Genomic DNA, 113,072 nt, shown 5'->3' on the forward strand with positions numbered 1-113,072 from the left:
CGTCCGTGAGCTCGTGTCGCCGCACCATACGGGCGTCCTGCCCGGCCAACTAGGAGATCCACCCCGCCCACCAAGAGCCATCAGAAACGACCTAGGCGCACTGTGATGGACGGCTTGCCACCGGTCGCGATGGGGGGCGGTGGTGAGGACATACGGGCGGAGGACGCGTCGGCGGCCGGCGGCGGCCGAGGTCGCGGACGCACCGGTCAACGCACCGCCGATCCACTCCTGCACCCTGCGGCGGAGGCCGTACCAGCGGCGGTCACGGAACCGGGCACGCAAGAAGCCCACAGCCGCGCAGCCTCCGGGACACCGACCCGTCCGCTCGGGGGCACGGGCGGGCACGGCACCGGGTTTACAGCGGGGGCCGGTCCTTCGGCATGCCGTGAGGGGCGGGGCGGCGGCGGTCGCGGAACCACACCCCCGAGGACTTCGGGGCCGGGCAGGAACCCGGCGATCGAGAGCTCCGGCCACGACTGGGGCGGAGTGCCTCCGGGCCGTCCTTCGGCATGCCGTGAGGACCGGAGCGGCGGACGTCGCGGAGCCACGCCCCTTAGGAACTCAGGGCCGGGCAGGAACCCGGCGATCGAGAGCTCCGGCCGCGAACGGGGCGGGGTGCCTCCGGGACGTCCTTCGGTGTGCGGTGAGGACCGGGGCGGGGGACTGTCGCGGGGCGCAGCGTATGTCTCCAGGCTTCGGCGGCGGTGTCAGTGGTGGTCGAGGGCTCGGGTCGGGAGTGGGTCGGGTTTGCCGCCGATCCAGTCCTGGAGTCTGCGGCGGGGGCCGAACCAGCGGCGGTCGCGGTGGTAGGCGCGCAGGGTGGCCTTGGCCCGGGCGCGGGGGCGGCGCCGGTAGAAGCGGCGGGCCCAGGGCGAGCCGGGGCGGGCGAGCCGGACCAGGCCGATCAGACCGACCAGCGGGACGATCACGCTGAAGATCGCCATCCGTGGCTTGCCCTTGGTCAGGACGAGCAGGGAGAAGGCGAAGTTGACCACGACCGTCGAGATCACGCTGCCCCGGTCCTGGAGTTCGGCCTGGCTCATGTCGTTGACGCCGAACGGCGCGAACCCGGCGAGGAGCAGCCCGACCAGGGCCGCCGTCAGGACGACGACCTCGACACTGCGGCGGCCCTGCTCGGACCAGTAGACGTCGTCGAGGTGGACGATCAGCGCGAACTCGTCCAGGACCAGCCCGGCCCCCATCCCGAACAGCACCGCGCACACGGCGGCCCCGAAACCGTGCCGGTCACTGGCCACCGCCCCGAACCCGCCCACCACGGTGAGCACGACGCCGGGTACCACGTGGTGGATGTGCAGTCCGCCCGCCTTGACGTTCCCGAAGGGCCCCTTGCCCGCCCGGATGAGCCGGGTGATGAGCCGGGTGATGAAGAACGTCAGTACGAACGAGGTCAGGGCGAGCAACAGCGGCAGCTTGCCCGGCTCGACGATGTTGCGCTGCAGCCAATGTCCCATATGCGCACTTTAGCGACGGCCGCCGCAGGCCTCCTCCCGACCGCCGGGTAACCTGCGCCGGTGCCCGAACCCTCCAAGACGCCCTGGCCGGACGGCCTCCGCTTCGCCTTCGGCACGCTGACCGTGCTGCCCGTGAAAGTGACCCGCTGGGACCGGGACGCGGCACGCGCCGGCATGCTGTGCGCCCCGGCCGCCGGGCTGGTCGTCGGCGGCTGCGCGGCCCTGGCCGGCGTACTGCTGCTCGCCCTGGGCGCCGGCACGCTGCTCGCCGCCGTCGCCTCCGCCGCCGTACCCGCCCTCCTCACCCGGGGTCTGCATCTGGACGGCCTCGCGGACACCGCGGACGGGCTGGGCAGCGGGAAGCCCGCCGAGGACGCGCTGCGGATCATGAAGCAGTCGGACATCGGCCCGTTCGGGGTCATCACCCTGGTCTTCGTCCTGCTGGCCCAGGTGGCCGCGCTGGCGCAGGCGTACGGCGGCTCATGGGGGCGGGGCGCGCTGGCCGCCGTCGTCTCGGCGACCGCGGCCCGGCTGGCCCTCACCCTCGCCGCACGGGAGGGCGTGCCCGCCGCGCGGCCGGAGGGCCTGGGCGCGGCGGTCGCGGGAGTGGTTCCGGTGCGGGGCGCGGTGGCCGCGGCGGTCGTGGTGACCGGGCTCGCGGTGGCCGCCGGCGCGCTGCTGGGGACGTACGACATGGTCCGGACGCCGGTGGCGGTGCTCGCCGCCGTCGCCGGCGCCGAACTCCTCCTGCGCCACTGCACCCGCCGCTTCGGCGGGGTGACCGGCGATGTGTTCGGAGGGCTCGCGGAGACGGCGGCGACGGTGTCGCTGGTGGTGCTGTCGCTGGGGCGTTAGGGCCTGTCGTCGCCGGTCAGCAGGGTCGGCGCCAGGCGTCCAGGTCGTACTTCTTGAGCATCGAGCTGAACCTCAGGCGCCGGGTCTCGGGGCAGAAGCGGCTCGTCGGGAGTTCGTACTCCACGTGGAAGACGGCCTTGTCCGCGGCGATGAAGGGTTTCATGGCGGCGCACTCGCCGTACTGCGCGCACTGTTCGTTGACCGCGAAGTCGAAGTCCTTGACGAGGGCCGGGATCTGGTCGAGGTCGTTCTTCAGGCCGACGGCCATGCCCCGGTCGTGGGCGAGCCGGGCGACGAGCCGGTTGTAGCGGAGCTGGTCGGCGGCCTTGAGGGGGAAGCCGGTGCTGTTCTTGTAGCCGTCCATGTTGTCCGGCTCCACCGCGTCGAAGCCCTTCTCGCGGCACATGTCGAGGCGGGCCGCCATCAGCGGTTCGAGGACGTCCGTCCTGCGGATGTCGAGCCAGCGCTCGCCCTCCCAGCCGTTGCCCTTGCCGATCACCGACTTGGGGAACTTCTTCGCGTCGGGCCGCCAGTCCTCCCAGGCGCCGGTCGAGACGTAGCAGATGACCTTGCGGCCCTCGTCGTGCAGCGCGCCCACCGTGGCCCTGGACTGGTCGAAGCCGTCGATGTCGTAGACGGGCACGTCGACGGAGGTGTCGAGCCGGCCGTTGAGCTGCCACTGCCAGGCCACCCCGGGGCGCGGCTGCCAACGCCCGCCGGAGGAGCCGGAGTCGGAGTCCGGGGCGGAGTCGGTCGCGGTGCCGCAGCCCGTCAGCAGGAGCAGGGTGGCGAGCAGGAGTATCGGGCGTTTCACGGTAGGGCTCCAGAGGTGGGGAGGGTCGCCCGAGGATGATCTCCGATCCCAGGTGAACACGTCCTCAGGAATGAGTGAACGCACGCACGCGCGTAGGCTCAGCGGCAGTGTTCGCCGCACCGGGGAAGGCCCCGCGGAAACCGCACCCTCAGGTCGCATCTAGGGTCGGCTGTCGGGCCCGGTCGACCCACACCGATCGACCACAGCAACCTCACATTCGGAAGCGAGATTTCACCACCGTGACTGCTCTCACTCTCAGCACCGCCGCGGCGCCCGGCCTGCGGGCCGACGCGATCGTGATCGGTGTCGCCAAGGGCGCGAACAACCCGGTCGTCGCGCCGGGCGCCGAGGCCGTCGACAAGGCCTACGGCGGCAGCCTCGCCGGCGTCCTGGAAACCCTCGGTGCCTCCGGCGCCGAGGGCGAGGTGACGAAGCTGCCCGCGCCCTCCGGCTTCAAGGCCCCGCTCGTGCTGGCGGTCGGCCTGGGCGCCGAGCCCGAGAAGGACGCCGGCTACGCCGCCGAGTCCCTGCGCAAGGCCGCCGGCGCCGCCGCCCGCGCCCTCACCGGCACCAAGAAGGCCGCCTTCGCCCTGCCCGTCACCGACGCCGCCGATGTCGGCGCGATCGGCGAGGGCGTGCTGCTGGGCGCGTACTCCTTCGACGTCTACAAGGAGAACGGCAAGGACCCGAAGGCGCGGAACGGCAAGGCGCCCCTCGCCGAGGCCGCGCTGCTCGGCGCCAAGCCCCGGGACAAGGAGCACAAGGCCGCCGTCGAGCGGGCCGTCGCCGTCGCCGAGGAGCTCAACCGCGCGCGCGACCTCATCAACACCCCGCCGAACGACCTGAACCCGGAGGCGTTCGCGGCGATCGCCTCGGCCGCGGCCAAGGAGCACGGCATCAAGGTGCAGGTGCTCGACGTGAAGGCCCTGGAGAAGGGCGGCTACGGCGGCATCCTCGGCGTCGGCGCGGGATCGGCGTCGGGGCCGCGGCTGGTGAAGCTGTCGTACACCTCCTCCAAGGCGAAGAAGCACCTCGCGTTCGTCGGCAAGGGCATCACCTACGACTCGGGCGGCATCTCGCTGAAGCCGGCCGGGCACAACGAGACGATGAAGTGCGACATGAGCGGTGCCGCGGCGGTCTTCGCGGCCGTGGTCTCCGCCGCGCGTCTCGGCCTGGAGGTGAACGTCACCGGGTGGCTGGCGCTCGCCGAGAACATGCCCTCCGGGTCCGCCACGCGCCCCGGTGACGTGCTGCGCATGTACAGCGGCAAGACCGTCGAGGTGCTCAACACCGACGCCGAGGGCCGGCTGGTGCTGGCCGACGCGCTGTGGGCCGCCTCGCAGGAGAAGCCGGACGCCGTCGTCGACGTCGCGACCCTGACCGGCGCGATGGTGCTGGCGCTGGGCAGCCGGACCTTCGGGATCATGTCGAACGACGACGCGTTCCGCTCCGCCGTGCACGAGGCGGCCGAGGAGGTCGGCGAGCCGGCCTGGCCGATGCCGCTGCCGGAGCACCTGCGCAAGGGCATGGACTCCCCCACCGCCGACATCGCCAACATGGGCGAGCGGATGGGCGGCGGCCTGGTCGCCGGTCTCTTCCTGCGCGAGTTCGTGGGCGAGGGCATCACCTGGGCCCACCTGGACATCGCGGGCCCCGCCTTCAACGAGGGCGGCCCCTTCGGGTACACCCCCAAGGGCGGTACGGGTACGGCGGTACGGACGCTGGTGCGGCTGGCGGAGCTGACCGCCGCCGGTGACCTGGGCTGATATCGACCCGGTCGAGGGGGCTCCGCACGCGGGTAGCGCGGAGCCCCCTTTTCCGTGAGCGCTCAACCGAACGTGGGACGTCTCACACACCGGCCCGGCGTCTCGTTCACCCCTGACAAGTGCGAAGATGGGCCACGGCAGGACAGGGCCCCACCACAGGGCCGAAGACAAGAGCGGCCGGACACCAGCCGCCGACCGGTCACCGCTGACCGGCGTGGCGCACATGCATGGAGGACGTGACGTGGCGAACGACGCCAGCACCGTTTTCGACCTAGTGATCCTCGGCGGTGGTAGTGGCGGTTACGCCGCGGCCCTGCGCGGGGCGCAGCTGGGCCTGGACGTCGCCCTGATCGAGAAGGACAAGGTCGGCGGTACCTGCCTGCACCGGGGATGCATCCCCACCAAGGCCCTGCTGCACGCGGGCGAGATCGCCGACCAGGCCCGCGAGAGCGAGCAGTTCGGCGTGAAGGCCTCCTTCGAGGGCATCGACATCGCGGGAGTCCACAAGTACAAGGACGGCGTGATCTCCGGCCTGTACAAGGGCCTGCAGGGTCTCGTCGCCTCCCGGAAGGTGACGTACATCGAGGGCGAGGGGCGTCTGTCCTCCCCCACCTCGGTCGACGTCAACGGACAGCGCGTCCAGGGCCGTCACGTCCTGCTGGCGACCGGCTCCGTGCCGAAGTCGCTGCCGGGCCTGGAGATCGACGGCAACCGGATCATCTCCTCCGACCACGCCCTCGTCCTGGACCGCGTGCCGAAGTCCGCGATCATCCTCGGCGGCGGTGTCATCGGCGTCGAGTTCGCCTCCGCCTGGAAGTCCTTCGGTGCGGACGTCACCGTCATCGAGGGCCTCAAGCACCTCGTCCCGGTCGAGGACGAGAACTCCTCCAAGCTTCTCGAGCGCGCGTTCCGCAAGCGCGGGATCAAGTTCAACCTGGGCACCTTCTTCCAGAAGGCCGAGTACACCCAGGACGGTGTCAAGGTCACCCTCGCCGACGGCAAGGAGTTCGAGGCCGAGATCCTGCTGGTCGCCGTCGGCCGCGGCCCGGTCTCGCAGGGCCTGGGCTACGAGGAGCAGGGAGTCGCGATGGACCGCGGCTACGTCCTGGTCGACGAGTACATGCGCACCAACGTCCCGACCATCTCCGCCGTCGGTGACCTCGTCCCGACGCTCCAGCTCGCGCACGTCGGCTTCGCCGAGGGCATCCTGGTGGCGGAGCGTCTGGCCGGTCTGAAGACCGTCCCGATCGACTACGACGGTGTCCCCCGGGTCACGTACTGCCACCCGGAGGTCGCCTCCGTGGGCATCACCGAGGCCAAGGCCAAGGAGATCTACGGTGCGGACAAGGTCGTCGCTCTGAAGTACAACCTCGCGGGCAACGGCAGGAGCAAGATCCTGAACACCTCGGGCGAGATCAAGCTCGTCCAGGTCAAGGACGGTGCCGTGGTCGGCGTCCACATGGTCGGCGACCGCATGGGCGAGCAGGTCGGCGAGGCCCAGCTGATCTACAACTGGGAGGCGCTGCCCGCGGAGGTCGCCCAGCTCATCCACGCCCACCCGACGCAGAACGAGGCGCTCGGCGAGGCCCACCTGGCCCTGGCCGGCAAGCCGCTGCACGCGCACGACTGACCCTCGGTCGACGAACGCGACGACTCAGACTTCCGCAATTCGTAAGGAGCAACCGAAACCATGGCGGTTTCCGTAACCCTTCCGGCGCTCGGCGAGAGCGTCACCGAGGGCACTGTCACCCGCTGGCTGAAGGCCGAGGGTGAGCGCGTCGAGGCCGACGAGCCGCTGCTCGAGGTCTCGACCGACAAGGTCGACACCGAGATCCCCTCGCCCGCCGCCGGTGTCCTCGCCTCCATCAAGGTCGCCGAGGACGAGACCGTTGAGGTCGGCGCCGAGCTGGCCGTCATCGACGACGGCAGCGGCGCGCCCGCGGCCGCCCCGGCCCCCGCCGCCGAGCCCGCCCCGGCCGCCGAGCCGGAGCCGGCCCCGCAGGCCGCCGCCCCGTCCACCGAGCAGGCCGCCCCGGCGCCCGCTCCCACCGCCGAGGCCGCGTCCGGCGGCGGCTCCGCCGAGGGCACGGACGTCGTCCTGCCCGCGCTCGGCGAGTCCGTCACCGAGGGCACCGTCACCCGCTGGCTGAAGTCGGTCGGCGACTCCGTCGAGGCCGACGAGCCGCTGCTCGAGGTCTCCACGGACAAGGTCGACACCGAGATCCCGGCGCCCACCTCCGGTGTGCTGCTCGAGATCACGGTCGGCGAGGACGAGACCGCCGAGGTCGGCGCCAAGCTCGCCGTCATCGGCGCCCCCGGTGCCGCTCCGGCTCCGGCCGCCCCGGCTCCGGCGCCCGCCGCCGCTGCCCCGGCCCCGGCCGCCCCCGCGGCTCCGGCGCCCGCTCCGGCCCCGGCGCCCGCCGCCCCGGCCGCGCCCGCTCCGGCTCCGGCTCCGGCCCAGGCCGCAGCTCCGGCCCCCGCGCCGGCCGCCCCGGCCCCGGTCACCCCGGCCGCCGCGCCCAGCGCCCCGACCGCCGCCCGGGCGACCGACGACGGCGCCTACGTCACCCCGCTGGTGCGCAAGCTCGCCGCCGAGAACGGTGTCGACCTCGCCTCCGTCAAGGGCACCGGTGTCGGTGGCCGTATCCGCAAGCAGGACGTCGTCGCCGCCGCCGAGGCCGCGAAGGCCGCCGCCGCTCCGGCCCCGGCCGCCGCTGCCGCCCCGGCCGCGAAGAAGGCGCCCACGCTGGAGGCCTCCCCGCTCCGTGGCCAGACCGTCAAGATGCCGCGCATCCGCAAGGTCATCGGCGACAACATGGTCAAGGCGCTGCACGAGCAGGCGCAGCTGTCCTCGGTCGTCGAGGTCGACGTCACCCGCCTGATGCGGCTGCGCGCCCAGGCCAAGGACTCCTTCGCCGCGCGCGAGGGCGTCAAGCTCTCCCCGATGCCGTTCTTCGTGAAGGCGGCGGCCCAGGCGCTGAAGGCCCACCCGGTCATCAACGCCAGGATCAACGAGGCCGAGGGCACGATCACCTACTTCGACACCGAGAGCATCGGTATCGCGGTGGACTCCGAGAAGGGCCTGATGACCCCGGTCATCAAGCACGCGGGCGACCTGAACATCGCCGGCATCGCGAAGGCCACGGCGGAGCTGGCCGGCAAGGTCCGCGCCAACAAGATCACGCCCGACGAGCTGTCCGGCGCGACCTTCACCATCTCCAACACCGGTTCGCGCGGTGCGCTCTTCGACACGATCATCGTGCCGCCGGGCCAGGTCGCGATCCTCGGCATCGGTGCCACGGTCAAGCGCCCGGCGGTCATCGAGACCGAGGAGGGCACGGTCATCGGCGTCCGCGACATGACCTACCTGACCCTCTCCTACGACCACCGTCTGGTGGACGGCGCCGACGCGGCCCGCTACCTGACCGCGGTCAAGGCGATCCTGGAGGCGGGCGAGTTCGAGGTCGAGCTCGGCCTCTGAGGGCCCGCAGTACGCGCGGTGCCCCCGTCCGGAGCGATTCCGGCGGGGGCACCGTCGTGTCCGCTACCGGGGCGTGAGGGTGTGGTCGCTCCAGTTCCACAGCGTCTCCACCCACACGTTGGGGACGTCCAGGTGCGGCGCGTACGTCAAGTGCCGTGTCCGGTAGGCGCGCAGCACGTCGTAGGTGGCGTCGAGGCAGTCCCGGGAGGTCAGTTCGCCCGTGGCCGGGTCGATGCCGACGAGGAAGCCGCGGCCCTCCACGGTGCGGATCATCCGCCGGGCGGCGCCCACGTCACTCGTCGAGGACGGGACGCAGCGGTAACGGCTGTACGGGTGCGTGGACTTGCCCGGGTAGTAGGCGTCCCGGGACATCTCGCTGAGCATGCGGCTGTACGTCCCCTGCGCGTGCCAGGCGCCGATGTTGCCGCCGGGCGGGGTGTAGAGCCTGTTGGTGGGGTTCTCGACGGCGCCGTACACCCACTGGTCGGTCCCCGTGATCCGGAAGCCCCAGCCGACGTGCCCGAACTTCTGGGCGCCGTCCGGCTTGACGAAGACGCAGGCCCCGCCGCTCGCGCCGCCGCCCCGGGCCGCGGCCGCCATGTTCGCGATCTCCGCGCCGTCGGCGCTCGCGGCGCCGCTGTCGCTCGGCGCCCCGGACGCCGCCGTCGGTGTCGGCCGGCACCCCGTGACGCCGACGACCGTGCAGGCGATCGCCGCCGCCACGACCGCCCAGCCGATCCTGCCGCGCTGTCCCCCGATGTTCATGCCTTACCCCCGATGTTCCAGGAGCGCCCCGCGCGGGAACTCCCTGCCGACCGCGACGGCGCGGGCGGCCGGCGGGTTCTGGCGGTGACACGGCGGTGACGACTCCGGGTCCTGTCCGGTACGGGTCTTTACAGGCGGCCTTGCCCTGTGAGGCGTGTAAGTCTCGTCTCACCTGCATGAAAGCGCCCCCGTGCGCCCCTCCCGAAAGCGCTCGCGGCCTTATTGTCTAAACGTCAAACGCCCTTAAGGAGCTCTCATGACCGCGCCCGTCGTCCACTCGCTGCGCGAACAGATCCGCGAGCACATCGTGGAGGGGATCGTCAGCGGGCGCTGGAAGCCGGGCGAGCGGATCGTGGAGCGTCGTATCGCGACCGAGCTGGAGGTCAGCCAGACGCCGGTGCGGGAGGCGCTGCGGGAGCTGGAGTCGCTACGGTTGATCGAGTCCGCGCCGAACAAGGGCGTACGGGTGCGGAACCTGACGGCGGCCGACCTGGAGGAGAGCTACCCGGTGCGGGCCGGTCTGGAGGCGATCGCCGCGGAGCTGGCGGCGGAGCGGCTGGCGCAGGACTGTTCGGCGCTGGAGCCGCATGTCAGCGCGCTGTACGAGGCGGACCGGGAGTCCGACGGCACCGGGCAGGTGCGGCACACGGTCGGTTTCCACCGCGAGCTGGTGCGGGCGGCCGGCAACTCGGTGCTGCTGCACACCTGGGAGGGCCTGGGCATCGAGGTCTTCACGGCCCTGTCCATCCGCTGGCTGGGGACCGTCCAGCAGTCGTACGCGGAGGAGCACGAGGAGCTGGTGGCCGCGTTCCGGCGGCGGGACCCGCGAATCGCCGAGATCGTCAAGGCGCATGTCCTGGGCTGTGCGCCGCGCGCCTGACCGCAGCCGAGCGTAACCTCGCTCACCTGCGAAAACGCCTCATATCGGCGGCACCCGGTGTCTTCGGCCGAGACACTCCGTGCCGACTTTCTCGTAATCGAGATATTTTGCCCTGGAGCCTTTGATCGATCATCGATCAGGGAGTTATTGTCGCCGACGGACCTCCACCGAGGTCCCAGCCCTGTCCTGCCAAAGACCGAGGGCACCCCCGAACCCTTGCCGATGAGGGAACCCCCTTCGACCGAGGAAGGCGGCGACATGACCGACCCCAACGCCATCCAGCCGAGCGAGCTCGACCAGCTCCCGGACCGGGACCCGGAGGAGACCGCCGAGTGGCAGGCCTCCCTGGACGCGGTCGCCGAGGCGGCGGGCCCGCACCGGGCCGCGTACCTGATGCGCCGGACGCTGGAGAGGGCCGAGGGCACCGGCATCGCGCTGCCCAAGCTCCTCGAGACCGACTACGTCAACACCATCCCCACCGCCGCCGAGCCGTCCGTGCCCGGCGACGAGGAGATGGAGCGCCGTATCACCGCGTGGAACCGCTGGAACGCGGCCGCGATGGTGACGCGGGGCTCGAAACACGGCGTCGGCGGCCACATCGCCACCTTCGCCTCCGCCGCCTGGCTCTACGAGACCGGCTTCAACCACTTCTTTCAGGGCAAGGAGTCCGACGGCTCGGGCGACCAGCTCTACATCCAGGGCCACGCCTCCCCCGGCATCTACGCCCGTGCCTTCCTCGACGGCCGCCTCACCGAGGCGCACCTCGACAACTTCCGCCAGGAGGCCGGCGGCAACGGCCTGCCGTCGTACCCGCACCCGCGCCGGCTGCCCTGGCTGTGGGAGTTCCCGACGGTGAGCATGGGCCTCGGCCCGCTGTCCGCCATCTACCAGGCGCGCTTCAACCGCTATCTGACGGCGCGCGGCATCAAGGACGTCTCGTCCTCGCACGTCTGGGCCTTCCTCGGCGACGGCGAGATGGACGAGCCGGAGTCCACGGCGGCGCTCGCCCTGGCCTCCCGCGAAGGCCTGGACAACCTGACCTTCGTCATCAACTGCAACCTGCAGCGCCTCGACGGCCCGGTCCGCGCCAACTTCAAGATCGTGCAGGAGCTGGAGGCCCAGTTCCGCGGCGCCGGCTGGAACGTCATCAAGACGCTGTGGGGCACCGCCTGGGACGAGCTGTTCCGGCTCGACACCACGGGCGCGCTGGTACGCCGGCTGCGCGAGGTACCGGACGCCCAGGTGCAGACGTACCAGACGCGGGACGCGGCCTACATCCGCGAGGACTTCTTCGGCAAGGACCCGGCGCTCGTCGAGATGGCGAGGCTGCTGAGCGACGACAAGATCCTCGAGTGCTTCCACCTCTCGCGCGGCGGTCACGAGGCCCGCAAGGTGTACGCGGCCTACAAGGCGGCCGTCGAGTTCAAGGGCGCGCCGACCGTGATCCTGGCGCAGACCGTCAAGGGCTTCACCCTCGGCGAGGGCTTCGCGTCGAAGAACGCCAACCACCAGATGAAGAAGCTGACGGTGGACGAGTTCAAGAACATGCGGGACCTTCTCGAACTGCCCATCTCCGACAGCCAGTTCGTCGACGGTGTGGTCCCCTACGGGCACCCCGGCGCCGACTCCCCCGAGGTGCGCTACCTCCAGGAGCGCCGCGCGGCCCTCGGCGGCCCGGCCCCGGCCCGCCGTACGCACGCGCTCGCGCCGCTGCCCGCCCCCGCCGAGAAGGCCTTCGCCTCCTTCGACAAGGGCTCCGGCTCGCAGAACGTGGCCACCACGATGGCCTTCGTCCGCCTCGTCAAGGACCTGGTCCGCGACAAGGAGACCGGTAGGCGCTGGGTGCCGATCGTCCCCGACGAGGCGCGCACCTTCGGCATGGAGTCGCTCTTCCCGTCCCTCGGGATCTACTCCCCCAAGGGCCAGACCTACGAGCCGGTCGACCGCGACCAGCTGATGTACTACAAGGAGGCCAAGAACGGCCAGATCCTCAACGAGGGGATCACCGAGGCCGGTTCGATGGCCGACTTCATCGCCGCGTCCACCGCGTACGCGACGCACGGCGAGGCGATGATCCCGTTCTACATCTTCTACTCGATGTTCGGCTGGCAGCGCACGGCCGACCAGATGTGGCAGCTCGGCGACCAGCTGGGGCGCGGCTTCCTGGTCGGCGCGACGGCCGGCCGTACGACCCTGACGGGCGAGGGCCTGCAGCACGCGGACGGCCACTCGCCGGTGATCGCGGCGACGAACCCGGCGGCGCTGTCGTACGACCCCGCCTTCGCCTACGAGATCGCGGTGATCGTCCGTGAGGGTCTGCGCCGGATGTACGGCGAGGCCAAGCCTGGCGAGGACCAGAACGTCTTCTACTACCTGACGGTCTACAACGAGCCGCTGCCGCAGCCCGCCAAGCCGCAGGGCCTCGGCATCGACGAGGGCATCGTCAAGGGCCTGTACCGCTTCAACACGGCGGAGTCCGCGGGCGTGACCGTCCCGGCCAACGCCCCGCGCATCCAGCTGCTGGGCTCCGGCACGGCGATCCACTGGACGCTGACGGCGCAGCGGCTGCTCGCCGAGGAGTGGGGCGTGGCGGCGGACGTGTGGTCGGCGACGTCCTGGACGGAGCTGCGCCGTGACGCGCTGGAGGCGGACGCGGCGCTGCTGCGGGGCGAGGAGCGCGTGCCGTTCGTCCGTCAGGCCCTGCAGGGCGCGGAGGGCCCGGTGCTCGCGGTCTCCGACTACATGCGCCAGGTCCCGGACCAGATCGCGCAGTGGGTCGAGCAGGACTGGTCCTCGCTCGGTGCGGACGGCTTCGGCCTCTCCGACACCCGCGAGGCGGCCCGCCGCCACTTCGGGGTCGACGCCGAGTCGATCGTGGTGGCCGCCCTCGCCCAGCTCGCCCGCCGCGGCGAGGTCAAGGCGACGGCCGTGAAGGAAGCACGCGAGAAGTACGGGCTGTAACACCGGCCGGCCCACCGGCCGATCGCACCGGCCGATCGACGAGGCCCCCGCCACGGCGGGGGCCTCGTTGCATCATGACCCCATGCGCGCTGCCCGTCTCATCAAAATGGTGTTGTTGCTCCAGAACCGGGAGTCGATGACCGCCGCCGAGCTGGCGCGGGAGCTGGAGGTGTCCGAGCGGACCGTTACCCGGGACGCGCAGGCGTTGTCCGAGGCCGGGGTGCCGGTGTACGCCAACCGGGGGCGGGCCGGGGGGTACCGGCTCGTCGGCGGGTACCGGACGCGGCTGACGGGGCTGGCGCGCGGTGAGGCCGAGGCGTTGTTCCTGAGCGGGGTGCCGGGGGCGCTGCGCGAGATGGGGCTGGAGGACGCCGCCTCCGCCGCGCGGCTGAAGGTGTCGGCGGCGCTGCTGCCGTCCCTGCGGGACGCCTCCCGAAGCGCGGCCCAGCGGTTCCATCTGGACGCGCCCGCCTGGTTCCGGGAGCCCGAGACGCCCGAGCTGCTGCCCGTGATCGCCGAGGCCGTGTGGGAGGACCGCCGGCTCACCGCCCGCTACCGCCGCGGGGAGGGCGAGGTGGAGCGGTGCCTGGAGCCGTACGGGCTCGTGCTGAAGGCGGGCGTCTGGTACCTGTGCGCCCGTGTTCCGGACACGGCCGCCCATCGCACCTACCGCCTCGACCGGTTCACCTCCGTCGTCCCCGACAGCGCCCGCTTCACCCGGGACGAGACCTTCGACCTGCCCGGCTTCTGGGCGGCGCACGCCGTGCGGTTCGCGCGGTCGATCCTGCGCGCCGAGGTCGTCGTACGGCTGTCGGCGGCCGGGGCGCGGGCGCTGCCGTACGCCGTCGATCCGCAGGCCGCGCGGGAGGCGCTCGAACAGGCCGGTGCCCCGGGTGAGGACGGGTGGGTGACGGTGACCCTGCCGGTGGAGTCCGAGGAGGTCGCGCACGGCCAGCTGGCGGGGCTGGGCCCGGAGGTGGAGGTGCTGGCGCCGCCGCGTCTGCGCGAGCGCTTCGCGCGGGACGCGGCCCGGCTCGCCGCTCTGTACGGGACATAACAATCCGCCGCACTCCACGTGCGCCCCACCCGCCCAGGGCCGATGCTGGACCCGTGATGGACGAGACGGAGTTCTGGGAGCTGGTGGACGCCACCCGCGAGGCCGCCGAGGGCGACCCCGAGGAGCAGGCCGACCTGCTGGTGGAACGGCTGCTCCAGCTGGAACCCGACATGGTCCTCGACTTCGCCCGTCATTTCGAGGCCCGCTACAACCGCGCGTACACCTGGGACCTGTGGGGCGCGGCCTGGGTGCTGCTCGACGGCGCCAGCGACGACGCCTTCGACTTCTTCCGCTGCTGGCTGATCGGTCAGGGGCGGGAGGTGTACGAGGGCGCCGTGCACCATCCCGACGCGCTGGCCGACCTCCTGGACGACTTCGACGAGGAACTCGACGGCGACGGCGAGGAGCTGGGGTACGCGGCCGACGACGCCTACCAGCAGCTCACCGGTACCGTCGCCCCCGACCTCGGCATCGCGCCCGCCGCCCCCGAACCGGCGGGCGCGCCGCTCGACTTCGAGAACGAACGGGTGCTGGCGGAGCGGTATCCCAAGTTGTGGGAGCGTTTCCGGGACTGACGTTCACTACCGAGACACGGACTGTGAGGGGGGCCATGGCCCGGATCCCGTACCCGGAGCGCGACGCCGACGCCGTCGCGAGACTTCCCGTACCGCTCAACGCCTTCCGCATGCTCTCCCACGCCCCGCCGCTCACCGGACCCGCGATCGACCTGGGCATGGCCGTGCTCGGCGAGTCCACGTTGTCCGCCCGGCTGCGGGAGCTGGTGATCCTGGCGGTGGCGGCCGGTACGGAGTGCGAGTACGAGGCGGTCCAGCACGGCCCGGTCGCGCTGCACTTCGGGGTGACCCCCGAACAGCTCGCGGCGATCGCGGAACGGCGGGCGAGCGGCGCGGAGTTCGACGCGGCGGAGTCGGCGGCGATCGGCGCGGCCTTCGAGCTGGTCTCCCGGCACACCCTCGCCGAGGAGACCCTGGCGGCGCTGCGGGCCCGCTTCACCGACCGGCAGGTCGTCGAAGTGGTCACGACTGTCGGCTACTACGTGATGCTGGCGGGCCTGATGAACGGGCTCGGGGTGGACGTCGACCCGTCCGGCGAGCGGTTCCTCGGGCTGTCGGGCGACGGGGACGGGTAACGGGGAAGGGTAACGGGGACCGCTCACGGGGTCAGGCCGCGCGGCGGCGGGCGGTGTCCGAGGGGATGTACGCCTGCGTCTGGTCGGCCCTGACGGCGTGGTGCATGGGGGCCGCGTTGGCCTGGTCGAGGGCGGAGGCGGTGACGGCGGCCGGGCCGAGGACGACGGCCGCGGCGGCGCAGAGCGCGGCCCAGGGACCGCGGGCCACCCGGCCTCGACCGGCCGCCCTCTCCCCGGTGTTCGGGGTTTTCGTGATGTTCGTGTGGCTGCTGTTCATTTTCCCCACCTCCAGTCAGTGCGTGTGCATGACCATAGGAAGGCCACCTCGGGGGGATCGGTGAGGCGGCTACGAGAAACCTGTGAGGCCCCATGAGCAGCCCCGAAGTGAGGGAGATCAGCCGTGCGGACCACCTGGCCCACCTCCGGACGCACCCCGACGCGAGCCATCTGCAGCTGCCGGAGTGGGGCGATGTGAAGCCCGACTGGCTGGCGGAGAGCGTCGGCTGGTTCGAGGACGGGGCGCTGGTCGCGGCCGCGCTCGTGCTGTACCGGCCGCTGCCCGGCACCCGGCGCTTCCTCGCCTACCTCCCCGACGGCCCGGCGGTCGACTGGCGCGCCCCGCGTCTGGAACGCCGACTCGACCCGCTGCTCGCCCACGTGGAGCGGCGCGGCGCGTTCTCCGTGCGGATCGGGCCCCCGCTCGTCGTTCGCCACTGGGAACCGGCGACCGTGGCGGCGGGCCTCGCCGATCCCGAGGCACGGCATCTGCGCGACCTCGCCCCCGACGGTGCGGACGGCTACGCGCTGGACGTCGCGGAGCGGCTGGGGCGGCTCGGGTGGCGGCGGTGCGCGGAGGAGGACGAGGGTGGCTTCGGGGTCGGTCAGCCGCGCTACGGCTGCCATGTACCGCTCGCCGGGCGCACGTCGGACGAACTGCGCGCCGCACTCGCCCCGCACTTCGAGCAGTCGCTGCGCACGGCCGAACTGGCGGGTGTGCGGGTCGGCTGGGGTGCGGCCGTCGATCTGCCGGACTTCCACCGCCTGTACACCCGGACGGCCGCCCACGACGGCTTCAAGGCCCGCCCCCTGGACTACTTCCGGAGGATGTGGAAGGCGCTCAACGCCGAGGACGACGACCGGCTGCGGCTGTATCTCGCCGAGTACGACGGCGAGGTCCTCTCCGCCGCGCTCATGATCAACGCGGGTCCCCGTTCCTGGCACTCGTACGCGGCCTCCGGTCGCCGGGGGCGTGAACTGCGGCCCAGCAGCCTGCTGTTGTGGCGGATGCTGTGCGACGCGCGGGCCGCGGGCGCCGACGTCTACGACCTGCGGTCCATCACGCCGGCGCTCACGGAGGACCGGTTGCTGGGCCGGCTGCGCTTCAAGACGGGTGCGGGCGGCCGGGCCGTGGAGTACCTCGGGGAGTGGGAGCTGCCCGTGGGGAGTCAGGGGAAGGTGCTGCAGCGGGCGTTGAACGCCTTTCTCGGGCGCCGGTGAGCTACCCGGTCCGGCCCTGCAGCCGCGCGGCCCGCTCCCTGATCTCCGGGAGGCGGGCCATGAGGGAGGCGCCGGGGCAGCTGGTCATGTAGGCGTCCTTGTGGCCGGCGAGGGCCGGGAGGGTGGCCGTGGTGCCGGCGCGGTAGCGGCTGAGGCTGTTGCTGGAGGTGAGCCGTACCCGGGCGCGGGGGTCGATGTCGGACAGGCCGAGTTTCCAGGCGGCGAGGGCGGCGATGGCCTCGGCCATGGCCGGGGGCACGGGGACGCCGGCGGTGAAGGTGCCGAGGGCGGCGATGCCGGCCGTGCGGTGGTTGAAGCCCTGGGTGTGGGCGCCGGTGACGGCGCGGTCCGTGCCGCCCGCGCGGCCCTCGTAGATGGTGCCGCACCGGTCGACGAGGAAGTTGTAGCCGATGTCGTCCCAGTTCCGGGCGCCGGTCTGGCCCGCGTAGAGGTAGCGGATGATGCGGGGCGCGTCGGCGCAGTCGTAGCCGTTGGGCGAGTCGGTGTGGTGGACGAAGACCGCGAGGACCTTGTCGTCGTAGCGCGGGGGCGGCTGCGCGTGCCGGGCCAGGTCGTCCAGCCAGGCCGAGCGCGGCACGATACGGGGCTTCGGCGCGGAGTGCGCGGGAGCGGCGGGGCGGGCCACGACGGCCGGCGGGGCGGCCGCGCGGTCGGTCGCGCGCTGGACGCCGTCCACGCACAGCACGAGCCCGACGACCGCGGCCAGACCGGGCAGGCAGGCGACGAGGACGCGGGCGGCACGGGCCCACCTCGACCTCCCCGCTCCCCCGGTTCCCCGCGATCCTCGGACACGCATGCGTCCACTCTCGGCCGTATCCCCCGCGCCCGCGATGTGTGCTGTGCCACCCGGTGGAACCATCGTCCTGGTCCGCGACGTTTTTCCGGGTGGAAGGAGCAGGGGGGAGACACACACCCGCGCGGCTGATCATCGGGCCGGTCCCGCGCGTACATAGAGGTCTGAAGAGAAAGGCGGCTCTGTGGACCTGCTCGACATCCTGCTGATGCTGGTGGTTCTGGCCTACGCGGCATCCGGCTACCGGCGCGGACTGGTCGCCGGCTGTGTCTCGTTCGCCGGGTTCGTGGGCGGGGCCGTCATCGGCGTGTGGGTGCTGCCGTGGATGATGGACCTGGTCGAGGCGGGGACGACCCGGGCGACCGTCACCGCGGTGCTGACCGTGCTGATCCCGGCGGTGGTGGGACACGAGCTCGCGGGACGGCTGGCGCTGCGGCTGCGGCGGGAGCTGGACGAGGGGCCGCTCAGGGTGGCCGACGGGATCGGCGGTGCCGCCGCCAACTCGATCGCCGTGCTGATCGTGGCCTGGGTCGCCGCGAGCGTCCTCGGCGCCTCCTCCTCGCCGCTGGTGACCACCGCGATCCGGGACTCGGCGCTGCTGCGCTCGGTGCAGAACCTCATGCCGGACACCACGCCCACCTGGTTCTCCCGGGCCACCACCGCGCTGACGCAGGCCGGCTTCCCGCAGGTGTTCAACCCGTTCGAGAACGAGTCCACGGCCGAGGTGGCCAAGCCCACCGGCGACAGCGTCACCGCCCGCGCCACCAGCGCGGCCAAGCTCAGCACCGTCAAGATCGAGGGAGTCTCCGGCGACCAGGGCCGCGAGGGCAGCGGCTTCGTGTACTCCGACGAGCACGTGATGACCAACGCGCACGTGGTGGCCGGCATCGACGACCCGACCGTCCGCATCGGCGGGGTGGGGCGGTCGTACGACGCGCGGGTGGTGCTCTTCGACCCGAACAGGGACGTGGCCGTGCTGTACGTGCCGGGGCTGAGCGCACCGGTCCTGAGGTTCGACGACGGGGCCAAGCGGGGCGACTCCGCGGTGGTGGCCGGTTATCCGCAGGACGGCGACCTCGATCTGCAGGCGGCGACCGTGGCCAACCGGGTCAACGCCACCGGGCAGAACATCTACAGCGACCGCATGGTGACCCGGGAGATCTACTCGATCCGCTCCACCGTGCGTCCCGGCAACTCCGGCGGGCCGCTGCTGACCACCGACGGCCGCGTCTACGGCGTGGTCTTCGCCCGCTCGACCTCCGACAACGAGACCGGCTACGTCCTGACGGCGGACGAGGTCGCCTCCGACGCGGCCCGGGCGGCCGGCGCGACGGCCCCGGTGGACACGGGCGACCTGGTCAGTTCCTGACCGTCACAGGGCGCACCCCATGAGGACGTCGTCCACGTACTCGCCCTCCAGCAGGAACTCGCCGGGCAGCACGCCCTCCACCACGAACCCCTCGGCCTCGTACAGCCCGCGGGCCGGGGTGTTGTGCCCGAGCACGCGCAGGGTGAGCCGGCGCGCCCCCTGCCGGCGGGCCTCCTCCCGCACCGCCCGCAGCAGCGCCCGCGCGACCCCGGCCCCGCGCGCCTCCTCGGCGACGACGAGCCCCTGGATCTGCCGGACGTGGGAGTTGCAGGCCAGCGGGGTCGGGTAGCCCAGCCGGACGTAGCCGACGACCGCGCCGTCGACCTCGGCGACCAGATGGTCCCGGGGCCCGAACCGCTCGTTGTAGAAGGGCTCGTACGGCGGCCGTGGGCGGGGCTGCACGGAGTGCAGCGGCGACCAGGTGACCCGGTCGAGGCGGCCCAGCGTGTCCTCGTCGTCGAGGGTGGCGTGGCGTATGTGCGGTACCGGCATGACGGCCACCTTACGGCCGACCCGACCGGGGCTTTACGTGCGTGGCCAGCAGAATGGGGTCATGGAACGTGCGCGAATCGCGGTGGCCGGAGCGTCCGGGTTGATCGGGGGTGCGCTGGCGCGGTCGCTGACCGCCGATGGGCACCAGGTGGTGCGGCTGGTGCGGCGGGCCGCGCGCGGCGGGGACGAGGTGTGCTGGGACCCCGAGGGGCGGTACGTCGACACGTCGGGGCTCGCCGGGTGCGACGCCGTGGTCAACCTCGCGGGGGCCGGTGTGGGCAACCGGCGCTGGACGGACGCGTACAAGGCGCGGATCCGGGCCGGCCGGGTGCTCGGCACCGCCGCGCTGGCCGAGGCGATCGCCTCCCTCGACGACCGGCCGCGGGTGTTCGTCAACGGCAGCGCGATCGGCTACTACGGCGAGACCGGCGACCGGGTGGTCGACGAGAACGCGCCCGCCGGGAGCGGGTTCCTGCCGGAGCTGTGCGTGGAGTGGGAGGCGGCCGCGGCACCGGCGCGGGAGGCGGGCGTGCGGACGGCGTTCGTGCGGACGGGGCTGGTGGTGTCGAGCAAGGGCGGTGCCTGGGCCCGTCTGTTCCCCCTCTTCAAGGCGGGGCTCGGGGGGCGGATGGGAGACGGGCGGCAGTACTGGTCGTACGTCTCGCTGCACGACGAGGTGGCCGCGATCCGGCATCTCATCGACACCGACGGGCTGTCCGGGCCGTTCAACGTCACCGCCCCGAACCCGCTGACGAACCGTGAGATCACCGAGGCCATGGGGCGCGTGCTGCACCGGCCCACGTTCTTCACCGTGCCGGCGCCGGCGCTGCGGACCGTGCTCGGCGAGATGGCCGGGGATGTGCTGGGCAGCGCGCGGGTGGTGCCGACGAGGCTGCTGGAGTCGGGGTTCACCTTCGCGTTCCCCGACATCGAGGGGGCCCTCCGGGCGGCGTGAGGCGGGCACGGAGAGGACGCGACGACCACCGGCGACCGTATGCGACCGGTGTGCGACCGTGCCCTGTGCATGCGCGACTCCCCTTGACCGATCACAGCCCTAACCTCGACCCGAACTCGGGTATCCCCGGAGCCAGTTGGGGGCATGACGTCTCCACCGGCCGCGCAACCTCGAGGAGGGGCACGTGCTTGAGCCCGCGTACCAGGCGGACGTCGTGATCGTGGGGGCCGGGGTCGCCGGCCTCTCGGCGGCGCATCGGCTGACCAGCGCAGGAGTGACGACCGCGGTCCTGGAGACCGCCGACTGGGTCGGGGGCCGGATGTCGACCGAGAAGATCGACGGCTTCCGGCTCGACCGCATCGGACAGCTGCTGTCCACGGCGTATCCCGAACTACGCCTCACCCCCGGCCTCGACGCCCTCGTCCTGCGCCCCTTCGCCCCGGGCGTCCTCGTCCACAGCGACGGCCGCCGCCACCTCGCCGGTGCGGTGCCGAGCGCGGGGGGCGCACGGGGCGCACTGCACGCCGTACGTGCGCTGGCGAGTGCGCCGAGGGTGACCTCCCCGTCCTGGGTGCCGTCGCTCGGCCGGGCGGGCGGTCCGACGGCTGCGGACGTGCCCCGGGTGCGCGCCGCGGCCCCGCTGGGCAGCGCCGTCGACCAGGCGCGGCTGACCGCGGCGCTGACCCGGCTCGCGGGCATGCCCGTCGAACGCCTGCTGTCCCGGCCCGAGTTGCCCGCGGCACGGGCCCTTGCCGCACGGGGGGTACCGGCCCGCACCATCGACGGGTTTCTGCGGCCCCTGCTCGCCGCGCTGCTGTGCGACCCGGAGCTGACGACGTCCAGCCGGTGCGCCGATCTCGCGCTCAGGGCCTTCGCGGGCGGGCGGCTGTGTCTGCCGGAGGGCGGCGCCGAGACGCTGCCGGAGCTGCTGGCGCGAGCGCTGCCGCCGGGCACCGTGCACACCGGTGTCCGGGTGACCTCGGTGTCCACCAACGCCGTCGCCACGGCCGAGCACGGGGAGATCCGGTGCCGGGCCGTGCTGCTGGCGACGGACGCGCGGGCCGCGGCCGCGCTGCTGCCGGGCCTGCGTGTGCCGGACTTCCACCGGCTGACGGTGGTCCACCACACCACGGACGAGCCGCCGGCGACGGGGGCGGCCCTTCTCCTCGACGCCGACCGCGGGGGGCCGGTGGCCCACACGGCCGTGGTCAGCGCGGTGGACCCGAGCCGGGCGCCGGGGGGCCGGGTGCTGGTCTCCTCCACGGTCCTGGGGCCGCCCCCGGCCGACCTGGACACCGCCGTGCGCACACATCTGGCGCGCCTGTACGGCATGTCGACGCGCCGCTGGGAGACGCTGGCCGTCCACCACACCGCCGAGGCCGTCCCGGCCATGCGGCCCCCGCACGACCTCCGCCGCCCGGTACGCCTCCTGGCCGGCCTCTACGTCTGCGGCGACCACCGGGACACCAGCACGGTCCAGGGAGCCCTGCACTCGGCCCACCGGGCCGCGACAGCCATCCTGACGGACCTGGGAGCGGCGGGCCCGAGGCAGCAGGCGGATCCCCTCCCATCGGCGAGGGCCGCCTGAAGAACTACCCCAGTGCCGCCACCTTGTCCCGATAGCCCCGCACCGGTGCCGCGTCCTTGTACGGCTCCAGGCGGCGCTCGAAATCCCTCACGTACTCGGTAGCCCGGGCCGACCGCATGTCCGCCGCGGCGCACGCCGCCTCCGCTCCCAGGGCGCACGCCTGGTCCAGCTCGCCCAGGCCCAGGCGGGCGGAGGCGAGGACGACGCGGCAGAAGAGGCGGCTGCGGGCGTACGCCGGCGCGCGCAGCTGCAGGGACCGCTCGGCGTGCTGCACCGCGGCCCGGAACTGCTGAAGATCCCGGTGCGCGTGCCCGAACTCGTCGGCCAGCTGCGCCTCGTCGAAGAACCGCGCCCAGTACGGCACCTCGTCCCCCGGGCGCGCCGCCTCCAGCGCGCGCTCGGCCCGTACGAGTGAGGCCGTGCAGTTGCGGACCTCGCCGAGCACGCCGTGCCCCCGCGCCTCCGCCGCGTGCAGCAGGGCCTGCACCACGGGGGGCGCGTTCGTCCCCACCCCCTGCTGAGCCACGCGGGCGAGCTGCACCGCCTCCCGGCCGTGCCCGAGATAGACGGCCTGCCGGCTCATGGTCACCAGGACGTAGGAGCCGTACGCCCGGTCCCCGGCCGCCTGCGCGAGCCGCAGCGCCTGCACGAAGTACCGCTGTGCGAGTCCGTGCGCGGCGATGTCGTACGAGGTCCAGCCCGCGAGCCGGGTGAGGTCGGCCGCCGCCGCGAACAGCTTGCGGCCGGTCTGCTCGCCGTAGGTGCCGCGCAGCATCGGCTCGCACTCGTGCTCCAGGTACCGCACGAGGGCCTGCCGGGCGTGCCCGCCGCCGTACATGTCGTCGAGGGTGCGGAAGAGCTCGCCGACCGAGCGGAGCGCGTTGATGTCGCCGCCGGTGACCCGCTGGCCGGGTCCGCGGTCGCCCTGTCCGCGCTGGCGCGGTACGGCCGGGCGGCCCTGTGGGGGCAGGCGGGCGGGCTGTTCGGTGCGGGCCACCTTGTCGTCGGGCCGCCCGATCAGCCAGTCCCGGCTCGGTACGACCAGCCCGGCCGGGGTGAAAGCGATCTTGCGCAGCTCGGCGTGCGAGCCGGAGTCCTTGCGCCACAGCCCGCTGACGACGTCGACGGCCTCCTCGGGCGTGCCGGCGAACTCCAGTCCGGCGTACACCGGCGCACACGCGTCGAGGCCGAGGTCCTGGGCCGTTAGTCTGCGCCCCAGGCGCCGGGCGAACACCTCGGCGATCAGGGCGGGAGTGGTGCCGCGCGGCTGCTGCCCGCGCAGCCAGCGCGTCACGGACGTCTTGTCGTATCTCAGATCAAGTCCGTGTTCGAGACCGAGTTGGTCCACGCGCCGGGCGAGCCCCGCGTTGGAGAACCCCGCTTCTGCGATGAGCGCGGCGAGCTGTCGGTTGGGAGTGCGCTGCGCGGGTCGTTCCGTCATCTGCGGTGCGGTCTCCTGCCTTTCGGGCCCTCCCCGGGGCCGAGGTGGCCTCCGAGTGCCCGGATTGCCTGTGAGCAGCCCTTATGGCCTCTGTGAACGGCGCGAATGTAGCGGAGAGTGAGCAGGTGGTCGCTCTCTTCCCCGTTCGTTCATCCGATCGTGTGAGGATTGGCCGCTGGGCTGACGCGTGAGTGTCGGTCGTACAGTGGCGTAGGCACGTTTCGTGCCTTACGACCTTCTAGGGAGGCGCTTGCCGTGAGTGAGCTGCGGTTCGTCCGTATGGGATTCGGTGCCGAGGCCGTGGACTACCAGGTGGCGTGGGACGAGCAGCGCCGGGTGCACGCGGCGCGCTTTGCGGACGAGATCCCCGACACCGTGCTGCTCCTGGAGCACCCGCCGGTCTACACGGCCGGCCGGCGCACGGCGGACAACGAGCGCCCTCTCGACGGCACCCCGGTCATCGACGTGGACCGCGGCGGCAAGATCACCTGGCACGGCCCGGGCCAGCTGGTCGGCTACCCCATCCAGAAGCTCCCGCGTCCGGTGGACGTGGTCGCGCACCTGCGCCGGCTGGAAGAGGCGATGATCCGGGTCTGCGCGGAGTTCGGCGTCGAGACCAGCCGGGTGGAGGGCCGGGCCGGCGTCTGGGTCCTCGGCGACCCCGTGGAGCGGCGCCCGGCCCTGGGCGGGCTCTCCCTCGACTTCGACCCCCGCCTGGCCGACGAGGAGTTCGACCCCCGCCTCAACGGCCCCGAGTACGCCCCCTCCAACGCCGGCCAGCGCCGCGAGGACCGCAAGATCTGCGCCATGGGCATCCGGGTCGCCAAGGGCGTCACCATGCACGGCTTCGCCCTGAACGTGAACCCGGACACCTCCAACTTCGACAAGATCATTCCCTGCGGCATCCGCGACGCGGGCGTCACCTCCCTCGCGCACGAGCTGGGCCGCGAGCTGACCATCGCCGACGTACTGCCGGTCGTGGAGCGGCACTTGACGGACGTACTCGGCAACGCGGACCTGAGGCCGAGGGTGATCGAGAAGACACCGGCGGCCTGAAGGCGGCCCTGGGCTTTCAAATCCACGGGCGTACCCTTGAGCACGCCGAAGAATCAATCGCTAGGGAGCCGGTCGTGTCCGCAGTCAACCCCGACGGACGCAAGATGCTGCGCCTGGAGGTCCGCAACAGCCAGACCCCCATCGAGCGCAAGCCCGAGTGGATCAAGACGCGGGCGAAAATGGGTCCCGAGTACACCAAGATGCAGAACCTCGTGAAGAGCGAGGGCCTGCACACGGTCTGCCAGGAAGCCGGCTGCCCCAACATCTACGAGTGCTGGGAGGACCGCGAGGCGACCTTCCTCATCGGCGGCGACCAGTGCACCCGGCGCTGTGACTTCTGCCAGATCGACACCGGCAAGCCCGAGGCCCTCGACCGTGACGAGCCGCGCCGCGTCGGCGAGTCCGTGGTCACCATGGACCTGAACTACGCCACCATCACCGGCGTCGCCCGCGACGACCTGGCGGACGGCGGCGCCTGGCTGTACGCGGAGACGGTCCGCCAGATCCACGCCCAGACGGCCGGCCGCGAGGGCGGCCACACCAAGGTCGAGCTCCTCGCCCCCGACTTCAACGCGGTCCCCGAGCAGCTGGCCGAGGTCTTCTCCTCCCGCCCCGAGGTCTTCGCGCACAACGTCGAGACGGTCCCCCGCATCTTCAAGCGCATCCGCCCCGGCTTCCGCTACGAGCGCTCGCTGAAGGTCATCACCGAGGCCCGCGACGTCGGCCTGGTCACCAAGTCGAACCTCATCCTCGGCATGGGCGAGACCCGCGAGGAGGTCAGCGACGCGCTGCGGCAGCTGCACGAGGCGGGCTGCGAGCTGGTCACCATCACGCAGTACCTGCGCCCGAGCGTCCGGCACCACCCCGTGGAGCGCTGGGTCAAGCCGCAGGAGTTCGTGGAGCTGAAGGAGGAGGCCGAGCAGATCGGCTTCTCCGGCGTGATGTCCGGCCCGCTGGTCCGCTCCTCCTACCGGGCCGGCCGGCTGTACCAGATGGCCGTCGAGCTGCGTCAATCAGCTGCTCCGCAGCGGGGCGGTGCCTACGTCGCCTCGCAGGCGGTCTGATGGCACGGAGTGCCACTCCAAACGTGTGAATCTGCGCACAAGTTACTACCGCCGAGTAGTGGCCGATTGAACGCGGTCCTGGACGTCCTCGCTGCTAGCGGCGTCGTCAGGGCCGCGTCAATGTTTTCGTGCCCCGGATCAAGGCTTCATTGCTGTTTGACCGGTCGGTCACGCCCTGGTAACACCAATCAGTGACCCTGGTTGTACAGCCCGTGCACCACTCACGACAGCCGCCGACCCCGAGGGGGGACCTCGACCATGCAGGCCGCGCCGGTTCGCGCCACCGCCATCCCGTCGTTCACCGATGCACTCCGTGCCGTCGAGTCGTTGCTCATGAGCGGCGGCCAGCGCACCGCCCGCCGCAACGCCTGGACCTCCGTCCTGGAGGACCGCCGCCGCGCCAAGGACCGGGTCGAGGCGCAGCGCGTCCTCGACCAGTTCCCCTCCGTCCGTCCCTGAACCATCTCCCCCCTCCCGTCCCTTCCCGCTCCTCCTTCCCGGCACTGCCGTCGTCGGCGCTTGTGGGGCCACGTAGACTTCGTGGCATGGCGAGGAAGGACAACGCGGCGGATGCCGCTAACCCCGGGCGACTGAAGCAGATCGCCCTGACGTACAAGATGACCCGCAAGGCCGACAAGAAGATCGGTCTTGTACTCGCGGCTGTCGGCATCGGCATCTTCGGTGTTTTCCTCGCGATCGGCTTCTTGATCGGTCACCCCATCTATCTCGGCATCCTGGGCCTGCTGCTCGCCTTCCTCGGAACGGCGATCGTGTTCGGGCGCCGGGCCGAGCGGGCCGCCTTCGGGCAGATGGAGGGCCAGCCGGGCGCCGCCGCGGCCGTGCTGGACAACATCGGCCGGGGCTGGACCACCACCCCCGCGGTGGCGATGAACCGCAGCCAGGACGTGGTGCACCGGGCCGTCGGCAAGGCCGGCATCGTCCTGGTCGCCGAGGGCAACCCGAACCGGGTCAAGACCCTGCTGGCCGCCGAGAAGAAGAAGATGAACCGCATCGTCGCGGACGTGCCGGTGCACGACATCATCGTCGGCACGGGCGACGGCCAGGTGGAGCTGAAGAAGGTGCGCACCACCATGCTGAAGCTCCCCCGCGTGCTGACCGGCCCCCAGGTGACCGCCACCAACGACCGGCTGCGCGCCCTGGGCGACCTGATGAGCAACATGCCGCTGCCCAAGGGCCCGATGCCGAAGGGCATGAAGCTGCCGAAGGGCGGGCCGAAGGCCCGCTGACTCCCGCATACGACGAAGAGGGGCGCCCGGATGAGTTCCGGGCGCCCCTCTTCGTCGTATGCACGCTAGATCCGGATCTCGACCGTGCGGGCCAGTCGGTCGTGCAGGCCCCTGCCGTCGCGGTCCCAGATGAGGGCCGGGATGGCGACGCACAGCAGGGCCGTGCGCAGGACGCTCCGCAGGAAGGTGGGCTGCCCCGTGCCCAGGTCGACCACGCGCAGGCCGAAGAGGCGCTTGCCGGGGGTGAAGCCGATCGTGCCGACGGTGAGGACGCCGAGGACGAAGAAGACCAGCAGGGCCCAGTTCCCGGTCGCGCCGGGTTGGTAGCCGTGCGTGATGAGACCGTATGCGATCAAGAGGCACAGCCCCCAGTCGACGGCCAGGGCGCCGAACCGGCGCCCGGGGCGGGCGATCGAGCCCGGTCCCCGCTCGGGCAGACCGAGCTGTTCACCTCGGTATCCGAAGTCGACACCGGCGTCCTCGGCGGCCGCCCGGGGGCCCGAGAGCCACGATCCCACTGCTTCCCTCTTGTCCACGCGTCCACGGTACTGCCACCGTTTCGGGATACGGACAGGTGGGGTCAACCGGACCCGCTCCGGTTAACTTGTGCGAAACAAATGGGTCACGCCCGAGAAATCACGCGTCCCTAGGGTCGAGGTCAGCGTGTGCCACCGCACTGGCCGCACGAACGAACTACCACCCCGGCAAGGCGGTCGGGAGTAGGAGGAGCTGGATGTTCCAGAACGCCGACGAGGCCAAGAAGTTCATCGCGGACGAGGACGTCAAGTTCGTCGACGTCCGCTTCTGCGACCTGCCGGGCGTCATGCAGCACTTCACGGTGCCCGTCGAGGCGTTCGACCCGGACGACGAGCTCGCCTTCGACGGATCCTCGATCCGTGGTTTCCAGGCGATCCACGAGTCCGACATGGCGCTGCGCGCGGACCTGTCGACCGCCCGGGTCGACCCCTTCCGCCGGGACAAGACGCTCAACATCAACTTCTTCATCCACGACCCGATCACGGGCGAGCAGTACTCCCGTGACCCGCGCAACGTGGCGAAGAAGGCCGAGGCCTACCTCGCCTCCACCGGTGTCGCGGACACCGCGTACTTCGGTCCCGAGGCCGAGTTCTACGTCTTCGACAGCGTGCGTTTCGCCACCACGTCGAACGAGTCCTTCTACCACATCGACTCCGAGGCCGGCGCCTGGAACACCGGCGCCCTCGAGGACAACCGTGGCTACAAGGTCCGCTACAAGGGCGGTTACTTCCCGGTCCCGCCGGTCGACCACTTCGCCGACCTGCGCGCCGAGATCTCCCTGGAGCTGGAGAAGTCCGGCCTGAAGGTCGAGCGCCAGCACCACGAGGTCGGCACCGCCGGCCAGGCGGAGATCAACTACAAGTTCAACACGCTGCTCGCCGCGGCCGACGACCTCCAGCTCTTCAAGTACATCGTGAAGAACGTCGCCTGGCGCAACGGCAAGACCGCGACCTTCATGCCGAAGCCGATCTTCGGCGACAACGGCTCGGGCATGCACGTGCACCAGTCGCTGTGGGCCAACGGCGACCCGCTGTTCTACGACGAGGCCGGTTACGCGGGCCTGTCGGACACCGCCCGCTACTACATCGGCGGCATCCTCAAGCACGCCCCGTCGCTGCTGGCCTTCACCAACCCGACGGTGAACTCCTACCACCGTCTGGTGCCGGGCTTCGAGGCGCCGATCAACCTGGTGTACTCGCAGCGCAACCGCTCGGCGGCCATGCGTATCCCGATCACGGGCTCCAACCCGAAGGCCAAGCGCGTCGAGTTCCGCGCGCCCGACTCCTCCGGCAACCCGTACCTGGCCTTCTCGGCCCTGCTGCTCGCGGGCCTGGACGGCATCAAGAACAAGATCGAGCCCGCCGAGCCGATCGACAAGGACCTCTACGAGCTGGCTCCCGAGGAGCACGCGAACGTCGCGCAGGTCCCGACCTCTCTCCCGGCCGTCCTCGACTCCCTCGAGCGCGACCACGAGTTCCTGCTCGCCGGTGACGTCTTCACGGCCGACCTGATCGAGACCTGGATCGACTTCAAGCGCGCCAACGAGATCGCCCCGCTGCAGCTGCGTCCGCACCCGCACGAGTTCGAGCTCTACTTCGACGTGTGATCGGCCCCTGAGCCGTCTTCTCGGCCTCGCCCCCGTTCCGGTTTCCCGGGACGGGGGCGTCGTCGTATGGTGTGCAGCACAGCTGTTCGACAGGGGCGGCGGTGTCGAGGGGGAGAGACGGGGATGGCCCAACAGGACGATGCCGAGCGGGAGTTCGACCTCAGGTGGGCGGACCGGGCGGAGCACAAGGAGCCCTCGGCGCGGGCCCGGATGCTGGCCGCGCGCTGGCGGGAGAACCCGCCCGAGCCGCAGCCCTTCCGCGCCGACCCCGGGCCGGTGACCCCGCGCAGGTCCTCGTGGGTGTCGACGGCACTGGTGTTCGGGGCCGTGGCGGCAGTGATCGTACTACTGGGATGGGTGCGTTTCCGGGCCCCCTACTAGGACGGTGGCCTGGCCTCCCACAGGGACCTTTTGCAGCCCCTAGGGCCGTTCAGGACCACTTCATGGGACGCGCCAGGTGCACACTGGCAGTGGGACGAGTGCCTGACTGCGGGGTGATGCACAATGCAGAGCCGTTTCCGGAGCGACCGGCGGCTGACCGTGCGGATGACGGTCACGATGTTCCTGCTCGGATTGCTGTACGTGGCCTTCGTCGCCGCGTTGATCGTGTTGCTGAAGTCCTGGCTGCTGGTCGTGGTGCTGATGGCGGCCATGTTCGTCGCCCAGTTCTGGTTCTCCGACCGGATCGCGATGTTCGCCATGCGCGGGCGGGTCGTGGAGCGCGAGGAGTATCCCGAGCTGCACGCGGTGATCGACCGGCTGTGCGCGATCGCCGACATGCCCAAGCCCGTCGTCGCCGTGTCCGATATGGACATGCCCAACGCGTTCGCCACGGGACGCAACGCCGACCATGCCGTGGTCTGTGTGACGACCGGACTGCTGCGGCGGCTGGAACCCGCCGAGCTGGAGGGCGTCCTCGCGCACGAGCTGTCGCACGTCGCGCACAAGGACGTCGCCGTCATCACCATCGCGTCGTTCCTGGGCGTGATCGCGGGACTGATCGTGCGGTTCGCCTTCTACTCCCAGCTGTTCGGCGGCGGGCGCCGGGACCAGAACACGGCAGCGATCTTCGCCGCCGTCCTGGGTGTGTCGGCCGCCGTCTACGCGATCAGCTTCCTGCTGATCAGGGCGCTGTCCCGGTACCGGGAACTGGCCGCGGACCGGGCGGCGGCGCTGCTGACCGGGCGGCCCTCGGCGCTGGCCTCCGCGCTGACCAAGGTCTCCGGCGACATCGCCCGGATCCCGACCAAGGACCTGCGGACCGCGCAGGCCTTCAACGCCTTCTACTTCACCCCCGCGGCCGGCAAGGAGCCCGGCATCGAGCGGTTCTTCTCCACCCACCCGAGCCTGGAGCAGCGGCTCGACCAGCTGGGCCGGATCTCGGCCGAGCTGGGTGAGGCACCCACCCCCGGAAAGGCGTGATGCATGGGGCTCCTGGACATCCTGCTCGGCCGCACCAAGCCGGCCCTGCCCGACCTCGACCAGCTCTTCGCGCTGCCGTCGGCGGCCGTGACCCTCGAGGCCGCGGCCGGTTTCACACCGACCGGCACCGGCGCGGTGTGCTTCGCCACGGTCGAGGGCGCGGCCTTCGAGCAGACGCACCGGGAGGTCCAGGCCCTGCTGGACGCGGACGCCGACCGGGACGGACCGCCGGTGGAGCTGAGCCAGGACGAGTTCGGCTACTCCTGGCTGGTCTCGCGCCGCTCCCCCGGGCAGCTGTCGGAGCTCGTCAACGACCTCCACGCGGTGAACAGTTCGATGGAGGTCAACGGCTTCGGGCCGCAACTGCTGTGCTCCCTCGCCGCCTTCGAGGGCGAGGGCGGCAAGCGGCTGGCGCTGGTGTACCTCTACAAGCGGGGCACGTTCTATCCGTTCGCGCCGCTGCCCGGTGCCGGACAGCGGCGCGACAACGCGCTCGAACTGCAGATCAAGGCCGCACTCGCCGGTGACCTGCGGATGGAACAGGACCTGAGCCGGTGGTTCCCGGTGTGGGGCGCACCCGGCCTGTAGTTCCGCCCTGTGGCCCTGGTCCTGTGGCCCTACTTGCCGCGCTCCTGCCGACGCGCCTCGAGGGGGTGCTCGCGCCGGTAGCGGCGCTCCCACTTGGCCTGCTGGTCACGGCGCTTGCGGTACGCCTGGTAGGTGGCGGGAGCCGATCCCGACGCGCCGCCTCCCCCGGAGGACGACGGCGAGGAGTCGCGGCCGTACTGCAGGTAGAGGAAGAGGACGCCGGCCGCGGCCAGCCACCACACGTGGTTTCCGAATCCCAAGAGGACCAGGACGACGGTCCCGGCGATCAACATGGTGCCCATCACGGGCCTCCGTGAGCGTGGGTCGATGAGCGATCTGGACGTCCGACGGGGCGCTGGGGGAGGGCGTCCGTCCGTCGGTGCGTAGAGAGTAGCCCTGAGAGCGGGGGGTGATGCCTGCCCGGGGACAAGCGGTGGTGAGCGGCTCCGCAACGCTTGTCCAGCGTAGGGAGACGGTCACTGCGCGTGCATCCCGTTTTTCCTCGGCTACCGTGACCGGGCTACCGCGACCGGAGGTCCAGGCGGTGCTCCACCACCTCGCGGGCCACCTCGCTGAGGCGGCGGCGATGGGAGCGGGCGTGGGCGCGCAGCAGACGGAAGGCCTCGTCGACGGTGACCGAGAGGCGGGCGGCCAGCGTGCCCTTGGCCTGCTCGATGATGACGCGGCTGGTCAGGGCCTCGCCCAGCTGGTCGGCGAGGGCGCGGCTCGCGGACAGGCGCCGCTCCCGGTCCAGGGTCCAGCCGGCCACGTCGGTCAGGGACTGGCCCACTTCCAGGAGCTCGGGGCGCAGCGCGGCGCCGCCGCGGCCCAGCAGCACCAGGGCGCCCAGGGTGTCGGCGCCGACGTGCAGGGGCAGGGCGGCGACCCGGCCGTAGCCCAGCTCCAGGGCGCGGGGGGTGTAGCGCGGCCAGTCGCGGCGCGCCCGCTCCCCGCCGAGTTCGGTGTCCGGCACCGGGTGACCGGTGCGGCGGGCCTGCTGCCCCGGCCCCTCGCCCCAGCCGGCGGCGTCCCGGGCCAGCCGGACGAGGTCGGCGCCGGTGCCGGCCACCTGGGCGGCGGCGTGGTCGTCGGGGACATACACGACGGTCGCGGCGCAGTCGCCGAGCAGTGCGGTGCCGTGGGTCGCGAGGGCCTCCAGGAGACCGGTGGGGTCGGAGGGCTCCGAGGACTCCCCTCCGGCCGCGAGGTCGACGAACGCCTTCGCCAGCCGTTGCTGTGACACGGGGTTGGTCATGACCTCTCTCCGCCTCCTGGGACGCTCGCCTCGACCCTGTCGGTCACACGCGCTCTTTCCGCTGCCTTTACGTGTTCCCACTCCCCCGTCCGGCACCTCAGCCGAGCCGCAGCTCCCCGTCCAGCACCCGCTCGGCCACCGAACGGGCGGAGACGCCCTCGGTGAAGGCACGGGCCTTGATCAGTTCCAGTGCGTCGGCCACCAGGCAGTCGAGCTGCACGGAGACCATGCCGGCGGCCTGGTGCACCTTGGCGCGCAGCTCGGCGGCGCCGTACAGACCGGCGTCGCCGTACGGGCTGAGGATCATCGAGCGGGTGAGCGCCTCCGCGATCTCGGTGAAGGAGTCCGTGCCGACGAAACCGGGAGCGGGGTCGAACACGGCGAGGGCCCCGACGCAGACGCCCGAGAGACTGAGCGGCACGGCGGCCACCTCGTCGATGCCGAGTTCGGTCACCGCGGGACCGTAACCGGGCCAGCGGACGGCCAGTCCCGGGCCGGCCGCCATGACCGGGCGAACCTCGGCGGTCGCGTCCCGGGCCGGTCCCTCGCCGAGCAGGAACTCCAGCTCCTGGGCGGCGCGGGCGGACTCGTCCGAGGCGGCCACGGTGAGCTCGTCCAGGGTGTCCGCTCCGACCAGGGTGAGGGCGGCGCTGCTGGTGCCTCAGGCCTCGGCGACCCCGGTCATGAAGCGGGGCCGGGGAGTACCGCGCTGTCCGGCCCACAGGGCGAGCCGGCCCGCGTAGTCGTCCTGGAGGCGTGCCGCGGTCAGATGGCAGTGCGCCGTCGACCGGTGGAGCTCGGCCATGCGCAGGTACGCCGCGCGCAGGGCCTCGGTGGGCGCCTCGGCGGCCTGGGCCTCGCACCGCTCGGCGCGGATCGTCTCATGCACCGAACGGGCACGCGCCACGGCGGCTTTCCGCTCCGCGGAAATCTTGCTCTGCGCCGCCCCGCCGTCGGTGGCCATACCGGAATCGTACGCCCCGCCCGTCATTCCGAGGCGTCGCCGCGGCCCTCCTCCATGAGCAGGACCACTCCGCCGTTGTGGCCGTCGAAGGGGCTGCGCTGCACCTGACAGGTGATCCTGCGGCCCAGGCGGTTTACCGCGGGCACCGGCAGCGGCTCCCCTCGCTTGCCGGATTCGACGCACTGCTGGATGGTCTCGCGCAGCTTCTCCGTGGGCAGCCCGAACTCCAGACCGTAGAAGAGCTGGTCCAGTACCTCGTCGGGGCGCAGGCCCCACAGGTCCACGGCGCCGCGGTTCCAGCTCTTGACCTTCAACTGCTGGTCGAGGACGACGACTCCGGCGGCGATGGAGGTGAGCACCGCTTCCAGGAAGGCGCGGGCCTCGTCCAGTTCCTCGGTGCGGACCCGCATCTCCTCGTTCATGGTCTCCAGTTCCTCGTTGCCGGACTGGAGTTCCTCGTTGGTGGTCTCCAACTCCTCGTTGGTGGACTGGAGTTCCTCGTTCGTTGTCTCCAGTTCCTCGATGCTCGACTGGAGTTCCTCGTTGGTGGTCTCCAACTCCTCGTTGGTCGACTGCAGTTCCTCGTACGCGGTTTCCAGGTCCTCGCGCACCCGCTTGATCTCGGACTTGAGCTGGGTGGCGACGGTGACGTCGGTGAAGGTGATGTTGGTGGCGACCGTCATGCCCTCGGGGCCGGACAGCGGCTGGACGAGGATGTCGAAGTACTGGACGTCCTCGCCGACCCGGCGCTCGGCGCCGTTGACGCGCAGGGTGCGGCGCTCGTGGGTGGCCTGTTCGATCAGGGAGCGCAGTTCCACCGGCCGGTAGGAGATCTCCAGGTCCTGGAAGGGCCGCCCGATGTCGTTCGGGGTGAGGCCGAACTGCACCCGGGCCTGGCTGTTGACGAGGACGACCGTGCCCATGGAGTCCACGGCCAGGGCGGCGCTCGGGTGGCGTCGAGGATGAGGTCGCGCAGCTGGCGGTTGCGGGCGACGGTGTGCAGCTGGCCGCCGAGCCCCGCCCTGATCTTGACCGGCGCGGGCTGGTACGGCGTCGCGGACTCGCCGGGGCGCCGCCGGAAGACCCGCTGGCGCATGCTCATCACCTCGAACCGCTCGGCGTCGTTGAGCAGCAGCTCCGCCTTGCCGAGGAAGAGACAGCCGCCCTCGCGCAGCGCGAAGTGGAACCGGTCGATGATCTGCGTCTGGGCCTCGACGTTGAAGTACATCAGCGTGTTGCGGCACACCAGCAGGTCCAGCCGGGAGATCGGGGCGTCGCGGGTGATGTCGTGGCGGCCGAAGATGACGCGGCGGCGCAGATCGGGGCGGAAGCTGAAGCGGGCGCCGTTCTGCTCGAAGTACTTGTCCCGCAGCTCGGGTTCCAGCGAGGCGAGGACCTTGGCCGAGTACAGCCCGGAGCGGGCGTCGCGCAGGGCCTCGTCGTCGACGTCCGTGCCGTAGATCTTCACCCGCTCCAGGGTCTCCTCCAGGCCCAGCGCCTCGGCGAACATGATCGCCAGCGAGTAGGCCTCCTCACCGCTGGAGCAGCCGGCGCTCCACACCCGGATCTCCTCCTGGGAGCCGCTCTGCGCGAGCAGCTCCGGCATCACCTCGCGCTGCAGGAAGGTCCAGGCCTCGGGGTCACGGAAGTAGGAGGTGACATTGATCAGGATGGTGTTGAACAGCGCGTTGAACTCGTCCTGGTTGGTCTCCAGGCGGTCGCGGTAGTCGCTGTACGACGCCACCTGGGCGTCCGTCATCCGCTTGCGGATGCGCCGGCCGAGCGAGGAGCGTTTGTAGCCGGTGAAGTCGAAGCCGCGCGCGTCCCTGAGGAAACCGAGAAGATCCTCCAGTTCCTCGTCGGTCTCCATCTCCGGCTGTCCGTCAACCATCGCTGCCGTCACTTCCCTGCCACTGCCTCCTGGAGTCGACCAGGCCGCGGACGACCGCGGCGATCTCGTCCAGGGGCAGCACGAAGTCCACTGTGCCCGTACCCACTGCCGCCTGCGGCATACCGCTGAACTCCGCGGTCGCCGGATCCTGCACGATCACCGTCCCGCCGCCTGACTTGACCGCGTCCACGCCCATCGCGCCGTCCCGTCCGGTGCCGGTGAGCACACAGGCTATGGCCTTCGGCCCGTAGGCACCCGCGACCGACTCGAAGAGCAGATCGGCTGAGGGGCGGACGAAGTGGACGAGTTCGGTGTCGGTGAGCGCGATCCGACCGCCCGGGCGCACGAGCAGATGCCGGTCGGGCGGCGCGATGTAGACATGGCCGGCCCGGATCTGCTCATGGTCCTCGGCGAGCTTCACGGTCAGCGGCGTACGGCGGCTCAGGACGTCCGCGATGACCGTGCGATGCCGCGGGTCGAGGTGCTGGACGACCAGTACCGGCACCGGCAGGGCGGCGTCCAGGCCGCCGAGCAGGGTGATCAGGCCGTTGATGCCGCCGGCCGAGGAGGCGACGGCGACGACCTCGAAGCCGTCGGACGGGCTTACGGAAGGCTGCACCCGGCCAGCGTAGACCCGCAGGTCACACCTCGGGTGCCGCCCGGATCACGCCGGCGGCGATCGCGGCGCCCAGGGCGGCGTGGTCGGCGGTGTTCTGGTCGGCGTAGGCGAGCGCGAAGTCGGCGACGGCGTGGTCGAAGGTGTCGGCGCCGCCGAGGTAGGCCGCGATGGCGACGCGGTCGCCGGAGCGGGCGTGGGCGCGGGCCAGGGCGGTGCCGCACAGCCGGGCGTAGGCGAGCAGGTCCCCGGGGCTCATCCCGGCGACGTCGGCGGAGCCCTTCATGTCCCGCAGCTGCCGCCAGTAGAAGGCGCGTCCCTGCGGCCCGCTCATCCATCCCAGGAAGACGTCACCGGCGGCCTGCAGCAGGCGTTGCCCGGCGACCACACGGTGCCCGGGGTGGACGTACGGCCCGGTCGGCAGATGGTCCTCCAGTACGGAGGTGCGGGCCTCCTTGATCTGCAGGAACAGCGGGTCGTCGGTGTCGCGGCCGGCGAGCAGCACGACGAAGCAGCGCAGGCCGACGCTGCCGACGCCGACGACCTTGCGGGCGGCGTCCACGAAGCGGTAGCGGTCCAGGAGCAGCCGGCGCTCCTCGGAGAGGGTGGAGCGGTAGTCGCTGAAGATCTTGCGCAGGGAGGCCGTGTCGGAGGCGCCGGCGGGTTCCAGAAGCGGCGGGTCGTGGACGATGCGGCGCCTGCCGTCGACGACCTCGGTCAGCTTGCCGACGGCCTGCAGGCTGGTGCGGCGGCGGGCGCGGGTGAGGCTGGCGGCGACCTGGCGGCGTCGGCGGGCGGAACGCGCGAGCGGCAGCAGGCGGTCGGCGTCGATGCGCTCGTACCAGACCTCCAGTTCGCCCCGCGCGGCCAGCCGTCGCATGGTGGTCCGGTACGACGTGACCGCCTCCGTCGCCGCGCGGCGCACCTTGTCCTCGGTGTGGCCGTTCTCCCGGCCGGCGACGACGACGCTGGCGGCGAGCCGTTCGACGTCCCACTCGAAGGGGCCGGGGAACGTCTCGTCGAAGTCGTTGAGATCGAAGAGCAGCGTGCGTTCCGGGGACGCGTACAGCCCGAAGTTGAGCAGATGGGCGTCACCGCACAGCTGCACGGTGAGCCCGGTGTGCGGCCGGGAGGCCAGGTCGGCGGCCATCACGGCGGCCGATCCGCGCAGGAAGGCGAAGGGCGACGCGGCCATCCGCCCGTACCGGATCGGCAGCAGTTCCGGCAGCCGGTCCCGCCCCTGCCGTTCCAGCACGGCGACGGGGTCGTCCCGGTCGACGGGCGCCACCCACCCCGCGTGCGCGGACCGCGAGACCCGCTTGCGGGCGGCCTTGCCCTGCTCGGCACGGTCGACAGGGGAACTCACGCGACCCACCGCACAACCCCGTACCGCCCCATCACGCCTCCCACCACCTCGGCTCATCGCCGCGCCGCCTCTTTGATCGCAGTGAAGGCGGGTACGGGGGTGAGCGCATGCCGGGTACGGCAATCGGGTGACGGGAGGGGGTACGGTCGCGGATGCGGGTGCCCGGACGGCGGGCGGGCGCCGGCGGGAAGGAAGGCCGATCCATGATCCTCCCGAAGGTCAGGGACCCTCGCTTCGTGACCGTCCGCCGTGGTGGGACCCTCACCGACGCGGATCACCGTCTCCTCGCCCTCTGGGCGGCCGACTGCGCGGAGCACGTCCTCGGCCTCTTCGAGTCGGCTCGCCCCGAGGACCCCCGACCGCGCCGGGCGATCGGGCATGCCCGCGCCTGGGTGCGGGGCGAGGTCCGGATGATGGAGGCCCGAGCGGCGGGCGGTCATGCGATGGGGGCCGCTCGCGACCTGCGGGGCGCGGCACGGCATGCCGCGTACGCGGCCGGCCAGGCCGCGGTCGTGGCGCACGTCGCCGCGCACGAGCTCGGTGCGGCCGCCTATGCGATCAAGGCCGCGCGCGCCGCCGTGCCGGAAGAGGAGAGCGCGGCCGCGGGACGGCTGGAGTGCCGGTGGCAGCGCGACCGGCTCCCGGAGGCGATCAGGGAGCTCGTGCTCGACGACCAGCGCCTGCGCAACGACATCTGCTGGTCGGTCTTCGACTGCTGAGGCCGATCCACGCGGGCGGCCCCGGAGTCGGGCGGGGCGTTGTCAGTGGGGTCCGCGAAGATGGGAACACGGGTGCCGTGACGGGCGGAGGGTGTCATGGGTGACGGGGAGCGGTACATCGGAGTGGCCGAGCGGCGGGCGCGGCTGGCGGTGCGGCATCGGCTCGCGGTGGGGGCGCGGGGCGGCTCCCCGGAGGACGTCGCCGGTTCGCTCGTCGCGCTGCACGGGACGGACCCGGCGACCGTGTATCTCGCGGTGGGCGCGCGGCTGACGGACGCGACGCGGACGGTGCCCGAGACGGAGCGGGCGCTGTACGACGACCGTTCCCTGGTGCGGATGCACGGCATGCGCCAGACGGTGTTCGTCTTCCCCACCGACCTCACCGCGGTCGTCCACGCGTCGACCGGCCTCGCCGTGGCCGCCAAGGCCCGCGCCAAGCTGGTCCAGGACATGGCGAGCGCGGGGGCGCCGGACGCGGCCTGGCTGAAGGAGGTCGAGGAGTCGCTGCTGGCCGCCCTGGACCGGCGCGGCCAGGCGACGGCGCCCGAACTCGCCCAGGACGAGCCCCGGTTGCGGGAGCAGTTCGTGTACGCGGCCGGCAAGAGCTACGAGGGCGTCCACACCGTCTCGGGCCGGCTGCTGCGGGTGCTGGGCGTCGAGGGCAAGGTGGTCCGGGGCCGGCCGCTCGGCTCGTGGACGTCGAGCCAGTTCCGCTGGGCGGTGGCGCCGGCGCATCCGGAGCTCGATGTGGCGGAGGCGCAGGCGGAGTTGATGAGGCGTTGGCTGGCCTCGTGCGGACCCGCGACCGAGGCCGACCTGAAGTGGTGGACGGGGTGGAAGGTCACCGACGTCCGGCGCGCGCTGGCGGCGATCGGGGCGCGGGAGGTGTCGGTCGACGAGGGCCGGGCGTACGTCACCGCGGACGACGTCGCCCCGGAGGGTCCCGTGGAGCCCTGGGCGGCACTGCTGCCGGCGCTGGATCCGACGGCGATGGGCTGGCAGGCACGGGACTGGTATCTGGCGCCGGAACTGCGGCCCTTGCTGTTCGACCGCAGCGGCAACGTGGGGCCGACGGTGTGGTGGGACGGACGGGTGGTCGGGGGCTGGGCCCAGCGCGCCGACGGGGAGATCGCGTGGCGGCTCCTCGACGAGAAGGGCGTGGGACGCGAGGCGAAGGCGGCGATCGCCGCGGAGGTGGAGCGGTTGCGGGCGTGGATGGGGACGAGCCGGGTCACACCCCGCTTCCCGACGCCGTTGGACAAGGAGTTGGCGAGGGGGTAGCGGGCGGACGTGCCGGGCGCCCCGTGTGCGGCGCCCGGCACCGGCCTCATCGGCTGTAGCGCATCAGCGCCCGCACCATGTGGCACGTCGTGTCCGACGGCGGGTGGACTCCGATCAGTTCCGCCGTGTGCCGGATCGTCTCGTTGCGGGCCTGGTTCGGCATGTAGACGCCCGAGTCGAGCAGGGCGATGGCGAGACGCATCGCCTTCAGGCGCCGGTTGTGCGTGACGTACCACTCGCGGGGCCGGCCCGGCGGCAACGGGCGCTTCTCCACGGGTTCGTACGGCAGGTCGAGCAGGACGGGGCGCTTCACAGTGGACTGGGTCGGCTTCGGCTTCAGTGCGGCAGCGGGCACAGGCATCCTCCTGTCGCGGACAGGGTGTCCACCAGGGCTTTCGACGCCCCGGCAACACCCTCGAACACTTCTTCTAGTGTACCGCCCGCCACTGACAAAAGCCCCTGGCCACAAGGGCTTTCGGCCTTCCCCTCGCGTACCGTTGACCCCATGGAGATCTGGATCAACCCGGCCTGTTCCAAGTGCCGCGGCGCCATCAGCCTGCTCGACGCGGAGGGCGCGGAGTACACCGTCCGCCGCTACCTGGAGGACGTACCGAGCGAGGGCGAGATCAGGGACGTACTCGACCGTCTCGGGCTCGAGCCGTGGGACATCACCCGCACCCAGGAGGCGGACGCGAAGGAGCTCGGTCTCAAGGAGTGGGCGCGGGACGCCGGTTCGCGCGACCGGTGGATCAGGGCGCTCGCCGAGCGTCCCCGGCTGATCCAGCGTCCGATCATCACGGCGGACGACGGCACCGCGGTGGTGGGCCGCACCGAGGAGGCCGTACGCGAGGCGCTGTCGCGGGATTGACCGATGATGACGAGACCAACGTACGTGTGACGCAGGTTACTTCAGAGACTCGTGTAACCACTGAGTAACCTCGTTCGGTATCTCGTACATAGCGACGTACGCTCCCCTACCTCTTCAGGAGGCGCGCATGTCGCGTAGGAGAACTGTCAGTACGAAGAAGAAGCTCGCGGTCCTGGTGAGCGCGGCGGCGGTGGCGGGCGGTGGGGCCTTCGCGATGGCGTCGACCTCGAACGCCGCACAGACCCCGCCGTCCGCGAAGACCCTGTCGGCCGCGAACTCGACGGTCTGTCAGGGGCTCGCCACCGCGCTCGGCAACAACCAGAGGTTCATCGCCGGGCAGAAGGCGAATCCGGACGCGCAGTCCGCGGCCCGGATCGCCAACCGTGAGGCGGTCATCGCGCAGATCAAGGTCCAGCAGCAGGCGTCGGGGTGCGCGGTTGGGGAGTCGGCTCAGGACTCCCAGGCCACGCAGCCCGCACAGCCGGCACAGCAGCAGACCGCGCAGCCGGCGCAGACGGCTCCCGCGGGAAACGCGAACTCCGGGGCGGGCGCGAACACCGGTGGCGCTGCCGCCTCCGGCTCCGCCCGGCAGGTCTGCAAGGGCTCCACCGTGACCCTCTCCGGCGAGGCCGGTGCGCCTGCCGCGTCCAGCAACCAGTTCCCGGCGGGGACGACGCTGAAGGTCACCAACCTGGACAACAACAAGTCCACGACGGTGAAGGTCACCTCGGTGTCCGGCAGTTGCGCCCTGCTCAACAACGCGGCCTTCGAACAGGTCCGGGAGCCCGGCAAGTTCCTGATCCGGCGCGCACTGATCGAGAAGGTGGGGTGAGGCTCAAGGGTTCAAGAACTCCGTGAGGCGGCGGCCGAGTTCGGCGGGTGCGGACTGCGGCAGCGCATGATGGGAGACACCGGGGAGGACCACCGTCTCCACGTGCGGCAGCAGCGCATCCGCCGTCCCCGCCACCTCGTACGTGATGGGGGTGCCCCCGCTCGAGCGAAGTCGAGAGCGGGGGAGTGTCCTGCTGTTCTCGGCCAGGAACAGCAGGACCGGCACGTCCAGCGCGCGCAGCGCGTCCGGGGCCGGGCGCGGACCGGTCACCGGCTTCGACACGGAGGGGAAGCCGGCGGCCGGCCTCCTGGAGGCGGAGCCAGTCGGGGTCGAGGGGCGCTCCCCTGGTCTCCCACTCCAGGAACGCACTGGCCCTGCGGGGTGTGGGCCGCAGCACGGACGGCAGGGCGTGCAGCAGGTACGCGGCCGGAAACCGGTGAAGCAGGTCGTCGGGTCCAGCAGGAAGAGGCGGCGCACGCGCGTGGGTGCGTGCAGGGTTGCGGGTGCCTGCGGCCGGCGACCGGCGCGAGGTGCTCGTCGAGGTGGACGAGCGGGCCGTCGCGCTCGGGTGGGAGTATTTCGGGCCGCTGATCGGCCGCGTGGTGGAACTGCTGCGTGTGTACGACGAGCGGGAGCCGGCCGCGATCCGGGGGTTCCTGGAGGGGGTGCGGGAGGCGGCGAGCCGGGAGGACTGAGCGGGGTGGCGGTTTCACACCGTGAATCGCGCCACACCATCACCAGGTAACACGGGGTTCACAATCGAGCAATCGACGGGAAATCGCCTGTTGACAGGCTCGCGGGCATCACCGCGGCGCCCCAGTGCCGCAGCGCCGCAGCACCCGCAGGTGCGTCAGACACACCCCCGAAGGAAGTGGCCCGTGACCTTCAAGGCTGAGTACATCTGGATCGACGGCACCCAGCCGACCGCCAAGCTGCGTTCCAAGACGAAGATCATCGCGGGTGAGCCCGCCGGACTGGACGCGCTGCCGATCTGGGGCTTCGACGGGTCCTCCACGAACCAGGCCGAGGGCCACGCCTCGGACCGTGTCCTCAAGCCGGTCTTCACCTGTCCGGACCCGATCCGCGGCGGGAACGACGTCCTCGTCATGTGCGAGGTCCTCGACATCGACTTCACGCCGCACGAGTCCAACACCCGTGCCGCGCTGGCCGAGGTCGCGGAGAAGTTCGCCGCGCAGGAGCCGATCTTCGGCATCGAGCAGGAGTACACCTTCTTCCAGGACGGCTACCCGCTCGGCTTCCCCAAGGGCGGCTTCCCGGCCCCCCAGGGCGGCTACTACTGCGGTGTCGGCGCGGACGAGATCTTCGGCCGTGACGTCGTCGAGGCGCACCTGGACAACTGCCTGAAGGCGGGCCTGGGCATCTCCGGCATCAACGCCGAGGTCATGCCCGGCCAGTGGGAGTTCCAGGTCGGCCCGCTGGCCCCGCTCGAGGTGGCCGACCAGCTCTGGATCGCCCGCTGGCTGCTCTACCGCACGGCCGAGGACTTCGGCGTCTCCGCGACGCTGGACCCGAAGCCGGTGAAGGGCGACTGGAACGGCGCCGGCGCGCACACCAACTTCTCCACCAAGGCGATGCGCGAGGGCTACGACGCGATCATCACCGCCTGCGAGTCGCTCGGCGAGGGCTCCAAGCCGCTCGACCACGTCAAGAACTACGGCGCCGGCATCGACGACCGTCTGACCGGTCTGCACGAGACCGCCCCGTGGAACGAGTACTCCTACGGCGTCTCCAACCGCGGCGCCTCGGTCCGTATCCCCTGGCAGGTCGAGAAGGACGGCAAGGGCTACATCGAGGACCGCCGTCCGAACGCCAACGTCGACCCGTACCTGGTGACGCGTCTGATCGTCGACACCTGCTGCTCCGCCCTGGAGAAGGCCGGCCAGGTCTGATCCGCTCAGCCACGCCCAGGGGGCGCCCACCGTCGCGGTGGGCGCCCCCTGGCGTTGACGGGCGGGGAGGCGGTACCGGCGACTTCATGTCAAGGAAACGTCCAAGCAGTGAGAGGAGGCTCCTCGTGGGGGCCGCTGTCTGCTTCAATGGAGCCATGGCCGGATTCCAGAACCACACCGCGACGGGTCGCACCGACCTCGAGCCGTTCTGGCCTTCCCGTCAGCACCACGACTTCGACCGGGTGTGTTGCCGCGCGATGAACGCGCCGGCCCTCTAAAGCCGTACAGGTCTCCAGCCGTACACGGTCTTCGGCCGACGCGAACGAGTACGTCCCCTCCGACGAACCTCTCGCGCGAAAGAGCTGACCTCTCATGGCGATCATGCGTTCCGTACCCACCACGCCGCTCAACACCCCCTCCCCCACCGGTTCCCGGCACCGTCTGCGGGCCGTGGACCGGGACGAGGTGATCGACGTGGCGGAGTTCCTGCCGCCGGGCGCCACCTGGCTGCCCGCGCCCCAGCACACCCTGCCCACGCTGCCCGGACAGCCGCCGATGGTCGGCTACCTCGTCCTCATCCCCGCCGACCGGCCGCACCTCGCCCCGGCCGGCCTCGCCCCGGCGGACCCCGCCGACACGGCGGAGGCCGGTCCGGAGACCGAGGCGCTCGTCCGGATCGACCCCGTGCAGCGCACCGCCTCGGTGGACGGGTGCGAACTCGACCTGACCTACCTGGAGTTCGAGCTGCTCGCCCACCTGGTCGCGCACCCCGGCCGGGTGCACACCCGCGACCAGCTCGTCACCACCGTGTGGGGCTACGGGCACGTGGGCGACGGCCGTACGGTCGACGTCCACATCGCCCGGCTGCGCCGCAAGCTGGGCGCCGAGTACCGGCAGGCGATCCAGACGGTCCGCCGGGTCGGCTACAAGTACACCCCGCCGACGGGCCGTTGATCTGCTGACGGCAGAGCGCGGTTCCCTCCCGCGGGCGGGCCGGGCACAGTCACCGGTATGAGAGTTCTGGTGCTGGGTGGTACGGAGTTCGCGGGACGGGCCGTCGTCGAGGCGGCCCTCGGGCGCGGCTGGGAGGTGACCGTCCTCAACCGGGGCCGGCAGCGGCCCCCGGCCGGTGTGCGGGCCCTGCGGGGCGACCGCACCGCGGCCGACGGGCTCGCCGCCCTCGCGGAGGGCACCTGGGACGTCGTCGTCGACACCTGGTCGGCCGCGCCCCGGGCCGTGCACGAGTCGGCGCGGCTGCTGCGGGGCCGCGCCGGGCGGTATGTGTACGTGTCCACCCGCTCGGTGTACGCCTGGCCCGCGCCGGCCGGGTACGGCGAAGACGCGCCGCTGGTCGAGGGCGCCGAGCCCGACGCCGACCAGAAGGACTACGCGCTCGACAAGCGGGGGGCCGAGATCGCCGTCGTGGACGCGTTCGGCGCGAACCGCTGCGTGCTGGTACGGGCCGGGTTGATCCTCGGGCCGTACGAGAACATCGGGCGGCTACCGTGGTGGCTGGGGCGGATCGCGCGGGGCGGGCCGGTGCTGGCACCGGGACCGCGGGAACTGCCCCTGCAGTACGTCGATGTGCGGGACCTGGCCGAGTGGGCGCTGGGGGCGGCAGAGCGGGAGCTTCAGGGTGCGTTCCATCTGACGAGTCCTCAGGGGCACGCCACCATGGGGTCGTTGCTGGAGGCGTGCGTGGAGGTGACCGGCGGACCGGCGGAACTGCGGTGGGTGGAGCCGGAGGTGGTCCTCGACGCCGGGATCGAGCCGTGGACGCAGTTGCCGGTGTGGGTGCCCGCGGGGAGCGACATGCATGACTTCCTGCACTCCGCGGACGTGTCCCGGGCGGTGGGGACGGGGTTGAGGTGCCGGCCCGTGACGGAGACCGTCGCCGACACCTGGGCCTGGCTTCAGGGAATCGGCGGAACCGCGCCGCAGCGGGCGGATCGGCCGCCGGTCGGGCTGGACCCGGTGGTGGAGGCGAAGGTGCTGGGCGAACGGTGACCGGATCCCGGGCCCGGCGGGCAGTGACCGCGCCCCAGGCCGGGCGGGTAGTGACCGGATCCCAGGCCCGGCGGGTAGTGACCGGATCTCGGGCCCGGCGGGCGGTGACCGGATCCCAGGCCCGGCGGGCAGTGACCCGATCTCGGGCCCGGCGGGTAGTGACCGGATCCCAGGCCCGGCGTGATGCGACCAGATCCCAGGCCCGGCGGGCAGTGACCCGATCTCGGGCCCGGCGGGCAGTGACCGGACCTCGCGCCCGACGCGCAGTAACCCGATCCCAAGCCCGACGCGCAGTAACCCGATCCCAAGCCCGACGCGCAGTAACCCGATCCCGAGCCCGACGCGCAATGACCCGATCCCGGGCCCGGGGTGTATCTGGCACCACCCCGTGAGCGGGGGGCCTGGCCCCGTGACCCCTGCGCACCGGCCAGCGAGACTGCTGTCATGAACACCAACACGAAAAGCGGCTCTCTTTCCATGAGGGCCCGGGACGTCGTCGTCGCGGCGGGGCGGGGGTTCGTGCTGGCTCTGGTGAGTCTTCCGGGGGCGGTGCTGGGATTCACCCTCGCGCTCGTGTCCATCACGCTCGTTCCGGTCGGGATCGGGCTGGTCACGACCCCGTGGGTGCTGGGCCGGGTGCGGGCGTTCGCGGACTGGCGGCGCAGGGTGGCGGCCGAGTGGTGCGGGGTGATGATCCCATCGGCGTACCAGCCGGTCCCCGAGGGCAGGCCCTGGACGCGGACGTACACGCTGCTGCGCGACCCGGCCGTCTGGCGCGATCTGCGGTGGCTGCAGGTGGACATGACGGCGGGGTACGTCACCGCGGTGCTGCCGGTGGTGCTGTTCCTCTACCCCCTGGAGGGGATCGCGGTCGCGGCCGGGCTGTGGCGGCCCCTCTCCCAGTGGGGCGGGTACTGGTACGGGTTCGTCCATGTCACCGACCAGTCCTCCGCGTTCGGCGCCGGCGCGCTGGCCCTCGTGCTGCTCGCCCTCACTCCCCTCGCTCCGCGACTGGTGACCGCCCACTTCCGGCTCACCCGTTCCGTACTGGGCGCAAGTCAGCGTGAGCTGGCCGAGCGGGTGCGGGTGCTGACCGAGACGCGCAGGGACGCCGTGGACTCCTCGGCGGCCGAACTGCGCCGCATCGAGCGGGACCTGCACGACGGGGCGCAGGCGCGGCTGGTGGCGATGGGGATGGATCTGGGCACGATCGAGACGCTCCTGGACAAGGATCCCGCGAAGGCGAAGCAGTTGCTCGCCCAGGCCCGCCAGTCCTCGGTGGACGCGCTGGCCGAGCTCAGGGAGCTGGTGCGCGGCATCCATCCGCCGGTGCTCGCCGAGCGCGGACTGGGTGACGCCGTACGGGCGTTGGCGCTGCGGCTGCCCGTCCCCACGGAGGTGAACGTCGAGTTGGGCGGGCGCGCCGGGGCGCCGGTGGAGGCCGCCGCCTACTTCGCGGTCAGCGAGGTCCTCACCAACGCGGTCAAGCACTCCGGCGCGGACCGGATCTGGGTCGACCTGCACCACGAGGACGAGCGGCTGCGGGTGACCGTCACGGACAACGGCAAGGGCGGTGCGGTGATCGGGGCCGGTTCGGGGCTGGCCGGGGTGGAACGGCGGCTGGGTACATTCGACGGCGTCCTGGCCGTCAGTTCTCCCGCCGGCGGTCCCACCATGGTCACCATGGAGATCCCTTGCGCGTTGTCCTAGCCGAAGACCTCTTCCTGCTGCGGGACGGACTCGTCCGTCTCCTGGAGGCCCACGACTTCGAGATCGCCGCCGCCGTCGAGTCCGGCCCCGAGCTCACCCGCGCGCTGGCCGAGCTGGAGCCGGACGTCGCCGTGGTCGACGTACGGCTGCCGCCGACCCATACCGACGAGGGGCTGCAGTGCGCGCTCCAGGCGCGCCGGAGCAGGCCCGGGCTGCCGGTGCTGGTGCTCTCGCAGCACGTGGAGCAGCTGTACGCGCGTGAGCTGCTGGCGGACGGCAGCGGCGGGGTGGGATATCTGCTCAAGGACCGGGTGTTCGACGCGGAGCAGTTCGTGGACGCCGTACGCAGGGTGGCGGCGGGCGGTACGGCGATGGATCCGCAGGTGATCCAGCAGCTGCTGTCCCGGCGGGCCGCCGACGACCGGCCGCTGGCCCGGCTGACCCCCCGTGAGCTGGAGGTGCTGGAGCTGATGGCACAGGGACGCTCCAACGCGGCGATCGCCGGGCAGCTGGTGGTGACAGAACGGGCGATCGCCAAGCACACCTCCAACATCTTCGCCAAACTGGACCTGGAGGTGTCGGACGACGACAATCGTCGCGTTCTGGCCGTCCTCGCCTATCTGGACCAGGGCCGGTGAGCAACCGGCGATTTTCTGTAACTTCTGCTGCTCAGGCGGTGGTTGGGACACCAAGGACTGGTAAACCTCTGATTTGTTTGTGGGGTGGCTGAACACCCCTGAGGCGGCGCCCGTATCAATGGGCGCCGCTTCACTCCTGTCGGGCGCCTCGATGCCCCGCCAAGCCCGCAAGGAAGTCAGAGGAGTTCCATGGGACGCAACAATCGAAAACGCCGTACGCCGCTGGCCACCAAGGCCATAGCCGCATCGGCGGCCCTAGCGCTCGGTGGGGGCGGGCTGATCTGGGCGAACTTCTACGCCTCGGCGCACGAGTCGAACAACTCGGGGCAGAACCAGACCAAGGCCGCCGCCGCGACGGTGGCGACCATCGCCTGCCCGGACGTCGGCCAGAAGCTGACGAACGTGCCGGCCAAGGCCCAGCAGGGCGTGGCGACGGAGCTGGCGAACCTCGACAAGCAGATCACCGAGGCCTACGCCCGGCTCGCCTCCACGCGTCAGGCGCAGACGCAGGACGCCAGCTTCGTGCAGAACGCGATCGTCGGCCCCCTCAAGGAGAAGCGGGCGGCGACCCTCGACCGGATCCGCATCGACATCCAGCGTGTCGGCGGCCAGGTCGACGCGGCCGGGCTCCAGGCCCTCGCCGCCTGCACGACGATGACCACCAACCAGACCACGGCCGGCCAGGGCAACAACGGCGGGCAGCAGAACAACGGTGGTCAGCAGCAGAACGGCGGCCAGAACAACGGCGGCCAGCAGCAGGGCAACGGGCAGGCCTCGGCCGCTCCGAGCGCCAGTGCCGGCGGTGCCCAGAACATCGGCGGTCAGGCCGGCAACGGTCCTGTCGCGGCCGACTTCGTGGACATCACGAAGGTCCAGCCGAACGTCGCCGCCAAGCCGCGTGCCAACGGCAACGCCTCGCGGGGCACCTTCGTCACCCGGTGCGGTGTCAACGCGAACAAGAACCACAACACCGACAACGTCATCGTGGCGCCCGGCGTGACCAACGGCGCGCACCACCTGCACGACTACGTCGGCAACCAGAAGGTCGACGCGTTCGCGAACAACAACACGCTGATCGCGGACCAGACCAGCTGCCAGAACAAGGCCGACCTGTCGGCCTACTACTGGCCGGTCGTGCGTATCCAGGACGGTACGCAGGACTTCGACCAGAACCGGGACGGCGGTGGCAAGGAGGGCAACGTCGGCAAGATCCTGACGCCGGTCCAGGCGCAGATCAAGTACGTCGGCTCGCCCACCAGCAAGGTCACCGCGATGCCGCAGTTCCTGCGCATCATCACCGGTGACGCCAAGACCACCACCAACGGTCTGGCGAACGCCAACGCGCACTGGTCCTGCACCGGCTTCGAGAACAAGGTCCAGCTGACGACGCAGTACCCGATCTGCCCGCAGGGCAGCAACGTGGTCCGCACGTTCGCCTTCCAGTCCTGCTGGGACGGCAAGAACATCGACAGCGCCAACCACCGGACGCACGTCGCGTTCGCCGACGCCAACGGCAACTGCCAGAACGGCTTCAAGGCGATCCCGCAGCTGACGATGCGCCTGGTGTACAAGATCAACCCGCCGGTCCTGCAGAACGGCCAGGTGAAGAACGCCTACGCGGTGGACGGCTTCCCGGACCAGCTGCACAAGGCGGCCACGGACCACGACGACTTCATCGCGGTCTTCAAGAACAACCTGGCGAACACCATCGCCAACTGCATCAACCAGGGCCGGCAGTGCCAGTGACCCACTGAGCGTGTGACCGACCGAAGAAGGCCGGTGGCGGGATCTCCCGCCACCGGCCTTCCGGTGTGTGCAACAGGGGTTCAGCCGCTGTGGCTGCCGCCGTGCTGGCTATGGTCGGTGCCGATCTCCTCCTCGCCGCCGAGCGTGGTCTGCAGCGCCTTGACGACCTTGTCCTCGCCGACGGCGACCCACTTGCGGCCCACCAGGTAGAAACCGCCGTAGTCCTTCGCGTCGTTGATCCACTCGCGCTGGCCGCGGTCGGTGGCGAAGGTGGCGAAGATGTACTTGCCGTCGGAGGTCTTGCAGATGGCCTGGCGGACCTCGTCGGAGTCGATCTGCATGTCCGGCTTGCACTTCGCCTTGGCGGCCAGGCTCTCCAGGCTGCCGGTTGCGGTGACCGGCACCTTCGCGGCCGCGTCACTGTCTCCGGATCCGCAGCCCGTCAGCGCCAGGGCGGCCGCGGCACCGGCCACGGCGAGCATCGGTCGGGTCAACCTCATCTGTTCCTCCGGGTCGCTCTGCCATCTGGGCCTGGGCCCGGGCGGCAGACGGAAATGTGCCGGCCGGGCCCAAGAGCCCGTTCCCTTCCATACGGCTGTGAGGCTCGGGGCGCTCAAATCGGGTGGGAGTCAGGGTACGGGTGTGCGAAAGTACGGTCCGTGAATCAGGACTGGGAAGATCGTGTGACCGCCGCTTGGGCCACCTTCGACGACTACGCGGAGGAGGACGCCGGGGACTTCCGGGCCGTGATCGACGCGCTCGCCGCCGAGCTGCCCGAGGACAACCCGCTGGGGCTCTTCGAGCGGGCCTGCGCCTGGGACTCGACCGGCCACTCGGACAAGGCCGTGCCGCTGTACCGGGAGGCGCTGGACCGGGGGCTGAGCGAGGCCAGCGGTTACAAGGGCAGGCGGGCCAAGATCCAGCTGTCCAGTTCGCTGCGCAACATCGGACAGGCCGAGGAGGGCGTCAAGCTGCTGACCCCCGAACTCGACGCCCGGTCGGACGAGTTGGACGACGCGGTACGAGCGTGTCTGGCGCTGTGCCTGTCCAGCCTCGGCCGGGACCGTGAGGGCCTCTCCCTCGTGCTGGGCGCTCTCGCCCCCCATCTGCCGCGTTACCGGCGCTCGATGGCCAACTACGCGCGGCTGCTGGTCGAACCCGGGGAGTGAGTCCCCCGGGTGGCGGTGACCATCCGACGATTCGCTCGTTCTGCTGAACGTGCAGTCACAGGATGTCGCCCCGCACCCCGCACCCTCCTCCGCAGAACCGGTCGTCGACGTCGAGCAGGCCGAGGCCGCGCTCGTCGAGCACTACCCCCGGCTGGTCCGGCTCGCCTACCTGGTGCTGCCGCCGAGCCTGGGCCGCAACCGGCGCGTGGTGACCGCCCATGCGCTGGTCCAGCGCGCCCTGCCCAGGGGCAAGGCCTCGGCACCCGTGATCCCGGCCCAGTCCAAGGGCCGGGACGGCGACCCGGGCTACGCCTTCGTCCGGCTCCAGGTGCTGCGCACCGCGCTGGAGGCGGGCCTCCCGTTCAGGTTCACCGCGTGGCCGAGACGCTCCCAGCTGCCGCCACTGCTCCCCCAGGTGTGGGGCCTGCGCCTGTTCCCCCGCTCGGGCGGCGCCGACGAACTCGCCCTGGACCAGCGGCTGTCGACGCTGTCCGGCCCGGGCCGCGCCGCCTATGTCCTGCGCGGCCTGGAGCGGCTCCCCGACGGCGACGTCCGCGCGATCCTCACGGCGGCCGGCTGCGCGGACGTGGACGAGGCGCTGAACGAGGCCGAGGAGATCCCGGCGGCACACCATCCCCACCTGGACTCCCCCGAGTTCGACCCCTGTTCGCTGCACGCCCGGCCCACCGACCTGATGCGGCGCCGGCAGCACACCCGGGCCGCGCTCGCAGCCGCCGCGGCCCTCGCGGTGTGCGGGGCGCTGCTCGCCCTGCCCGGCGGCGGCTGGGGCCCCGACGGCGCTGCCGCTCCCGCCTACGCGCAGAACCCGGCCGCCGAGGCCGCCCTGGACCCGGCCAAGCTCCTCCGCGTCCCGCCCACCGCCTGGCAGTCCTCGACCCGCACGGACTTCTCCGTCTGGCCGGCCCGCGGCGACCTCGCCGGCGACAAGCCGCTGCTGCGCCGTGCCCTCGCCGTCTGGGCCCGCCCCAGCGAGCACGTCCAGGTCTCCGCGACGCCCGACACCCCCTCCGGCGGCCCCGCCGGCCCGCCGCAGCTGCTGTACGCGGGCAACGTCGACAGCGCGCGGGTGGTGATCCTGTACGACGGGCTGCGCATCGCCCGTTACGCCGAGCCGAAGGACGGCACCAAGGGCGCCGCCCTCGACTTCGCGCGGGCCGACGGAGCGGACCGGACCGAGTCGAGCGCGCTGGTGCTGGGCCGCGCCGACGGCAACGTCCGCTACCTGACGGCGCCCTGGGTGACCCGGGCCGCCGAGCGGGACCTGCTCAAGCCGGGCGCCGGCGCGATGGACCTCGGCCTCACCGGGGGCATCACCTCACCCCTGGCCAGTGCCGCCCAGCAGACCGGCACCTGCACCTCGTGGAACGTGCTGCAGCTGACCGACGACACAGGCACGCATCTGCTGACCGACCTCGGGGAACTGGTTCCGGCCCGCCTCACCACCGGGCGGCCCGGCGCGAGTCGTGACGCCGTTGGGGCCGAGGGGCTGCGCGCCTGGGCGCCGTACGCCTGCTCGCTGTCGGCGATGCGGTCGGCGGGGGTGCGCGGTGTCAACGCCTGGACGTATGCCGCCCAGGCGCTGCCCGAGGCGAGTGGTTCGGCGGACTGGGTGTGCACCCGGGCCGAGACGTGGAGCGGCGCCGGCCCGCGTGTGCTGGCCCAGTTCCGCACGCCGGGCGGGACGTACGGGGCGGTCGCGGCTAAGGCCGAGAACTCGCCGGCGTGCGGGACGAAGGATCCGCATGTGCTCGCCGGGGTGCTGTGGAAGTCGGAGGCGGGACACTGGTATCTGCTGGCGGCGGGCAGCGAGGGCACGGCGTCGATCGGCGCGTCCGGCGGGATCACGGGTTCGGCCCAGGGGAGGTCGCTGGTCGTGCGGGCCCGTCCGGGCGCGCAGGCCGAGCTGAAGGCGACCCTGACGGACGGACGGGTGCTGAGCGGGCTCGGCTGACCGGTCAACACCCATCAGCACCAACGGTGTTCGCGTCCGAAGGTGCTCTCGCCACCGGCCCACACCGCCGCGCAGATGTGAACACCGTTGCTCGGTCCGGTCCGTTCGGGGCCGGATCCGATCGGTAAGGTGTTCGTATGACCACCGGAGTACGCCGCAGAATGGGAGTCGAGGAGCGGCGGCAGCAGTTGATCGGCGTCGCCCTCGAACTGTTCAGCCAAAGATCTCCCGACGACGTCTCCATCGACGAGATAGCAGCCGCCGCGGGCATCTCCCGGCCGCTGGTCTACCACTACTTCCCCGGCAAACTCAGCCTGTACGAGGCCGCGTTGAGGCGGGCGGCGGACGATCTGGCAGGCCGGTTCAGGGAGCCGCACCAAGGTCCGCTGGGGGCACGGCTGCTGCGTGCGATGCACCGGTTCTTCGACTTCGTGGACGAACACGGGCCCGGTTTCTCGGCGTTGATGCGCGGCGGCCCGGCGGTCGGCTCCTCCAACACGAACGCGCTCATCGACGCCGTACGGCAGGCCGCGTATGACCAGATCCTTTCGCATCTGGGCGTGGAGGACCCGCCCGCGCGGCTGGAACTGGTCGTCCGCTCCTGGATCTCGCTGGCCGAGTCGACCGCGCTGATCTGGCTGGACGGCCGGCGCATCCCGCGCGCCGAGCTGGAGGCGCAGCTGGTGCACGACTTCGCCGCGCTGGCCGCGGTGAGCGCCGCCTACGACGACGAGATGGGCGCGCTGCTGCGCAAGATGGTCCAGGACGAGCCGGCCGACGGGCCCTTCGCGGACCTGGTCGCCCGGCTGCTCGCCCTGGCGTCCTGAGGAGGGCCCGGGTCCGGGCCGGGCCTCAGCGCTCGAACTTGCGGTAGGAGGGATCGAGGTCGCGGACCTCGGCGGAGGCGTGCAGGGTGACGTGGCCGTCGTCCTCGACGTGCTTCTTCAGCAGCTCCAGCACGGCCTCGGTCAGCCGCACCTTGGTCTCGTCGGTGCGGCCGGCGAGCAGCCCGATGGTGACGTGCACGACGCCGTGACCGAGGTCGGAGGGGTCCTCGTAGCCGAACGCGGTGACCTGGGACGCCCGGAACTGCGTCTTGCACGCCTCGGGCTTGGCGGCGGCGATCTCCACGAGCGCGTGATGCAGGTCCAGCGCGAAGCCCTCCCGGTCGAACGAGATCGCTTTCGAGTGGTCGACGGTGATCTGCGGCATGGGCACTCCTGTTCTACGGCGGCTACCGGCTCACCCTAGTTCCTCAGCTGGAGGGCGAGCATGGCGATGTCGTCCTCGCGGTCGTGGCCGAAGGAGGCCAGCAGGGTGTCGCACAGGGCGTCCAGGCCGGGCAGGGCGCCCACGGCGGCCGCGCGCAGGTGCTCCATGGAGTCGGTGAGGTCGGTGCCGCGGGTCTCGATCAGACCGTCGGTGATCATCAGGAGCCGGTCGGTGGGCTCCAGGAGCAGCTCGGTGGGCGGCGGATGGGGCAGCCCCACACCGAGCAGCGGACCGGACGCCTTGACGTACTCGGCGCTGCCGCCCGCCCCGAGGATCAGCGGCGGCACATGCCCGGCGTTGGCGATCCGGGCCCGCCCGCTGGCCGGGTCGATCAGCGCCAGGCACACGGTGGCGGTGACCTCGGCGTGGTAGCGCTGGAGCACCCGGTCGAGCCGCTCGGCGAGCACGGCGGGGTCGCTCTCGTCGACGCAGTAGGCGCGCAGCGCGTGCCGCAGCTCGACCATGACGGTCGCCGCGTCCAGCGAGTGCCCCACGACGTCCCCGACGGCGGTGAGGACGCCCTCGTCGACCCGCAGCGCGGCGTAGAAGTCGCCGCCGATCTCGGTGTCGCTGGACGCCGGCACATAGCGGACCGCGAGGTCCACGCCCGGCAGCTCGGGCAGCCGCTGCGGCAGGAAGCTGTGCTGGAGGGTGAGCGCGACATGCCGCTCCACCTGGTACATCAGCAGCGGTTCGGCGGCCAGCGCGGTGGCCTGGGCGAGCTGGGCCAGCAGTGCCTCGCCCTCGGGGCTGACCCGGCGCAGCCCACGGGTGGGCGTGGCCAGACACACCGGCGCCTTGCCGTCCTGGGTGAGCACCAGCGCGAGACGGGCGTCGTGCTGCACGCCGGGCCGGAAGAACCCGGTGGGCCACAACGGGGCGGGCACGGTGGTGATCTGCACGCCCGCCTGTCCCCGGGTCAGCCGGCGCAGCAGGCTCGCCACGGCCCGGTGGGCGCCCTCGTCGGGCAGGGCGAGCGCGGTGCGGTCCCGGGACAGGCCCCGGTAGAGCTCGTCGTCCTGGTCGAGCACGAACACCGCGGCCGGGCAGCCGATCAACCGCGCGGCACCGTCGGCGGCCACCTCGGCGAGTTCCCGCAGGGAGCGGGCCGCCTGGATGGTCACGATCGTCTCCGACAGCAGCTGCAGCCGCCGTACCAGCGCCTGGTCGTCGGCGCGCAGCCGGGCCGCGCGGACCGCGGAGCGCACCACCGCCTCGATCTCCTCGGGCTCCGCGGGCACCGTCAGATACGCCTCGGCGCCCGCGTCCAGGCCTTCGCAGCGGTTGGTGGGGGCCACGGACAGGGCCGAGAAGTGCACGACCGGCAGCCCGGCCATGTGCGGCCGGTCCTTGAGCCGGCGGCACAGTTCGAAGCCGCTCATGTCGGGCAGGTGCACGTCGACCAGGGCCACGTCGGGCAGGGTGCCCTTGCGCAGCCGTACGTCGATCTCGGCCAGCGCCTCGGAGCCGCTGGCGACCGCGACGACCTCGTGGCCGGCGCGCCGCAGCACGGTGCCCATGGCATACCGGCTCGCGGCCACGTCGTCCACGACCAGCACGGTCGTGCCTGTCAGTTTGCCGTTGACGTCCATCTCCAGCCCTTGGACAGCACCGGTGGGACAGACCCGGGTGACGGGCCTGTCCCACCAAAGGTAATGCCGATATCAGGCAGTCCGGGAGAACACCGCCACACTGCGCCCCGGAACGACGAACGTGCCCGATTTCCGCTCGTACGACGACGACTTGACGATAAAGTCCGCGCCTGCCGCCTGCACAGGGTGCAGGCGGTAAGAGATTCCTGTCAGGTCCTGGACGCGCTGCTCCTGCCGGGTCGGCGTCGCGTTGAACACGACGACGAGATCACCGAGTTCCATGGTGATCACTCCGGGTGTCTCGTCCTTCCCGGACAGCGGGAAGGACAGCTTCGACTGCACCTGTCCGGCCGTGTCGAGCGAGAACACGCTGTCCGCCGTACGGATCCTCAGCAGGTCGCGGTAGGCGGCCGAGGCGCCCTGGATCTGCTCGCACCCCACCTTCACCGTGCCCAACAGGGGTTTGGCGTAGGGCCACTTGGACTGGTTGTCGGCCGCCATGGGCAGGCCCCGCCCGAAGCCGTTGCCGTCGGCGCAGTTCCAGTGGATCGCGTTGAACCAGTCGCCGCTGTCGAAGGAGTTGCGGTCGAGGGACTTCGAGCGCAGCAGGTCGGAGCCCGCCTGGGACAGGGACGGCCCCTGCGAGAGGGTGGCCGTCGCCATCGCCAGGACCTGCATCCGGGCCCGGTCGGCGGCGGAGGTGCCCGAGGGCAGCTTGTACGTCAGCGCGTCGAACAGGGACTCGTTGTCGTGGGCGTCGGTGTAGGCGAGGGCGTCGCCGGGCGCGTCCGCGTATCCGGCGGGCTGCCCGTTGTAGTCGACCTCGGCGCCGGTGACCTCCTTGCCGTCGGTGTCGGTGAAGCGGTATGTGGCGAGGTTGCCGGACAGACCGACCTTGATCAGGTCCTGGTAGTGCAGCAGACGGGCCTTCTGCTCGGCCGGGGTGCCGTTGGCGGTCGAGGAGTTGGGGTCGCTGTAGAGACCGGAGGCGAAGCCCTGGACGCCGGGGTCGGAGTCGAAGGGGCCGCCGCCGCGGACGGCGTCCCGGGCGCGGTCGGAGAAGGTGGCGATGCCGGTGCCGGCCATGTTCTTCTGGGTGGCCTGCACGAAGCGGGCGTCGTCGGCGACCTCGCCGAAGTTCCAGCCCTCGCCGTACAGGATGATCTTCTTGCCGTCGACGCCGTCCTTCTTGAGGGTGAGCGCGTCGAGGGCCTTCCTGACGGCCAGGACGTTGGCCTTGGGGTGATGGCCCATGAGGTCGAAGCGGAAGCCGTCGACCTTGTACTCCTTGGCCCAGGTGACGATCGAGTCGACGACCAGCTTGCCCATCATGGCGTTCTCGGGCGCGGTGTTGGCGCAGCAGGTGCTGTTGGCGACCGAGCCGTCGGCGAGCAGCCGCTGGTAGTAGCCCGGCACGATCCGGTCGAGCACGCTGGTGTCGGCCTCACCGGCGGCGGAGGTGTGGTTGTAGACGACGTCCATGACGACCCGCAGCCCGTCCTGGTTGAGCGCCTTGACCATCTCGCGGAACTCGACCGTGCGCCCGGTGCCGTCGGGGTCGGTGGCGTACGAGCCCTCCGGGACGGTGAAGTGGTAGGGGTCGTAGCCCCAGTTGTAGGCGTCCTTGGCGGCCGTCTTCCCCACGCAGGCCTGCTGCTGGTCGGAGTCGGCCGGGTAGGAGGCGAGGTCGCAGTCGGGTGTCGCCCGGTCGGCCTTCTTCTCCGGCACGGTGGCGAAGTCGAAGGCGGGCAGCAGATGGACGTAGGACGTGCCGGACCCGGCCAGCTCCCGCAGATGCCTCGATCCGTCGCTGTTCTTGTCGGTGAAGGCGAGGTACGTGCCCTGGTCCCTGGCCGGCACGGTCTTGTCCGCGACGGAGAAGTCCCGGACGTGCAGTTCCTGGATCTGGGCGTCCCGCAGCGGTACGGACTTGGGCTTGGCGAGGCCCGACCAGCCGCTCGGGGCGAGGGACTTGTCGTCCAGGTCGACCACGAGACTGCGCTCGGAGTCCGCGGTGAGGGCGACCGAGTAGGGGTCGGTGACCTTGTTGGTGACGACCTTGCGGACGCTGGGCGCCCACACCTTCACCACGTACCGGTACTCCTTGCCCTTCCAGGAGGCGGGGCCGGTGACGGACCAGACGCCGGTGGAGTCGTCGCGGCGCATCGCCTTGAGGGAGCCGCCCAGCTCCAGTGACACGCTCTGCGCGGTGGGCGCCCAGACGGACAGGGTGGGGCGGCCCTTGGAGAACGTCGGGCCCAGCTCCGCCTTGGTCGCCCCCGGGTACAGGTCGTCGAGCACGCCGGCGATCTGGACGCCTGTCGCCGCCAACACGGCCCCGTTCGCGGCCCGTTGGGAGGCGACGAGCTGCCCTTCGAGGGCCTGGCGCACCCGGCTGCGGTCGCGCGGGTCGACGGACCAGGCCGTGTAGTCCCTCAGATACGGGAACCTGGCCTTCTGCGCGTCGGTGAGGGTCGTCCTCTCCAGCCGCAGCCAGCGCTCGTCGTCGCTCGTGAGCGTTCCGTCCTTCACGGCGATCGAGCCGTCGTGGGAGGACAGCAGCTGGGTGGAGACGGCCGCGTCGGAGCCGTTCCAGGCGACGGTGTCGCGGTCGATCCAGACGGCCTTGGAGGTGGTCAGGTCGAGCGCGGCGGCCGAGCCGGCTGGCTGGGGCAGCAGGTACTTCTCCTGCCCGTTCAGCAGCCACACCTCGTAGCCGTTCGCCTTGAGGTCCAGGGACTGGTCGGCGGGCAGGTCCTTCTCGTCGCCCTTGTGGATGATGTAACTCAGGCTGGTGGCGCCGTCGGTGAGGGGCACCTCGAAGACGGCGCCGTAGGCGTCGGTCCTGACCGGCTTCAGCGGGCTCGACCAGTCGGTGGGGTTGGCGGCGCCGGTCCAGACGTGCAGGCCCCAGCCGTCGTAGTTCCCGTCGGCGCGGTGGTAGTGGATGACCGCCTTGCCCTTGTCCTGCGCCGGGTAGTCGGGCCGGGTGGTCCGCACGGTCTCCTTGCCCTGCTCGATCCACACCTCACCGGTCTTGGTGACGTCGATGGAGCGGTCGGCGGAGACGTCCTTGTCGCCGTTCTTGTCGATGACGAGGAACCCGACGCTCGACGCGCCCGGCTTCAGCTTGACGTAGGCGAAGGCCCCGTAGGCGTCCCGGCCGACGAAGGGGTGGCCGGCGGGCCAGGTCGTGGACTCGCCGTCGGCGAGGTCGCCCCAGGCGTACAGGCCCCAGTTGTCGTAGTCGCCGTCGGTGCGCTTGTAGTGGACGATCGCGTAGTCGCGTGAGGAGGCGGTGGGGACCTCCGGGGCGGGCGGGGTGCCGGTGGTGGACGCGGCCGTGGCGGACGCGGTGTGCCCGGCCGAGTCGATGACGACCGCCTTGTAGCGCAGGGGCGTTCCGGCCGGGACGTCCTTGGCGATGGTCTGGGTGACCTTGTACGGGGCGTGGTCGGCGGAGCCGAGCGTCCGCCAGCCGCCGTCGCCGACCTGGGCGGCGAAGACGACCCGGTTGAGCCCGCCGCCGGTCACGTCGGCGGACAGCTCCACCGTGCCGGTGGCTCCGGCGTCGGGGGCCTTGAGGGTGAGGGTGGGCTTCTCGGCCGGCTCGGCGAGCTTGCCGGCCGCCTTGAGGACGATCGCCGACCCGGCCGGGACGGTGACGGTGACCTGCCGGTCGGCGCCGGAGGTGACGTCGTCCGAAGTGCCGTAGACGCCATGGAACTTCATGCCGGCGGAACCGGTCGCGAAGGTGGCCGACCTCGCCTCGCCGGCGTTGTTCAGGGCGACCACGTACTCCTGGCCGGTCCGGGCGTCGGTGCGCGAGAAGGCGTAGACGCCGGGGCCGTCGGCCGCGTACCGCTCGGTCTGCACTCCGTCGGCGAGGGCCGGGTTGGCCTTGCGCAGCTTGCCGAGGGCGCTGATCTGCCGGTACAGCGGTGCGCTCGTGTCGTAGGAGTCGCTCGCGGCGGTGCGGTCGGTGCCGATCTCGTCGTCGTCGAGGTAGTCGGCGACCTTGGAGGCGAACATGGTCTGGCGGGCGTCCTTGTCGCCGCCGGAGCCGGTGAAGCCCTGTTCGTCGCCGTAGTAGACGACCGGGTTGCCCCGGCTGAGGAACATGACCTCGTTGGCGAGTTCGTCCTTCTTGAGGATCTCGGCGTCCGTGGCCTTCGGGTTGTCCTGCTTCAGGAAGTACCCGATCCGGCCCATGTCGTGGTTGCCGAGGAAGGTGACCTGCTCGTAGGCGTTGGCCTTGTCGGTCGTGTACTTGTAGTCGTCCGCGAAGACGCCCGCGAGTTTCTGCGCGCTGCCGCCCTGGGAGGCGTAGGCGCGGGCCGCGTCCTGGAAGGGGAAGTCCAGGGTGGCGTCGAGGCGGCCCCGGGTGACGTACGGGGAGGTGACCGAGGTGTCGGCGGAGTAGGTCTCGCCGAACATGAAGAAGTCCTTACGGCCGTGCTCGGCCGCGTACTTGTCCAGTGCGGTCGCCCACTGGGTCCAGAACTCCATGTTCACGTTCTTGACGGTGTCGATCCGGAACCCGTCGATGGCGAAGTCCCGCACCCACCGCTCGTAGATCTTCTCCATCCCGCTGACGACCTCGGGCCGCTCGGTCCACAGGTCGTCCAGGCCCGAGAAGTCGCCGTAGGTGGCGGACTCCCCGGCGAAGGTCGAGTCGCCGCGGTTGTGGTACATCGTCGGGTCGTTGAGCCAGGCCGGGACCTTCGACCGGCTGGTGACCGTGGGCGTACGCGGGAACGAGTCACTGGAGACGGCCGGGAACTCCTTCTTCCCGTCCGCGTAGTCGGTGTCGTCGAAGGGCCGTCCGTCCTTGGTCAGATAGGGGAAGGCGCCCTTGGAGAGGTAGTCGTAGGACTTCTCCTCGTAGTCGACGACGTCGGCGGTGTGGTTGGTGATGACGTCGAAGAAGACCTTCATGCCCTTGGCGTGCGCCTTGGAGATCAGGGTCTGAAGGTCCTTGTTGGTGCCGAAGTGGGGGTCGACCTGGGTGAAGTCGGTGATCCAGTAGCCGTGGTAGCCGGCCGAGGCGTTGCTTCCCGTGCCCTGCACCGGCCTGTTCTTGAAGATCGGGGCCATCCAGATGGCGGTGGTGCCCAGGCCCTTGATGTAGTCGAGGCGCCGGGTGAGGCCCTTGAGGTCGCCGCCCTGGTAGAACCCCTTGTCCGTGGGGTCGTAGCCGGTGGACAGGCGTGACCCGGTCAGACCGCCCTTGTCGTTACCGGTGTCACCGTTGGCGAAACGGTCCGGCATGACGAAGTAGAACTGCTCGCGGGTGTCGTCGTGCCGGGCCGGCTCGGCGGCGAGCTTCCTGTCGGAGGGCGGCGGGGGCGGGGTGGCCGCCCGGGCGGCCAGTGGCTGGATCAGGGCGGCGGCAACGGCCACGACGGTGACGGCCGCGACCCGTCTCGCTCTCGGTATCACAGGCGGGAACTCCTTGCGATGACGGCTCTGGTGGGTCCGACCCCGCGCGACCGTATCGCTGCCGAAAGGTTTACAGCAAGAGTCTTGAAACTCATAGCAAGAAGTTTCAACGCCAATCTTGACGTGCCCTTATCAACTGCCCCACTCTCACCACTGGTTGAAACCCAAACACCCCTCATCGGAGCCGCACATGAACAGACACCACCCCCCAGGTGTCTTCCGGCGCACGGCGACTGCCGTGGCCGCCGGCACGCTGGCCCTCGCGGGCGCCATGGCGCTGCCCGCCGCCGACGCGCACGCGGACACCACCGCCAAGGACGACGTCATCGCCAACCTCTGGGAATGGAACTGGGACTCCATCGCCTCCGAGTGCACCCATGTGCTGGGCCCCGCGGGCTACGGCGCGGTGCAGGTGGCGCCCCCCGCGGAGTCCCTCAAGCAGTCCAGCTACTACTGGTGGGACGTCTACCAGCCCTACTCCTACGACCTGAACAGCCGCTTCGGGACGGCGGCGAAGTTCGCGTCGATGGTGAGCACCTGCCACAAGGCCGGCGTCAAGGTCTACACGGACGCGGTGATCAACCACACCGCCGCCCAGACCGGCACCGGCTACAACGGCACGACGATCAGCGGCAAGTACGACACCCCGGCATGGGACCGCGCCGACTACCACGACTCCTCGGACTGCCCCACCTCCGACCTGACCATCCAGGACTACGCGAACCTCACCCAGGTCCAGAACTGCGAACTGCTCGGCCTGCCCGACCTGCGGACCGGCTCCGACCACGTCCGCACCGGCATCGCCGACTACCTCAACTCCCAGCTCGCCCTGGGCGTCGACGGCTTCCGCGTGGACGCGGCCAAGCACATCCCCGAGGCCGACCTGGCGGCGATCGAGTCGAAGCTGACGAACACGACGTCCGGGACGGCGCCGTACGTCTTCCAGGAGGTCTACCCGGGCTCGACCCCGCAGCCGGCGGACTACTACGCCTCCGGTGACGTCCTCGACTTCACCTACGCGAGCAAGCTGAAGTCGGCCTTCCAGGGCAACGTCAGCGACCTGGCGTCGATCGAGAGCAGCGGCATCCTGCCGGCCGCCGGCTCGGTGTCCTTCGTGACCAACCACGACACCGAGCGCAACGGCCTGCACCTGTCCTACAAGGACGGGGACACCTACAAGCTCGCCAACCTCTTCCAGCTGGCCTACAAGTGGTCGACGCCGACCGTGTACGCCAGCTGGGAGTGGACGCAGAGCGACCAGGCCCCGCCGAACGCCTCGGGCTTCGTGACGAACACGGACTGCGCGAGCGGCTCCTGGTACTGCCTGGACCGGGACACCGCGGTGGTCGGCATGGTGGCCTGGCACAACGCGGCCGACAAGGCGGCCGTCTCCAACTGGCAGACCAAGTCCTCCACCGTCATCGGCTTCGGCCGCTCCGGCGCGGGTTTCTTCGCCCTCAACAACGGCTCGTCATCGGCCACTTACACCTTCACCACCGGCATGGCGGACGGCACGTACGCCAACGTGATCGACGGCGGCGCGACCAAGGTGACGGTGTCGGGCGGCAGCGCCTCGATCACCATCCCCGCCAAGAGCGCGGTCGCCTTCTACAACGCCTCCTACACCTGCACGGTGGGCTGCGACGACACCGGCGGCGGCTCCTCCGGCTCCACGGTCGAGGCCACCTTCAACGAGTACGCGCCCACGACGTCCGGCACGAGCGTGTACGTCGTCGGCTCCATCCCGGCGCTCGGCGGCTGGGACACCTCGAAGGCGATCCCACTGTCCTCCTCCGGCTACCCGGTCTGGTCGGGCGAGGTGAGCGTGCCGATCAACACGTCCTTCACCTTCAAGTACCTGAAGAAGGACGGCTCGGGGAACGTCACCTGGGAGTCGAACGCCAACAGGTCCGCCACGACCACGTCCTCGGCGGTCTCCCTGAACAACTCCTGGAACGTGGCGGACACGGACGCCACCGACGTCACCTTCCACGAGACGGCGACGACCGACTGGGGCACCAACGTCTACGTCGTCGGCTCCATCGCCTCCCTCGGCTCCTGGAACACGAGCGACGCGATCCCGTTGTCGTCGGCCTCGTACCCGACGTGGAGCAAGCTGGTGATCGTCCCCAAGAGCACGGCCTTCACGTACAAGTACATCAAGAAGGACGGCTCCGGGAACGTGACCTGGGAGTCCGGCACCAACCGCTCGTTCACGACGGGCAGTTCGTCGGGGTACTCCACGAGCGACACCTGGAAGTGACGGGCAAGGGGTGCGACCGCGCCATCAGTGGTCGCACCCCCTCCGACATCACCAGGGCACCTCCCCCGCGTCCTCGAAGAAGCCGCCGCTCGGGCCGCCGTCGGGCAGGGTGGCGAGCAGGATCGCGATCGAGGCTCCCTGCTGCGGCGTGCGGACGCCATGGAAGCCGTTGAGGTCGGTCGCGCAGTAGCCGGGACAGCCCGCGTTGATCAGGATGTCCGTGTCGCTCAGCTCCTTGGCGTACTGCACGGTCACCGCGTTGAGGAAGGTCTTCGACGGCGCATAGGCGACGGCGATCGGACCCAGGTCGATCCCGGGCGTGGTCTGCCGGGTGAGGGAGCCGACGCTGCTGGACATGTTGACGATCCGCGGCGACGGCGAGCGACGCAGCAGCGGCAGCATCGCGTTGGTGACGCGGATGACGCCGAGCACGTTGGTCTCCACCGCCGCCCGTACCGTCGCCACGTCGACCGTGGTCGGCGACTGCTCCATGCCGCCGGTGATGCCCGCGTTGTTGACCAGCACGTCCAGGCGTCCGGCGCGGTCCTCGACCAGCTTCGCCGCCTCGGCCACGCTCGCGTCGTCGGTCACGTCGAGCGGTACCCCGAACGCGTCCACGCCGGCCGCCCGCAGCTTCGCCACGGCGCTCTCGCGCCGCTCCTCGTCCCGGGCGCCGACCCCGAGCTGCCAGCCCAGGGCACCCAGGCCCGCCGCGATCTCGTATCCAATGCCCTTGTTCGCGCCGGTCACCAGCGCGATCGTCTGTTCGCTCATACCGTCGAGCCTGGTCGAGCCCCATGGGCGCGGGCCAACACCGATCGGGTGGGCGGCGATACCGCCCGGGTATCGATCCAGGTGCGGCCGAGTACGCTGGCGGTGTGGAGACGCGTGAGCTGCGGTACTTCGTCGCCGTCGCGGAGGAGCTGCACTTCGGCAGGGCCGCCGCGCGGCTCGGGATGGCCCAGCCCCCGCTGTCACGGGCGATCGGCCTGCTCGAACGGCGCCTCGGCGCCACGCTTTTGCAGCGGACCAGCCGTGCGGTCACCCTGACCGAGGCCGGTGCGGTGCTGTTGCGGGAGGCCCGGGCGGCGCTGGACGCGGTGGAGGCCGCCGAGCGCCGCACCCGGCGCGCCGCACTCGCGGCGACCGGCCGCCCCGGCGTGGTCCTCGCCACCAAGGCCGGCGCCTCCAGCGAGCTGCTGGCGAAACTGCTCGACGCCTACGCCGCCGAACCCGACGCCGTCGCGGTCGATCTGCTGCTGTGCGGGATCGGCGAGCAGGAGGGCATGCTGCGCGACGGCCGGGCCGACGTGGCGCTGCTGCATCTGCCGTTCGACACCACGTCCGGCTTCGACACCGAGGCGCTCCGCACGGAGGAACAGGTGGTGATCCTGCCGGCCGGACACCCCCTGGCCGCCCGGACCGAGGTACGGACGGCCGAGGTCACCGAGCTGCCCGACCTGCCGCTGCCCCGCTGGCCCGAGCGCGACGGGACGTACCCGGACGGTCCCGGACCACGGGCCCGGGACCACGCCCAGTTGCTCCAGCTGATCGCGCTGGGCCGCACCTGCTGGATCGCGCCGGAGTCGAGCCGGGCCCAGCTGCCGGACGGCCTGGCGGCCGTGCCGGTGGTGGACGCGCCGGCGGTCACGACGGTGATCGCCTGGCCCCCGCACAGCCGCTCCCGAGCCGTCGCCGGCCTGGTCAGAGCCGCGACCCGGCTCTGACCAGCTCTGCATGTGCCATCAGTCCGCCGTGAACCACACCGTCGTGTCCGCCGGCACCTTCGTCTCGCCGTCCGCCTCGGTCACCTCACCGCTGGCCAGCAGGACACGGCCGTACGCCGGAGTGGTCACCGACTCCCCGCCCGTGTTGGCGACGCACACGAACTCCCCGCGCCGGAAGGCGAGTACGCCCTCGGGGGCACGAAGCCACTCCACCGAGTCACCGGCGCCGAGGTCGGGGTGGTCACGGCGGACGGCGAAGGCGGCGCGGTACAGCTCCAGCGTCGAACCCGGCGTCCCCGTCTGCGCCTCCACGCTCAGCTCGCCCCAGCCGGCCGGCTGCGGCAGCCAACTCCCGCCGCCGCCGAAGCCGTACGACGATCCCGTGCGCGTCCACGGGATCGGCACCCGGCAGCCGTCACGGAAGCCGTCCTGGCCGGCGCCCCGGAAGTACGCCGGGTCCTGGCGCACCTCGTCCGGGAGGTCGACGACGTCCGGCAGACCGAGCTCCTCGCCCTGGTAGACGTAGGCCGAGCCGGGCAGCGCGAGCATGAGCAGTGTGGCCGCCCGGGCCCTGCGCAGCCCGAGTTCGCGGTCGCCGGCCAGCCGGATCTGGGTGCCGAGGCCGGGCGGGTTGGCGAAGCGGGTGGCGTGCCGGGTGACGTCGTGGTTCGACAGGACCCAGGTGGCGGGGGCGCCGACGGGACGCATCGCCTCGAGCGTGCGGTCGATGACCTCGCGCAGTTCGCCCGCGTCCCAGGCCGTCGCCAGGTACTGGAAGTTGAAGGCCTGGTGGAGCTCGTCGGAGCGGACGTAGTTGGCGGTGCGCTCGACGGTCGGGGTCCACGCCTCGGCGACGAAGATCCGCTCACCGCTGTACTCGTCGAGGATCAGCCGCCACTGGCGGTAGATCTCGTGCACACCGTCCTGGTCGAAGAACGGCATGACATCGTTGCCCAGCAGTTTGACCTGGTCGTGGGAGCCGAGGTCGGGCAGACCCGCCGCCTTCACGAGGCCGTGGGCCACGTCGATGCGGAAGCCGTCGACGCCCATGTCCAGCCAGAAGCGCAGGATGGAGCGGAACTCGTCGCCGACAGCCGGGTGTTCCCAGTTGAAGTCGGGCTGCTCGGGGGCGAAGAGGTGCAGATACCACTCGCCGGGGGTGCCGTCCGGCTCGGTCACCCGCGTCCAGGCCGGGCCGCCGAAGATCGACTCCCAGTCGTTGGGCGGAAGTTCCCCGTTCACGCCCTTGCCGGGACGGAAGTGGTAGCGGTCACGCAGGGGCGAGCCCGGGCCTTCCCTGAGCGCCCGCTTGAACCACTCGTGCTGGTCGGAGGAGTGGTTGGGCACCAGGTCGACGATGATCCGCAGACCCAGCTCCCGCGCGTCACGGATCAGCGCGTCCGCGTCGAGCAGGTTGCCGAACATGGGGTCGACGGCCCGGTAGTCGGCGACGTCGTAGCCGGCGTCGGCCTGCGGGGAGGCGTAGAAGGGGCTGAGCCACACGGCGTCGACACCCAGATCGCGCAGGTACGGCAGTCGGGAACGTACGCCTTCCAGATCCCCCATGCCGTCACCGTTGCTGTCGGCGAAGCTGCGCGGATAGACCTGATAGATCACCGCGTCCCGCCACCAGTCGCTGCGCTGGGCTTTGGCGGGGTGCGGTGCCGGGGCGATGGCGGTGTGCTGCTGGCTCATGGCGTCCTTGGTACGTAACAGGGTCATGGGGTCAGGTGTGACGAGACGGCCGCGGTGACAGCGGGGTCGGATGGACACCGCGGCCGTCTCGGGTTTCGGGTGCGGCGCCGTCGTGGCTGGTCGCGCAGTTCCCCGCGCCCCTTTCGGGGCGCTGCTGAACCGGCGATTCAGCCCTTCGTTCCGCCTGCCGTGAGGCCGGTCACCAGGTTCTTCTGGACGAGGTAGAAGAACGCGGACACCGGTATCGCGATCAGCACCGCCGTCGCGGCCATCAGGTTGCGCTGGGCGTCGTGCTCGCTGACGAAGGTCTGCAGACCGACCGCGAACGTGTACTTCGTGTCGGACAGCATGAACGTCGACGCGAACGCGACCTCGCCGAAGGCCGTGAGGAAGCTGTAGAAGGCCGCGACCGCCAGGCCCGGCTTGGCGAGCGGCAGGATCAGTCGCGCGAACGTGCCGAAGGGGGTCAGCCCGTCGACGCGTCCGGCCTCGTCGATCTCGAACGGGATGGTGTCGAAGTAGCCCTTGAGCAGCCAGGCGCAGTACGGCACCGCGGTCGAGCAGTAGACCAGGATCAGTCCAAGGTAGCTGTCGATGAGCTCGAGGTCCGAGAGGATCTGGTACATCGGCACCATGAGTACGGCCACCGGGAACATCTGGGTGAGCAGAAGCACCCACATGAACTTCCGGTAGCCCGGAAAGCGCATCCGGGAGACGGCGTACCCGGTGGTGGCCGCGATCAGCACGCCGATGACCGTCGTACCCAGCGAGACGATCAGCGAGCTCTTCAGCCAGTCGAAGAACTCGGTGTGCCGCAGCACGAACGAGTAGTTGGTGAACGTCATCTTCTTCCAGATACCGCCCGGATGGAGGTAGTCGTCCTTGTCCGGGCCGAGCGAGAGGAAGATCAGCCAGACGATCGGGAAGAGCGCGATCAGGCTGGCGACGATCAGGATGCCGTGCGAGGCGAGCTTCCCGGGCAGGCTCTGCTCGCCGCGGCGCCGGAAGCGCCGCCCGGCCGCTGCGGGGCGGGCCTCGCGCACCTCGGCGGAGGTCTCGACGGTGGTCGTACTCATGAAAACTCCTGCCTCAGATCGCGAGCTGCTGCTCATTGCGGTTCAGCCAGCGGCGGTAGAACGAGGTGAAGACGATCAGGATGGCCAGCAGCAGCATGCCGTAGGCGGCGGACTGTGCGAAGTCGCGCGGCTGCTGTCCGAAGCCGAGGTAGTACGCCCAGGTGACGAGGATCTGCGCGTCGGGGGCCGTGTTGCCGAACAGCAGGAAGATCACCGCGAACTGGTTGAAGGTCCAGATGATGCCGAGGAGTACGACGGTGGAGCTGACCGACCTCAGACCCGGAAGAGTGACGAAGCGGAACCGCTGCCAGGCGCTCGCGCCGTCCATCTCGGCGGCCTCGTACAGCGAGGTGTCGATGGACTGCAGGCCGCCGAGCAGCGAGACCATCATGAACGGGACACCGCACCAGGTGTTGACCATGATGGCGGCGAACCGCTGCCAGAAGGTGTCCTCCAGCCAGTCCGGCGTCGGCAGATGGAGCGTGTGCAGGAACGAGTTGATGATCCCGCCGTCCGCGAGCATGAACCGCCAGCCGAAGACGGTGACGAAGGTCGGCACGGCCCAGGGCAGGATCAGGACCAGCCGGTAGAAGGTGCGGCCACGCAGCTTCTGGTCGAGCAGCAGGGCGAGGCCGAGACCGATCGTGTAGTGCAGGGCGACGCACAGGGCCGTCCAGACGATCGTCCAGATGAAGTGCGACCAGAAGCGGTCGTAGGAGGTCGGGCCGAACAGGATGTCCTTGTAGTTGTCGAGCCCGATGAACCTGTACGTGGCGTCGATGTGGTTGACGCCGATCGTGCGCGCGGTGTTGAGGCTGTTGGCGTCGGTGAGCGTCAGATACAGGCCGTACACCAGGGGGTACAGCACGAGGACGCCGAGCACGACGGCCACGGGGGTGATCATCGCGTAGGCGTACCAGTGCTTCTGGTAGCCCCGCTTGAGGCGTTGGACGACGACTGTCATGGTTCTCGGCACCTTCGAGGGGATCAAGGAGTACGGCGCGCAGGCCGGTGGCCGCCGGGTCCCTCCCCCATGTTCAAGGGATCCGGCGGCCACGCGGGGCTTACTTGCTGAAGTCCGGCACCAGCTTGGCGATGGCCAGCTCAGCGTTGCTCAGGCCCTTGTCCAGGGACTCCTTGCCGCCGGCGATCTTCGGCAGCTCGGTGTCCAGCGGACCCCACAGGGAGCTGTACTCCGGCAGCGCGGGGCGCGGCTGGGCGGCGGGCAGCACGGTCTGGAAGCCGGCGATGCCCGGGTCGGCCTTGACCTCGGTGGTGTAGGCGTCGTCACGCGTCGGCAGCGTGGAGTTCTTCAGCGCGATCTCGGTCTGGGACTTCGCGGAGGTCATGAAGTTGACGAACTTCAGGGCCGCCTTCTGGTGCGCGGAGTCCGAACCGGCGTACACCGACAGGTTGTGGCCGCCGGTCGGGGCGCCCGCCTTGCCGCTGGAGCCGGCCGGGACGGTGGCGATGCCGAGGTTGGACTTGTCCTTGAAGGCGCTGCCCTTGTAGAAGTTGGTGATCTCCCACGGGCCCTGGATGATCGCGGCGACCTTGCCGTTGACGAACGCGTCCTGGATGTGGGCGTAGGCGTCGGCGGTGGTGTCCGCCTTGTGCAGGCCCTTGCCGGAGAAGAGGCTCAGCCAGGTGCCGTAGGCCTTCTTCGCGGGGTCCGAGTCGACGGTGATCTTCTTGGCGGAGGCGTCGACGGTGTCGGTGCCCTCGCCGTAGAGGAAGGTCTGCGCGTAGTAGGCCTGGGTGGAGCCCCAGTAGCCGTCGACCTTCGCCTTGTCCTTGACCTTCGCGGCGTCCGCCTTCAGCTCGTCCCAGCTCTTGGGGGCGTCGGTGATGCCGGCCTGCTTGAACAGGGCCTTGTTGTAGACGAGGGCGAGGGTGTCGGTGACCAGCGGGACGCCGTAGGTCTTGCCCTCGTACTGGGCCTGCTTGACCAGGTTGGGCTGGAACTTGCTCTGGTCGGCGAGGGCCTCGGTGCCGTCCAGCGGCAGGAAGTAGCCCTTCTTGGCGAAGGCGGGGGTCCAGCCGACCTCGGAACGCAGCACGTCGGGGGCGCCCTTGGAGCCGGCGGCGGTGTCGAACTTGTTCTGCGCCTGGTCGAAGGGGACGTTGACGTAGTTGACCTTGATGCCCTTGTTGGCGGCCTCGAACTCCTTGACCAGGGCCTTGTAGGTGGGTGCCTCATTGGTGGCGTTGGAGGTGTCCCACCAGGTGATGGTGACCGGACCGTCCGACTTGCCGCTGCCGCTGTCACTTCCGCCGCAGGCCGTCGCCGCGAGGGCGAGGGACGCCACCAGCGCGGTGGCCGCTATGCCACGCCGCATGAGTTCTCCTTGAGGGTGAGCCCGTGTTACTGCCGACTGCGCCGTCGCGGCGGCCGGGCGTCAGGGAACGTAACAGCGATGAAAGCTGCGCGAAAGACCTTGCAGCAAAAAACTGCAAGAGATGCCGGAAGTTACCTCGCCGTGACTCCTCATCAACCCCGACGAGACCCGGCTACAGGCGGATCTGCGGGCCTGAGCGGCCCGGAGCCGGGTTGTGCAAGACTCTGCAAGCTCTTGCCATCCGGCTCCGGCACGGGAATCATCCCCATGCGGGGCAAGGTGCACCGACCAGAACAGAGGGACTGCGATGACGATACGGCCGGTACAGTCCGGTGCCGTGACCACACGGCTTGCCGACATCGCCGCTCAGGCGGGGGTGAGCGAAGCGACCGTCAGCCGCGTCCTCAACGGCAAGCCGGGCGTCGCCGCCACCACCCGCCAGTCCGTCCTCGCCGCACTGGACGTGCTCGGCTACGAGCGTCCGGTACGGCTGCGGCAACGCAGCGAGGGCCTGGTGGGCCTGATCACCCCGGAGCTGGAGAACCCCATCTTCCCGGCCCTGGCCCAGGTGATCGGCCAGGCGCTGACGCGTCAGGGCTACACCCCGGTGCTCGCCACCCAGACCCCCGGCGGCTCCACCGAGGACGAGCTGACGGAGATGCTCGTCGACCGCGGGGTGGCCGGCATCATCTACGTCTCCGGGCTGCACGCCGACACCAACGCCGACATGGAGCGCTACGACCGGCTGCGCGCCCAGGGCGTGCCCTACGTCCTCGTGGACGGCTTCTCGCCGAAGGTGCAGGCCCCGTTCATCTCCCCCGACGACCGCGCGGCGATGACGCTGGCGGTGACCCACCTCGTCTCCCTCGGCCACACCCGCATCGGCCTCGCCCTCGGCCCCAAGCGTTTCGTGCCGGTGCAGCGCAAGATCGAGGGCTTCGTCCGCGCGATGCAGGACCAGCTCGGACTGACCGCGGAAAAGGTGGAGACCGACCTCGTCCAGCACTCGCTCTACACCCTGGAGGGCGGCCAGGCCGCCACCACCGCGCTGATCGCCCGCGACTGCACGGCCATCGTGTGCGCGAGCGACATGATGGCGCTCGGCGCCATCCGCGCGGCCCGCCAGCACGGCCTCGAAGTACCGCGGGACATCTCCGTGGTGGGCTTCGACGACTCCCCGCTGATCGCCTTCACCGACCCGCCCCTGACCACGATCCGCAAGCCGGTGCCGGCGATGGGCCAGGCAGCGGTGCGCACGTTGCTGGAGGAGATCGGCGGTACGCCCGCGCCGCACAGCGAGTTCGTCTTCATGCCGGAACTGGTGGTCCGGGGCTCGACAGCCTCGGCGCCCGGCGACCGGACTCGTCCTTAGGGCGGAGAAATCACCGCTTTCCGCAGTGCGCTGGGAGTAGGCACGCACGTCCGTGTGTTGTAGAACATGCGCCCCGGACCAGACCGGGGGATGATCGGTGACAGAACGCATTTCTGGCAGACTTTGTGCCTATGGGTGACTCGACCGTGACCAGTCTGGAAGACCGTGATCAGACGGCCGTTCCGGACCCCGTCACGGCCCGCGACAAGCCGCGGTTCCTGCGCCGACTGCGCACCCCGCGCAGACCTCGCCTGTGGTTCGAGATCCTGCTCATCGGGGTGAGTTACTACACGTACTCACTCATCCGCAACGCGGTACCGGAGCAGCGAAACGAAGCCCTGCGCAACGCCGACTGGATCTGGAAGACCGAGCACCACCTGGGCATCGCCGTGGAGGAGTCGGTCAACCACGCGGTCAACTCCGTGACTTGGCTGATCGTCGGCATGAACTACTACTACGCCACCCTGCACTTCATCGTCACATTGACCGTCCTGGTATGGCTCTACCGCAGCCACCCGGGCCGCTACGCGGCGGCCCGACTGGTGCTCTTCGCCACCACCGGCGTGGCCCTGGTCGGCTACTACCTCTACCCCCTCGCCCCGCCCCGCCTGATGAACGGCAGCACCTTCATCGACACGGTCACGGCCCACCAGACCTGGGGTTCGATGGCCTCCGGCGACCTCAAGCACATGTCCAACCAGTACGCCGCGATGCCGTCCATGCACATCGGCTGGTCCCTGTGGTGCGGCCTGACGATCTTCGCCCTGGCCAAGCTCCCCTGGGTCCGCATCCTCGGCCTGCTGTACCCGGCGGCCACCCTGATGGTCATCGTCGCCACGGCCAACCACTTCTGGCTCGACGCCGTGGGCGGCATCCTCTGCCTGACCTTCGGCTTCACGGTGGCCCGCCTCTGGTACGGCGCACTGCCGTACTCCCTCCCCCAACTGGTCCCGGTCCCGACCGACACGAAGAGCCGACCGCTACCGACGAGGGTGTGAGCCGACTGCCGCCGACGGGGGTGTGACCACTCGCCCACGGCGGAAAGGGGACGGGGTGGGGGGTGTCCGCCCGCAGTGTCGGGCGTCAAGAAACAGCACCGCATAACCCAGAGCACCGCCCGACCGAGGACGGACACCCCCCGCCCCGGCCCCGACCCACCACCAAACGTAGGCGCTACGCGCGCCCCCACCGAACCCGCACAGGCGCCGCAGGCATCGACGCTCACCCCCGATGCACCACACACCCCCCGGTAACCGTCAGCCGCACCGGCGCCTGGGCCACCTCGTCCGCAGGCGCCTCCACGGGATCAACCCCCAAAGCCGTCAGGTCGGCGCGGTACCCCACCGCGACACGCCCCGCCACCCCCGCCTCCCCCGCCGCCCGCGCCGCATGGCTCGTGCACCCTTCCAGCGCCTCCAGCCCGCTCAGCCCCGCCCGCCCCGACGCCGCCCCCCGCGGCGCCCGCGCGGTCGCCAGCACGGCCCGCACGTCGTACGGCGCGATCGGCCAGTCCGACCCCAACGCGAGCGTGGCGCCCGCATCCCGGAGATCCCGCAGCCGCCACGCAAGAGCGGCCCGCTCACCCCCCAGCCGCCGCGACCACTCGTCCGTACCGTCGGCCCGCGTGTACCCGGTGTGCGGCGGCTGCATCGAGGCAGCGACCCCCAGCTCCGCGAACCGCGGCAGCAACGCGTCCGGCGCCGTCTCGATGTGCTCGATGCGATGGCGGCCGTACGCCGTGGGCCCCAGCCCCGCCATCACACGCAGCACATGCCCCACCGCCGCGTCCCCGATCGCGTGCGTGGCCGTACCCACTCCGGCCCGGTGCAGATGCCGTACGGCGGCCCCGTACGCCTCGGGGTCCGGCCACAACGCCTCCGTGCCCTGCCCGTGGCAGTCCGCGTGCTCCAGCCAGGCGGTACCGCCCTCGACCGTGCCGTCCATGAAGAACTTGACCCCGGCGACCCGCCAGTGCCGCCCGCCGCGCCCCTGCGACGCGACCAGTTCCTCCAGCCCGTCCTCGGACACCCCTGGCATGCACCACGGGGCGAACCGCAGCCTGACCGGCAGCACGGTCTCCCGGGCCACCGACTCGACGAGCTCCGGATCGCCCGCGTCCATGACGTGCGCCCCGGTCAGCCCGGTCGCCGCCATCGCCGACAGAAGCTCCACCAACCGGGAGCGCCGGGCAGCGTAAGACGCCCGGGGCACGACGCCGACCAGGAGATCCATCGCCGCGTGTTCCACGAGATGGCCGGTGGGCCGTCCGGAGGCGTCGCAGACCACCTCCGAGCGCTGGGCGAAGGCCCGGGGCCCCGTCACACCGGCCGCCGCGAGCGCCGCACCGGTCACCAGCGCCGAGTGACCGTCGTACAGACGCAGGAAGGCCGGCGCACCCCCGAGGACGTCCTCGACGAGCGCGCGGTCGACGGGCCGCCCCTCGAACGCGTTGTGGTCGAGGCCGAAGCCCAGGACCCACCCGTCGGTCCGCTCGGCCACGGCGAGGGCCGCCCGCAGCCCCGCCAGGTCCGTCACCCCCGACAGATCGACCCCGGTCGCCATGTCCAGCCCCCACACCGGGTGACTGTGCGCGTCGACCAGCCCGGGCACGAGGTGCGCCCCGTCCAGGGACACGACCTCGCTGCCGGGCCCGCGCCACTCGCGTACGTCCCCCTCGTCACCGACCGCCACGATCACCCCGCCGTGCACGGCGACGGCGGTGGCGTGGGGTCGGCCGGGGTCGAGGGTGCGGACCTTGGCGCCGGTGAGGATCAGGTCGGGGGTGGCCATGAGGTGATGAACTCCTTTGTCAGCCAGGACTATTCAACAACCGCGTCGGGCTCGGCGGGCTCGGCAGCGAAGGCGACGTACACGTGCGCCCGCCGCCGACGCAGCCACCACGCGAGAACCAGCCCCATGACGAACACCGCCGGCGCCGTACCGATCAGGACCGTGTTGACCGTGCTGGAGGCGCCGGTGAACAGGTCGATGTGGGTGATGACGAGCCCTATCGCGGTCGCGAGCAGCACCGCCGCGAGGACCGGCGCGACGACCGTGCGCAGGACGCCCTCCTGGTGGCTGACCCGGCGGAAGTAGCAGGGCACGGCGATCGCGACGAGGAGCTGGAGGACGAACAGGCCGATCATGCCCGGGGTGTTCACCCACAGCAGCAGCTGCTGGTACGGGTCGGCGTGCGCCGCCCAGAAGGCCACGACCACGACCGCGCCGAGGACGGTCTGGACGATCCCGGCGACATACGGAGAGCGGTGCCGGGGGTGGACACGGCCCAGCGCCCTCGGCAGGACGCCCTCCTCGGCGAGCGCGAGGGCGTACCGGTTGATCGCGTTGTGGAAGGCGAGCAGCGAGGCGATGACACTCGTGACGATGAAGACGTGCATCAGGTCGGCCGCCCAGGAACCGACATACGTGGTGATGGCGGAGAAGAACAGCCCGCCGGGGTCCTTGGCGGCCGCCGCGATGACCTGGCCGTTGCCGAAGGCCTGGATGACGATCCAGACCATGAAGGCGTAGAAGAGGCCGAGGAAGGCGATGGCCACGTAGGTGGCGCGCGGGATGGTGCGGTTAGGATCGCGGGCCTCGCGGCGGTAGATGACGGTCGACTCGAAGCCGGTGAACGCGGCGAAGGCGAAGGCCAGGACCACCGCCGTACCGGAGACGAGTACGTGTCCCGGGGCGAAGGAGGCGCCGGACAGGCCGTGCGCACCGCCCTTGACCAGCACTCCGCCGGCCAGCAGCACCAGGATGCCGGTCTCGGCCGCCAGGAGCACGCCCAGCACCTTGGCGCCGAAGTCGATCGAGCGGAAGCCGCCGTAGCCGATGACGAGCAGTCCGGCGAGGGAGATCGGCAGCCAGGGGACGTCGGTGCCGAAGAGGGCGTGCAGGGTGTCCTTGGTGGCGGAGGCGAGGAGGCCGTAGACGCCGATCTCCATGCCGTTGTAGCCGATCAGGGCGAGCAGGGCGGCGCCGATGCCGACGGCGGGGCCGAGGCCGCGGGTGATGTAGGCGTAGAAGGCGCCACCGCTCTTCACGTGCCGGCTCATGGTGGTGAAGCCGACGGCGAAGACGGCGAGCGTGATGCCGGCGATGAGATAGCCGGCGGGGGCGCCGATGCCGCCGAGCAGGATCGCGAGCGGGGCGACGCCTGCCATGACGGTGAGCGGGGCGGCGGCGGACACCACGAAGAACGCGATGTCGGCGGTGCCGAGGGAGCCGGAGCGGAGCGTCGTGGTGCCGGGTGGCGTGCTCTCCGCGGAGGCATCGGGGGTGGTGACGGACATGGGCGAAGCCCTTCGAGCGCGGCGGACGGGGAGGGTTCCGGGCGTGCGGGGTGGCCGGCGTTCCCGGAGCACGTCGTGGTCCGGGCCCGTAAATCTAAAGGCTTTCGGTTTCGGCAATGTAGCCTCCTCCTGGGCATCCGGGAAGACCTCCAGGGGGAACACAGACATGGGACGGCCGCGCACACCGCTCCTCGACCGTGAGCGCATCACCACCACGGCGCTGGAACTCGTGGACGAACAGGGCGACTTCAGCGTGCCGCAGATCGCGAAGCGGCTGGGCGCGCAGACCGGCTCGGTGTATCACCATGTGGACGGCCGGGACGGCATCGTGGAGCTGCTGCGCGAACGGGTCGCCTCCGCGATCGACCCGGGGACGCTGGACGTGACGCCGTGGGACACGGCTCTGGAGGCCTGGGCCCGCTCCTACCGCGCCGCCTTCGCCGCCCACCCGAGGGCGATCCCGATGCTGATGACATCACCCGTACGAGCGCCCCGGGTCCTGGAGCAGTACGAGCGCGCGGTCACCCTTCTGCTGGACGCGGGCTTCGCCGCGGCCGAGGTGATGCCCCTGCTGATCGCCCTGGAGAACCTGATCCTGGGCTCGGCCCTGGACCTGGCGGCACCGGAGACGATGTGGGAGCTGACGGAGGAGGTGCCGACCCCGAAGCTGGCCCAGGCGTTGGCCGCGGTGGGCGAGGGCCGGGCGGACCGGGCGTTCGAGGTGGGGTTGGCCGGCTACCTCAGTCACGCACGGGCACTGCACCGGGCCTACGCCCCGTAAATAACGCAGCCCTACGCCCCGCAGACAACTCAGCCCTACGCCCCGTAGAACAGCGTGTCCACAACCCCCCGAGCCCTCCGCGCCGTACGCCGGTACGCGTCCAGCATGTCCCCCACATGCCCGTCCGCGTACCCCAAGTACCGCCCCACGGCGGCCAGTTCCCGCCCCCCGGAGGGAAACGTGTCGGCGGCTCTCCCGCGCACCAGCATCACCGCGTTGCGCACCCGCGTGGCCAGTACCCACGCCTCATCGAGGATGGACGCGTCCTCCGGCGAGATGAGCCCCGCCTCGCGCGCGGCGGCGAGCGCCTCCCGCGTCCGGGTCGTCCGCAGCCCCGACTCGGCCCGCCCGTACTGGAGTTGCAGCAGCTGCACGGTCCACTCCACGTCGGACAGCCCGCCCGGTCCCAGCTTGGTGTGCAGCTTCGGGTCGGCGCCTCGCGGCAGCCGCTCCGACTCCATACGGGCCTTCAGCCGCCGGATCTCCCGGACGGCGTCGTCGCCGAGCCCGCCAGCCGGGTACCGCAGCGGATCGATCAGCTCGATGAACCGCCGCCCCAACTCCTCGTCCCCGGCCACCGGTTCGGCCCGCAGCAGCGCCTGTGACTCCCATACCAGCGACCACCGGCGGTAGTACGCCTCGTAGGACTTGAGTGTGCGCACCATCGGCCCCGACTTGCCCTCGGGCCGCAGGTCGGCGTCGATCAGCAGCGGCGGGTCCGCGCTCGGGATCTGCAGCAGCCTTCGCATCTCGGAGACCACCCTGTTCGCCGCGTCGGAGGCCTCCCGCTCCTCCACGCCCTCGCGCGGCTCGTGCACGAAGAGGACGTCCGCGTCGGAGCCGTAGCCCAGTTCGTGGCCGCCGAAGCGGCCCATGCCGATGATCGCGAACCGGGTGGGCAGGGTGTCCCCCCAACCTCCCCATCGCACCACCGCGCGCAGGGTGCCCGCGAGGGTGGCCGCCGTCAGGTCGGAGATCGCGCCGCCGACCCGGTCCACCAGGGCGCCCTGGTCGGCCTCGGCGGGCTGTGTCTCGGTGCCGTAGGAGCCGACGATGTCGGCGGCGGCGGTACGGAACAGCTCGCGGCGGCGGACACCGCGGGCCGCCGTGACGCCCTGGGCCGCGCCGTCCGCGCGGCCGACCGCGGCGAGTATCTCCTGCTCCAGATGGTCCCGCCCGCGCGGCTCCAGCCCCCCGCCGCCGTCCCCGTCCCCGAGCAGCGCGACCGCCTCCGGCGCCCGCATCAGCAGGTCGGGAGCGAGCCGTCCGGCGGACAGCACGCGCGCGAGGTTCTCGGCGGCGGCGCCCTCGTCCCGCAGCAGGCGCAGATACCAGGGGGTCTTGCCCAACGCGTCCGACACCTTGCGGAAGTTGAGCAGGCCGGCGTCCGGGTCGGCGGAGTCCGCGAACCAGCCGAGCAGAACGGGCAGCAGGGTGCGCTGGATGGCGGCCTTGCGGGTGACCCCGGAGGCCAGCGCCTCCAGGTGGCGCAGCGCGGCCGCCGGGTCGGCGTACCCGAGCGCGACCAGCCGCTCGCGGGCCGCCTTGGGGCTCAACCGGGCTTCTCCCGGCGCGAGTTGGGCGACCGCGTCGAGGAGCGGCCGGTAGAAGAGCTTCTCGTGCAGCCGTCGTACGACCGCTGCGTGCCGGCGCCATTCGCGGTTCAGGGCGACGACCGGGTCGGTGCGCAGCCCCAGGGAGCGGCCGAGGCGGCGCTGGTCGGTCTCGTCCTCGGGGACCAGGTGGGTGCGGCGCAGCCGGTAGAGCTGGATGCGGTGTTCCATGGAGCGCAGGAAGCGGTAGGCGTCGTCGAGCTGGACGGCGTCCTCCCGGCCGACATATCCGCCCGCCGCCAGCGCCTGGAGCGCGTCGAGGGTCGTGCCGCTCCTGAGTGACGTGTCCGCCCGTCCGTGCACCAACTGCAGCAGCTGGACGGCGAATTCGACGTCCCTGAGGCCGCCGGGGCCGAGCTTCAGCTCGCGGTCGACCTCGGCGGCCGGGATGTTCTCCACCACCCGGCGGCGCATCTTCTGCACGTCGGCGACGAAGTTCTCCCGCTCGGCGGCCTGCCAGACGAGGGGTTCGAGGGCGGCGACGTACGCCTCGCCGAGCTCGGTGTCGCCGGCCACCGGGCGGGCCTTGAGCAGGGCCTGGAACTCCCAGGTCTTGGCCCAGCGCTGGTAGTAGGCGAGGTGGCTGGAGAGGGTGCGCACCAGGGGGCCGTTGCGGCCCTCGGGGCGCAGGTTGGCGTCGACGGGCCAGATGGAGCCCTCGACGGTGGTCTCCGAGCACACCCGCATCATGTGCGAGGCCAGCCTGGTGGCGGACCGCAGTGCCTTGCCCTCGTCGGCTCCCTCGACGGCCTCCCCGACGAAGATGACGTCGACGTCGGAGACGTAGTTGAGTTCATGGCCGCCGCACTTGCCCATCGCGATGACCGCGAGGCGGCACAGCGCGGCGTCGTCGGGGGCGGCGGCGCGGGCGATGGCGAGCGCGGCGCGCAGAGTGGCGGTGGCGAGGTCGGCGAGCTCGGCGGCCGTCTCGGCGACGTCGGTGGTGCCGCACACGTCCCGGGCGGCGATGGACAGCAGACAGCGGCGGTAGGCGACGCGCAGCGACACCGGGTCGGTCGCCTCCGCGAGGCCGCGCTCGAACTCCTCGACCCCCGGGTGCAGGTCCCGCGGTTCGTAGGTGACCAGCGCGTGCCAGTCGCGCGGGTGCCGGGTGAGGTGGTCGGCGAGCGCGGCTGAGGCGCCGAGGACGCCGAGCAGCCGGTCCCGGAGCGGCTTGGCCGCTATCAGGGTATCGAGCAGCTCACGGCGCGCCGTGGGAGCGGGCTGCGCTTCGAGCAGTCGTACAAGACCGTGCAGCGCGAGGTCGGGGTCGGCGGTGGCGCCCAGGGCGTCCAGCAGCACCGGGTCGTTGCGCACGGGCATGAGTTCGGCGCTGTCCAGGAGCCGCTCGGCGGCGGAGGGGTCGGTGAAGCCGTGCCGCAGCAGCCGAGTGAAGGTACTGCTCCTGCGCCCCGGCGCCGTCATCCCAGACCTCCCTCGGATCAGATTCGTACTGGCCAGAGCCTAACCGGAGCCACTGACACAGGCCCCCGGGCGTGCGGCGCCGAGTTCTCGCGCTGGGCGCTCCGCGCAATCCTGTGGCGCCTCCCGGCGATATGGGCTTCGGTAGAAGGGAGCCGTCACGGCAGACGCACGACCGACGTTCGACCGACGTTCGACGAAGGAGTCGTTCCATGGACATGAGTCTCGAAGTGATCCTGCTGCCCGTCTCCGACGTGGACCGGGCGAAGGAGTTCTACCGGGACAAGGTCGGCTTCCATGTGGATCTCGACGGCGAGGTGATGGAGGGCGTGCGGATCGTGCAGCTCACGCCGCCCGGCTCGGGCTGTTCGATCGCGCTGGTGGACGGCCTGCAGGTGCCGACGGGGACGCCCCGGCCGGGCACGTACCACGGCATGCAGCTGTGCGTGACGGACGCCAAGGCGGCGTACGACGAGCTGACCGCGCGCGGCCTCGAGGTGACCGAGCCGCAGCAGTTCGCGCCGCAGGACGGGGCCACCTTCATGTACTTCAAGGACCCCGACGGCAACGGCTGGGCGATCCAGGAGTACCGGCGCCGGGCCACCGAGCCGCTCCACCAGGTGCTGGCCCAGCTGGCGGCCGAGCGGCAGTAGTTCACCCGCTCTTCACCCACCGGGTTGGGCCACGTGGGCCATGGGAATGTTGGCGTGTGCATGCTCTGTCCGCACCGCCAGCCCCGCCCTTCCCCCCTCCGGAGGTTGATGTGTCCGGCAGTACCGCAAGTCCTGCCCGTCCCCGGGCCCGCCGTGGCCGGGCCGCGCTCGCGTCCGCGGTCGCCTTCACGGCCGCGGCCGTCGGCCTGTGGACCGGCCTCGGCGGTTCCTCGTCCGCGGCCTCGGCCGTGCCGACCCCGGACCACGTGGTCGTCGTGGTCATGGAGAACCACGCCTACAGCCAGGTCATCGGCTCCTCCAGCGCCCCGTACATCAACTCGCTCAAGACCGGCGGCGCCAATCTGACCCAGTCGTACGCGATCACCCACCCGAGCCAGCCGAACTACTACGCGCTGTTCTCCGGCTCCACCCAGGGCGTCACCGACGACAGCTGCGTCACCCCGGGCTTCTCCTCCGCCGCCAACCTGGCCTCCGAGGCGATCGCCGCGGGCCGCACCTGGGCCAGCTACAACGAGTCGCTGCCCAGCCAGGGCTCGACCACGTGCAGCAGCGGCAACTACGCGCAGAAGCACAACCCGTGGTTCGGCTTCAAGAACGTGCCGACCTCCAGCGCGAAGACGTTCGCGCAGTTCCCCACGGACTACTCGACGCTGCCGCAGATCTCCTTCGTCACCCCCAACCTGTGCAGCGACATGCACGACTGCTCGGTGTCCACCGGTGACACCTGGCTGAAGAACAACCTGGGCGGCTACGCCACCTGGGCCAAGACCCACAACAGCCTCCTCGTCATCACCTTCGACGAGGACAACCGCCTCTCCGGCAACCGCATCCCGACGGTCCTGTACGGCCAGCCGGTCACCGCGGGTTCGTCCTCCTCCACCACCTACAACCACTACGACCTGCTGCGCACCCTGGAGGACACCCAGGGCCTGTCCGCGCACGCGGGCAACGCGGCCTCCGCCAAGGACATCACCGGCATCTGGGCGTCCTGAGGTGTACGTAGCGGACAGCCGCGCGAGCAAGCCGGCGTCCGCGGAGGGCGCCGCCCGGCCCACACCGGCCGGGCGGCGCCGTGCCGCGGTCGCGCCCACCGTCCTCGCGCTCGGCACGGTCAGCCTGATCACGGACGTCTCCTCGGAGATGGTGACGGCCGTCCTCCCCCTGTACCTGGTGGCGGGCCTGGGCCTGTCCCCGCTGGGCTTCGGGCTCCTGGACGGCATCTACAACGGCTTCTCGGCGCTCGTACGCCTGGCCGGCGGCCATCTGGCCGACCGGGGCGGCGGCCGCCACAAGTGGGTGGCGGGCCTCGGTTACGGCATCTCGGCCCTCTGCAAGCCCCTCCTGCTGCTGGCCCACTCCCTCACCCCCATCGGCCTGGTCCTGGCCGCCGACCGCACGGGCAAGGGGCTGCGTACGGCCCCGCGCGACGCGCTGATCTCCCTGTCCTCCACGCCCGAGACCCGGGGCCGCGCCTTCGGTGTGCACCGCGCGATGGACACGGCCGGCGCGCTGCTCGGCCCGCTGGCGGCGTTCCTGATCCTGCGGGCCACGGTGGACGGCTACGACGCGGTGTTCACGGTGAGCTTCTGCGTGGCGGTGGCCGGGGTGCTGGTCCTGGTGCTGTTCGTGCCGGGATCGTCGTCCGCGCCGGCGATCGAGGCGGCCGTACGCCCCACGCTGCGCGCCGCGGTCGGACTGCTCCGCCACCGGGACGTCCGCCGCATCACCGTCTGCGCGCTGCTACTGGGCCTGGCGACGGTGAGCGACTCCTTCGTCTACCTGCTCCTGCAACGCCGTCTCGGCGTCCCCGACCGCTGGTTCGCGCTCCTCCCCCTCGGCACGGCGGCGGCGTTCCTGCTGCTGGCGGTGCCGCTGGGCCGGCTGGCCGACCGGGTGGGCAGCCGGCGGGTCTTCCTGGCCGGCCACGGCGCCCTGCTGCTCGCCTACGCCCTCCTGCTCACCTCCTGGCACGGCACGTTCCTGCCGTACGCGGTGCTGCTCCTGCACGGCACCTTCTACGCGGCGACCGACGGTGTGCTGATGGCGGCGGCCTCGGACAACGTGCCGGAGGCGCTGCGCTCGTCGGGCCTCGCGGTGGTGCAGACGGGTCAGGCACTGGCCCGTTTCGCCTGCTCACTGGGGTTCGGCGCGGCCTGGTCCCTGTGGGGCGACCGCACGGCACTGCTCGCGTCGACGGCGGCGCTGCTGCTGTGCGCGGCGGTGTCCCTGGCCTTTCTCCGTCCGGCGGCACGGGAGAACGCCTGATGACACCGGGAAGCGAGGGTATGACACTGCCCGCGTCGACGGCGGCGTTGCTGTGGTGCACGGCCGTATCCCTGGCCTTCGCCTTCCTCCGTCCCGCGGCTCGGGAGTACGCCTGATGACCATCCGCAACCGCGTCCTGATCCTCCTGGCGGCCGTGATCACCCTGGCGGCGGTGGCCGTGGCGTCGGTCCTGCACGCCTCCGCCCGCTCGGAACGCCGGGACCGGGCCCAGCCGGGCGGCCCGCGCGTGACCTCGGGGACGGTCACACTCACGGCCCCCGGCCGCATGGTCTTCCGCAACATGGCGTGGGGCCCGCACCGCGACGAACTGACCACGGTCCCGGCGTCCGACCCCTCGGGCCCCCGCACCGCCTCGGGCGTCAAGTGCCTGCGCTTCTACGCCGCTTCGGGCACGGGAGTGTGCCTGCAGGCGGTCCACGGCCCGGTCTCGGACACGTACCGCGCGCTGATCCTGGACGCGCACCTGCGCACCCGGGCCCACTACGACGTCCCCGGCATCCCGTCCCGCGCCCGCGTCTCCCCGACGGGTCACTTCGCCGCGTGGACGGCCTTCGTGGGCGGCGACTCGTACGCCGGCACGAACTTCTCCACACGAGCGGCGATCGTGGACGTCCGCACGGGGAAGCTGACCTCGTCCTTGGAGGCGTACCGCATCCTGAAGGACGGCCACGTCTACCACGCCCCGGACGTCAACTTCTGGGGCGTGACGTTCGCAGGCGACGACCGCACGTTCTACGCGACGTTGGCGACGGGTGGCAGCACCTACCTGGTCCGGGGAGACCTCCACACCCGAACGGTCACCACGCTTCACCAGAACGTCGAATGCCCGTCCCTCTCCCCCGACGGCACCCGCATCGCCTACAAGAAACGAGTCAAGGACCTCCCGAAGGACGCCCCTTGGCGCCTGTACGTCCTCGACCTCCGCACGATGCACGAAACCCCGCTCGCGGAGCCCCGAAGCGTGGACGACCAGGCAGTCTGGCGCGACAACCACACCCTGGTCTACGCCCTCCCGGGCGACTACGGAGCGGACCTGTACGCGATCCCGGCGGACGGCACGGGCAAGCCCGAACGCATCAGCACGGCAGCGGTGTCTCCCGCCTACCTGACGCAGTGATCCTCTCGCGGACCCACCGGATCACGCAGCGGGTCGCGCTGCCGCGCTCACGAGCCGAACGTACTGGTCGTCAGCCTCGGGAACAACGACGCCGTCACCGGATGACGATCGACGGTTACGGGACGGCCTCAGTCGAACCGCTCCAGATCCCGCAGCCAGGCCCGTGCCGAACTGTCGCTCGGTGCACGCCAGTCACCCCGCGGCGACAGCGAACCGCCCGCCGAGACCTTCGGCCCGTTCGGCATCGCCGAGCGCTTGAACTGGGCGAAGGCGAAGAAGCGCCGGCAGAAGACCTCCAGCCAGTGCCGGATCTCCGGCAGGTCGTACGCCACCCGCTTGGCCTCGGGGAAGTTCGGCGGCCAGGCACCCGTCTTCGGGTCGTGCCAGGCGTGCCAGGCCAGGAAGGCGATCTTCGACGGCCGGAAGCCGTAGCGCAGCACGTGGAACAGCGTGAAGTCGTGCAGCGCGTACGGCCCGATCTTCGACTCGGTGGACTGCATCTCCTCACCCGGCACCAGCTCCGGGCTGATCTCGGTGTCGAGGATCGCGGCGAGCGTCCGGCCCGTCTCCTCGTCGTGCTGGCCGCTGGTGATGACCCACCGGATCAGATGCTGGATCAGTGTCTTCGGCACGCCCGAGTTGACGTTGTAGTGGCTCATCTGGTCGCCCACACCGTACGTGGACCAGCCCAGCGCCAGTTCCGAGAGGTCACCCGTGCCGAGCACGATGCCGCCCCGCTGGTTGGCCAGCCGGAACAGGTAGTCGGTGCGCAGTCCCGCCTGCACGTTCTCGAAGGTGACGTCGTACACCGGCTCACCGGAGGCGAAGGGATGCCCCATCTCCTGCAGCATCAGACGCGCGGTCGGCGTGATGTCCAGCTCGGCCGCGGTGACCCCGAGCGCGGCCATCAGCTTGTGGGCGTTGTCCTTGGTGTGGTCGCTGGTGGCGAAACCGGGCAGCGTCCAGGCCAGGATGTCGCTGCGCGGACGCCCGGCCCGGTCCATCGCCCGGGCGGCGACGATCAGCGCGTGCGTGGAGTCCAGACCGCCGGACACCCCGATGACCACCTTGGGGCCGCCGATCGCCGCGAGCCGCTGCTGCAGGCCCTCGACCTGGATGTTGTACGCCTCGTAGCAGTCCTGGGCGAGCCGCTCGGCGTCGGCCGGCACGAACGGGAACCGTTCGACGCGGCGCCTGAGCCCCACATCCGTCTGCGGCGGGGCGAGTTCGAAGGACACCGTCCGGAAGTCACCGGTCCGCGCGCTGTGCGTACGGCGGTTGTCGTCGAACGTGCCCATCCGCATGCGCTCCTGCCGCAGCAGGTCCAGGTCCACGTCGGCCACGGCGTACTCGTCGCCGAGCGGGAAACGCTCGGTCTCGGCCAGCAGCACACCGTTCTCGTAGACCAGGGCCTGTCCGTCCCAGGACAGGTCGGTCGTCGACTCGCCGAGGCCCGCCGCCGCGTAGACGTACGCGGCCAGGCAGCGCGAGGACGCCGAGCGGCACAGCAGCTTGCGGTCCTCGGCCCGCCCGACCGTGATCGGGCTGCCCGAGAGGTTGACCAGGACGGTCGCGCCGGCGAGGGCGGCCTCCGCACTGGGCGGCACCGGGACCCACATGTCCTCGCAGATCTCCGCGAACAGCACCAGGCCCGGCACGTCCTCGGCGGTGAACAGCAGATCCACGCCGAACGGCACGCTCTCGCCGCCCAGACGGATCGATCCGCCTCGCTCGTCCGCGCCGTCCGCGATCTGCCGGCGCTCGTAGAACTCCCGGTAGTTCGGCGGGTACGACTTCGGCACGACCCCGAGGACCCGGCCGCGGTGCACCACCACCGCGCAGTTGTAGACCCGGTTGCGGTGGCGCAGCGGGGCGCCGACGACCAGCACCGGCAGCAACTCGGCCGACCCGGCTACCACTTCCGCGACCGCGTCCTCGACCTGGTCGAGCAGCGCGTCCTGCAGCAGCAGATCCTCGATCGAGTAGCCGCACAGCCCCATCTCCGGGAAGACGGCGACGGCGACCCCCTCCTCGGCACATCTGCGCGCCTGGCGCAGCACCGCTTCGGCGTTGGCGGGCGGATCCGCGATGACGGTGTGACCCGTACACGCGGCGACGCGTGCGAACCCGTGCTGATAAATGGACCAGAAGTTCGACTGAGGCACGGAATCCAGTGTAATCGTCAGAGCGACGCGATCGGTGAGGCGGGGTGCGGGGCGCACCCCGCGCCGCCCGCGCGGGCCGTCAGCTCTCGTAGCCCAGCACGGTCATCATCCCCGCCTCCGCGTGGTAGACGTTGTGGCAGTGGATCATCCACAGCCCTGGGTTGTCGGCGTCGAAGTCGACCCTGAGGGTCTTCCTCGGCAGCACGATCGCCGTGTCCTTGCGCGGGCCTCCCGTCACATCGGCCAGGGCGAAGGTGTGTCCGTGCACATGGAGCGGGTGCCACATGGCCGTGGAGTTCACGAACTCCAGCCGGACCCGCTCACCGGCCCGCACCGGATGGCGCTGCGAGGGCGTGTACGGCTTGCCGTCGAAGGCCCAGTCGTACTGCGTCATCCTGCCGGTGAGCCGGAGCCTGATCGTCCGGTCCGGGTTCTTGCGCTTCAGCGCCACGGACTGGTCCGCCCTCAGCCGGTCCGCGGTCAGCAGCCTTCGGTCCAGCTCGCCCGGACGGGTGCCGGCCGAGGGCGTGCCGCCGCCCCCCGTGCGCAGCAGCGCCATCGTCGACGCATCCTTGCCCTCGGCCAGCGCGGTCAGCGGGAAGACACCGTCACCGGCTGTCACCAGCACGTCGTAGCGCTCGCCCATGCCGATCAGCAGCGCGTCCGTGCGCGCGTGCTTGACCGGGTAGCCGTCCGTGTGCGTCACCGTCATCTCGTGCCCACCGAGGGCGACCCGGAAGGCAGTGTCCCCGCCGGCATTGACGAACCGGATGCGGATCCGGTCCCCGGGACGCGCCTTGAAGGCCGAAGGCGCCTTCGCCGTACGCCCGTTGACCAGGAAGAACGGGTACTCGACATCGCCGGGGTCACCGCCCAGCAGGTCGCTGTGACCGCCTGCCGTCATCCGGGACCGGGCGGAGGGTGAGGACGTACCGTGCTGGTCCATCGGCATGTCGCCCATGCCGCCGCCCATGCTCATCCCCCTGCCGCCGGTCAGCTGCGCGAACACGGCGTCCGGGGTGGTGCCGTCCACCCCGTCCAGCCAGTCGTCCAGGACGACCACCCACTCCTTGTCGTAGGACAGGGGCTCCTTGGGGTCTTCCACGATCAGCGGCGCGTACAGCCCGCGGTCGAGCTGGACGCCGGAGTGCGGATGGAACCAGTACGTGCCCGGGTGCGAGACCGTGAAGCGGTAGGTGAAGTCCGCGCCCGGTTCGATCACGCGCTGAGTGAGACCGGGGACGCCGTCCATGTCGTTGCGCAGGGCGATGCCGTGCCAGTGCAGGGACGTGGTGTCGGGGAGGTGGTTGGCCAGGGTCACGGCGAGGGTGTCGCCCGCGGTGACGCGCATCTCCTTGCCGGGCAGGGCGCCGCCGTACGACCAGGAGGTGACCTTGCGCTCGCCGAGGTTCAGCGAGGACCGGGTGGCGGTGAGGCGGATCGTGCGCACCGCGCCGCGTCCGCGCGCCGCGCGTCGCTGCTCCGCGGCGGCGACCTCCTTGCCGGCCGGGTCGACATAGCCCTTGGGATCGCTCGCCGCGGAGCCGCTGTGTCCGGAGGATGCCGAGCCCGAGCAGGCGGCCAGGAACCCCGCCCCGGCGACGGTGATGGATGCGCCGAGGACGGAACGGCGCGTGGGAGTACGCATGATGTGCTGACACCTCGTCATAGGGGGTGCGAAGGGCTGGCCTGGACGCATCTGCTGCTTCTGGTACACCGCCCACGGCGCGGAGGTTCCCACCCCGCACGGGTGAGATCACGCGGCCAGCGCGAAGCGGCCGGTGTGCGGGCCTATATGCGCAGCACCGACAGCCGGGACGGCAGGGGGAGAGCGGATGCGGCGACGCCGAGACCGGCGGCCGGCAGCAGGAGGAGGAGCGTGAAAGAGCCCAGCAACGCGATGATGCCGAGGAGCAGTGGCGCGAACAGCGGCAGCCGTCCGTACGTCTGTCTCCGCGGCGGGGTCATGTCCGCAGGCTAACCCCGCCGGGTATGCGTGTGCGCCCGCTCCCCGAGGGGAACGGGCGCACGATCACCGGAAAGGCTCAGTGCTTCCGGTACGACGCGACGTAGCCGTTCGCGGGCGTGCCCACGCCGGTGACGTCGTCGTAGCCCTTGACCGCGGACAGCGAGCTGTCCTTGCCGAGGCTGCGGACCGAGGTGATCAGACCGCCCGAGGCGTCAACGCTGTTGGCGAAGTCGACACGGGCGACCGCGAGGTCCTTGCCGGTCGGCTTGTCGGTGACGTCGTGGTACACACCCTTGTTGTAGCGGGCGTAGATCTCCGGGTTGGCGAAACCGATCGCCTTGCCGCCACGCGCCTCCTGGGCCAGGGCCTGGACGGCCGCGATCACCGGAGCGGCGAGCGAGGTGCCGCCGATGCGGTACTCGCTGTACTGCTCCGACCCGTCCGGGAAGGTCTGCGTCTGGCCGACCTTGAAACCGGTGTTGGGGTCGGCGATGGCCGCGATGTCCGGGACGACGCGGTTGCCGGCGGCGTTGTTGGCCTTGGCGAGCGCGTCCGGGACGACACCCTTCTGGTAGAACGGCTCGGCGACCGTCTTGCTGGTGCCGCCGCCCGCACCCGAGGTGAACGCGCCGGGGAAGTTGGTCCAGCTCTTGCCGTCCGCGGACAGCAGGGCCTTCTCGGTGCCCCAGCCGGTCTCCCACTGGTACGTGTCGCCCTTGCCGACCGCGAGCGAGGTACCGCCGACCGCCGTCACCCAGGCCGAGTTGGCGGGGGTGTCGACCTGCTTCGTACCGGTGTTGGCGACCTCGTCGCCGTTGTCACCGGAGGAGAAGTAGAAGCCGATGCCCTCGACCGCGCCGAACTGGAACACCTGGTCGTAGGCGGCCGCGAGGTCCGGCGTCTGGTTGGCCTCGATGTCGCCCCACGAGTTGGAGACGATGTCGGCGAGGTGGTTGTCCACCACCTTGCTCAGCGAGTCCAGCAGGTCGTCGTCCAGGCAGGACGCGCCGCCCACGTACGTGACGTGCGCGTCCGGCGCGACCGCGTGCACGGCCTCGACGTCGAGGGTCTCCTCGCCGTACCAGCCGGAGGCGTCGCACTCGTCGGCGCCGGTGTGCGTGTACTTCTTGGGCAGCACCTGGTTCAGCTGGCCGGTCTTCCAGGCCGCGTCACCGTGCTTCTTCGCGTAAGTCTGCGCGTCGAAGGCGATGGTCGGCGAGGCGAACGCGTCCGTGATGGCGACGCGCACCCCCTTGCCCGTGTACTGGCCCGCGCCGTAGGCGGCACGCAGCTGCTTGCCGGTGTAGCCCTCGATGGCGTACGGGATCTTCGTGCCGTACGCGTCCGGCAGCGTGGTCGCGATGTTCGAGCCGAAGTACGAGGAGAACGGCCCGGAGTTCTTGAACACGGAGCCGGGACCGGGCAGCTGGTCGTCGTGGCTCGCCTTGTGCGGGGCGTTGTCCAGGCCGGTGACGGTCAGGACGGCGCCCTTGAGGCTGTCCGGCACCGAGGCCGTCTTCGACGGCGCGCGGTAGGTCTTCGAGCCCTTGACGAAGTTGTGCAGCTGGGTGCCGAACGCCTTCTCGGCGGCGGCCACGTCACCGGTGACGGAGACGTAGTGCTGCGCGACGCCGGTGACCTTCAGGCCGTTGGCCGTCAGCCACGACTTGACCGCGGCCACCTGGGCCTTGGTCGCGCCGAACGCGGCCTGCGCCTTCTTGGCGCTCAGGTACTTGCCGTACAGCGGCGAGCTCGGGTCGGACACGGCCTTCGCGTACGCGGCGAGACCCGTCGCGTTCCGGCCGGCCAGGTAGACCCGGAGCTTCACCTGGGCGGCGTTCGAGGCGTCACCCTTGTCCGCCTTGGCCGTGGCCCACGCGGGCTTGGTGCCCGCCAGTGCGTCACGGGCCGGGTTGTCCGCGGCGTGCGCCGCGGGTATGCCGAGCGCCAGCGCGCCGGTGATCATGGGCAGCGTCGCCGCCATGCTCACTGCGCGAAGTTTGGCGCGGTTGGATCTCATGGAACCCCCTGCGATGCGGTTCTTCGCATGTGTGGTCGGTCATCGGTGATCCGCGTAGACCGAGCCGCGGCGGAGGCACGGAATTGGATCACACGGTAGGGGCCACTCTTTCGATGAACGGTTCATGCCAGGGGAATGAGAACACCAAGAAGAACCCAAGGAAGCGCTGTCCGAGGCGATTTGAGGCTTACGTCCTACGGTGTTTTCGGCCTTCGACGGTAATTCCTACGACCTGGGCTTCGCGCCGCGCTCCTTGAGCATGTCCGCCATCAGCTTGATCTCGGACTGCTGCGCGTCGACCATGCCCTGCGCGAGCTGCTTCTCCACGCCGACCCGGCACTTGGCGACACAGCCCTCGGCCATGTGGATGCCGCCCTTGTGATGGTCCGTCATGAGCTGGAGGTAGAAGATCTCGGCCTGCTTGCCGTTGAGGGTGCCGAGCTTCTTCATCTCGGTGTCCGTCGCCATGCCGGGCATCAGCGAGCCGTCCCCGCGCTCGGGCATGTCCCCCATGCCCATCCAGGACATCGGCGGCTTCGCCGACACCTTCGGCAGCCCCCACAGATCCAGCCAGCCCAGCAGCATCCCGCGCTGGTTGGCCTGCGTCTGCGCGATGTCGTAGGCGAGGCGCCGCACTTCCACGTTCTTCGTGCGGTCGCGGACGATGTACGACATCTCGACGGCCTGCTGGTGATGGACCGCCATGTCCCGGGCGAACCCCGCGTCGGCGGACTCCGCGGCCGGCGTGCCCGTGCTCGACCCGCCGTCCTCGGCGACCGCATAGGTGATCGCGCCGGCCGCGACGAGCGCCGCCGCGGCGGTTCCCGCGATCCAGCCGATGTGCTTCCTCATGTCACATCGTCCCGCCCGTGCACGAGGCACCAGGCTCGGGAGTCTGCTTCCCCTGGACGTACGTCTCGAAGAACTTGGCGACCTTCGGGTCGTCCGCGCTCGTCACGCCGAGCTGGTGGCCCCACGCCGTCAGCTCGATCGGCGAGGTCTGGTTGGTGTACGGGCTCATCAGGGAGTACGGCGTCTGCTTCACCTTCGCCGCGAGCGTGTCCACGTCGGACTTCTTCGCCTTGTCGGTGTACGTCACCCACACCGCGCCGTGCTCCAGCGCGTGCACGGCGTTCTCGTCCTTGACGGCCTTGGTGTAGACGTTGCCGTTGCAGTTGAGCCACACCGGGTTGTGGTTGCCGCCGACCGGCGGGTGCATCGGGTAACTCACCGTCCCCGAGACGTGGTTGCGGGACAGCTTGCCCGACCAGGTCTGCACGCCGTCCTTGCCGGTGGTGAAGTGCCCGGAATCCCCGGAGCTGCCGCCCTTGGCGTCGCTCGCGCTGTCGCTCTTCTTGTCCGACTGGCTGTTGACGAGGACCACACCGCCGACGACGAGACCGGCGACGACGACCACGCTCGCGCCGATGACGAGGATGCGATTGCGCCGTTCACGGGCCTTCTCGGCGCGCCGCATCTCCTCTATGCGCGCCTTGCGGGCGGCACTGGTGGTCTTCGAGCCCATGGCGGGTGTCCTTATAGGGGGGAAGGGACGTCGGGTGGGCTGATCGTAATGGGGACGGAGGGGCGATTCGCAGGCAGGGCACAGGAAAGGCCGGATCGATACGTATCCGACAGGAATCGAGCGATAATTTGAACCGCAGATGCGCATTATCTACGCTGCCGGTATGCGGCTGCTGCGCTCCACCGACCTCGCCCTGCGCGTCCTGATGCGGCTCGCCGTCGCCGGCGAGTCCAGTCCGACGACCCGCGAGGTCGCGGCGGACATGGACGTGCCGTACACGCACGCGGCGAAGGTCGTCGCCGAACTCCAGCACCAGGGTCTGGTCGACGCCCGCCGTGGCCGGGGCGGCGGGCTGTCCCTGAGCGCCAAGGGCCGTACGGCCTCCGTCGGCGGCGTGGTGCGCGCCTTCGAGGGCGACGGTGACGTCGTCGACTGCGAGGGCGGTACCTCCCCCTGCCCCCTGAACTCCGCCTGCCGTCTCCGGGGCGCCCTGCGCCGGGCCCAGGAGGCCTTCTACGCCTCGCTGGACCCGCTGACGGTGGCCGACATGGTCGCCGCCCCGACCGGCCCCCTCCTGCTGGAGATCGGCCGCGCTTCCTGGACCTCTCAGGGTTCTTAGGGTTCTCAGGGCGGGCCGGAGCCCGTCAGGCCTGGGCGGCGAGCCAGAGGTCGGGGCCGAACATCTCGTAGTGGATGTCGGCCGGGGCCACGCCCTTCCCGATCAGCTGCGCGCGGACCGCCCGCATGAAGGGGAGCGGACCGCACAGGTACGCGCGTGTGCCGGCGGGTACGTCGACGTCGGCGAGGTCGACCAGGCCGGTGCGGGTGCCCGGGGTGGCGTCCCGCTCGTACCAGAAGTGCGTCGTGGCGTCCGCGAGCTTCGCCGTGCAGGCCTCGTGGTCGGCGAGCAGCGCGTGGTCGGCGGGGGAGCGGTCGCCGTGGACGACGGTGACCGGGCCGCCGTGACCGTCCGCCGCGAGCCGGGCCAGCATCGCGATCATGGGGGTCACTCCGATGCCGACGGAGGCGAGCAGCAGCGGGGTGCCGTCGGTGGCGTCCAGGACGAGGTCGCCGTACGGGGCGGACAGCTCCAGGACGTCGCCCTCACGCACGCGCGCGTGGAGGTGCTGTGAGACCTCTCCGTCGGGCGAGGCGCCGTCGTGGACGCGCTTCACGCTGATCCGGCGCAGGGGCGAGCCCGGGGCGCCGGAGAGGCTGTACTGGCGTATCTGGCGGGCGCCGTCCGGGAGTTCGGCACGTACGGAGACGTACTGGCCCGCGCGGAAGTCGGCGACCGGGCCGCCGTCCACGGGCCGCAGCCGGAAGGAGACCACGTCGGCGGTCTCGGCGACCCGTTCCACGACCTCCCACTCCCGCCAGCCGGACCCGTCCGCGCTCTCCTCGTACAGCCGCTTCTCGATCGCCACGAGGGCGTTCGCCATCAGCCAGTAGACCTCGTCCCAGGCGGCCGCGACCTGCGGGGTGACGGCCTCGCCCAGGACCTCGGCGATGGCGGCGAAGAGGTGCTCGTGGACCAGCGCGTACTGCTCGGGAGCTACCCCGAGGGAGGCGTGCTTGTGGGCGATGCGGGTGAGCATCGCGTCCGGCCGCCGGTCCGGGTGGTCCAGGAGGTGGGTCGCGAAGGCGGCGATCGAGCCGGCGAGGGCCTGGCGCTGGGTGCCGGCGGCCTGGTTGCCGCGGTTGAACAGGTCGCGCAGCAGCTCCGGGCGGGCGGCGAACAGACCGGCGTAGAAGCGCTCGGTGATCTCGCCGAGGTGTGCTCCGACGGCGGGGAGGGTGGCGCGGACGGTTGCGGCGGCTGGTTCGGACAGCATCGGGGGCTCCTCGTGATCTCGGCTGATCGGAACCGTATTTAAACTGGAATCTGGGATGCAAATTAAGCGCGGGTGGCGATGGTCACGTGTGAGGCGGGGCCGGGCATTACGGATGTCAGTCCGAGCAGGCAAGATGGGCGGCAGAGCCGTACACCTGGCATACGTGAGGCGTTCAGGCCGAGGTCGCTTCGACGATCAAGGTCGGCAACGCGCATGAAATGCTGTTGTGGTGTGATGCTCAGGTGCCCGACCGCCTCCTGCGGGACAGGGAGACAGGCGGCCTGACCAGCAAGGATGGGGAAGCGGAAGATGGACAAGCAGCAGGAGTTCGTGCTCCGGACGTTGGAGGAGCGCGACATCCGGTTCGTACGCCTGTGGTTCACGGACGTGCTGGGCTTCCTCAAGTCCGTCGCCGTGGCCCCCGCCGAGCTTGAACAGGCGTTCGATGAGGGCATCGGCTTCGACGGTTCGGCCATCGAGGGCTTCGCCCGTGTATACGAGTCCGACATGATCGCCAAGCCGGACCCGTCCACCTTCCAGATCCTGCCCTGGCGCGCCGAGGCCCCCGGCACGGCCCGGATGTTCTGCGACATCCTCATGCCGGACGGCTCCCCGTCCTTCGCCGACCCGCGCTACGTCCTCAAGCGCGCCCTCACGCGCGGCTCCGACCTGGGTTTCACCTTCTACACGCACCCGGAGATCGAGTTCTTCCTGCTGAAGGACCGCCCGCTCGACGGTACGCGCCCCACCCCCGCCGACAACTCCGGCTACTTCGACCACACCCCGCAGAACATCGGCATGGACTTCCGCCGTCAGGCGATCACCATGCTGGAGTCGATGGGCATCTCGGTCGAGTTCTCCCACCACGAGGGCGCACCCGGCCAGCAGGAGATCGACCTGCGCTACGCCGACGCCCTCTCCACGGCCGACAACATCATGACCTTCCGCCTGGTCATGAAGCAGGTGGCGCTGGAGCAGGGGGTCCAGGCGACCTTCATGCCCAAGCCCTTCTCGGAGCACCCGGGCTCCGGCATGCACACCCACCTCTCCCTCTTCGAGGGCGACCGCAACGCGTTCTACGAGTCCGGCTCGGAGTACCAGCTCTCCAAGGTCGGCCGCTCCTTCATCGCGGGCCTGCTGCGCCACGCGGCGGAGATCTCCGCGGTCACCAACCAGTGGGTCAACTCCTACAAGCGCATCTGGGGCGGCTCGGAGCGCACGGCCGGCGCCGGTGGCGAGGCTCCCTCCTACATCTGCTGGGGCCACAACAACCGCTCGGCCCTGGTCCGCGTCCCGATGTACAAGCCCGGCAAGACCGGCTCCGCGCGCGTGGAGGTCCGCTCCCTCGACTCCGGCGCCAACCCGTACCTGGCCTACGCCGTCCTGCTGGCCGCCGGCCTCAAGGGCATCGAGGAGGGCTACGAACTCCCTCCGGGCGCCGAGGACGACGTCTGGGCCCTCTCCGACGCGGAGCGCCGCGCGATGGGCATCGAACCCCTCCCCCAGAACCTCGGCGAGGCCCTGACCCTGATGGAACGCAGCGACCTGGTCGCCGAGACCCTGGGCGAGCACGTCTTCGACTTCTTCCTGCGCAACAAGAAGCAGGAGTGGGAGGAGTACCGCTCCGAGGTGACGGCGTTCGAGCTGCGGAAGAACCTGCCGGTGCTGTAGGGGCAGGTAGGGCGGTTTCACAGCGAGATCGGCTACCGGGGCCGACGGTCATGGACCGTCGGCCCCGTGGCGTCTCACTGCCCCCGTGCCGTCTCTGGGCCGTCTGAGGCCGGAGTGGCCTGCTCCGCAGCGACGATCCATGTATCGATCTCGTCATGGGACGTCCTGATGGCGCTGATCAGCTCTTCCAGCACGTCCAGCTTCCGCTTGCCGACGTTCCGGCTGAGCTCCGCCATCGACACCTCTCGGTACGGCGATGCGGGTACGGTCTGCTCCAACTCGCTGAGCCAGTCTCGGATGCGTTCCGGCTGAAGGAGCCGAGCGGTCGCCAGCCGAGGCAGAGGATCGCATGACCACGGATCGCGGACTCGTGTGCCGCTGTCCAGGTTGCGCATAGCGGGCAGCAGTGTTCCGGTAGAAGTGATGGGTGACCCCATCTGGTCTGCACCGAATGAGCGCGGGGCTTCGTGATCCCATAGAGGCTCATCCATGAGCGGCGGCCACTCAATCTCCCCAACCGCTTATGCGAAATTCCCGAATCGGAATTGTGCCATGAAGTGTCGAATCTTTCTGGCCAGCGCAACAGCAGCTCTTCTTTCATTGGCTTCAGCACCTGCAAGCGCAACAGGGGAACCGGTTCCGAACCCAGGATGGGCGGGCCTTGAGATAGCCGGCCCGCAAGCCCAGTCGGTCGAAGGATCGTGGCGGCCCTCCAAGGTGGAGTGCCCTGTCCTGCATAACCCCGATCACCAGCCCAGTTTCGCCATATGGGTTGGCCTGGGTGGAGCAGAGAGGGTCAACAAGGCCGGAGACACCGAACCGCTCATCAAAGCAGGGACAGTTACCGTTTGCCTGGCCGGCATAGCATTCCACCAACTCGTCTATGAATGGATCGACCGCACGGGGGCTCACGGCGAGACGCTGGGTGGCGTAGACGCGAATGCTCGAATCTCAGCAAAGATCGAGCACGTAAAGGACGCGAAGGGAAAATGGACCTATAGATTCGATGTGACAAAGAACGGGGAAAGCGTTGAGATCCCACCCGTGGCGATCTCACGAGACAAGGGAAGAGCCACTTCCTCAAAGGAGTGGATTGTGGAAAGACCCCACCGCGCTGAATGGCTTGGCTATGGCAGTCCGAATTGCCGGGACGTGCTGCCTGACTTCGGAAGCATAACGATTCACCGTGGACCGGGAGGCACTGGAACATGGAAACAGTGGAAGATCACTGATGACTCGAGTGAGCCAAGTTCCAGTCCTGTCTTGGCTGCGCCCGCGACGAAGCCAAGCGACACGGACGTCACGGTAATCCATAAGGCCAAGGGATCTGAGCACATCTGCTCAAAGGTGTCGATCAGCAAGTCGTCGAGCGCAGCCGGCCAAGCGCGGTAAACCGTCACAGCGGAGGTACAGCTGGGCACGGGGCTGTCCGCCGGGAGCGGCGCGAGGGGCTTCGTGCCGCTCCGGCGACGTGCGCGCGGTCGAAGTGGACGTCAGCGGTGCAGTACTTCCGACGCCTCCGGCAGGTGTACGGCGACGAGTCGGCCTGTTCCGCTCTGCGGAACCCGGCGACGGTCCACCCCGTAAGCAACCCCCGCCACGCCAAGCCCCAGCACCGCCAGCATCGCGCCCGCCAGTGACGGAGACGTCACCCCGAAGCCCGCGGCCAGGGCGACGCCGCCGATCCAGGCACCGCCGGCGTTCGCCAGGTTGAACGCGGCCTGGTTCGCGGAGGAAGCGAGGGACGGGGCCGCCGACGCCTTCTCCATGACCATCAGCTGCAGGGGCGAACCGGTGATGAAGGCCGCCGCGCCGAGCAGGGCGACCGCCAGCGCGGCGCTCCACTGTGTGTGCATCAGGAGCGGGAAGAGGGCGAGGACGGCCGCCAGGGAGACCAGGCCGCCGAAGAGCGTGCCTCGCAGGGAGTGGTCCGCGAGGCGGCCGCCGACCAGGTTGCCGGCCGTCGCGCCGACGCCGAACAGGGCCAGCAGCAGGGTGACGCTGGACTCGGCGTATCCGGCGGCGCCGGTGAGCATCGGGGTGATGTAGCTGTAGGCGGCGAACAGCGCGCCGAAGCCGGCGACCGTGGTGCCGAGGGCCAGCCAGACGGGGAGCGAGCGCAGGGCCGACAGTTCGCGGCGCAGTCCGGCGGCATGTGCGTGGGTGTGGTCGTGCGGGATCAGGGCGGCCAGCGAGGCGATCGCGGCCAGGCCGATCGCGCCGACGCCGAGGAAGGTGGCGCGCCAGCCCAGGTGCTGGCCCATGAGCGTGGCGACGGGTACGCCCGCGATGTTGGCGACCGTCAGGCCCAGGAACATCAGCGAGACGGAGCGGGCCTTGCGCTCCGGCGCGACCATGTTCGTCGCGACGACGGCGCCGACGCCGAAGAAGGCACCGTGCGGCAGGCCGCTGAGGAAGCGGGCGGCCAGCAGGGAGTCGTAGCCGGGGGCGAACGCGGACAGCGCGTTGCCCGCGACGAACAGCGCCATCAGGCCGATCAGGACCGTGCGGCGCGACATCCGGGCGGTGAGCGCGGCGAGGAGCGGGGCACCGATCACGACGCCCAGCGCGTACGCCGAGACCAGGTGCCCGGCGGTGGGGATCGAGATGTGCAGGTCGTCCGCGACATCGGGCAGCAGGCCCATCATCACGAACTCGGTGGTGCCAATGCCGAAAGCGCCGACGGCCAGTGCGAGCAGGGCCAGGGGCATGAAGGGGCCTGTTCCTTTCGGAGGGTGGAGGGGCGTGTGTTCCGCCAGTGTATGTTCACTGGCGGAACAAAGCCTCTCAGGCCCGGTATTCCAGCGGGTTACGAGCTGGTGTCGAGGTTCACACGGGCGGCCACCGGAAGGTGGTCGCTGCCGGTCGCGGGCAGCGTCCATGAGCTGACCGGCTCGATGCCCTGGACCATGATCTGGTCGATCCGCGCCATCGGGAACGACGCCGGCCAGCTGAACCCGAAGCCGTTGCCCGCCGCACCCTGCGTGGAGCGCATCTGGGAGGTGACGCCGTTGAGGGAGCGGTCGTTCATGGTGCCGTTGAGGTCGCCGAGCAGGATCTTGCGCGGCAGCCTCTCGTCGGCGATGGCCTCGCCCAGCGCGTCGGCGCTCTTGTCCCGCTGACGGGCGGTGAACCCGGCCTCCAGCTTGACCCGGACCGAGGGCAGGTGGGCGACGTAGAAGGCGACCGGGCCCTCGGGCGTGGTCACCGTGGCGCGCATGGCGCGGGTCCAGCCGAGCTTGATGTCGACGGCCCGCACGCCGCTCATCGGGTACTTGCTCCACAGCCCGACGGTGCCCTGCACCGAGTGGTACTTGTACGTCGGCTCCAGCGCCCGCTCGTAGACCGGGACGGCCGTCGCGGTCAGCTCCTCCAGGGCCACCACGTCCGCGCCGGAGGCGGCCACGTCACGGGCGGTGCCGGACGGGTCGGGGTTGTCGGCGTTGACGTTGTGCGTGGCGACGGTGAGGTCGCCGCCGCTGCCGGTCTTGTCGCTGAGCAGCCCGCCGAAGAGGTTCAGCCAGACGGTCACCGGAACCAGCAGCGCGATCAGCGCGGTGGCCGACTTGCGTACCAGGGCCAGCAGGAGCAGCACCGGGATCAGCAGGCCCAGCCAGGGCAGGAAGGTCTCGGTGAGACTGCCCAGGTTGCCCACCCGGTTGGGGATCCGGGCGTGCAGCAGCATGACGAGGGCGAGGATCACCGCGAGCGCGGCGAGCACGATGCCGCGCCGCCAGATCCCGGAGTCGCCGCGCCAGCCGGAGAACAGATGTGACATCAGGCGCCGGAACCGGTCTCTACGGCGCTCGGGTCCCGAGCCTCCGTTGTCCGTCTCCGTCATGTACGCCTGCTGCGCCATACTGTGTCGCCTCACTGCCTGCCGTGCACACCATCCGTCACCCGCGAAGGGGTGTCCCTAAGACCCTAGGGGATGATCGGTTCCGTTCCGCCGTCCCATGACGGCCGTACGGGCAGTGGGACGTGGAAGGCGGTCCGAGGGGTTCCGGATCGGCGGGCGGTAAGCGCGCTCTGTGACGGAACGCGCACATTCGGGCTACGCGGCCGGTTAACTGACGGGCCGTAGTCCTTCGAGCAGGGTGTCGACGATCTCCTCCGACAGGCCGTCGGGCAGGTCGGCGTCCGGGCGCATCAGGGTCCGGAAGAGCATCGGGCCGACGAACATGTCGTTCAGCAGTTCGACGTCCAGGTCGGTGCGCAGTTCGCCGTCGGCCTGGCCGCGGCGCAGGATGGAGATCTGCAGCTCGCGGCGCGGCCTGACGACCGTGGCGTGGTAGGCGGCCCATATCTTGGGGCTGCTCTTCATCTGGGCGTGCACGTTGTGCAGGATGGCCGAGGAGCGGGTCATCAGGCCGCGTTGGCGCAGCTGCTCCAGCAGGGCCACCAGGTCGTCGCGCATGGAGGTGCCGGGCAGCTCGGGGCCGGGGGGCTCGGCGCTGCGGACGACGTCGACGAACAGCTCCTCCTTGCCGCTCCAGCGGCGGTAGATGGTGGCCTTGCCGACCCCGGCGGTCCGCGCGATGCGCTCGATGGAGAGCTCGGCGAGCGGGACGCCGTCCTCCAGGAGTTTCATGACCCCCTCGATGACGGCGCGTTCGACCGCCTCACTGCGGGGGCGTCCCCGGACGGGGGCCCCGGGAGCGGCTGGGCTGTCGGCGAGGCTCACGTGTGTCGTCCCTTCCTCGTGCTGGAGCGATTCTCCCTGCTGCCCCCCGGTACGGCGGAAGACGCTATTCCGCCGCGGCCACCAACTCCTGCTGCTCCTCGCCCTTCTGACGCGCCGGGGGCTTGCCCGGCAGGAACCAGAACGCCACCACCGCGCCGAGCAGCGCGACGACGGTGCCGCACAGGGCGGTGACGTGCATGGCGTGCAGGAAGGCGTCGTTCGCCGGGGTGACCAGCGACTTGCCGCTCGGACCGAGCTTCGCGGCGACGCCGAGGGTGGCCTCGATGGACTCGGCGGCGGTGTCCCGCAGACCGGGCGGCAGGAGGCCGAGCTTGCCCTCGATGCCGTTGCGGTAGGCGGTGGACAGCACCGAGCCGAGGACGGCGATGCCCAGGGCGCCGCCGACCTGGCGGAAGGTGTTGCTCAGCGCGGAGGCGGAACCGGCCTTCTCACGCGGCAGGGCCTGCATGATGACCACGCTGGTCGGGGTCATCACATGCGCCATGCCCGTGCCCATGAGGAAGAAGACGACCTCCAGCACCCAGATGGGGGTGTCCGCCTCGAAGCCCGCGAACGCGGCGAGCATGCCCGCGAGCAGCACCAGACCTCCGCCGGTGGTGAGCTTGTTGCCGAACCGGTCGACCAGCAGCCGGGCGCGCGGCGCGAAGATCAGCTGCGCGGCGGCCAGCGGCAGCATCAGCAGACCGGACTGCAGCGGCGAGTAGCCGCGCACGCTCTGGGTGTAGAAGACGGCGAAGAACGTGACGCCCATCAGCGCGAAGAAGACCAGCGCGATGGCGGCCATGGCGGCCGAGAACACCTTGTTCTTGAAGTACGTGACGTCGAGCGAGGGGTGGTCGCTGCGCTTCTCGAAGACCACGAACCCGGCGAGCACGAGGAGACCGGCGACGATGGTCGACAGCACCTGGGGGTCGGTGAAGTCGGCGAGCTGGCCGCCCTTGATGATGCCGTACACCAGCAGGACCAGGCCGACGACGGACAGCACGACGCCGATCGGGTCGAGCCGGCCGGGCCTCGGGTCGCGGGAGTCGGGCACCAGCCAGACCATCAGCACCAGGGCGAGGATCACGATCGGGACGTTGATCAGGAAGACCGAGCCCCACCAGAAGTGGTCCAGGAGCACACCGCCGGTGATCGGGCCGATGGCGATGGCGAGGCCGACGCCGCCGGCCCAGATGCCGATGGCCTTGGGCTGCTCCTCGCGCTCGAAGACGTTCATCAGGACCGCGAGGGTGGCCGGCATCACGAAGGCGGCACCGAGGGCCATCAGCGCCCGGAAGGCGATGAGCTGGGTCGGGGAGCCGGACTCGGCGGCCAGCGCGGAGCCGGCGCCGAACACGACGAGCCCGCCGAGCAGCACCTTCTTGCGGCCCACCCGGTCGCCGATGAGGCCGGAGGTGAACAGCAGGCCGGCGAAGACGAGCGTGTAGGCGTTGATCGCCCACTCCAGCTCGCTCTGCGTGGCGCCCAGGCCCGTGGGGGCCGGGGTGGAGATCGTCTTGATGGCGACGTTCAGGATGGAGTTGTCGAGCACCACGATCAGCAGGCTCAGCATCAGAACGCCGAGGATCGCCCAGCGGCGCCGGTGCACGGCTTCGGGTATCCGGGTGGCGGGGGCAGGTGCGGAGGTCATGAGGTCCAGACTAGGCATGTCCGGCGCCATTCCGATACGGCACCGTCTCGTATCGGAATTGTTTTTACTCCATCCTTACGCGAGTGACCCTCGAGCCTCGTGCAAAACGGCCCTCGAGCCTCGCCCGAGTGGCCCTCGCGTCACGTGACCGGGGTCCCTCGGGGGACCTCTGGCCCTCCCCGGCACGAAGTGCCACCATGGGGGTGATCCGGGGACGCCGGCAGGGCGCCTCGAGATGACTGAAGGAGCCGTTGCAATGACGCAGCTTTCGGCTGCCCACGCGAAGCCCTCCGACGGCAGCAAGGCGCTGTACGGGGGCAAGGGCACCCGCCGTATCACCGTTCGCGACATCGCCCTCGCCAAGGAACGCGGCGAGAAGTGGCCCATGCTCACCGCCTACGACGCGATGACCGCGTCCGTCTTCGACGAGGCCGGCATCCCGGTGATCCTGGTCGGCGACTCGGCGGGCAACTGCCATCTCGGGTACGAGACGACCGTGCCCGTCACACTGGACGAGATGACCATGCTGTCGGCGGCTGTCGTCCGCGGCACGCAGCGCGCGCTGATCGTCGGCGACCTCCCCTTCGGCTCGTACCAGGAGGGGCCGGTGCAGGCGCTGCGCTCGGCGACCCGGCTGGTCAAGGACGCCGGCGTCGGGGCGGTCAAGCTGGAGGGCGGCGAGCGGTCGCACGAGCAGATCCGGCTGCTGGTGGAGGCCGGGATCCCGGTCATGGCCCACATCGGGCTGACCCCGCAGTCGGTGAACGCGATGGGCTACCGGGTGCAGGGGCGCGGCGAGGAGGCGGCGCAGCAGCTGCTGCGGGACGCCAAGGCCGTGCAGGACGCGGGCGCCTTCGCGGTGGTCCTGGAGCTGGTTCCGGCGGAGCTCGCGGCCGAGGTGACGCGGGTGCTGCACATCCCGACGGTCGGTATCGGCGCGGGTCCGGAGACGGACGCGCAGGTGCTGGTGTGGACCGACATGCTGGGGCTGACGGCCGGCCGGGTCCCGAAGTTCGTCAAGCAGTACGCCAACCTGCGCGAGGTCATGGGCAACGCGGTCAAGGAGTTCGCGGAGGACGTCGTGGGCGGCACCTTCCCGCTCGAGGAGCACTCCGTCCACTGAACAAGCACGAGCCACGACGAGCACTCCGTCACCAGAGCCACAGCGGCACAGAGGCAGCCCGCCGATCTTCCCCCGTCGGCGGGCTGCTGCTTTGTCGGCGTGGTGTAGGCACCGGCACGGGCCTGTAGGTGATGTGTCGGTGGTTTGTAGGCCGGGGCTGGCACCGTTCTCGGCATGACACGAATCGACAAGAACTCCAGCGGCGGCGAGAACGCCGTCACCGTACGGGGGATGGTCAAGCACTACGGCGAGACCAAGGCGCTGGACGGGGTCGACCTGGACGTGCGCGAGGGCACCGTGATGGGTGTCCTCGGGCCGAACGGCGCCGGAAAGACCACCCTCGTGCGGATTCTGTCCACCCTGCTGAGCCCCGACGCCGGTCAGGCGACGGTCGCCGGGTACGACGTACTGCGCCAGCCCCGCCAGCTGCGCCGGGTCATAGGGCTGACCGGGCAGTACGCCTCCGTCGACGAGAAGCTCCCCGGCTGGGAGAACCTCTACATGATCGGGCGCCTGCTCGACCTGCCGCGCAAGGACGCCCGGGCCCGCGCCGACGAGCTGCTGGAGCGGTTCTCGCTGACGGACGCCGCCAAGCGGCCCGCGAGCACCTACTCCGGCGGTATGCGGCGCCGGCTCGACCTCGCCGCCTCCATGATCGGCCGGCCCCAGGTGCTGTTCCTGGACGAGCCGACGACCGGACTCGACCCCCGCACCCGCAACGAGGTCTGGGACGAGGTCAAGGCCATGGTCGGCGACGGCGTGACCGTCCTGCTCACCACGCAGTACATGGAGGAGGCCGAGCAGCTCGCCTCCGAGCTGACCGTCGTCGACCGGGGCAAGGTCATCGCCGGCGGTGGCATCGAGGAGCTGAAGGCGAAGGTCGGCGGCCGGACGCTGCGGGTGCGGCCCGCCGATCCGGTGCAGCTGCGGCCGCTCGCCACCGCCCTCGACAAGCTCGGCATCACCGGCCTCGCGACCACGACCGTCGACGCCGACAGCGGTACCGTCCTGGTCCCGATCCTCAGCGACGAGCAGCTGACCGCCGTGGTCTCGGCCGTGACCGCCCGCGGCATCACCCTCTCCTCCATCACCACCGAACTGCCCAGCCTGGACGAGGTGTTCCTCTCCCTCACCGGCCACCGCGCCAGCGCCCCGCAGGACACCGTGCCCGCCGACACCCGCGAGGAGGTCGCCGTATGAGCGCCGCCACCGTCACCGCGTCCGACACCCGCATCCCCCTCCGCGGACACCTGCGCCACACCGGCGCCCTGATCCGCCGCAACCTGCTGTGGATCCGGCAGGACCCCGAGTCGATGTTCGACGCGCTGCTGATGCCCGTCGTCTTCACCCTGCTGTTCGTGTACGTCTTCGGCGGCTCGATCGGACAGGCGCTGGGCGGCGGTCAGGACGGGTACGTGCAGTACGTCATCCCGGGCATGATCGCGATGATGAGCATGACGCTCTCCCAGGGCGTCGGCACCGGCTTCAGCCAGGACTTCAACTCCGGTGTCATGGACCGCTTCCGGTCCCTGCCGATCGGACGCGGCTCCGTGCTCTTCGCCAAGATCACGGTGGAGCTGCTGCGGATGCTGTTCGCGACGACCGTGCTGATGATCGTCGCCGTGCTCGTCGGCTTCCACATCCATCACTGGGGCGGTCTGCTGGCGGCCGTGGGCCTGTCCGCGGTGTTCGCCTCGTCGATCATGTGGGTGTTCCTCACCCTCGGCGTGGTCCTGAAGAACGCCCAGTCCGTGCAGGCGATGGGCTTCCTGGTGCTGTTCCCGCTGCAGTTCGGCTCGTCGATCTTCGCGCCGACGAAGTCCATGCCGGGCTGGCTGCAGACCTTCACCGACTACAACCCGCTCTCCACCCTCGCCGACGCGGCGCGCGGACTGATGGTGGGCGGCCCGGTCGCGCACGACCTGTGGGTGACGCTGGGCTGGTCGGTGGCGATCACGGCGATCGCCGCGCCGTACGCGATCCACAAGTTCCGCACCAAGAGCTGACGTTCAGCGGTCCCGGACCAGGGCGGTGGCCTCCGCGAGGGAGAGGCCGCCGCCCTCGGCGTACGCGGCCTCGTACTCCGCGTCGCCGAGCACGGCCAGGGTGTGCCGTCGCGCCCGCTCGTACACCTCGCGCTCCAGGCACGTCGCCACATGGCTCGGCGGCAGGGACGCCTCGGCCGCGCCCAGGGCGCGGGCGCCGTCCCGGGCACGGCGGCCGCCGTCGGTCTCGGCGAGGCCGATCGCGGAGAGGGCCAGGTACAGCGGGTTCATGTGCGGGGCGATGGCCACGGTCAGCGGGTCGGCGGCCCGTTCCAGGCACTGCCGGGTCATGTCCAGCGAGAGTGCGTAGTTGCCGTCGAGCGCCTCGAGCCAGGCCTCGGAACCGAGGATGAACGCTTCGAAGACGACGAAGTGCGCGATCTTGAACTCCTCGCGCAGCAGCCGCAGTTGCTCGCGCGCCTCCGGGATGCGCCCCGTCATGCCGAGGCGTCCGGCGAGGAACATCCGGGCGGCGGGCATGGCCTCGGTGCCCGAGCCCTCCTGACTGTCGATCACCTCGCGCAGGATCCGCTCGCCCCGCTCGGTCTCGCCGGCCTCCATGAGCGCGCTGCCGAGCCTGGCGCCCAGTACGGCCATCTGGGCGCGTGCGCCGAGGCGCCCGGCCTGCTCGATCGCGGCCTCGTAGTCGGCGGCGGCGAGACGGTACTCGCCGACACGTTCATGGGCCTCCCCGCGCGCGGACAGCGCCTCGGCGGTGCCCCACAGGTCGCCGAGCCGCCGGTAGATCTCCAGCGACTCGTCGGCGTCACGGGCCGCGTCGCCCGCCCAGTCGCTGCGGTTGGCGAGGAGGTTGGCGCGCATCTGCAGGACGGCGGCGAGGTCCCACTCCATGCCCGGGGTGGCCCGGCAGGTCTCGACGCAGGCGTTCAGGATCACCGGCAGCCGCTCCACACTGCCGGACAGCATCACCGCGAAGAACCAGAGCAGGCCGGGGGAATGGCAGGTCTGCGGCAGGCCGGGCTCGTACACCTCGCTGATGATCCGCAGCTTCTCCTTCGCCGCCGGGGTCTCCCAGGCCTCCAACTCGGTGTCCATACACGCCAGATGGGCGAGATGGACACCGCGCCGGGCCTCGTCGAGGAGGTCGCCGGTGTACGGCGGCGGGACCTCGCTGCAGCGCTGCCAGACGGGTACGGCGCGCCGGACGGGGGCGGTGAAGGGGTCGGGGCCCAGGGCCATGACCTCGGCGCACCAGTTGCGGGCCTCGATGCGCGCGTCCCTCATCTGCCAGTACCAGGCCAGCGACAGGACGAGGCAGAGGCCCTCCTGCTCGTCGCGTTCGGCGACCGCGTGCCGCAGGGCGGTACGCAGGTTCTCGTACTCGCGCTCCAGCAGGGCGATGGCGGCGAGCTGTCGCGGGCCGCGCAGCAACGGGTCGGTGGTGCGGGCGAGTTCGCGGTAGTACGTCAGATGGGCGCGCTCGGTCTCCATGCGCCCGCCCACCTCGTCGAGGCGCTCGCCGGCGTACTCGGCGACGGTCTCCAGGAGCCGGTAGCGCATGCCGCCGTCATCCGAAGGGGCGGCGACCACGAGGGACTTGTCGACGAGCGAGCCGAGCACGTCCAGGGCGGAGGGTCCGCAGACGGCCTCCGCGGCGGCGAGGTCACAGCCGCCGGCGAAGACGGACAGCCGGCGCAGCACGTCCCGCTCCTCCTCGTCGAGCAGGTCCCAGGACCAGTCGACGACCGCCCGCAGGGTCTGCTGGCGGGGCAGGACGGTTCGGCTGCCGGAGGTCAGCAGCCGGAAGCGGTCGTCCAGCCGGTCCGCGATCTGACGCGGCGTCAACATCCGCAGCCGGGCGGCCGCCAGCTCGATGGCGAGGGGCAGTCCGTCGAGCCGCCGGCAGATCTCGGCGCACGCCGCGGGATCGTCCTCGATCCGGAACCCCGGCCGTGCGGCCGCTCCCCGGTCGGCGAACAGCCGCAGCGCGACCGGCTCGGGCAGCGGCTCCACCGGGCGCAGCAACTCCCCCGGTACGCCGAGGGGTTCGCGGCTGGTCGCCAGTACCGTCAGTTCGGGGCAGCGCTCCAGCAGCTCCTCCACGAGCCGCGCGGCGGCCTCGACGACGTGCTCGCAGTTGTCGAGGACGATCAGCATCCGCCGCCTGCCGCAGTGCTCGGCCAGCCGCTCCACCGGGTCGTCGTGCCGGTCGTTCCCGGCCGCCCGCATGGCCTCGGCGCCGGCGCCGTAGAGCACGGTCTCCCGGGCGCCCAGGGCGGTCAGCACGGCCTCCGGTACGGCGTCCGGGTGGTCGACGGGAGCGAGCTCCGCCAGCCACACCCCGTCCCGCGCACCGTCCCGCACGGCCTCGGCGGCCTCCTGCGACAACCGCGTCTTCCCGGCCCCACCTGGCCCGAGCAAAGTCACCAGCCGAGCCGCACGGAGGTCCCCCCGGATGGCCTCGATGTCGGCTTCCCGCCCGACGAAGGAGGTGAGCCGGGCTCGGAGGTTGCCGGGGGGTTGGGGGGTGGCAGGGCTCCCGGAGTCGGGGGCGGCGAGTGGGGTGCGGTCGGCGGTCGCGCCCATCGGGGCGCCATGTGTGGTCGGACCCGCGTGCGTGCCCGGGGTGGGTGTCGTGCCGGGGGTGGGGAGCGCGCCCGGCGCGGATGCCGTGCCCGGCGCTCCCCCGCCGAGGGTGCCGGGCGAACTCGCCCTCCCGACAGCGGAGTTCGCCGGGCCCGATGCGCCGCGCCCGCGCCCGCCGGCCGGCTCGTTCCGCTCTTCCGGGCGGAGCAACTCCCCGTACAGGGACCTCAGTTCGGGCCCGGGGTCGGCTCCCAGCCGGTCCGCGAGCAGTTGTCGTACGTCCTCGAAGGCGGCGAGTGCCTCCGCCGTGCGGCCGGCGTCGCGCAGGGCGCGCAGGCGCAGGGACTGGAGGGGTTCGTCGAGGGGGTGGGTGTCGCACAGGGCGGTCAGTTCGGGCAGCGACTGTTCGGCGTGGCCCAGGGCGAGCGCGGCGGTGTGGCGGGCGCGCAGGGCGTCCAGGCGGCGGGTCTCCAGACGGGCCGTGTGGGCGGTGCCGTCGGGGAGGTCGGCGAGGACGGGGCCGTGCCACAGGGCGAGGGCGTCGTCGAGGACACCGGCCGCCTTGGCGGGGTCGCCGTCGGCCAGGGCTCGGGTGCCCTCGCCGGTGAGCCGTTCGAAACGGTGCAGGTCGATGTCGTCGGGCGTGGCGGTGAGGCGGTAGCCGCCCTCCACCGAGGCGATCGCGTCCGCGCCGAGCGTGCGCCGCAGTCGTCCGACCAATGCCTGCAGCGCGCCGGACGCGTCGGCGGGCGGGTCGCCGTCCCAGACCTCGTCGACGAGCGTGCGGACGGGCACGGTGCGGCCGGCCCGCAGGGCGAGCACGGTGAGCAGGGCACGCAGCCGCGCCCCGCCGACGGCGACGGGGCTGCCGTCCGGCCGGAACGCCTGAGCTGTACCGAGGATGCGATAGCGCACGGGGTCCATTGTCTCCGGTGGCTCGGGGGCCGGTCACGGGATTCGGTCGGGCGGGGTGGCGGAGGCGAAGCAGGAGCACAGGCCCGCCTGAGCCACGCCCCGCCGGAGCCATGCCCCACCTTCCCCGGAACCTCGGCCCCACCGCGAGACGTTTTCACCTGTGCCCGGTACCGTCGGGCGTCCCATCGCGTGCACGTTCAGTCCAGGGAGCCCCATGACCACCGCGACCACCCGCCACAGCGACCGGCGGATGAGCCCCGTCTTCGTCGGCATTCTCGCCGTCACGGCGGTCACCGGCTGGGCCACCTGGTCCGGGTTCGCCGAGCAGCCGGGCGTGGCCGTGTTCCTGTTCGTGACCGCGGCCTGGGTGGTGTCCCTGTGCCTGCACGAGTACGCACACGCGCGCACCGCCCTGCACAGCGGCGACATCACCGTCGGCAGCAAGGGCTACCTGACCCTGAACCCCCTTAAATACACGCATGCCCTGCTCAGCATCGTGCTGCCGGTGCTGTTCGTGATCATGGGCGGGATCGGGCTGCCGGGCGGTGCCGTCTTCATCGAGCGCAACCGCATCCGAGGGCGGTGGCGGCACAGTCTCATCTCCGCCGCCGGGCCGCTGACGAACGTCCTGTTCGCCGTCGTCTGCACCGCCCCGTTCTGGCTGCACGCCCTGGACGGCGTCCCCCGCGACTTCCGCTTCGCGCTCGCCTTCCTCGCGCTGCTCCAGGTCACGGCCGCGCTTCTGAACTTCCTGCCCGTGCCCGGCCTGGACGGCTACGGCGTCATCGAGCCCTGGCTGTCGTACAAGGTCAAGCGGCAGGTGGAGCCCTTCGCGCCGTTCGGCCTGCTGTTCGTGTTCGCGCTGCTGTGGGTGCCGTCGGTCAACAGCGCCTTCTTCGACGTGATCGACTCGATCCTGCGCAGCCTGGGGATCAGCGACTTCGACTCGTACTGCGGTCAGGAGCTCTACCGCTTCTGGCAGGGTACGAACGAGTTCTGCTCGATCAGCTCGTGACCCGGCGGGCGTCCCGGGCCCGCTTGACGTAGTACCAGCACATGTTCGACGACAGGCTCGCCAGGAGTACCCACACGACGCCCAGCCAGCTGCCCTGGACGAATGAGACCACCGCGGCGGCCACGGAGAGCACGCAGACGATCAGGGCGTAGAGGGCGAGGCGGGGCATTTCGGTCGGCTCCTGTCGGCGGACTCGGTGTGAACTGCGAAGTGACGGACTCGGGGGACACTGTTTCCGCCTCCAGTGTCCCCCACCCGCTCACACGTCCGTGACACGGAGCCCGGCGTGGGCCTTGTAGCGGCGGTTCACGGAGATCAGGTTGGCGACCAGGGACTCGACCTGGTGGGCGTTGCGCAGCCGGCCGGCGAAGATGCCGCGCATGCCGGGGATGCGGCCCGCGAGCGCCTGCACGATCTCGACGTCGGCCCGCTCCTCGCCCAGCACCATCACATCGGTGTCGATCTCGGCGATCTCCGGGTCCTCGAGCAGCACGGCCGACAGATGGTGGAAGGCGGCGGTCACCCGCGAGTCCGGCAGCAGGGCCGCGGCCTGCTCGGCCGCGCTGCCCTCCTCCGGCTTGATCGCGTAGGCGCCCTTCTTGTCGAAGCCGAGCGGGTTCACGCAGTCGACGACCAGCTTCCCGGCCAGTTCCTCGCGGAGCGACTCCAGGGTCTTGCCGTGCCCGTCCCACGGTACGGCGACGATCACGACGTCGCTGCGGCGCGCGCACTCCGCGTTGTCGGCGCCCTCGACTCCGTGGCCGAGTTCCTCGGCGGCGGACTGCGCCCGCTCGGCGGCCCGCGAGCCGATGATCACCTTCTGGCCGGCCTTGGCGAGCCGGTAGGCCAGCCCCTTGCCCTGCGGCCCGGTCCCGCCGAGCACCCCGACGACGAGCCCGGAGACATCGGGGAGGTCCCAGGGGTCCTTGGCGGGGGCCTTCGCGGGGATCTGTGCAGCACTGTCGGTAGAGGTCATGGGCCGACTTTACGTCCGCCCCGGCCGCCCCCGGCGCTCAGGTGAGCCGCGTCACGGGCACCCGCCGGAAGGCGATGCGCTCGTAGGGGCCGAAGTCCCCCGTCTCGTTGAGGAGTCCGACGGTCTCGGGGTCGACGCGGACCAGGTCGGAGTACGCGGCGGGCAGGCCGTCGGCCGTGTACGCGGGGCGCCAGGTCCGGCCGCCGTCGGTGGAGGCGCGGATGGTCATGAGGGCGCGGGCGGACGGGAAGGCCGGGCCGGAGAAGAGCAGGACGTCCGGGTCGTGGAGTTGCAGGAGGCTCCCCTGGCAGACGGGGCCGTCGAGGCCGGCCTGGGGGCGGAAGGGGATCCGCAGGGTCTCGCCGCCGTCCTCGGAGTGGGCGTCGGCGCGGTTGCCGGGGGAGGGTGAGTCGTTGCGGGTGTTGAAGTAGACGCGTCCGTCGGGGAGTTCGGCGGCGGTGGTCTCGTTGGCGTTGATGTAGCCGTCGGTGTTGTCGTCGACGTATCCGAGGAACCAGGACTCGCCGCGGTCGTCGCTGAACAGGCAGTGGCCGCCGTTGTACTTGGCCTCGGTGCCGACGTCGGTGCCGGTGGGCGGGAGGGTGTGGTTGGCGGGGACGACGACCCGGCCGGAGCGCAGCTGGAGGGCGTGGCCGGGGGTGGTGGCGTACCAGCGCCAGCCGGGCCGCTTCACCTGGTCGGTGATCTCCCTCGGGCTCGACCAGGTCACCCCGTCGTCGTCGCTGTGCCGCACCCACACCCGGCGTCCGTCGGCCTCGCCGACCTGTCCGCGCAGGATCAGGTCCTCGGATGCCGAGGCGGCGGAGCGGACGTGGACGAGCAGGACGCGGCCGGTGTCGAGGACGACGGGTGCCGGGTTGCCGGCGAGGTCGGAGCCGTTGCTCGCGGCGACCTGGAGGGGGCCCCAGGTGCGGCCGCCGTCGGTGGAGCGCCGGAGCACGATCTCGATGTGCCCGTGGTCGCTCGCGGAGTCCACCCGGCCCTCGCAGAAGGCCAGGAGGGTGCCGGCGGCGGTGACGACGACCGCCGGGATGCGGTAACTGGCGTGTCCGTCGCGGCCGGCGCGGAAGGGGACGGTGGTCTCGGCCATGTACGCGCTCCTCGGTGATCGTCTTCGCTCACTCACTCGCGGTAGGCCGCTCCCATCCCCAGGTCGGGCGAATTCGGGGTGAACTGCGGGCCACGAGTGCCCGTTTGGTGCAGGATGCGGGCCCATGGACGCCGTACGTGTCGCGTTGCTGCGTGAAGTCCTCGCCGGGACCGAGTGGTTGGGCGCCACCCGGCGGTTCGCGGGCGCGCTGCGCGGGTCGGTGGTGTCGCACGGGGGCGGGCTGCTGCTGGTGGGGACACCGGAGTACGAGCCCTGGCATCTGGCGGCGCATCTGGTGGACGAGGCCGCGTGGTCGGGCACGCCGGAGCTGGCGCCGACTCTCGTACGGCATGGGGCGCGCGCGTCGGATCCGGCGCATCTGTCGGTCGGGCTCGGACGGCTGGCGGCGGCCCGGCGCGGTGAGACGCTGCTGCTGGTCTCCCCGAGCTGCCCCGACGTTCCGCTGCTGGAGCGGGTGCACGACGCGCGGCGGGCCGGGGCGACGGTGCTGGCGCTGGGCGGCGGCGAGGGCGAGATGGAGTCGATGGCCCATGAGTCGCTCGCCGTCCCGGACGGCTCGGAGCTGGATCTGGACACGGTGCAGCATCTGGTCAGCGCGGCGGCCGGCGAGAACTTTCTGCCGGCTCCGCGCGTCCATCGGCGGCTGCGCGACCTTCTGTCCCGGCTGGCGGACCAGCTGACGGCACCGCCGCCGACCGGCTGGTAGACGCGGTGTCGCGGGAAAAGCGGTTGCTCCCGGTCCGCGCCCCGGCCGACCATGGCCGGTCGTGACCGACGACTCCCCCGCATCCGCCTCCCGGCTCCGCGCCCTCCTGCCCGATCTCACGCCCTGGCGGGCCTCCGCCGACTTCCGGCGGCTGTGGGTGTCGGGGGCGATCTCGACGTTCGGGAGCTTCCTGACGTTCGTCGCGCTGCCGGTGCAGTTGAAGGAGCTGACGGATTCGACGGCCGCGGTCGGGGCGATCGGCGCCGTGGAACTGCTGCCGCTGGTGCTGTTCGGGCTGTACGGCGGGGCGCTCGCCGACGCGCTGGACAAGCGCCGGCTGATCATCTGGACGGAGGCCGGGCAGGGGCTGCTGTCGGCCGCGCTGCTGCTCAACGCGCTGCTGCCGCGTCCCGCCGTGTGGCCGCTGTACGTCGTGGCCGCGCTGTCCTCCGCCCTGGTATCGCTCCAGCGCCCGGCGATCGACTCCCTGTGGCCCAGGATCGTGGCCCATGAGCACCTGCCGGCCGCGGGCGCGCTGAACTCCCTGCGCTGGACGGTCGGCGGTGTCGCGGGTCCGGCGCTGGCGGGTGTGGTGGTGGCGTACGCGGGGCTCGGCTCGGCGTACGGCGCGGACCTGGCGACCTTCGTCGTCTCGGTGGCGCTCATGATCCCGATCGCCGCGTCGCCGGCCTCGCACGAGGCCGCGAAGCCGTCGCTGGCGGCCATCGCGGAGGGCGCCCGTTACGCCTGGAGCCGCAAGGAGCTGCTCGGCACCTACGCCGTCGACCTCGCGGCGATGTTCCTGGCGATGCCGCTCGCCGTGCTGCCGTTCCTCGCGGACGAACTGCACGCGAACTGGTCGCTGGGGCTGATGTACGCCACCGTGCCGCTCGGTTCGATGCTGGTGAGCCTGACCAGCGGCTGGACCTCGCGGGTGCACCGGCACGGACGGATGGTGGTGCTGTCGGCCGCGCTCTGGGGCGTGGCGATCGCCGGCGCCGGGGTCGTGGGCAACGTATGGCTGGTCCTGCTGTTCCTGACCGTGGCCGGGGGCTGCGACATGGTCAGCGGGATCTTCCGGGGCGCCATGTGGAACCAGACGATCCCGGACGAGCTGCGCGGGCGGCTCGCCGGGATCGAACTGCTGTCGTACTCCATCGGCCCCACCGTGGGCCAGGTCCGCTCCGGAGGATTCGCCGCCTGGTGGGGCGTACGGACCTCCGTGTGGTCCGGCGGCCTGCTGTGCGCGGGCGCCGTGGGCCTCCTCGCCCTGTGCCTGCCGGGGCTGATGACCTACGACGTCCGCACGAACGAGCACGCCCTGCGGCTGCGCGCCCGCCGAACGGCAGCCGCACCGGCCTGAGGCTTCTTGCGCGAGTCCCGTCCGCCGCCGGAGGGCGGGTCCTGCGGCGTCATGGGTCCCCCCGCCGCGCGAGCTCCGCCGAGCCCGGACAACCTCGCGCGGCGGGGGGACCAGGCCGGACTTTCGCGACAGGCCCTACGCCCAGGCCTGATCAGTCCTCGTCCGCGCTCCCCGCGGGGGCGTCATGCCACTTGGGGTCGTTCTCCCACTCGAGATTGCGCTCACGCGCGGTCTGCATCGCGTGCTCGGCCTCCTGCCGGGAGGCATACGGCCCGAACCGGTCCTTGGCGGGGCACTCCGGCCCCTCCTCCACCTTCTTGTGCTCGAGGCAGTAGAACCACTCCCCCGGCTTCCCGACCGTCCGCTTCTTGAACAAGGCCATGACCAGCTCCTCTCGCCTCCGACATGTTCCCCCACCCCGGCTCGTTAGACTCGCTGGCATGTCTGGCCAGTCGCTGCTCGTTCCAGGGGAGCTCTCTCCCACCCGTTCCGTTCCCGGACACATCCGCCGGCCCGAGTACGTCGGCAAGCCCGCGCCGGCGCCGTACACCGGGCCCGAGGTGCAGACGCCCGAGACGGTCGAGGCGATGCGGGTCGCCGGGCGGATCGCCGCCCGGGCGATGGCGGAGGCCGCGAAGCTCATCGCGCCCGGGGTGACCACCGACGAGCTGGACAAGGTGGCGCACGAGTACATGTGCGACCACGGGGCCTATCCGTCGACGCTCGGCTACCGGGGCTTCCCGAAGTCCCTGTGCACCAGCGTCAACGAGGTGATCTGCCACGGCATTCCGGACTCGACGCTGCTGCGGGACGGCGACATCGTCAACCTGGACGTGACGGCGTACATCGGCGGGGTGCACGGCGACAACAACGCGACGTACCTGGTCGGGGAGGTGGACGAGGAGTCGCGGCTGCTGGTGGAGCGCACCCGGGAGTC

The 113,072-nt window shown here is 71.1% G+C and carries 99 protein-coding genes and 2 pseudogenes (1 of these 101 running past the window's edge); 54 read left to right on the forward strand and 47 right to left on the reverse strand.

Translation table 11 applies throughout. The annotated features are described in order from the left end of the window. Positions 1-707: 707 nt before the first annotated feature. Positions 708-1,472 (reverse strand): hypothetical protein, encoded by a 765-nt coding sequence (locus ACWCQ1_RS34085; RefSeq protein ID WP_133042928.1) that lies wholly within the window; start codon positions 1,470-1,472, stop codon positions 708-710. A 60-nt stretch (positions 1,473-1,532) separates the two neighbouring features. On the opposite strand from ACWCQ1_RS34085, the gene ACWCQ1_RS34090 reads away from it, so the two are divergent. After that, positions 1,533-2,327: an adenosylcobinamide-GDP ribazoletransferase gene (locus ACWCQ1_RS34090; protein ID WP_451028122.1), complete on the forward strand. Its 795-nt coding sequence runs from the start codon at positions 1,533-1,535 to the stop codon at positions 2,325-2,327. Between the two features lie 16 nt (positions 2,328-2,343). On the opposite strand, the gene ACWCQ1_RS34095 is transcribed toward ACWCQ1_RS34090, so the two are convergent. Continuing rightward, on the reverse strand, positions 2,344-3,141 hold the full coding sequence (locus ACWCQ1_RS34095; protein ID WP_451028123.1) for an endo alpha-1,4 polygalactosaminidase: 798 nt from the start codon (positions 3,139-3,141) through the stop codon (positions 2,344-2,346). Between the two features lie 239 nt (positions 3,142-3,380). Between ACWCQ1_RS34095 and ACWCQ1_RS34100 the strand changes: the two genes are divergently transcribed. From ACWCQ1_RS34100 to sucB, 3 genes are all read left to right on the forward strand, one after another. Beyond that, entirely contained in the window at positions 3,381-4,907 is a 1,527-nt protein-coding gene (locus tag ACWCQ1_RS34100) for a leucyl aminopeptidase (protein ID WP_133042931.1), read from the forward strand. Positions 4,908-5,148: 241 nt separating this feature from the next. Further along, positions 5,149-6,537: a dihydrolipoyl dehydrogenase gene (lpdA, locus tag ACWCQ1_RS34105; protein WP_165954800.1), complete on the forward strand. Its 1,389-nt coding sequence runs from the start codon at positions 5,149-5,151 to the stop codon at positions 6,535-6,537. Positions 6,538-6,597: 60 nt separating this feature from the next. Beyond that, the gene (sucB, locus tag ACWCQ1_RS34110) at positions 6,598-8,388 is read left to right on the forward strand and encodes a 2-oxoglutarate dehydrogenase, E2 component, dihydrolipoamide succinyltransferase (RefSeq protein WP_451028124.1); all 1,791 of its coding nucleotides are present in this window, start codon (positions 6,598-6,600) and stop codon (positions 8,386-8,388) included. Between the two features lie 63 nt (positions 8,389-8,451). Here sucB and ACWCQ1_RS34115 read toward each other — a convergent pair whose 3' ends face one another. Further along, entirely contained in the window at positions 8,452-9,153 is a 702-nt protein-coding gene (locus tag ACWCQ1_RS34115) for a hypothetical protein (protein ID WP_451028125.1), read from the reverse strand. 256 nt (positions 9,154-9,409) lie between these two features. Here ACWCQ1_RS34115 and ACWCQ1_RS34120 point away from each other — a divergent pair, with 256 nt between their 5' ends. The 5 genes from ACWCQ1_RS34120 (at position 9,410) to ACWCQ1_RS34140 (ending at position 15,201) form a co-directional block, all read left to right on the forward strand. Next, a complete protein-coding gene (locus ACWCQ1_RS34120) occupies positions 9,410-10,033 on the forward strand; it encodes a GntR family transcriptional regulator (protein ID WP_133042935.1) in 624 nt (207 codons plus the stop codon). 258 nt (positions 10,034-10,291) lie between these two features. Beyond that, positions 10,292-12,994 carry a pyruvate dehydrogenase (acetyl-transferring), homodimeric type gene (gene aceE / locus ACWCQ1_RS34125; protein WP_358606390.1) on the forward strand — a complete coding sequence of 901 codons (2,703 nt, stop codon included), beginning with the start codon at positions 10,292-10,294 and terminating at the stop codon, positions 12,992-12,994. An 82-nt stretch (positions 12,995-13,076) separates the two neighbouring features. Continuing rightward, complete coding sequence (locus ACWCQ1_RS34130; RefSeq protein WP_451028126.1) at positions 13,077-14,051, forward strand: helix-turn-helix transcriptional regulator; 975 nt, start codon at positions 13,077-13,079, stop codon at positions 14,049-14,051. A gap of 56 nt (positions 14,052-14,107) precedes the next feature. Beyond that, positions 14,108-14,626 (forward strand): DUF4240 domain-containing protein, encoded by a 519-nt coding sequence (locus ACWCQ1_RS34135; protein ID WP_133043099.1) that lies wholly within the window; start codon positions 14,108-14,110, stop codon positions 14,624-14,626. A gap of 35 nt (positions 14,627-14,661) precedes the next feature. Then, positions 14,662-15,201 (forward strand): carboxymuconolactone decarboxylase family protein, encoded by a 540-nt coding sequence (locus ACWCQ1_RS34140; RefSeq protein ID WP_451028127.1) that lies wholly within the window; start codon positions 14,662-14,664, stop codon positions 15,199-15,201. Positions 15,202-15,232: 31 nt separating this feature from the next. Here ACWCQ1_RS34140 and ACWCQ1_RS34145 read toward each other — a convergent pair whose 3' ends face one another. Then, entirely contained in the window at positions 15,233-15,478 is a 246-nt protein-coding gene (locus ACWCQ1_RS34145; protein WP_133042939.1) for a hypothetical protein, read from the reverse strand. 92 nt (positions 15,479-15,570) lie between these two features. Here ACWCQ1_RS34145 and ACWCQ1_RS34150 point away from each other — a divergent pair, with 92 nt between their 5' ends. Next, positions 15,571-16,698, forward strand: a complete 1,128-nt coding sequence (locus tag ACWCQ1_RS34150; RefSeq protein ID WP_451028128.1) for a lipid II:glycine glycyltransferase FemX — start codon at positions 15,571-15,573, stop codon at positions 16,696-16,698. A 1-nt stretch (position 16,699) separates the two neighbouring features. Here the strand turns inward: ACWCQ1_RS34150 and ACWCQ1_RS34155 are convergent, their stop codons facing one another. Then, positions 16,700-17,578, reverse strand: a complete 879-nt coding sequence (locus ACWCQ1_RS34155; protein WP_451028129.1) for a peptidoglycan recognition protein family protein — start codon at positions 17,576-17,578, stop codon at positions 16,700-16,702. A 118-nt stretch (positions 17,579-17,696) separates the two neighbouring features. Between ACWCQ1_RS34155 and ACWCQ1_RS34160 the strand changes: the two genes are divergently transcribed. Continuing rightward, positions 17,697-18,881 (forward strand): MarP family serine protease, encoded by a 1,185-nt coding sequence (locus tag ACWCQ1_RS34160; protein WP_133042942.1) that lies wholly within the window; start codon positions 17,697-17,699, stop codon positions 18,879-18,881. Between the two features lie 3 nt (positions 18,882-18,884). Here ACWCQ1_RS34160 and ACWCQ1_RS34165 read toward each other — a convergent pair whose 3' ends face one another. Then, on the reverse strand, positions 18,885-19,373 hold the full coding sequence (locus tag ACWCQ1_RS34165; protein ID WP_207929737.1) for a GNAT family N-acetyltransferase: 489 nt from the start codon (positions 19,371-19,373) through the stop codon (positions 18,885-18,887). A gap of 61 nt (positions 19,374-19,434) precedes the next feature. On the opposite strand from ACWCQ1_RS34165, the gene ACWCQ1_RS34170 reads away from it, so the two are divergent. Further along, complete coding sequence (locus ACWCQ1_RS34170) at positions 19,435-20,328, forward strand: TIGR01777 family oxidoreductase (protein ID WP_451028130.1); 894 nt, start codon at positions 19,435-19,437, stop codon at positions 20,326-20,328. Positions 20,329-20,512: 184 nt separating this feature from the next. Further along, complete coding sequence (locus tag ACWCQ1_RS34175) at positions 20,513-21,916, forward strand: NAD(P)/FAD-dependent oxidoreductase (protein WP_451028131.1); 1,404 nt, start codon at positions 20,513-20,515, stop codon at positions 21,914-21,916. A 4-nt stretch (positions 21,917-21,920) separates the two neighbouring features. Here the strand turns inward: ACWCQ1_RS34175 and ACWCQ1_RS34180 are convergent, their stop codons facing one another. After that, the gene (locus ACWCQ1_RS34180; protein ID WP_451028132.1) at positions 21,921-23,357 is read right to left on the reverse strand and encodes a regulator; all 1,437 of its coding nucleotides are present in this window, start codon (positions 23,355-23,357) and stop codon (positions 21,921-21,923) included. A gap of 255 nt (positions 23,358-23,612) precedes the next feature. On the opposite strand from ACWCQ1_RS34180, the gene lipB reads away from it, so the two are divergent. From lipB to ACWCQ1_RS34200, 4 genes are all read left to right on the forward strand, one after another. Continuing rightward, on the forward strand, positions 23,613-24,413 hold the full coding sequence (lipB, locus tag ACWCQ1_RS34185; RefSeq protein ID WP_133042947.1) for a lipoyl(octanoyl) transferase LipB: 801 nt from the start codon (positions 23,613-23,615) through the stop codon (positions 24,411-24,413). A 74-nt stretch (positions 24,414-24,487) separates the two neighbouring features. Further along, the gene (gene lipA, locus ACWCQ1_RS34190) at positions 24,488-25,477 is read left to right on the forward strand and encodes a lipoyl synthase (RefSeq protein ID WP_133042948.1); all 990 of its coding nucleotides are present in this window, start codon (positions 24,488-24,490) and stop codon (positions 25,475-25,477) included. 258 nt (positions 25,478-25,735) lie between these two features. Beyond that, positions 25,736-25,936 carry an SCO2195 family GlnR-regulated protein gene (locus ACWCQ1_RS34195; protein ID WP_133042949.1) on the forward strand — a complete coding sequence of 67 codons (201 nt, stop codon included), beginning with the start codon at positions 25,736-25,738 and terminating at the stop codon, positions 25,934-25,936. A gap of 86 nt (positions 25,937-26,022) precedes the next feature. Beyond that, complete coding sequence (locus tag ACWCQ1_RS34200; protein ID WP_133042950.1) at positions 26,023-26,724, forward strand: DUF4191 domain-containing protein; 702 nt, start codon at positions 26,023-26,025, stop codon at positions 26,722-26,724. A 65-nt stretch (positions 26,725-26,789) separates the two neighbouring features. Here ACWCQ1_RS34200 and ACWCQ1_RS34205 read toward each other — a convergent pair whose 3' ends face one another. Continuing rightward, complete coding sequence (locus ACWCQ1_RS34205; protein ID WP_133042951.1) at positions 26,790-27,260, reverse strand: RDD family protein; 471 nt, start codon at positions 27,258-27,260, stop codon at positions 26,790-26,792. Between the two features lie 197 nt (positions 27,261-27,457). Here ACWCQ1_RS34205 and glnA point away from each other — a divergent pair, with 197 nt between their 5' ends. The 4 genes from glnA to pspAB all read left to right on the forward strand — a co-directional run bounded on the left by glnA (position 27,458) and on the right by pspAB (position 30,877). Beyond that, the gene (glnA, locus tag ACWCQ1_RS34210; protein ID WP_133042952.1) at positions 27,458-28,867 is read left to right on the forward strand and encodes a type I glutamate--ammonia ligase; all 1,410 of its coding nucleotides are present in this window, start codon (positions 27,458-27,460) and stop codon (positions 28,865-28,867) included. A 123-nt stretch (positions 28,868-28,990) separates the two neighbouring features. Next, positions 28,991-29,248 (forward strand): SCO2583/SCO2584 N-terminal domain-containing protein, encoded by a 258-nt coding sequence (locus ACWCQ1_RS34215; protein WP_451028133.1) that lies wholly within the window; start codon positions 28,991-28,993, stop codon positions 29,246-29,248. A gap of 123 nt (positions 29,249-29,371) precedes the next feature. Continuing rightward, positions 29,372-30,289, forward strand: a complete 918-nt coding sequence (htpX, locus tag ACWCQ1_RS34220; protein ID WP_133042954.1) for a zinc metalloprotease HtpX — start codon at positions 29,372-29,374, stop codon at positions 30,287-30,289. Positions 30,290-30,292: 3 nt separating this feature from the next. Continuing rightward, a complete protein-coding gene (pspAB, locus tag ACWCQ1_RS34225) occupies positions 30,293-30,877 on the forward strand; it encodes a PspA-associated protein PspAB (RefSeq protein WP_133042955.1) in 585 nt (194 codons plus the stop codon). Between the two features lie 29 nt (positions 30,878-30,906). On the opposite strand, the gene ACWCQ1_RS34230 is transcribed toward pspAB, so the two are convergent. The 8 genes from ACWCQ1_RS34230 to ACWCQ1_RS34265 all read right to left on the reverse strand — a co-directional run bounded on the left by ACWCQ1_RS34230 (position 30,907) and on the right by ACWCQ1_RS34265 (position 36,969). Beyond that, complete coding sequence (locus ACWCQ1_RS34230) at positions 30,907-31,179, reverse strand: hypothetical protein (RefSeq protein ID WP_133042956.1); 273 nt, start codon at positions 31,177-31,179, stop codon at positions 30,907-30,909. Between the two features lie 218 nt (positions 31,180-31,397). Continuing rightward, a complete protein-coding gene (locus tag ACWCQ1_RS34235) occupies positions 31,398-32,132 on the reverse strand; it encodes a GAF and ANTAR domain-containing protein (protein ID WP_451028134.1) in 735 nt (244 codons plus the stop codon). Between the two features lie 97 nt (positions 32,133-32,229). Further along, positions 32,230-32,736 (reverse strand): ANTAR domain-containing protein, encoded by a 507-nt coding sequence (locus ACWCQ1_RS34240; protein ID WP_358606359.1) that lies wholly within the window; start codon positions 32,734-32,736, stop codon positions 32,230-32,232. Positions 32,737-32,793: 57 nt separating this feature from the next. After that, positions 32,794-33,096 (reverse strand): hypothetical protein, encoded by a 303-nt coding sequence (locus ACWCQ1_RS34245; RefSeq protein WP_358606356.1) that lies wholly within the window; start codon positions 33,094-33,096, stop codon positions 32,794-32,796. Between the two features lie 23 nt (positions 33,097-33,119). Next, positions 33,120-33,779, reverse strand: a complete 660-nt coding sequence (locus ACWCQ1_RS34250; protein WP_451028176.1) for a PAS domain-containing protein — start codon at positions 33,777-33,779, stop codon at positions 33,120-33,122. Positions 33,780-33,895: 116 nt separating this feature from the next. Continuing rightward, positions 33,896-34,987, reverse strand: coding sequence for a CheR family methyltransferase (locus ACWCQ1_RS34255; RefSeq protein ID WP_451028135.1), 1,092 nt, complete (start codon positions 34,985-34,987; stop codon positions 33,896-33,898). Then, positions 34,980-35,606 carry a chemotaxis protein CheB gene (locus ACWCQ1_RS34260; protein ID WP_358606350.1) on the reverse strand — a complete coding sequence of 209 codons (627 nt, stop codon included), beginning with the start codon at positions 35,604-35,606 and terminating at the stop codon, positions 34,980-34,982. The genes ACWCQ1_RS34255 and ACWCQ1_RS34260 overlap by 8 nt, the downstream gene beginning before the upstream one ends. A 22-nt stretch (positions 35,607-35,628) precedes the next feature. Continuing rightward, positions 35,629-36,969 carry a DUF2252 domain-containing protein gene (locus tag ACWCQ1_RS34265; protein WP_358606347.1) on the reverse strand — a complete coding sequence of 447 codons (1,341 nt, stop codon included), beginning with the start codon at positions 36,967-36,969 and terminating at the stop codon, positions 35,629-35,631. A gap of 203 nt (positions 36,970-37,172) precedes the next feature. On the opposite strand from ACWCQ1_RS34265, the gene ACWCQ1_RS34270 reads away from it, so the two are divergent. Further along, a complete protein-coding gene (locus tag ACWCQ1_RS34270) occupies positions 37,173-37,688 on the forward strand; it encodes a putative immunity protein (protein ID WP_358606345.1) in 516 nt (171 codons plus the stop codon). Positions 37,689-37,784: 96 nt separating this feature from the next. Continuing rightward, the gene (locus ACWCQ1_RS34275) at positions 37,785-38,969 is read left to right on the forward strand and encodes a winged helix DNA-binding domain-containing protein (protein WP_451028136.1); all 1,185 of its coding nucleotides are present in this window, start codon (positions 37,785-37,787) and stop codon (positions 38,967-38,969) included. Between the two features lie 46 nt (positions 38,970-39,015). Here the strand turns inward: ACWCQ1_RS34275 and ACWCQ1_RS34280 are convergent, their stop codons facing one another. Continuing rightward, a complete protein-coding gene (locus ACWCQ1_RS34280; RefSeq protein WP_133042964.1) occupies positions 39,016-39,324 on the reverse strand; it encodes a hypothetical protein in 309 nt (102 codons plus the stop codon). A 150-nt stretch (positions 39,325-39,474) separates the two neighbouring features. Here ACWCQ1_RS34280 and ACWCQ1_RS34285 point away from each other — a divergent pair, with 150 nt between their 5' ends. Continuing rightward, positions 39,475-39,837 carry an arsenate reductase family protein gene (locus tag ACWCQ1_RS34285; RefSeq protein ID WP_358606339.1) on the forward strand — a complete coding sequence of 121 codons (363 nt, stop codon included), beginning with the start codon at positions 39,475-39,477 and terminating at the stop codon, positions 39,835-39,837. Positions 39,838-39,964: 127 nt separating this feature from the next. After that, positions 39,965-40,669, forward strand: coding sequence for a hypothetical protein (locus ACWCQ1_RS34290; protein WP_133042966.1), 705 nt, complete (start codon positions 39,965-39,967; stop codon positions 40,667-40,669). A 3-nt stretch (positions 40,670-40,672) separates the two neighbouring features. Here the strand turns inward: ACWCQ1_RS34290 and ACWCQ1_RS34295 are convergent. Beyond that, positions 40,673-41,164 (reverse strand): annotated as a pseudogene (locus ACWCQ1_RS34295) (alpha/beta fold hydrolase); the annotation flags it as partial. A gap of 5 nt (positions 41,165-41,169) precedes the next feature. On the opposite strand from ACWCQ1_RS34295, the pseudogene ACWCQ1_RS34300 reads away from it, so the two are divergent. The 7 genes and pseudogenes from ACWCQ1_RS34300 to ACWCQ1_RS34330 form a co-directional block, all read left to right on the forward strand. Further along, positions 41,170-41,364: pseudogene (locus ACWCQ1_RS34300) on the forward strand (MarR family transcriptional regulator); the annotation flags it as partial. Between the two features lie 183 nt (positions 41,365-41,547). Continuing rightward, positions 41,548-42,579 (forward strand): glutamine synthetase, encoded by a 1,032-nt coding sequence (gene glnII, locus ACWCQ1_RS34305; protein WP_133042967.1) that lies wholly within the window; start codon positions 41,548-41,550, stop codon positions 42,577-42,579. Positions 42,580-42,951: 372 nt separating this feature from the next. Then, entirely contained in the window at positions 42,952-43,533 is a 582-nt protein-coding gene (locus tag ACWCQ1_RS34310; protein ID WP_451028137.1) for a winged helix-turn-helix domain-containing protein, read from the forward strand. Between the two features lie 57 nt (positions 43,534-43,590). Further along, positions 43,591-44,586: an SDR family oxidoreductase gene (locus tag ACWCQ1_RS34315; RefSeq protein ID WP_451028138.1), complete on the forward strand. Its 996-nt coding sequence runs from the start codon at positions 43,591-43,593 to the stop codon at positions 44,584-44,586. A gap of 444 nt (positions 44,587-45,030) precedes the next feature. Continuing rightward, positions 45,031-46,296 carry a sensor histidine kinase gene (locus ACWCQ1_RS34320; protein ID WP_451028139.1) on the forward strand — a complete coding sequence of 422 codons (1,266 nt, stop codon included), beginning with the start codon at positions 45,031-45,033 and terminating at the stop codon, positions 46,294-46,296. After that, positions 46,281-46,934 (forward strand): response regulator transcription factor, encoded by a 654-nt coding sequence (locus tag ACWCQ1_RS34325; RefSeq protein ID WP_356771510.1) that lies wholly within the window; start codon positions 46,281-46,283, stop codon positions 46,932-46,934. Before ACWCQ1_RS34320 ends, ACWCQ1_RS34325 begins: the two co-directional genes overlap by 16 nt. 189 nt (positions 46,935-47,123) lie before the next feature. Further along, on the forward strand, positions 47,124-48,680 hold the full coding sequence (locus ACWCQ1_RS34330) for a DUF1996 domain-containing protein (RefSeq protein ID WP_358607962.1): 1,557 nt from the start codon (positions 47,124-47,126) through the stop codon (positions 48,678-48,680). Positions 48,681-48,760: 80 nt separating this feature from the next. On the opposite strand, the gene ACWCQ1_RS34335 is transcribed toward ACWCQ1_RS34330, so the two are convergent. Next, positions 48,761-49,180, reverse strand: a complete 420-nt coding sequence (locus ACWCQ1_RS34335; RefSeq protein ID WP_133042974.1) for a hypothetical protein — start codon at positions 49,178-49,180, stop codon at positions 48,761-48,763. Between the two features lie 159 nt (positions 49,181-49,339). Here ACWCQ1_RS34335 and ACWCQ1_RS34340 point away from each other — a divergent pair, with 159 nt between their 5' ends. The 3 genes from ACWCQ1_RS34340 to ACWCQ1_RS34350 all read left to right on the forward strand — a co-directional run bounded on the left by ACWCQ1_RS34340 (position 49,340) and on the right by ACWCQ1_RS34350 (position 52,648). Beyond that, positions 49,340-49,849 (forward strand): tetratricopeptide repeat protein, encoded by a 510-nt coding sequence (locus ACWCQ1_RS34340; RefSeq protein ID WP_451028140.1) that lies wholly within the window; start codon positions 49,340-49,342, stop codon positions 49,847-49,849. A gap of 49 nt (positions 49,850-49,898) precedes the next feature. Beyond that, a complete protein-coding gene (locus ACWCQ1_RS34345) occupies positions 49,899-51,821 on the forward strand; it encodes a hypothetical protein (RefSeq protein WP_451028141.1) in 1,923 nt (640 codons plus the stop codon). A gap of 137 nt (positions 51,822-51,958) precedes the next feature. Continuing rightward, positions 51,959-52,648 (forward strand): TetR/AcrR family transcriptional regulator, encoded by a 690-nt coding sequence (locus ACWCQ1_RS34350; RefSeq protein ID WP_133042977.1) that lies wholly within the window; start codon positions 51,959-51,961, stop codon positions 52,646-52,648. Positions 52,649-52,673: 25 nt separating this feature from the next. Here ACWCQ1_RS34350 and ACWCQ1_RS34355 read toward each other — a convergent pair whose 3' ends face one another. The 3 genes from ACWCQ1_RS34355 to pulA all read right to left on the reverse strand — a co-directional run bounded on the left by ACWCQ1_RS34355 (position 52,674) and on the right by pulA (position 60,127). Then, positions 52,674-53,033: a tautomerase family protein gene (locus ACWCQ1_RS34355; RefSeq protein WP_133042978.1), complete on the reverse strand. Its 360-nt coding sequence runs from the start codon at positions 53,031-53,033 to the stop codon at positions 52,674-52,676. A 35-nt stretch (positions 53,034-53,068) separates the two neighbouring features. Continuing rightward, the gene (locus ACWCQ1_RS34360) at positions 53,069-54,685 is read right to left on the reverse strand and encodes a SpoIIE family protein phosphatase (protein WP_133042979.1); all 1,617 of its coding nucleotides are present in this window, start codon (positions 54,683-54,685) and stop codon (positions 53,069-53,071) included. 72 nt (positions 54,686-54,757) lie between these two features. Further along, positions 54,758-60,127: a pullulanase-type alpha-1,6-glucosidase gene (gene pulA / locus ACWCQ1_RS34365; RefSeq protein WP_451028142.1), complete on the reverse strand. Its 5,370-nt coding sequence runs from the start codon at positions 60,125-60,127 to the stop codon at positions 54,758-54,760. Positions 60,128-60,317: 190 nt separating this feature from the next. On the opposite strand from pulA, the gene ACWCQ1_RS34370 reads away from it, so the two are divergent. Continuing rightward, on the forward strand, positions 60,318-62,390 hold the full coding sequence (locus ACWCQ1_RS34370) for a carbohydrate-binding module family 20 domain-containing protein (protein WP_451028143.1): 2,073 nt from the start codon (positions 60,318-60,320) through the stop codon (positions 62,388-62,390). A gap of 48 nt (positions 62,391-62,438) precedes the next feature. Here the strand turns inward: ACWCQ1_RS34370 and ACWCQ1_RS34375 are convergent, their stop codons facing one another. After that, positions 62,439-63,164, reverse strand: coding sequence for an SDR family oxidoreductase (locus ACWCQ1_RS34375; protein ID WP_358607943.1), 726 nt, complete (start codon positions 63,162-63,164; stop codon positions 62,439-62,441). 104 nt (positions 63,165-63,268) lie between these two features. Between ACWCQ1_RS34375 and ACWCQ1_RS34380 the strand changes: the two genes are divergently transcribed. After that, positions 63,269-64,117 carry a LysR family transcriptional regulator gene (locus ACWCQ1_RS34380; protein ID WP_358607940.1) on the forward strand — a complete coding sequence of 283 codons (849 nt, stop codon included), beginning with the start codon at positions 63,269-63,271 and terminating at the stop codon, positions 64,115-64,117. A gap of 18 nt (positions 64,118-64,135) precedes the next feature. Here the strand turns inward: ACWCQ1_RS34380 and ACWCQ1_RS34385 are convergent, their stop codons facing one another. The 4 genes from ACWCQ1_RS34385 to ACWCQ1_RS34400 form a co-directional block, all read right to left on the reverse strand. Beyond that, complete coding sequence (locus ACWCQ1_RS34385; RefSeq protein WP_133043100.1) at positions 64,136-65,812, reverse strand: glycoside hydrolase family 13 protein; 1,677 nt, start codon at positions 65,810-65,812, stop codon at positions 64,136-64,138. 167 nt (positions 65,813-65,979) lie between these two features. After that, positions 65,980-66,888 carry a sugar ABC transporter permease gene (locus tag ACWCQ1_RS34390; RefSeq protein ID WP_208783595.1) on the reverse strand — a complete coding sequence of 303 codons (909 nt, stop codon included), beginning with the start codon at positions 66,886-66,888 and terminating at the stop codon, positions 65,980-65,982. Between the two features lie 13 nt (positions 66,889-66,901). After that, complete coding sequence (locus tag ACWCQ1_RS34395; RefSeq protein WP_358607937.1) at positions 66,902-67,852, reverse strand: carbohydrate ABC transporter permease; 951 nt, start codon at positions 67,850-67,852, stop codon at positions 66,902-66,904. Between the two features lie 100 nt (positions 67,853-67,952). Further along, positions 67,953-69,227: an extracellular solute-binding protein gene (locus ACWCQ1_RS34400; RefSeq protein WP_133042986.1), complete on the reverse strand. Its 1,275-nt coding sequence runs from the start codon at positions 69,225-69,227 to the stop codon at positions 67,953-67,955. A 337-nt stretch (positions 69,228-69,564) separates the two neighbouring features. Between ACWCQ1_RS34400 and ACWCQ1_RS34405 the strand changes: the two genes are divergently transcribed. Both ACWCQ1_RS34405 and ACWCQ1_RS34410 read left to right on the forward strand, forming a co-directional pair. Continuing rightward, positions 69,565-70,599, forward strand: a complete 1,035-nt coding sequence (locus tag ACWCQ1_RS34405; protein ID WP_358607933.1) for a LacI family DNA-binding transcriptional regulator — start codon at positions 69,565-69,567, stop codon at positions 70,597-70,599. Positions 70,600-70,730: 131 nt separating this feature from the next. Then, the gene (locus ACWCQ1_RS34410) at positions 70,731-71,597 is read left to right on the forward strand and encodes a phosphatase PAP2 family protein (protein ID WP_451028144.1); all 867 of its coding nucleotides are present in this window, start codon (positions 70,731-70,733) and stop codon (positions 71,595-71,597) included. Positions 71,598-71,820: 223 nt separating this feature from the next. Here ACWCQ1_RS34410 and ACWCQ1_RS34415 read toward each other — a convergent pair whose 3' ends face one another. Both ACWCQ1_RS34415 and ACWCQ1_RS34420 read right to left on the reverse strand, forming a co-directional pair. Next, the gene (locus ACWCQ1_RS34415) at positions 71,821-73,389 is read right to left on the reverse strand and encodes an amidohydrolase (protein ID WP_451028145.1); all 1,569 of its coding nucleotides are present in this window, start codon (positions 73,387-73,389) and stop codon (positions 71,821-71,823) included. A 29-nt stretch (positions 73,390-73,418) separates the two neighbouring features. After that, complete coding sequence (locus ACWCQ1_RS34420; RefSeq protein WP_451028146.1) at positions 73,419-74,897, reverse strand: APC family permease; 1,479 nt, start codon at positions 74,895-74,897, stop codon at positions 73,419-73,421. Positions 74,898-75,063: 166 nt separating this feature from the next. Here ACWCQ1_RS34420 and ACWCQ1_RS34425 point away from each other — a divergent pair, with 166 nt between their 5' ends. Beyond that, positions 75,064-75,678: a TetR/AcrR family transcriptional regulator gene (locus tag ACWCQ1_RS34425; RefSeq protein WP_358607922.1), complete on the forward strand. Its 615-nt coding sequence runs from the start codon at positions 75,064-75,066 to the stop codon at positions 75,676-75,678. 35 nt (positions 75,679-75,713) lie between these two features. Here ACWCQ1_RS34425 and ACWCQ1_RS34430 read toward each other — a convergent pair whose 3' ends face one another. Beyond that, positions 75,714-78,716 (reverse strand): bifunctional [glutamine synthetase] adenylyltransferase/[glutamine synthetase]-adenylyl-L-tyrosine phosphorylase, encoded by a 3,003-nt coding sequence (locus tag ACWCQ1_RS34430; RefSeq protein ID WP_358607919.1) that lies wholly within the window; start codon positions 78,714-78,716, stop codon positions 75,714-75,716. A 209-nt stretch (positions 78,717-78,925) separates the two neighbouring features. Between ACWCQ1_RS34430 and ACWCQ1_RS34435 the strand changes: the two genes are divergently transcribed. From ACWCQ1_RS34435 to ACWCQ1_RS34450, 4 genes are all read left to right on the forward strand, one after another. Beyond that, entirely contained in the window at positions 78,926-79,366 is a 441-nt protein-coding gene (locus tag ACWCQ1_RS34435; RefSeq protein ID WP_133042993.1) for a VOC family protein, read from the forward strand. Between the two features lie 110 nt (positions 79,367-79,476). Beyond that, positions 79,477-80,379, forward strand: a complete 903-nt coding sequence (locus tag ACWCQ1_RS34440; RefSeq protein WP_358607913.1) for an alkaline phosphatase family protein — start codon at positions 79,477-79,479, stop codon at positions 80,377-80,379. Position 80,380: 1 nt separating this feature from the next. Next, a complete protein-coding gene (locus tag ACWCQ1_RS34445) occupies positions 80,381-81,652 on the forward strand; it encodes an MFS transporter (protein ID WP_358607910.1) in 1,272 nt (423 codons plus the stop codon). Positions 81,653-81,767: 115 nt separating this feature from the next. After that, complete coding sequence (locus ACWCQ1_RS34450) at positions 81,768-82,790, forward strand: TolB family protein (RefSeq protein WP_358607908.1); 1,023 nt, start codon at positions 81,768-81,770, stop codon at positions 82,788-82,790. A 128-nt stretch (positions 82,791-82,918) separates the two neighbouring features. On the opposite strand, the gene ACWCQ1_RS34455 is transcribed toward ACWCQ1_RS34450, so the two are convergent. The 6 genes from ACWCQ1_RS34455 to ACWCQ1_RS34480 all read right to left on the reverse strand — a co-directional run bounded on the left by ACWCQ1_RS34455 (position 82,919) and on the right by ACWCQ1_RS34480 (position 90,469). Continuing rightward, positions 82,919-84,955 (reverse strand): NAD(+) synthase, encoded by a 2,037-nt coding sequence (locus ACWCQ1_RS34455; RefSeq protein WP_358607905.1) that lies wholly within the window; start codon positions 84,953-84,955, stop codon positions 82,919-82,921. A 79-nt stretch (positions 84,956-85,034) separates the two neighbouring features. Continuing rightward, entirely contained in the window at positions 85,035-86,603 is a 1,569-nt protein-coding gene (locus tag ACWCQ1_RS34460) for a multicopper oxidase family protein (protein ID WP_451028147.1), read from the reverse strand. Positions 86,604-86,746: 143 nt separating this feature from the next. Beyond that, positions 86,747-86,923, reverse strand: coding sequence for a hypothetical protein (locus ACWCQ1_RS34465; RefSeq protein ID WP_451028148.1), 177 nt, complete (start codon positions 86,921-86,923; stop codon positions 86,747-86,749). Between the two features lie 77 nt (positions 86,924-87,000). Further along, positions 87,001-88,944, reverse strand: coding sequence for a S53 family peptidase (locus ACWCQ1_RS34470; protein ID WP_133042999.1), 1,944 nt, complete (start codon positions 88,942-88,944; stop codon positions 87,001-87,003). Positions 88,945-89,169: 225 nt separating this feature from the next. Further along, entirely contained in the window at positions 89,170-89,796 is a 627-nt protein-coding gene (locus tag ACWCQ1_RS34475; RefSeq protein ID WP_208780031.1) for a DUF305 domain-containing protein, read from the reverse strand. A 1-nt stretch (position 89,797) separates the two neighbouring features. After that, complete coding sequence (locus ACWCQ1_RS34480; protein WP_451028149.1) at positions 89,798-90,469, reverse strand: DUF3105 domain-containing protein; 672 nt, start codon at positions 90,467-90,469, stop codon at positions 89,798-89,800. 163 nt (positions 90,470-90,632) lie between these two features. Here ACWCQ1_RS34480 and ACWCQ1_RS34485 point away from each other — a divergent pair, with 163 nt between their 5' ends. Then, positions 90,633-91,088 carry an RrF2 family transcriptional regulator gene (locus ACWCQ1_RS34485; RefSeq protein WP_451028177.1) on the forward strand — a complete coding sequence of 152 codons (456 nt, stop codon included), beginning with the start codon at positions 90,633-90,635 and terminating at the stop codon, positions 91,086-91,088. Between the two features lie 25 nt (positions 91,089-91,113). Here the strand turns inward: ACWCQ1_RS34485 and ACWCQ1_RS34490 are convergent, their stop codons facing one another. Next, complete coding sequence (locus tag ACWCQ1_RS34490) at positions 91,114-92,304, reverse strand: globin domain-containing protein (protein ID WP_451028150.1); 1,191 nt, start codon at positions 92,302-92,304, stop codon at positions 91,114-91,116. Between the two features lie 309 nt (positions 92,305-92,613). Between ACWCQ1_RS34490 and ACWCQ1_RS34495 the strand changes: the two genes are divergently transcribed. Beyond that, positions 92,614-93,975: a glutamine synthetase family protein gene (locus tag ACWCQ1_RS34495; RefSeq protein WP_133043003.1), complete on the forward strand. Its 1,362-nt coding sequence runs from the start codon at positions 92,614-92,616 to the stop codon at positions 93,973-93,975. 74 nt (positions 93,976-94,049) lie between these two features. Here ACWCQ1_RS34495 and ACWCQ1_RS34500 read toward each other — a convergent pair whose 3' ends face one another. Next, positions 94,050-94,370 (reverse strand): hypothetical protein, encoded by a 321-nt coding sequence (locus tag ACWCQ1_RS34500; protein WP_451028151.1) that lies wholly within the window; start codon positions 94,368-94,370, stop codon positions 94,050-94,052. 157 nt (positions 94,371-94,527) lie between these two features. On the opposite strand from ACWCQ1_RS34500, the gene ACWCQ1_RS34505 reads away from it, so the two are divergent. Continuing rightward, the gene (locus ACWCQ1_RS34505) at positions 94,528-95,367 is read left to right on the forward strand and encodes a G1 family glutamic endopeptidase (RefSeq protein WP_451028152.1); all 840 of its coding nucleotides are present in this window, start codon (positions 94,528-94,530) and stop codon (positions 95,365-95,367) included. Between the two features lie 101 nt (positions 95,368-95,468). On the opposite strand, the gene ACWCQ1_RS34510 is transcribed toward ACWCQ1_RS34505, so the two are convergent. From ACWCQ1_RS34510 to ACWCQ1_RS34525, 4 genes are all read right to left on the reverse strand, one after another. Continuing rightward, positions 95,469-96,686, reverse strand: a complete 1,218-nt coding sequence (locus ACWCQ1_RS34510; protein WP_451028153.1) for an MFS transporter — start codon at positions 96,684-96,686, stop codon at positions 95,469-95,471. A gap of 98 nt (positions 96,687-96,784) precedes the next feature. After that, a complete protein-coding gene (locus ACWCQ1_RS34515; protein ID WP_451028178.1) occupies positions 96,785-97,753 on the reverse strand; it encodes an endonuclease/exonuclease/phosphatase family protein in 969 nt (322 codons plus the stop codon). Positions 97,754-98,041: 288 nt separating this feature from the next. Then, complete coding sequence (locus ACWCQ1_RS34520) at positions 98,042-98,659, reverse strand: TetR/AcrR family transcriptional regulator (RefSeq protein WP_451028154.1); 618 nt, start codon at positions 98,657-98,659, stop codon at positions 98,042-98,044. A 64-nt stretch (positions 98,660-98,723) separates the two neighbouring features. Continuing rightward, complete coding sequence (locus ACWCQ1_RS34525) at positions 98,724-100,313, reverse strand: MFS transporter (RefSeq protein ID WP_358606868.1); 1,590 nt, start codon at positions 100,311-100,313, stop codon at positions 98,724-98,726. Positions 100,314-100,569: 256 nt separating this feature from the next. Here ACWCQ1_RS34525 and panB point away from each other — a divergent pair, with 256 nt between their 5' ends. The 3 genes from panB to ACWCQ1_RS34540 all read left to right on the forward strand — a co-directional run bounded on the left by panB (position 100,570) and on the right by ACWCQ1_RS34540 (position 103,442). Then, positions 100,570-101,436, forward strand: coding sequence for a 3-methyl-2-oxobutanoate hydroxymethyltransferase (gene panB / locus ACWCQ1_RS34530; RefSeq protein ID WP_451028155.1), 867 nt, complete (start codon positions 100,570-100,572; stop codon positions 101,434-101,436). Between the two features lie 174 nt (positions 101,437-101,610). Then, the gene (locus ACWCQ1_RS34535; protein WP_451028156.1) at positions 101,611-102,636 is read left to right on the forward strand and encodes an ATP-binding cassette domain-containing protein; all 1,026 of its coding nucleotides are present in this window, start codon (positions 101,611-101,613) and stop codon (positions 102,634-102,636) included. Beyond that, the gene (locus ACWCQ1_RS34540) at positions 102,633-103,442 is read left to right on the forward strand and encodes an ABC transporter permease (protein ID WP_133043011.1); all 810 of its coding nucleotides are present in this window, start codon (positions 102,633-102,635) and stop codon (positions 103,440-103,442) included. The genes ACWCQ1_RS34535 and ACWCQ1_RS34540 overlap by 4 nt, the downstream gene beginning before the upstream one ends. Before the next feature lie 3 nt (positions 103,443-103,445). On the opposite strand, the gene ACWCQ1_RS34545 is transcribed toward ACWCQ1_RS34540, so the two are convergent. Then, a complete protein-coding gene (locus ACWCQ1_RS34545; protein ID WP_451028157.1) occupies positions 103,446-106,952 on the reverse strand; it encodes an AfsR/SARP family transcriptional regulator in 3,507 nt (1,168 codons plus the stop codon). A gap of 205 nt (positions 106,953-107,157) precedes the next feature. On the opposite strand from ACWCQ1_RS34545, the gene ACWCQ1_RS34550 reads away from it, so the two are divergent. Beyond that, on the forward strand, positions 107,158-107,958 hold the full coding sequence (locus tag ACWCQ1_RS34550; RefSeq protein WP_133043013.1) for a site-2 protease family protein: 801 nt from the start codon (positions 107,158-107,160) through the stop codon (positions 107,956-107,958). Here the strand turns inward: ACWCQ1_RS34550 and ACWCQ1_RS34555 are convergent. The 3 genes from ACWCQ1_RS34555 to ACWCQ1_RS34565 all read right to left on the reverse strand — a co-directional run bounded on the left by ACWCQ1_RS34555 (position 107,948) and on the right by ACWCQ1_RS34565 (position 110,045). Beyond that, complete coding sequence (locus tag ACWCQ1_RS34555) at positions 107,948-108,127, reverse strand: hypothetical protein (protein ID WP_133043014.1); 180 nt, start codon at positions 108,125-108,127, stop codon at positions 107,948-107,950. The genes ACWCQ1_RS34550 and ACWCQ1_RS34555 overlap by 11 nt on opposite strands. A gap of 90 nt (positions 108,128-108,217) precedes the next feature. Beyond that, positions 108,218-108,934, reverse strand: a complete 717-nt coding sequence (gene npdG, locus ACWCQ1_RS34560; protein ID WP_133043015.1) for an NADPH-dependent F420 reductase — start codon at positions 108,932-108,934, stop codon at positions 108,218-108,220. A 37-nt stretch (positions 108,935-108,971) separates the two neighbouring features. Next, positions 108,972-110,045, reverse strand: coding sequence for a sialidase family protein (locus tag ACWCQ1_RS34565; RefSeq protein WP_451028158.1), 1,074 nt, complete (start codon positions 110,043-110,045; stop codon positions 108,972-108,974). Between the two features lie 124 nt (positions 110,046-110,169). On the opposite strand from ACWCQ1_RS34565, the gene ACWCQ1_RS34570 reads away from it, so the two are divergent. Together ACWCQ1_RS34570 and ACWCQ1_RS34575 are read left to right on the forward strand one after the other, a co-directional pair. Beyond that, entirely contained in the window at positions 110,170-110,772 is a 603-nt protein-coding gene (locus ACWCQ1_RS34570) for a hypothetical protein (RefSeq protein WP_451028159.1), read from the forward strand. Between the two features lie 61 nt (positions 110,773-110,833). Beyond that, on the forward strand, positions 110,834-112,135 hold the full coding sequence (locus ACWCQ1_RS34575) for an MFS transporter (RefSeq protein ID WP_133043018.1): 1,302 nt from the start codon (positions 110,834-110,836) through the stop codon (positions 112,133-112,135). Positions 112,136-112,286: 151 nt separating this feature from the next. Here ACWCQ1_RS34575 and ACWCQ1_RS34580 read toward each other — a convergent pair whose 3' ends face one another. Then, on the reverse strand, positions 112,287-112,517 hold the full coding sequence (locus ACWCQ1_RS34580) for a hypothetical protein (protein WP_133043019.1): 231 nt from the start codon (positions 112,515-112,517) through the stop codon (positions 112,287-112,289). Positions 112,518-112,575: 58 nt separating this feature from the next. Between ACWCQ1_RS34580 and map the strand changes: the two genes are divergently transcribed. Beyond that, on the forward strand, positions 112,576-113,072 hold the 5' portion of the coding sequence (gene map / locus ACWCQ1_RS34585) for a type I methionyl aminopeptidase (protein ID WP_358606888.1). Its footprint extends 361 nt past the window's final position; only the first 497 of its 858 coding nucleotides appear in the window; it begins with the start codon at positions 112,576-112,578; its stop codon lies off the right edge, out of view.

It is taken from the genome of Streptomyces sp. NPDC002144 (genome assembly GCF_053593695.1).

Excerpts from the sequence above, each read along its gene's own strand:
- ACWCQ1_RS34085 (WP_133042928.1), bottom strand. The coding sequence starts at position 1,472 with ATGGGACATTGGCTGCAGCGCAACATCGTCGAGCCGGGCAAGCTGCCG.
- sucB (WP_451028124.1), top strand. The coding sequence starts at position 6,598 with ATGGCGGTTTCCGTAACCCTTCCGGCGCTCGGCGAGAGCGTCACCGAG.
- ACWCQ1_RS34115 (WP_451028125.1), bottom strand. The coding sequence starts at position 9,153 with ATGAACATCGGGGGACAGCGCGGCAGGATCGGCTGGGCGGTCGTGGCG.
- ACWCQ1_RS34120 (WP_133042935.1), top strand. The coding sequence starts at position 9,410 with ATGACCGCGCCCGTCGTCCACTCGCTGCGCGAACAGATCCGCGAGCAC.
- aceE (WP_358606390.1), top strand. The coding sequence starts at position 10,292 with ATGACCGACCCCAACGCCATCCAGCCGAGCGAGCTCGACCAGCTCCCG.
- ACWCQ1_RS34130 (WP_451028126.1), top strand. The coding sequence starts at position 13,077 with ATGCGCGCTGCCCGTCTCATCAAAATGGTGTTGTTGCTCCAGAACCGG.
- ACWCQ1_RS34135 (WP_133043099.1), top strand. The coding sequence starts at position 14,108 with ATGGACGAGACGGAGTTCTGGGAGCTGGTGGACGCCACCCGCGAGGCC.
- ACWCQ1_RS34140 (WP_451028127.1), top strand. The coding sequence starts at position 14,662 with ATGGCCCGGATCCCGTACCCGGAGCGCGACGCCGACGCCGTCGCGAGA.
- ACWCQ1_RS34145 (WP_133042939.1), bottom strand. The coding sequence starts at position 15,478 with ATGAACAGCAGCCACACGAACATCACGAAAACCCCGAACACCGGGGAG.
- ACWCQ1_RS34150 (WP_451028128.1), top strand. The coding sequence starts at position 15,571 with ATGAGCAGCCCCGAAGTGAGGGAGATCAGCCGTGCGGACCACCTGGCC.
- ACWCQ1_RS34155 (WP_451028129.1), bottom strand. The coding sequence starts at position 17,578 with ATGGTTCCACCGGGTGGCACAGCACACATCGCGGGCGCGGGGGATACG.
- ACWCQ1_RS34165 (WP_207929737.1), bottom strand. The coding sequence starts at position 19,373 with ATGCCGGTACCGCACATACGCCACGCCACCCTCGACGACGAGGACACG.
- ACWCQ1_RS34170 (WP_451028130.1), top strand. The coding sequence starts at position 19,435 with ATGGAACGTGCGCGAATCGCGGTGGCCGGAGCGTCCGGGTTGATCGGG.
- ACWCQ1_RS34180 (WP_451028132.1), bottom strand. The coding sequence starts at position 23,357 with ATGACGGAACGACCCGCGCAGCGCACTCCCAACCGACAGCTCGCCGCG.
- ACWCQ1_RS34195 (WP_133042949.1), top strand. The coding sequence starts at position 25,736 with ATGCAGGCCGCGCCGGTTCGCGCCACCGCCATCCCGTCGTTCACCGAT.
- ACWCQ1_RS34200 (WP_133042950.1), top strand. The coding sequence starts at position 26,023 with ATGGCGAGGAAGGACAACGCGGCGGATGCCGCTAACCCCGGGCGACTG.
- glnA (WP_133042952.1), top strand. The coding sequence starts at position 27,458 with ATGTTCCAGAACGCCGACGAGGCCAAGAAGTTCATCGCGGACGAGGAC.
- ACWCQ1_RS34215 (WP_451028133.1), top strand. The coding sequence starts at position 28,991 with ATGGCCCAACAGGACGATGCCGAGCGGGAGTTCGACCTCAGGTGGGCG.
- htpX (WP_133042954.1), top strand. The coding sequence starts at position 29,372 with ATGCAGAGCCGTTTCCGGAGCGACCGGCGGCTGACCGTGCGGATGACG.
- pspAB (WP_133042955.1), top strand. The coding sequence starts at position 30,293 with ATGGGGCTCCTGGACATCCTGCTCGGCCGCACCAAGCCGGCCCTGCCC.
- ACWCQ1_RS34230 (WP_133042956.1), bottom strand. The coding sequence starts at position 31,179 with ATGGGCACCATGTTGATCGCCGGGACCGTCGTCCTGGTCCTCTTGGGA.
- ACWCQ1_RS34235 (WP_451028134.1), bottom strand. The coding sequence starts at position 32,132 with ATGACCAACCCCGTGTCACAGCAACGGCTGGCGAAGGCGTTCGTCGAC.
- ACWCQ1_RS34245 (WP_358606356.1), bottom strand. The coding sequence starts at position 33,096 with ATGGCCACCGACGGCGGGGCGGCGCAGAGCAAGATTTCCGCGGAGCGG.
- ACWCQ1_RS34250 (WP_451028176.1), bottom strand. The coding sequence starts at position 33,779 with ATGACGGTCGCCACCAACATCACCTTCACCGACGTCACCGTCGCCACC.
- ACWCQ1_RS34255 (WP_451028135.1), bottom strand. The coding sequence starts at position 34,987 with ATGGTTGACGGACAGCCGGAGATGGAGACCGACGAGGAACTGGAGGAT.
- ACWCQ1_RS34270 (WP_358606345.1), top strand. The coding sequence starts at position 37,173 with ATGATCCTCCCGAAGGTCAGGGACCCTCGCTTCGTGACCGTCCGCCGT.
- ACWCQ1_RS34275 (WP_451028136.1), top strand. The coding sequence starts at position 37,785 with ATGGGTGACGGGGAGCGGTACATCGGAGTGGCCGAGCGGCGGGCGCGG.
- ACWCQ1_RS34285 (WP_358606339.1), top strand. The coding sequence starts at position 39,475 with ATGGAGATCTGGATCAACCCGGCCTGTTCCAAGTGCCGCGGCGCCATC.
- ACWCQ1_RS34290 (WP_133042966.1), top strand. The coding sequence starts at position 39,965 with ATGTCGCGTAGGAGAACTGTCAGTACGAAGAAGAAGCTCGCGGTCCTG.
- ACWCQ1_RS34310 (WP_451028137.1), top strand. The coding sequence starts at position 42,952 with ATGGCGATCATGCGTTCCGTACCCACCACGCCGCTCAACACCCCCTCC.
- ACWCQ1_RS34315 (WP_451028138.1), top strand. The coding sequence starts at position 43,591 with ATGAGAGTTCTGGTGCTGGGTGGTACGGAGTTCGCGGGACGGGCCGTC.
- ACWCQ1_RS34320 (WP_451028139.1), top strand. The coding sequence starts at position 45,031 with ATGAACACCAACACGAAAAGCGGCTCTCTTTCCATGAGGGCCCGGGAC.
- ACWCQ1_RS34330 (WP_358607962.1), top strand. The coding sequence starts at position 47,124 with ATGGGACGCAACAATCGAAAACGCCGTACGCCGCTGGCCACCAAGGCC.
- ACWCQ1_RS34335 (WP_133042974.1), bottom strand. The coding sequence starts at position 49,180 with ATGAGGTTGACCCGACCGATGCTCGCCGTGGCCGGTGCCGCGGCCGCC.
- ACWCQ1_RS34350 (WP_133042977.1), top strand. The coding sequence starts at position 51,959 with ATGACCACCGGAGTACGCCGCAGAATGGGAGTCGAGGAGCGGCGGCAG.
- ACWCQ1_RS34355 (WP_133042978.1), bottom strand. The coding sequence starts at position 53,033 with ATGCCGCAGATCACCGTCGACCACTCGAAAGCGATCTCGTTCGACCGG.
- ACWCQ1_RS34360 (WP_133042979.1), bottom strand. The coding sequence starts at position 54,685 with ATGGACGTCAACGGCAAACTGACAGGCACGACCGTGCTGGTCGTGGAC.
- ACWCQ1_RS34370 (WP_451028143.1), top strand. The coding sequence starts at position 60,318 with ATGAACAGACACCACCCCCCAGGTGTCTTCCGGCGCACGGCGACTGCC.
- ACWCQ1_RS34375 (WP_358607943.1), bottom strand. The coding sequence starts at position 63,164 with ATGAGCGAACAGACGATCGCGCTGGTGACCGGCGCGAACAAGGGCATT.
- ACWCQ1_RS34385 (WP_133043100.1), bottom strand. The coding sequence starts at position 65,812 with ATGAGCCAGCAGCACACCGCCATCGCCCCGGCACCGCACCCCGCCAAA.
- ACWCQ1_RS34390 (WP_208783595.1), bottom strand. The coding sequence starts at position 66,888 with ATGAGTACGACCACCGTCGAGACCTCCGCCGAGGTGCGCGAGGCCCGC.
- ACWCQ1_RS34395 (WP_358607937.1), bottom strand. The coding sequence starts at position 67,852 with ATGACAGTCGTCGTCCAACGCCTCAAGCGGGGCTACCAGAAGCACTGG.
- ACWCQ1_RS34400 (WP_133042986.1), bottom strand. The coding sequence starts at position 69,227 with ATGCGGCGTGGCATAGCGGCCACCGCGCTGGTGGCGTCCCTCGCCCTC.
- ACWCQ1_RS34410 (WP_451028144.1), top strand. The coding sequence starts at position 70,731 with ATGGGTGACTCGACCGTGACCAGTCTGGAAGACCGTGATCAGACGGCC.
- ACWCQ1_RS34415 (WP_451028145.1), bottom strand. The coding sequence starts at position 73,389 with ATGGCCACCCCCGACCTGATCCTCACCGGCGCCAAGGTCCGCACCCTC.
- ACWCQ1_RS34420 (WP_451028146.1), bottom strand. The coding sequence starts at position 74,897 with ATGTCCGTCACCACCCCCGATGCCTCCGCGGAGAGCACGCCACCCGGC.
- ACWCQ1_RS34425 (WP_358607922.1), top strand. The coding sequence starts at position 75,064 with ATGGGACGGCCGCGCACACCGCTCCTCGACCGTGAGCGCATCACCACC.
- ACWCQ1_RS34430 (WP_358607919.1), bottom strand. The coding sequence starts at position 78,716 with ATGACGGCGCCGGGGCGCAGGAGCAGTACCTTCACTCGGCTGCTGCGG.
- ACWCQ1_RS34435 (WP_133042993.1), top strand. The coding sequence starts at position 78,926 with ATGGACATGAGTCTCGAAGTGATCCTGCTGCCCGTCTCCGACGTGGAC.
- ACWCQ1_RS34450 (WP_358607908.1), top strand. The coding sequence starts at position 81,768 with ATGACCATCCGCAACCGCGTCCTGATCCTCCTGGCGGCCGTGATCACC.
- ACWCQ1_RS34460 (WP_451028147.1), bottom strand. The coding sequence starts at position 86,603 with ATGCGTACTCCCACGCGCCGTTCCGTCCTCGGCGCATCCATCACCGTC.
- ACWCQ1_RS34465 (WP_451028148.1), bottom strand. The coding sequence starts at position 86,923 with ATGACCCCGCCGCGGAGACAGACGTACGGACGGCTGCCGCTGTTCGCG.
- ACWCQ1_RS34470 (WP_133042999.1), bottom strand. The coding sequence starts at position 88,944 with ATGAGATCCAACCGCGCCAAACTTCGCGCAGTGAGCATGGCGGCGACG.
- ACWCQ1_RS34475 (WP_208780031.1), bottom strand. The coding sequence starts at position 89,796 with ATGAGGAAGCACATCGGCTGGATCGCGGGAACCGCCGCGGCGGCGCTC.
- ACWCQ1_RS34480 (WP_451028149.1), bottom strand. The coding sequence starts at position 90,469 with ATGGGCTCGAAGACCACCAGTGCCGCCCGCAAGGCGCGCATAGAGGAG.
- ACWCQ1_RS34485 (WP_451028177.1), top strand. The coding sequence starts at position 90,633 with ATGCGGCTGCTGCGCTCCACCGACCTCGCCCTGCGCGTCCTGATGCGG.
- ACWCQ1_RS34490 (WP_451028150.1), bottom strand. The coding sequence starts at position 92,304 with ATGCTGTCCGAACCAGCCGCCGCAACCGTCCGCGCCACCCTCCCCGCC.
- ACWCQ1_RS34495 (WP_133043003.1), top strand. The coding sequence starts at position 92,614 with ATGGACAAGCAGCAGGAGTTCGTGCTCCGGACGTTGGAGGAGCGCGAC.
- ACWCQ1_RS34500 (WP_451028151.1), bottom strand. The coding sequence starts at position 94,370 with ATGCGCAACCTGGACAGCGGCACACGAGTCCGCGATCCGTGGTCATGC.
- ACWCQ1_RS34505 (WP_451028152.1), top strand. The coding sequence starts at position 94,528 with ATGAAGTGTCGAATCTTTCTGGCCAGCGCAACAGCAGCTCTTCTTTCA.
- ACWCQ1_RS34510 (WP_451028153.1), bottom strand. The coding sequence starts at position 96,686 with ATGCCCCTGGCCCTGCTCGCACTGGCCGTCGGCGCTTTCGGCATTGGC.
- ACWCQ1_RS34515 (WP_451028178.1), bottom strand. The coding sequence starts at position 97,753 with ATGTCACATCTGTTCTCCGGCTGGCGCGGCGACTCCGGGATCTGGCGG.
- ACWCQ1_RS34525 (WP_358606868.1), bottom strand. The coding sequence starts at position 100,313 with ATGACCTCCGCACCTGCCCCCGCCACCCGGATACCCGAAGCCGTGCAC.
- panB (WP_451028155.1), top strand. The coding sequence starts at position 100,570 with ATGACGCAGCTTTCGGCTGCCCACGCGAAGCCCTCCGACGGCAGCAAG.
- ACWCQ1_RS34535 (WP_451028156.1), top strand. The coding sequence starts at position 101,611 with ATGACACGAATCGACAAGAACTCCAGCGGCGGCGAGAACGCCGTCACC.
- ACWCQ1_RS34540 (WP_133043011.1), top strand. The coding sequence starts at position 102,633 with ATGAGCGCCGCCACCGTCACCGCGTCCGACACCCGCATCCCCCTCCGC.
- ACWCQ1_RS34545 (WP_451028157.1), bottom strand. The coding sequence starts at position 106,952 with ATGGACCCCGTGCGCTATCGCATCCTCGGTACAGCTCAGGCGTTCCGG.
- ACWCQ1_RS34550 (WP_133043013.1), top strand. The coding sequence starts at position 107,158 with ATGACCACCGCGACCACCCGCCACAGCGACCGGCGGATGAGCCCCGTC.
- ACWCQ1_RS34555 (WP_133043014.1), bottom strand. The coding sequence starts at position 108,127 with ATGCCCCGCCTCGCCCTCTACGCCCTGATCGTCTGCGTGCTCTCCGTG.
- npdG (WP_133043015.1), bottom strand. The coding sequence starts at position 108,934 with ATGACCTCTACCGACAGTGCTGCACAGATCCCCGCGAAGGCCCCCGCC.
- ACWCQ1_RS34565 (WP_451028158.1), bottom strand. The coding sequence starts at position 110,045 with ATGGCCGAGACCACCGTCCCCTTCCGCGCCGGCCGCGACGGACACGCC.
- ACWCQ1_RS34570 (WP_451028159.1), top strand. The coding sequence starts at position 110,170 with ATGGACGCCGTACGTGTCGCGTTGCTGCGTGAAGTCCTCGCCGGGACC.
- ACWCQ1_RS34580 (WP_133043019.1), bottom strand. The coding sequence starts at position 112,517 with ATGGCCTTGTTCAAGAAGCGGACGGTCGGGAAGCCGGGGGAGTGGTTC.